The 115,343-nt window shown below is 36.9% G+C and carries 102 protein-coding genes, 6 pseudogenes and 1 riboswitch (1 of these 109 running past the window's edge); of the genes and pseudogenes, 24 read left to right on the top strand and 84 right to left on the bottom strand.

The window, feature by feature from the left end:
- Nucleotides 1–1,153, bottom strand: the 5' portion of a protein-coding gene (locus tag CIL05_RS11280) for an IS200/IS605 family accessory protein TnpB-related protein (RefSeq protein ID WP_095655640.1). Its footprint begins 554 nt before the window's first position; only the first 1,153 of its 1,707 coding nucleotides appear in the window; it begins with the start codon at nucleotides 1,151–1,153; its stop codon lies off the left edge, out of view.
- Between the two features lie 395 nt (nucleotides 1,154–1,548).
- Between CIL05_RS11280 and CIL05_RS11275 the strand changes: the two genes are divergently transcribed.
- The 6 genes from CIL05_RS11275 to CIL05_RS11250 all read left to right on the top strand — a co-directional run bounded on the left by CIL05_RS11275 (nucleotide 1,549) and on the right by CIL05_RS11250 (nucleotide 10,177).
- A complete protein-coding gene (locus tag CIL05_RS11275; protein WP_095655639.1) occupies nucleotides 1,549–5,229 on the top strand; it encodes a nitrate reductase subunit alpha in 3,681 nt (1,226 codons plus the stop codon).
- Nucleotides 5,219–6,766 (top strand): nitrate reductase subunit beta, encoded by a 1,548-nt coding sequence (gene narH, locus CIL05_RS11270; RefSeq protein WP_095655638.1) that lies wholly within the window; start codon nucleotides 5,219–5,221, stop codon nucleotides 6,764–6,766. The genes CIL05_RS11275 and narH overlap by 11 nt, the downstream gene beginning before the upstream one ends.
- Nucleotides 6,741–7,274 carry a nitrate reductase molybdenum cofactor assembly chaperone gene (narJ, locus tag CIL05_RS11265; RefSeq protein WP_095655637.1) on the top strand — a complete coding sequence of 178 codons (534 nt, stop codon included), beginning with the start codon at nucleotides 6,741–6,743 and terminating at the stop codon, nucleotides 7,272–7,274. The genes narH and narJ overlap by 26 nt, the downstream gene beginning before the upstream one ends.
- A gap of 20 nt (nucleotides 7,275–7,294) precedes the next feature.
- Entirely contained in the window at nucleotides 7,295–8,026 is a 732-nt protein-coding gene (gene narI, locus CIL05_RS11260) for a respiratory nitrate reductase subunit gamma (protein WP_095655636.1), read from the top strand.
- Nucleotides 8,027–8,116: 90 nt separating this feature from the next.
- Nucleotides 8,117–8,542 (top strand): hemerythrin domain-containing protein, encoded by a 426-nt coding sequence (locus CIL05_RS11255; protein ID WP_165769111.1) that lies wholly within the window; start codon nucleotides 8,117–8,119, stop codon nucleotides 8,540–8,542.
- A gap of 108 nt (nucleotides 8,543–8,650) precedes the next feature.
- Nucleotides 8,651–10,177 carry an FAD-dependent oxidoreductase gene (locus tag CIL05_RS11250; RefSeq protein ID WP_095655634.1) on the top strand — a complete coding sequence of 509 codons (1,527 nt, stop codon included), beginning with the start codon at nucleotides 8,651–8,653 and terminating at the stop codon, nucleotides 10,175–10,177.
- Nucleotides 10,178–10,212: 35 nt separating this feature from the next.
- On the opposite strand, the gene CIL05_RS11245 is transcribed toward CIL05_RS11250, so the two are convergent.
- A complete protein-coding gene (locus tag CIL05_RS11245) occupies nucleotides 10,213–11,091 on the bottom strand; it encodes a LysR family transcriptional regulator (protein WP_276245344.1) in 879 nt (292 codons plus the stop codon).
- Between the two features lie 111 nt (nucleotides 11,092–11,202).
- Between CIL05_RS11245 and CIL05_RS11240 the strand changes: the two genes are divergently transcribed.
- A complete protein-coding gene (locus CIL05_RS11240; protein ID WP_095655632.1) occupies nucleotides 11,203–12,267 on the top strand; it encodes a citrate/2-methylcitrate synthase in 1,065 nt (354 codons plus the stop codon).
- A gap of 177 nt (nucleotides 12,268–12,444) precedes the next feature.
- Here CIL05_RS11240 and CIL05_RS22620 read toward each other — a convergent pair.
- The 9 genes and pseudogenes from CIL05_RS22620 to gltB form a co-directional block, all read right to left on the bottom strand.
- Nucleotides 12,445–13,303 (bottom strand): annotated as a pseudogene (locus CIL05_RS22620) (LAGLIDADG family homing endonuclease).
- Nucleotides 13,304–13,641: 338 nt separating this feature from the next.
- Nucleotides 13,642–15,492 (bottom strand): asparagine synthase (glutamine-hydrolyzing), encoded by a 1,851-nt coding sequence (gene asnB / locus CIL05_RS11230; protein WP_095655630.1) that lies wholly within the window; start codon nucleotides 15,490–15,492, stop codon nucleotides 13,642–13,644.
- 52 nt (nucleotides 15,493–15,544) lie between these two features.
- Complete coding sequence (gene glnA / locus CIL05_RS11225) at nucleotides 15,545–16,870, bottom strand: type I glutamate--ammonia ligase (RefSeq protein ID WP_095655629.1); 1,326 nt, start codon at nucleotides 16,868–16,870, stop codon at nucleotides 15,545–15,547.
- Nucleotides 16,871–16,886: 16 nt separating this feature from the next.
- Nucleotides 16,887–17,744: a diaminopimelate epimerase gene (gene dapF, locus CIL05_RS11220; RefSeq protein WP_095655628.1), complete on the bottom strand. Its 858-nt coding sequence runs from the start codon at nucleotides 17,742–17,744 to the stop codon at nucleotides 16,887–16,889.
- 13 nt (nucleotides 17,745–17,757) lie between these two features.
- Nucleotides 17,758–18,996 carry an LL-diaminopimelate aminotransferase gene (locus CIL05_RS11215; protein WP_095655627.1) on the bottom strand — a complete coding sequence of 413 codons (1,239 nt, stop codon included), beginning with the start codon at nucleotides 18,994–18,996 and terminating at the stop codon, nucleotides 17,758–17,760.
- 22 nt (nucleotides 18,997–19,018) lie between these two features.
- Entirely contained in the window at nucleotides 19,019–19,174 is a 156-nt protein-coding gene (locus CIL05_RS21850; protein ID WP_165769110.1) for a glutamate synthase central domain-containing protein, read from the bottom strand.
- A 267-nt stretch (nucleotides 19,175–19,441) separates the two neighbouring features.
- Nucleotides 19,442–20,230 (bottom strand): helix-turn-helix domain-containing protein, encoded by a 789-nt coding sequence (locus CIL05_RS11210; protein ID WP_095655626.1) that lies wholly within the window; start codon nucleotides 20,228–20,230, stop codon nucleotides 19,442–19,444.
- A gap of 195 nt (nucleotides 20,231–20,425) precedes the next feature.
- Entirely contained in the window at nucleotides 20,426–21,922 is a 1,497-nt protein-coding gene (gene gltD / locus CIL05_RS11205) for a glutamate synthase small subunit (protein WP_095655625.1), read from the bottom strand.
- A 16-nt stretch (nucleotides 21,923–21,938) separates the two neighbouring features.
- A complete protein-coding gene (gene gltB, locus CIL05_RS11200; RefSeq protein WP_095655624.1) occupies nucleotides 21,939–26,495 on the bottom strand; it encodes a glutamate synthase large subunit in 4,557 nt (1,518 codons plus the stop codon).
- Nucleotides 26,496–26,628: 133 nt separating this feature from the next.
- On the opposite strand from gltB, the gene gltC reads away from it, so the two are divergent.
- Nucleotides 26,629–27,528, top strand: a complete 900-nt coding sequence (gltC, locus tag CIL05_RS11195) for a glutamate biosynthesis transcriptional regulator GltC (protein WP_095655623.1) — start codon at nucleotides 26,629–26,631, stop codon at nucleotides 27,526–27,528.
- 355 nt (nucleotides 27,529–27,883) lie between these two features.
- Here gltC and CIL05_RS11190 read toward each other — a convergent pair whose 3' ends face one another.
- The 9 genes from CIL05_RS11190 to CIL05_RS11150 all read right to left on the bottom strand — a co-directional run bounded on the left by CIL05_RS11190 (nucleotide 27,884) and on the right by CIL05_RS11150 (nucleotide 40,909).
- Nucleotides 27,884–28,549, bottom strand: a complete 666-nt coding sequence (locus tag CIL05_RS11190) for a peptidylprolyl isomerase (RefSeq protein WP_095655622.1) — start codon at nucleotides 28,547–28,549, stop codon at nucleotides 27,884–27,886.
- Nucleotides 28,550–28,615: 66 nt separating this feature from the next.
- Nucleotides 28,616–31,417 carry a VWA domain-containing protein gene (locus CIL05_RS11185; protein ID WP_095655621.1) on the bottom strand — a complete coding sequence of 934 codons (2,802 nt, stop codon included), beginning with the start codon at nucleotides 31,415–31,417 and terminating at the stop codon, nucleotides 28,616–28,618.
- Complete coding sequence (locus tag CIL05_RS11180; protein WP_095655620.1) at nucleotides 31,401–33,212, bottom strand: vWA domain-containing protein; 1,812 nt, start codon at nucleotides 33,210–33,212, stop codon at nucleotides 31,401–31,403. The genes CIL05_RS11185 and CIL05_RS11180 overlap by 17 nt, the downstream gene beginning before the upstream one ends.
- A 9-nt stretch (nucleotides 33,213–33,221) precedes the next feature.
- Nucleotides 33,222–34,094, bottom strand: a complete 873-nt coding sequence (locus CIL05_RS11175; RefSeq protein WP_095655619.1) for a DUF58 domain-containing protein — start codon at nucleotides 34,092–34,094, stop codon at nucleotides 33,222–33,224.
- The gene (locus tag CIL05_RS11170) at nucleotides 34,091–35,077 is read right to left on the bottom strand and encodes an AAA family ATPase (protein ID WP_095655792.1); all 987 of its coding nucleotides are present in this window, start codon (nucleotides 35,075–35,077) and stop codon (nucleotides 34,091–34,093) included. The genes CIL05_RS11175 and CIL05_RS11170 overlap by 4 nt, the downstream gene beginning before the upstream one ends.
- Nucleotides 35,078–35,096: 19 nt before the next feature.
- On the bottom strand, nucleotides 35,097–36,680 hold the full coding sequence (locus tag CIL05_RS11165) for a DUF8809 domain-containing protein (protein ID WP_095655618.1): 1,584 nt from the start codon (nucleotides 36,678–36,680) through the stop codon (nucleotides 35,097–35,099).
- The gene (locus CIL05_RS11160) at nucleotides 36,673–37,536 is read right to left on the bottom strand and encodes an ABC transporter permease (protein WP_095655617.1); all 864 of its coding nucleotides are present in this window, start codon (nucleotides 37,534–37,536) and stop codon (nucleotides 36,673–36,675) included. Before CIL05_RS11160 ends, CIL05_RS11165 begins: the two co-directional genes overlap by 8 nt.
- Complete coding sequence (locus CIL05_RS11155) at nucleotides 37,533–38,471, bottom strand: ABC transporter ATP-binding protein (protein WP_095655616.1); 939 nt, start codon at nucleotides 38,469–38,471, stop codon at nucleotides 37,533–37,535. Before CIL05_RS11155 ends, CIL05_RS11160 begins: the two co-directional genes overlap by 4 nt.
- The gene (locus tag CIL05_RS11150) at nucleotides 38,468–40,909 is read right to left on the bottom strand and encodes a DUF8725 domain-containing protein (RefSeq protein WP_095655615.1); all 2,442 of its coding nucleotides are present in this window, start codon (nucleotides 40,907–40,909) and stop codon (nucleotides 38,468–38,470) included. The genes CIL05_RS11155 and CIL05_RS11150 overlap by 4 nt, the downstream gene beginning before the upstream one ends.
- 179 nt (nucleotides 40,910–41,088) lie before the next feature.
- Between CIL05_RS11150 and CIL05_RS22230 the strand changes: the two genes are divergently transcribed.
- A complete protein-coding gene (locus CIL05_RS22230) occupies nucleotides 41,089–41,250 on the top strand; it encodes a hypothetical protein (RefSeq protein WP_165769109.1) in 162 nt (53 codons plus the stop codon).
- A 15-nt stretch (nucleotides 41,251–41,265) separates the two neighbouring features.
- Here the strand turns inward: CIL05_RS22230 and CIL05_RS11145 are convergent, their stop codons facing one another.
- From CIL05_RS11145 to CIL05_RS11115, 7 genes are all read right to left on the bottom strand, one after another.
- The gene (locus CIL05_RS11145; RefSeq protein ID WP_276245342.1) at nucleotides 41,266–41,937 is read right to left on the bottom strand and encodes a DNA alkylation repair protein; all 672 of its coding nucleotides are present in this window, start codon (nucleotides 41,935–41,937) and stop codon (nucleotides 41,266–41,268) included.
- A 20-nt stretch (nucleotides 41,938–41,957) separates the two neighbouring features.
- Nucleotides 41,958–42,173 (bottom strand): CPBP family glutamic-type intramembrane protease, encoded by a 216-nt coding sequence (locus CIL05_RS22925; RefSeq protein WP_369126507.1) that lies wholly within the window; start codon nucleotides 42,171–42,173, stop codon nucleotides 41,958–41,960.
- 6 nt (nucleotides 42,174–42,179) lie between these two features.
- On the bottom strand, nucleotides 42,180–42,530 hold the full coding sequence (locus CIL05_RS11135; RefSeq protein WP_095655612.1) for a hypothetical protein: 351 nt from the start codon (nucleotides 42,528–42,530) through the stop codon (nucleotides 42,180–42,182).
- Between the two features lie 178 nt (nucleotides 42,531–42,708).
- Nucleotides 42,709–43,629 carry a cysteine synthase A gene (gene cysK / locus CIL05_RS11130; RefSeq protein ID WP_095655611.1) on the bottom strand — a complete coding sequence of 307 codons (921 nt, stop codon included), beginning with the start codon at nucleotides 43,627–43,629 and terminating at the stop codon, nucleotides 42,709–42,711.
- A gap of 252 nt (nucleotides 43,630–43,881) precedes the next feature.
- Nucleotides 43,882–44,298 carry a PH domain-containing protein gene (locus CIL05_RS11125; RefSeq protein WP_095655610.1) on the bottom strand — a complete coding sequence of 139 codons (417 nt, stop codon included), beginning with the start codon at nucleotides 44,296–44,298 and terminating at the stop codon, nucleotides 43,882–43,884.
- 119 nt (nucleotides 44,299–44,417) lie between these two features.
- On the bottom strand, nucleotides 44,418–45,752 hold the full coding sequence (gene dsdA, locus CIL05_RS11120) for a D-serine ammonia-lyase (protein WP_095655609.1): 1,335 nt from the start codon (nucleotides 45,750–45,752) through the stop codon (nucleotides 44,418–44,420).
- A 737-nt stretch (nucleotides 45,753–46,489) separates the two neighbouring features.
- A complete protein-coding gene (locus tag CIL05_RS11115; protein WP_165769108.1) occupies nucleotides 46,490–47,344 on the bottom strand; it encodes a gamma-glutamylcyclotransferase family protein in 855 nt (284 codons plus the stop codon).
- Nucleotides 47,345–47,465: 121 nt separating this feature from the next.
- On the opposite strand from CIL05_RS11115, the gene CIL05_RS11110 reads away from it, so the two are divergent.
- The gene (locus CIL05_RS11110; RefSeq protein ID WP_165769107.1) at nucleotides 47,466–48,314 is read left to right on the top strand and encodes a COX15/CtaA family protein; all 849 of its coding nucleotides are present in this window, start codon (nucleotides 47,466–47,468) and stop codon (nucleotides 48,312–48,314) included.
- A 273-nt stretch (nucleotides 48,315–48,587) separates the two neighbouring features.
- Here the strand turns inward: CIL05_RS11110 and CIL05_RS11105 are convergent, their stop codons facing one another.
- The 14 genes from CIL05_RS11105 to CIL05_RS11040 form a co-directional block, all read right to left on the bottom strand.
- Nucleotides 48,588–49,451 (bottom strand): 5'-3' exonuclease, encoded by an 864-nt coding sequence (locus tag CIL05_RS11105; RefSeq protein WP_095655606.1) that lies wholly within the window; start codon nucleotides 49,449–49,451, stop codon nucleotides 48,588–48,590.
- 15 nt (nucleotides 49,452–49,466) lie between these two features.
- Entirely contained in the window at nucleotides 49,467–53,090 is a 3,624-nt protein-coding gene (locus CIL05_RS11100) for a dynamin family protein (RefSeq protein ID WP_095655605.1), read from the bottom strand.
- 166 nt (nucleotides 53,091–53,256) lie between these two features.
- Entirely contained in the window at nucleotides 53,257–53,727 is a 471-nt protein-coding gene (locus tag CIL05_RS11095) for a CBS domain-containing protein (protein ID WP_095655604.1), read from the bottom strand.
- A gap of 751 nt (nucleotides 53,728–54,478) precedes the next feature.
- Entirely contained in the window at nucleotides 54,479–56,008 is a 1,530-nt protein-coding gene (locus CIL05_RS11090; protein WP_095655603.1) for an acyl-CoA carboxylase subunit beta, read from the bottom strand.
- A 14-nt stretch (nucleotides 56,009–56,022) separates the two neighbouring features.
- Complete coding sequence (locus CIL05_RS11085) at nucleotides 56,023–56,802, bottom strand: enoyl-CoA hydratase (RefSeq protein ID WP_095655602.1); 780 nt, start codon at nucleotides 56,800–56,802, stop codon at nucleotides 56,023–56,025.
- Between the two features lie 30 nt (nucleotides 56,803–56,832).
- Entirely contained in the window at nucleotides 56,833–57,045 is a 213-nt protein-coding gene (locus CIL05_RS11080; protein WP_095655601.1) for an acetyl-CoA carboxylase biotin carboxyl carrier protein subunit, read from the bottom strand.
- An 11-nt stretch (nucleotides 57,046–57,056) separates the two neighbouring features.
- The gene (locus CIL05_RS11075; RefSeq protein ID WP_095655600.1) at nucleotides 57,057–58,412 is read right to left on the bottom strand and encodes an acetyl-CoA carboxylase biotin carboxylase subunit; all 1,356 of its coding nucleotides are present in this window, start codon (nucleotides 58,410–58,412) and stop codon (nucleotides 57,057–57,059) included.
- 55 nt (nucleotides 58,413–58,467) lie between these two features.
- Complete coding sequence (locus tag CIL05_RS11070) at nucleotides 58,468–59,610, bottom strand: acyl-CoA dehydrogenase family protein (RefSeq protein ID WP_095655599.1); 1,143 nt, start codon at nucleotides 59,608–59,610, stop codon at nucleotides 58,468–58,470.
- A gap of 71 nt (nucleotides 59,611–59,681) precedes the next feature.
- Nucleotides 59,682–60,332 carry a TetR/AcrR family transcriptional regulator gene (locus CIL05_RS11065; RefSeq protein WP_095655598.1) on the bottom strand — a complete coding sequence of 217 codons (651 nt, stop codon included), beginning with the start codon at nucleotides 60,330–60,332 and terminating at the stop codon, nucleotides 59,682–59,684.
- A 102-nt stretch (nucleotides 60,333–60,434) separates the two neighbouring features.
- Entirely contained in the window at nucleotides 60,435–62,885 is a 2,451-nt protein-coding gene (gene parC / locus CIL05_RS11060; RefSeq protein WP_095655597.1) for a DNA topoisomerase IV subunit A, read from the bottom strand.
- 83 nt (nucleotides 62,886–62,968) lie between these two features.
- Nucleotides 62,969–64,945: a DNA topoisomerase IV subunit B gene (gene parE, locus CIL05_RS11055; protein ID WP_276245341.1), complete on the bottom strand. Its 1,977-nt coding sequence runs from the start codon at nucleotides 64,943–64,945 to the stop codon at nucleotides 62,969–62,971.
- A gap of 234 nt (nucleotides 64,946–65,179) precedes the next feature.
- On the bottom strand, nucleotides 65,180–65,596 hold the full coding sequence (locus tag CIL05_RS11050; RefSeq protein ID WP_095655596.1) for a CoA-binding protein: 417 nt from the start codon (nucleotides 65,594–65,596) through the stop codon (nucleotides 65,180–65,182).
- A gap of 14 nt (nucleotides 65,597–65,610) precedes the next feature.
- Entirely contained in the window at nucleotides 65,611–67,137 is a 1,527-nt protein-coding gene (locus tag CIL05_RS11045; RefSeq protein ID WP_095655595.1) for an ABC transporter permease/substrate-binding protein, read from the bottom strand.
- A complete protein-coding gene (locus tag CIL05_RS11040) occupies nucleotides 67,134–68,201 on the bottom strand; it encodes an ABC transporter ATP-binding protein (RefSeq protein WP_095655790.1) in 1,068 nt (355 codons plus the stop codon). The genes CIL05_RS11045 and CIL05_RS11040 overlap by 4 nt, the downstream gene beginning before the upstream one ends.
- A gap of 218 nt (nucleotides 68,202–68,419) precedes the next feature.
- On the opposite strand from CIL05_RS11040, the gene plsY reads away from it, so the two are divergent.
- From plsY to yidD, 3 genes are all read left to right on the top strand, one after another.
- On the top strand, nucleotides 68,420–69,001 hold the full coding sequence (plsY, locus tag CIL05_RS11035; RefSeq protein WP_095655594.1) for a glycerol-3-phosphate 1-O-acyltransferase PlsY: 582 nt from the start codon (nucleotides 68,420–68,422) through the stop codon (nucleotides 68,999–69,001).
- A gap of 84 nt (nucleotides 69,002–69,085) precedes the next feature.
- Nucleotides 69,086–70,018: a GTP cyclohydrolase FolE2 gene (folE2, locus tag CIL05_RS11030; protein ID WP_095655593.1), complete on the top strand. Its 933-nt coding sequence runs from the start codon at nucleotides 69,086–69,088 to the stop codon at nucleotides 70,016–70,018.
- Nucleotides 70,019–70,032: 14 nt separating this feature from the next.
- The gene (gene yidD / locus CIL05_RS11025; protein WP_095655592.1) at nucleotides 70,033–70,263 is read left to right on the top strand and encodes a membrane protein insertion efficiency factor YidD; all 231 of its coding nucleotides are present in this window, start codon (nucleotides 70,033–70,035) and stop codon (nucleotides 70,261–70,263) included.
- 32 nt (nucleotides 70,264–70,295) lie between these two features.
- Here the strand turns inward: yidD and CIL05_RS11020 are convergent, their stop codons facing one another.
- The 7 genes from CIL05_RS11020 to CIL05_RS10985 all read right to left on the bottom strand — a co-directional run bounded on the left by CIL05_RS11020 (nucleotide 70,296) and on the right by CIL05_RS10985 (nucleotide 77,161).
- Entirely contained in the window at nucleotides 70,296–70,595 is a 300-nt protein-coding gene (locus CIL05_RS11020; protein ID WP_095655591.1) for a hypothetical protein, read from the bottom strand.
- Nucleotides 70,596–70,597: 2 nt separating this feature from the next.
- The gene (locus CIL05_RS11015) at nucleotides 70,598–71,020 is read right to left on the bottom strand and encodes an acyl-CoA thioesterase (protein WP_095655590.1); all 423 of its coding nucleotides are present in this window, start codon (nucleotides 71,018–71,020) and stop codon (nucleotides 70,598–70,600) included.
- A 126-nt stretch (nucleotides 71,021–71,146) separates the two neighbouring features.
- On the bottom strand, nucleotides 71,147–71,383 hold the full coding sequence (tlp, locus tag CIL05_RS11010; protein WP_095655589.1) for a small acid-soluble spore protein Tlp: 237 nt from the start codon (nucleotides 71,381–71,383) through the stop codon (nucleotides 71,147–71,149).
- A 643-nt stretch (nucleotides 71,384–72,026) separates the two neighbouring features.
- Nucleotides 72,027–72,182, bottom strand: a complete 156-nt coding sequence (locus CIL05_RS11000) for an FbpB family small basic protein (RefSeq protein WP_095655587.1) — start codon at nucleotides 72,180–72,182, stop codon at nucleotides 72,027–72,029.
- A 56-nt stretch (nucleotides 72,183–72,238) separates the two neighbouring features.
- Nucleotides 72,239–72,838, bottom strand: a complete 600-nt coding sequence (locus CIL05_RS10995) for a peroxiredoxin family protein (protein ID WP_095655586.1) — start codon at nucleotides 72,836–72,838, stop codon at nucleotides 72,239–72,241.
- 176 nt (nucleotides 72,839–73,014) lie between these two features.
- Nucleotides 73,015–75,729, bottom strand: a complete 2,715-nt coding sequence (acnA, locus tag CIL05_RS10990) for an aconitate hydratase AcnA (protein ID WP_095655585.1) — start codon at nucleotides 75,727–75,729, stop codon at nucleotides 73,015–73,017.
- A 301-nt stretch (nucleotides 75,730–76,030) separates the two neighbouring features.
- Nucleotides 76,031–77,161 (bottom strand): ATP-binding protein, encoded by a 1,131-nt coding sequence (locus CIL05_RS10985; RefSeq protein WP_240510174.1) that lies wholly within the window; start codon nucleotides 77,159–77,161, stop codon nucleotides 76,031–76,033.
- 272 nt (nucleotides 77,162–77,433) lie between these two features.
- Between CIL05_RS10985 and CIL05_RS10980 the strand changes: the two genes are divergently transcribed.
- On the top strand, nucleotides 77,434–77,913 hold the full coding sequence (locus CIL05_RS10980; RefSeq protein WP_095655584.1) for a DUF2621 family protein: 480 nt from the start codon (nucleotides 77,434–77,436) through the stop codon (nucleotides 77,911–77,913).
- Between the two features lie 39 nt (nucleotides 77,914–77,952).
- Here the strand turns inward: CIL05_RS10980 and CIL05_RS10975 are convergent, their stop codons facing one another.
- From CIL05_RS10975 to CIL05_RS10935, 9 genes are all read right to left on the bottom strand, one after another.
- Nucleotides 77,953–78,429 carry a CcdC family protein gene (locus tag CIL05_RS10975; RefSeq protein ID WP_095655583.1) on the bottom strand — a complete coding sequence of 159 codons (477 nt, stop codon included), beginning with the start codon at nucleotides 78,427–78,429 and terminating at the stop codon, nucleotides 77,953–77,955.
- 20 nt (nucleotides 78,430–78,449) lie between these two features.
- Complete coding sequence (locus CIL05_RS10970; RefSeq protein WP_095655582.1) at nucleotides 78,450–78,836, bottom strand: response regulator; 387 nt, start codon at nucleotides 78,834–78,836, stop codon at nucleotides 78,450–78,452.
- Nucleotides 78,837–78,857: 21 nt separating this feature from the next.
- Entirely contained in the window at nucleotides 78,858–79,283 is a 426-nt protein-coding gene (locus tag CIL05_RS10965) for a Na(+)/H(+) antiporter subunit B (protein ID WP_095655581.1), read from the bottom strand.
- Nucleotides 79,284–79,369: 86 nt separating this feature from the next.
- Nucleotides 79,370–80,074 carry a cytochrome c biogenesis CcdA family protein gene (locus CIL05_RS10960; protein ID WP_095655580.1) on the bottom strand — a complete coding sequence of 235 codons (705 nt, stop codon included), beginning with the start codon at nucleotides 80,072–80,074 and terminating at the stop codon, nucleotides 79,370–79,372.
- A gap of 170 nt (nucleotides 80,075–80,244) precedes the next feature.
- Complete coding sequence (locus CIL05_RS10955) at nucleotides 80,245–80,466, bottom strand: YneF family protein (protein WP_095655579.1); 222 nt, start codon at nucleotides 80,464–80,466, stop codon at nucleotides 80,245–80,247.
- A 58-nt stretch (nucleotides 80,467–80,524) separates the two neighbouring features.
- Nucleotides 80,525–80,986: a sporulation inhibitor of replication protein SirA gene (sirA, locus tag CIL05_RS10950; protein WP_095655578.1), complete on the bottom strand. Its 462-nt coding sequence runs from the start codon at nucleotides 80,984–80,986 to the stop codon at nucleotides 80,525–80,527.
- Nucleotides 80,987–81,130: 144 nt separating this feature from the next.
- On the bottom strand, nucleotides 81,131–83,134 hold the full coding sequence (gene tkt / locus CIL05_RS10945) for a transketolase (protein WP_095655577.1): 2,004 nt from the start codon (nucleotides 83,132–83,134) through the stop codon (nucleotides 81,131–81,133).
- 114 nt (nucleotides 83,135–83,248) lie between these two features.
- On the bottom strand, nucleotides 83,249–83,482 hold the full coding sequence (locus CIL05_RS10940) for a DUF896 domain-containing protein (protein WP_095655576.1): 234 nt from the start codon (nucleotides 83,480–83,482) through the stop codon (nucleotides 83,249–83,251).
- A 150-nt stretch (nucleotides 83,483–83,632) separates the two neighbouring features.
- A complete protein-coding gene (locus CIL05_RS10935) occupies nucleotides 83,633–84,271 on the bottom strand; it encodes a YneB family resolvase-like protein (RefSeq protein ID WP_095655575.1) in 639 nt (212 codons plus the stop codon).
- Between the two features lie 280 nt (nucleotides 84,272–84,551).
- On the opposite strand from CIL05_RS10935, the gene lexA reads away from it, so the two are divergent.
- Nucleotides 84,552–85,175, top strand: a complete 624-nt coding sequence (lexA, locus tag CIL05_RS10930) for a transcriptional repressor LexA (protein WP_095655574.1) — start codon at nucleotides 84,552–84,554, stop codon at nucleotides 85,173–85,175.
- Nucleotides 85,176–85,198: 23 nt separating this feature from the next.
- Here lexA and CIL05_RS10925 read toward each other — a convergent pair whose 3' ends face one another.
- The 5 genes from CIL05_RS10925 to CIL05_RS10905 all read right to left on the bottom strand — a co-directional run bounded on the left by CIL05_RS10925 (nucleotide 85,199) and on the right by CIL05_RS10905 (nucleotide 90,534).
- Nucleotides 85,199–86,335 carry an anti-sigma factor gene (locus CIL05_RS10925; protein ID WP_095655573.1) on the bottom strand — a complete coding sequence of 379 codons (1,137 nt, stop codon included), beginning with the start codon at nucleotides 86,333–86,335 and terminating at the stop codon, nucleotides 85,199–85,201.
- A 2-nt stretch (nucleotides 86,336–86,337) separates the two neighbouring features.
- Nucleotides 86,338–86,829, bottom strand: coding sequence for an RNA polymerase sigma factor (locus tag CIL05_RS10920; RefSeq protein WP_095655572.1), 492 nt, complete (start codon nucleotides 86,827–86,829; stop codon nucleotides 86,338–86,340).
- A 200-nt stretch (nucleotides 86,830–87,029) separates the two neighbouring features.
- Nucleotides 87,030–88,013, bottom strand: coding sequence for a N(5)-(carboxyethyl)ornithine synthase (locus CIL05_RS10915; protein ID WP_095655571.1), 984 nt, complete (start codon nucleotides 88,011–88,013; stop codon nucleotides 87,030–87,032).
- A gap of 585 nt (nucleotides 88,014–88,598) precedes the next feature.
- Complete coding sequence (locus CIL05_RS10910) at nucleotides 88,599–89,429, bottom strand: ABC transporter ATP-binding protein (protein WP_095655570.1); 831 nt, start codon at nucleotides 89,427–89,429, stop codon at nucleotides 88,599–88,601.
- A 130-nt stretch (nucleotides 89,430–89,559) separates the two neighbouring features.
- Nucleotides 89,560–90,534 (bottom strand): iron-hydroxamate ABC transporter substrate-binding protein, encoded by a 975-nt coding sequence (locus tag CIL05_RS10905; RefSeq protein WP_240510173.1) that lies wholly within the window; start codon nucleotides 90,532–90,534, stop codon nucleotides 89,560–89,562.
- Between the two features lie 118 nt (nucleotides 90,535–90,652).
- Between CIL05_RS10905 and CIL05_RS10900 the strand changes: the two genes are divergently transcribed.
- From CIL05_RS10900 to CIL05_RS10890, 3 genes are read left to right on the top strand one after another with little or no spacing between them, the layout of a single operon-like run.
- Nucleotides 90,653–91,666, top strand: a complete 1,014-nt coding sequence (locus tag CIL05_RS10900; protein ID WP_095655568.1) for a FecCD family ABC transporter permease — start codon at nucleotides 90,653–90,655, stop codon at nucleotides 91,664–91,666.
- The gene (locus CIL05_RS10895; protein ID WP_095655567.1) at nucleotides 91,666–92,688 is read left to right on the top strand and encodes a FecCD family ABC transporter permease; all 1,023 of its coding nucleotides are present in this window, start codon (nucleotides 91,666–91,668) and stop codon (nucleotides 92,686–92,688) included. The genes CIL05_RS10900 and CIL05_RS10895 overlap by 1 nt, the downstream gene beginning before the upstream one ends.
- 19 nt (nucleotides 92,689–92,707) lie before the next feature.
- Nucleotides 92,708–93,718, top strand: a complete 1,011-nt coding sequence (locus CIL05_RS10890; protein ID WP_095655566.1) for an NAD(P)/FAD-dependent oxidoreductase — start codon at nucleotides 92,708–92,710, stop codon at nucleotides 93,716–93,718.
- A 398-nt stretch (nucleotides 93,719–94,116) separates the two neighbouring features.
- Here the strand turns inward: CIL05_RS10890 and CIL05_RS10885 are convergent, their stop codons facing one another.
- Entirely contained in the window at nucleotides 94,117–95,022 is a 906-nt protein-coding gene (locus CIL05_RS10885; protein ID WP_240510172.1) for a Na+/H+ antiporter NhaC family protein, read from the bottom strand.
- A gap of 28 nt (nucleotides 95,023–95,050) precedes the next feature.
- Between CIL05_RS10885 and ggt the strand changes: the two are divergent.
- Together ggt and CIL05_RS10875 are read left to right on the top strand one after the other, a co-directional pair.
- Nucleotides 95,051–96,825: pseudogene (ggt, locus tag CIL05_RS10880) on the top strand (gamma-glutamyltransferase).
- A gap of 417 nt (nucleotides 96,826–97,242) precedes the next feature.
- Nucleotides 97,243–97,560: a hypothetical protein gene (locus CIL05_RS10875; protein WP_240510171.1), complete on the top strand. Its 318-nt coding sequence runs from the start codon at nucleotides 97,243–97,245 to the stop codon at nucleotides 97,558–97,560.
- A 411-nt stretch (nucleotides 97,561–97,971) separates the two neighbouring features.
- Here CIL05_RS10875 and CIL05_RS10870 read toward each other — a convergent pair.
- The 7 genes and pseudogenes from CIL05_RS10870 to CIL05_RS10845 all read right to left on the bottom strand — a co-directional run.
- A pseudogene (locus CIL05_RS10870) lies at nucleotides 97,972–98,352 on the bottom strand (recombinase family protein); the annotation flags it as partial.
- 171 nt (nucleotides 98,353–98,523) lie between these two features.
- Nucleotides 98,524–99,558, bottom strand: a complete 1,035-nt coding sequence (locus tag CIL05_RS10865) for an ABC transporter substrate-binding protein (RefSeq protein WP_240627131.1) — start codon at nucleotides 99,556–99,558, stop codon at nucleotides 98,524–98,526.
- Nucleotides 99,558–100,298 (bottom strand): ABC transporter permease, encoded by a 741-nt coding sequence (locus CIL05_RS10860; protein ID WP_095655563.1) that lies wholly within the window; start codon nucleotides 100,296–100,298, stop codon nucleotides 99,558–99,560. The genes CIL05_RS10865 and CIL05_RS10860 overlap by 1 nt, the downstream gene beginning before the upstream one ends.
- Nucleotides 100,295–101,071: an ABC transporter ATP-binding protein gene (locus tag CIL05_RS10855; protein WP_095655562.1), complete on the bottom strand. Its 777-nt coding sequence runs from the start codon at nucleotides 101,069–101,071 to the stop codon at nucleotides 100,295–100,297. The genes CIL05_RS10860 and CIL05_RS10855 overlap by 4 nt, the downstream gene beginning before the upstream one ends.
- Entirely contained in the window at nucleotides 101,064–101,204 is a 141-nt protein-coding gene (locus tag CIL05_RS22225) for a hypothetical protein (protein WP_165769106.1), read from the bottom strand. The genes CIL05_RS10855 and CIL05_RS22225 overlap by 8 nt, the downstream gene beginning before the upstream one ends.
- A gap of 112 nt (nucleotides 101,205–101,316) precedes the next feature.
- A riboswitch (TPP riboswitch) is annotated at nucleotides 101,317–101,416 on the bottom strand.
- A gap of 401 nt (nucleotides 101,417–101,817) precedes the next feature.
- Nucleotides 101,818–102,204, bottom strand: a pseudogene (locus tag CIL05_RS10850) (recombinase family protein); the annotation flags it as partial.
- A 203-nt stretch (nucleotides 102,205–102,407) separates the two neighbouring features.
- Nucleotides 102,408–103,085 (bottom strand): annotated as a pseudogene (locus tag CIL05_RS10845) (VOC family protein); the annotation flags it as partial.
- Nucleotides 103,086–103,545: 460 nt separating this feature from the next.
- On the opposite strand from CIL05_RS10845, the gene CIL05_RS22220 reads away from it, so the two are divergent.
- Both CIL05_RS22220 and CIL05_RS10840 read left to right on the top strand, forming a co-directional pair.
- A complete protein-coding gene (locus CIL05_RS22220; protein WP_165769104.1) occupies nucleotides 103,546–103,719 on the top strand; it encodes a lipoprotein in 174 nt (57 codons plus the stop codon).
- Between the two features lie 290 nt (nucleotides 103,720–104,009).
- Nucleotides 104,010–104,279 carry a hypothetical protein gene (locus tag CIL05_RS10840; protein WP_095655560.1) on the top strand — a complete coding sequence of 90 codons (270 nt, stop codon included), beginning with the start codon at nucleotides 104,010–104,012 and terminating at the stop codon, nucleotides 104,277–104,279.
- Between the two features lie 245 nt (nucleotides 104,280–104,524).
- On the opposite strand, the gene CIL05_RS10835 is transcribed toward CIL05_RS10840, so the two are convergent.
- From CIL05_RS10835 to asnB (CIL05_RS10805), 9 genes are all read right to left on the bottom strand, one after another.
- A complete protein-coding gene (locus CIL05_RS10835) occupies nucleotides 104,525–104,716 on the bottom strand; it encodes a DivIVA domain-containing protein (protein ID WP_095655559.1) in 192 nt (63 codons plus the stop codon).
- A 283-nt stretch (nucleotides 104,717–104,999) separates the two neighbouring features.
- On the bottom strand, nucleotides 105,000–105,248 hold the full coding sequence (locus tag CIL05_RS22615; protein ID WP_240510170.1) for a substrate-binding domain-containing protein: 249 nt from the start codon (nucleotides 105,246–105,248) through the stop codon (nucleotides 105,000–105,002).
- 340 nt (nucleotides 105,249–105,588) lie between these two features.
- Complete coding sequence (locus CIL05_RS22215) at nucleotides 105,589–105,741, bottom strand: hypothetical protein (RefSeq protein WP_165769105.1); 153 nt, start codon at nucleotides 105,739–105,741, stop codon at nucleotides 105,589–105,591.
- 1,432 nt (nucleotides 105,742–107,173) lie between these two features.
- Entirely contained in the window at nucleotides 107,174–107,314 is a 141-nt protein-coding gene (locus tag CIL05_RS10825) for an FbpB family small basic protein (protein WP_095655558.1), read from the bottom strand.
- Nucleotides 107,315–107,433: 119 nt separating this feature from the next.
- The gene (locus CIL05_RS22915) at nucleotides 107,434–107,514 is read right to left on the bottom strand and encodes a JAB domain-containing protein (RefSeq protein ID WP_369126505.1); all 81 of its coding nucleotides are present in this window, start codon (nucleotides 107,512–107,514) and stop codon (nucleotides 107,434–107,436) included.
- 286 nt (nucleotides 107,515–107,800) lie between these two features.
- Complete coding sequence (locus tag CIL05_RS10820; protein ID WP_095655557.1) at nucleotides 107,801–108,604, bottom strand: nucleotidyltransferase domain-containing protein; 804 nt, start codon at nucleotides 108,602–108,604, stop codon at nucleotides 107,801–107,803.
- 9 nt (nucleotides 108,605–108,613) lie between these two features.
- Entirely contained in the window at nucleotides 108,614–109,225 is a 612-nt protein-coding gene (locus CIL05_RS10815) for an MFS transporter (RefSeq protein WP_095655556.1), read from the bottom strand.
- Between the two features lie 275 nt (nucleotides 109,226–109,500).
- On the bottom strand, nucleotides 109,501–109,680 hold the full coding sequence (locus tag CIL05_RS10810) for a DUF2187 family protein (protein ID WP_240510169.1): 180 nt from the start codon (nucleotides 109,678–109,680) through the stop codon (nucleotides 109,501–109,503).
- Between the two features lie 435 nt (nucleotides 109,681–110,115).
- Nucleotides 110,116–111,966 carry an asparagine synthase (glutamine-hydrolyzing) gene (gene asnB / locus CIL05_RS10805; protein WP_095655554.1) on the bottom strand — a complete coding sequence of 617 codons (1,851 nt, stop codon included), beginning with the start codon at nucleotides 111,964–111,966 and terminating at the stop codon, nucleotides 110,116–110,118.
- A gap of 171 nt (nucleotides 111,967–112,137) precedes the next feature.
- Between asnB (CIL05_RS10805) and CIL05_RS10800 the strand changes: the two genes are divergently transcribed.
- Together CIL05_RS10800 and CIL05_RS10795 are read left to right on the top strand one after the other, a co-directional pair.
- Nucleotides 112,138–112,302: a WCX domain-containing protein gene (locus tag CIL05_RS10800; protein ID WP_240510178.1), complete on the top strand. Its 165-nt coding sequence runs from the start codon at nucleotides 112,138–112,140 to the stop codon at nucleotides 112,300–112,302.
- A 92-nt stretch (nucleotides 112,303–112,394) separates the two neighbouring features.
- Nucleotides 112,395–112,718 (top strand): hypothetical protein, encoded by a 324-nt coding sequence (locus CIL05_RS10795; protein ID WP_095655552.1) that lies wholly within the window; start codon nucleotides 112,395–112,397, stop codon nucleotides 112,716–112,718.
- A 314-nt stretch (nucleotides 112,719–113,032) separates the two neighbouring features.
- Here the strand turns inward: CIL05_RS10795 and CIL05_RS10790 are convergent, their stop codons facing one another.
- The 5 genes and pseudogenes from CIL05_RS10790 to CIL05_RS10770 form a co-directional block, all read right to left on the bottom strand.
- Nucleotides 113,033–113,329: a hypothetical protein gene (locus CIL05_RS10790; RefSeq protein WP_095655551.1), complete on the bottom strand. Its 297-nt coding sequence runs from the start codon at nucleotides 113,327–113,329 to the stop codon at nucleotides 113,033–113,035.
- 299 nt (nucleotides 113,330–113,628) lie between these two features.
- Complete coding sequence (arr, locus tag CIL05_RS10785) at nucleotides 113,629–114,045, bottom strand: NAD(+)--rifampin ADP-ribosyltransferase (RefSeq protein ID WP_095655550.1); 417 nt, start codon at nucleotides 114,043–114,045, stop codon at nucleotides 113,629–113,631.
- Between the two features lie 145 nt (nucleotides 114,046–114,190).
- Nucleotides 114,191–114,421, bottom strand: a pseudogene (locus CIL05_RS10780) (PEP-utilizing enzyme); the annotation flags it as partial.
- A gap of 74 nt (nucleotides 114,422–114,495) precedes the next feature.
- Nucleotides 114,496–114,687 (bottom strand): SRPBCC domain-containing protein, encoded by a 192-nt coding sequence (locus tag CIL05_RS10775; protein ID WP_095655549.1) that lies wholly within the window; start codon nucleotides 114,685–114,687, stop codon nucleotides 114,496–114,498.
- Between the two features lie 223 nt (nucleotides 114,688–114,910).
- A complete protein-coding gene (locus tag CIL05_RS10770) occupies nucleotides 114,911–115,312 on the bottom strand; it encodes a VOC family protein (RefSeq protein ID WP_439144839.1) in 402 nt (133 codons plus the stop codon).
- Nucleotides 115,313–115,343 lie beyond the last annotated feature (31 nt).

The raw sequence follows: 115,343 nt of genomic DNA, 5'->3' as shown, positions 1-115,343 counted from the left end.
CTGCTTCCATAATTTTTGTGATTTGACCTGATTTTTTGTTCTGAATATCAATTGGCATCACATGAGATGAAAGCAGCTGCCCTTTTGCATTAATTTGTGCGATAGCAAAGTGATCGACATTACAATCAACACCAATAACCCCTTCTGACTTGGAGTAGCTTACTTGTGTCCCCGATTCTACATCGATCATACACTTAAAAATATAGTAATCACCATAGTCCTCCACAGCCCAGGCAAACGGTTCGCCATGTTTCTTTTTATCCTTAGAATTCATTTGTGTTTTAATAGCGGACTCAATTTGATCTTGCCCATAGGGAAATAGCACATCTTCAACATAGACGAAGCTTCTATCTGGTGTTTTAAAATGTAGCTTTTTATCTTCTATATCATAGTTGAAAACAAAATTCCCTGCAGAGGCATCTTTCCGACCTGAAATAACCATTTTATTATGCCGGGCATGTTTCCAATTTTTTTGCCAAGTTTCATGGTCATTAAAGTAGTGTTCTTTCGTATATTGTGATTTAAACAATTTTTTCGACCCAAATACGGCACTTGGTACGCCAGTTTCCAACTGTTTTAGTTCTTCTTCCAATCTATTCAACTTGGAAGTCAAAAAGCCGATTCTAGTTTTTAATTCTTTAATATTTGGATCAAGGTAGTTATGTTCAAATTCATATGCGTGATAATAGATATCTGTTTGTTTCTTGAAACATACAGCATAATAGTTGCCTATTTTTTGTTCTTTTGCACGCTTTGGAAAGTTAGGATTGTCTTTGGTGAAGGATGTTTTGATTTTTCTTATGGCGGTGAGTCTGGAGCGGTCTTTTTTAAGCTTCTTTTTGGTGGCTTTGATTTGTGCTTTTTTGTTTCCTATGTAAAGTTTTTTCAATTCGTCTAAGCTTTTCATTTGAGCATTTGCGGCTTGGACGGCACTATTTGCGTAGTAGTCATCTAATTGGAATTTTTCTTTTGTAATAAGATGGAGTGATTTGTCACGCTTTTGCTTGCCAGATCTTTTTTCTTTGACAAGGGAGTTGAATACAAAATGTTTGGCCCGGTTAAAAGCGGAGAGAGCATTTGAAATAGTAATGACAAATTCATTCGGAAGCGTATGTTTATAGATTCGATTGGAGAAATAGGTTTTTGTACTCATTCCGCATGCCCCTTCTTAATTATTTAGTTCCATTATACCGGAATATACGTTCTAGTCAAGAGCGAACTTGCAATTGGTACAATTAGAATTGGTGAAGTGTAATGGCCTGGAAAAATTGTCTCCGTTGGAGGAGCGATTCATCCCCTTTGCGATTCTTCAGCTGTTGACTCATTCCCTGAGGAAGGGGTCTTCTTAAGATGATAAAATCCCTAAAATTGGACATGCTTTGAATAGTAAACCTTAAATTATGATGTTTTTAAGCAGGGTGTGATAAATATCACACCAATTCTAATTTTTCCATAAATTGTTTGTGGTACATAATTATACATGTTATCCTAAAAATAATATATATTTTCAAAATTATAGTAATTAAGCTGAATTACTGGAGGTGCCAAATGAAAAAACCATCTACCCCTTTATGGAAAAGATTATCTTATTTTGGTAAATCAGAAAAACTAAATGATCAATACGAACGATCACCACAGGATCGTAAAACAGAAAAAGTATATCGGAGCAGATGGCAGCATGATAAGGTTGTTCGGACAACTCATGGTGTTAACTGTACAGGTTCGTGCAGCTGGAAGGTCCATGTCAAAGACGGAATTATTGCATGGGAAACACAACAGACAGATTACCCTTCCACTGGACCCGATATGCCAGAATATGAACCGAGAGGCTGTCCGAGGGGTGCAAGCTTTTCCTGGTATACGTATAGTCCGCATCGAGTGCGTTATCCTTACATTCGATCATCATTATTGAAAATTTGGTCAGCAGCATTGGCCGAACAAAGGGACCCTGTAAAAGCATGGAAAAGTATTGCAGAAGATCCAGTAAAATCACAGCGTTACAAATCAGCCCGCGGTAAAGGTGGCTTTGTTCGAACAACATGGGAGGAAATTAATACACTTATTTCTTCATCCATTATTCACACTATCCAAAAAGAAGGACCTGACAGAATTTTTGGTTTTTCGCCGATTCCTGCCATGTCAATGGTTAGTTACTCAAGTGGAGCACGATTTTTAAATCTGATAGGTGGTTCACTTTTAAGTTTTTACGATTGGTATGCAGATTTACCACCGGCATCTCCACAAGTTTGGGGAGAGCAAACGGACGTTCCGGAAAGTTCGGATTGGTATAATTCAAGTTATCTATTAGTTTGGGGATCAAATCTGCCACAAACTCGTACACCGGATTCGCATTTTATGGTAGAAGCCAGGTATAAAGGAACAAAAGTTGTTGCAGTTGCACCTGATTACGCGGAATACGTGAAATTTGCAGACAACTGGCTGCCAGTACAAGCAGGGATGGATGCAGCACTGGGAATGGCAATGACACATGTAATTTTAAAGGAATATTATGTTGATCAGGAAACACCTTATTTCAATGATTATGTTAAGAAATATACGGATCTTCCATTCTTAATCACCCTGGATCAGGATGGAGAGAATTTACGATCAGGGAAATTTCTACGCGCCGAGAAACTTGGTATGGAAATATCAAATGCCGATTGGAAAACAGTAGTATTTGATGAAAACACCGGATCCTATGCTGTACCTGATGGAACCATTGGTCATCGATGGGAAGATAATAAAACCTGGAATTTGCATTTACGTGACACCGACAACCAGCTTGGTGAGATAGACCCGGTTTTATCGCTAATTGATCACTCTGATGAAGTGGTTGATGTAAGTTTTCCGGAGTTTATGGCTGCTGAACGTAAGATATACAAGCGTAAAGTTCCAGTTAAAAAACTCACAATTGATGGAAAAGAGCAATATATAACCACAGTATTTGATTTAATGCTGGCGAATTGTGGTGTAACCAGAGATTTGCCTGGTGAGGATAAAATCACTTATGAGGATGAAAATGCACCATTCACTCCAGCCTGGCAGGAAAAGCTAAGTGGAGTACCTGCTGGAGATGTTGCACAGATTGCCAGAGAGTTTGCGCAAAATGCAATTGATTCCAATGGGCGTTCTATGATTATAATGGGATCCGGAATTAATCATTGGTACCACTCTGATATGATTTACCGGGCCATTTTAAATATGGTTCTGTTAACAGGCTGTGAAGGAGTAAATGGTGGTGGTTGGGCTCATTATGTAGGACAGGAAAAAGTTAGACCTCTTGAAGGTTTCCAAACTGTCGCTATGGCTAAAGATTGGGGCATACCTGCACGACTTCATGCCGGGACATCCTTTTTCTATTTTGCAACTGAACAATGGCGATATGATGACCAAAAGGTAGATCAATTAATATCACCATTAACCAAAAAAGGCCGCTATGAGCATTTAGGAGATTATAATTCACTTGCAGCAAGGCTGGGGTGGTTGCCATCTTACCCACAGTTTGATAAAAACTCTACAAAATTAGTTGGAGATAAATCAAACGAAGAGGTTGTTCAATCTATTGTTGAACAGATAAAATCGGGTGATATGGAGTTTGCTATTGATAATCCTGGGGATCCAAATAACTTTCCAAAACTTCTATTTGTATGGCGTGCCAATCTTATTGGAAGTTCAGCGAAAGGGCATGAATACTTCTTAAAACATTTACTCGGAACCCATGAAGGAACATTGAGTGAACAGGAAGAAGAAAAGAACACAAATGAGATCAAATGGATTGAGGAAGTACCTGAAGGGAAACTGGATTTACTTATAAATTATGATTTCCGTATGAGTGGAACCGGTTTATATTCGGATATAGTTTTACCTGCAGCAACATGGTATGAAAAACATGATTTATCAAGTACGGATATGCATCCATTTGTTCATCCTTTTAATCCGGCAATATCAACACCATGGGAATCAAGATCTGACTGGAATGCATTTAAATCGTTAGCTAAGAAGTTTTCTGAGATGGCTGAAACCTATTTCCCGGATCCTATTAAGGATGTTGTCACATCACCACTATTACATGATACAAAGGATGAAATTCAACAGGCATATGGAACAATTCCAGACTGGAAATATGGTGAATTCGAACCTGTACCAGGAGTTAACTTCCCTAAAATCCAGGTAGTCGAACGGGAATTTACAAAAGTCTATGAAAAGTTCATTTCCCTGGGCGATAAAGCACGTGGTCAAATTGGCGCCAAGGGAATATCATGGAATGCTGAGGAAGAATATGATCTACTGAAAAAACTATCGGGGACAAATAAACGGACCAAACATATTAAAGGATTACCAAGCCTGGATACAGACAGACAGGCTGCCGAATCAATTTTAACGTTATCAAGTACAACAAACGGATCATTGGCAATGAAGGCCTGGAAGGCTCTGGAAAATAAATCCGGACAAGAAAACCTGACAGATCTGGTTATTGAACGATCTGAGGAAAGACTTTCATTTAATGATATAACAACACAGCCAAGACAAGTACTGTCCTCACCGGTCTTTAGCGGATCAGCAACCGGAAACAGACGTTATAAAAATTTCACAACAAATATTGAACGCATGATCCCATTTAGAACTTTGACAGGAAGACAATCCTTTTATCTTGATCATGATGTGATGCTTGAGTTTGGTGAAGAGTTACCTACATTCAAGCCTCCACTTCAGAAGCTGACATTTCAAAGTGGGGACAGAAAACCGGACACAGTTGAAAATGAAATAACATTGCGTTATTTAACACCACACTTTAAGTGGTCGTATCACTCAACATATGGTGACACACTGCCGATGCTGACATTATTCAGAGGTGGACCGCATGTATGGTTAAACAATGATGATGCAGAATCAGTTCATATTAAAGATAATGATTGGATAGAAATGTACAATCGTAATGGCGTTGTCGTAGCAAGAGCCGTTGTGAGTCACAGAATACCAAGCGGAATTGTTTATATGTATCATGTGCAGGATCGATTAATAAATGTTCCTGGATCAAAAATTACGAAAACACGTGGCGGGACATTTAATAGTCCAACACGTATTCATATAAAACCAACACAAATGATTGGAGGATATGCACAGCTCAGCTATGGCTTTAATTATTATGGACCAACAGGAAATCAGCGTGATGAACAAGTAATTATTCGAAAAATGGAAAGGGAAGAGGTGGATTGGCTTGAAGATTAAAGCACAATTTGGAATGGTGATGAATCTTGACAAATGTATCGGCTGTCATACATGTAGTGTAACTTGTAGCAATACTTGGACAAACCGCCCCGGAACTGAGTATATGTATTGGAATAATGTGGAAACTAAACCTGGTGTAGGCTATCCGAAAGAATGGGAAAATAATGACGAGAAAAAAGGTGGATGGCACTTAAAAAATGGAAAACTGGAATTAAAAGCCGGTGGAAAGTTCAGCAAACTTATCAACATTTTCTATAATAAAGATTTAGTAGAAATTGATGACTACTATGAGCCTTGGACATATGACTATGAAAATTTAGTAAATAGTCCTGAAAAAGATCATCAGCCTGTAGCACGTCCAAAGTCCCAATTAACCGGGGAATATATGGATATTACATGGGGACCCAACTGGGAGGATGACCTGGCAGGTGCTCATGAAACGGGAAAAAATGATCCCAATATGCGTAATTTGGATGAACAAATCAAATTTGAATTTGAAGAAACATTTATGATGTATTTACCGCGTATTTGTGAACATTGTCAAAATCCATCCTGTGTATCATCTTGTCCTTCCGGGGCAATGTATAAAAGAGAAGAGGATGGTATTGTACTGGTAGATCAGGATTCCTGTCGCAGCTGGCGTTTTTGTATGACAGGCTGCCCATATAAAAAGGTTTACTTTAACTGGAAAACAAATAAAGCGGAAAAATGTACGTTTTGTTTCCCAAGAATTGAAAATGGTCAACCTACTATTTGTTCTGAAACCTGTGTTGGTCGCCTACGTTATATTGGTATTGTGTTATACGATGCTGATAAAGTGCTTGAAGCTGCATCGGTTGAAGATGAAAAAGATTTATATGAGGCTCAATTAGGTACATTCTTAGACCCTTTCGACCCTGTTATACAAAAAGAAGCAGTTAAACAAGGAATTCCTGAGGACTGGATAGAAGCTGCACAAAAGTCACCGGTTTATAAATTAGCTGTTGAACAGAAAATTGCTTTACCCTTACATCCTGAATACAGAACAATGCCAATGGTATGGTATATTCCACCACTAAGTCCTTTTATGAATGCTTTAGGTGGACAGGTTGATTCATTAAGCCCTGATGTTATATTTCCAACGATCAACCAATTCCGGATCCCGATTGATTATTTGGCAAGTTTATTTACAGCGGGCGATACCGGTGTGATTAAAAAGGTACTTCGGAAGCTTGTTGCTATGCGTACATATATGCGTGCGGTTCAGCTTAATAAGCCGTTTGATCATTCCATTCTAGAGGCTGCCGGCATGACGGAAGAGGTAGCAGAGGAAATGTATCAGCTTTCTGCAATTGCAAAATATGAAGATCGTTATGTTATCCCTAAATCACACCGTGAGGATTCAGGTGATATGTTTTCACACCAAGGTAATGCTGGTTTTGAATTTATGGAAGCATGCCGCAGCTGTATGGGTGGGGGACAAGAAGCTGATCCATTGGAATACTATGAAAGTGGATTTTGGAGGGAATTAGATGAAAGCTCACCAAAAGGTGTATAAAATAACATCCATTTTTTTACAATATCCACAAAAAGAATGGTATGACTTTCTGCCTGAGATAAAAAGTGAAATTGCAACAATCGAAAACCCAACTGCAAATGCTTATCTAACATCATTTATGTATTATCTGGAATCTACACCATTTGATCAGCTGTGTGAAAGGTATGTAAAAACATTCGACTTTCATGGCATCACAACATTATATCTAACTTATAATGTATTTAAGGATTCGCGGGAACGTGGAGAGGCTTTGGTGAAATTACGCCAGCTTGTCACAGATTCCAACCTGGAAACCGAGACAGAAGAGCTTCCAGATTATTTACCAATGATTTTGGAGTTTTTGTCAGCAGCTGAAGATAAGTATGTACAAAGAATGTTGAAATTACATGCAAAATCAATATTAAAATTGGATCAGGATTTAGTAGAAAATGATAGCGACTATCATTTTCTACTAAAGGCTACAATTGAAATTTCAAATGAAATGATGAGAAACGCAAAAGTATCTTAAATTGAAAGGGTTGGGGCTTCATGACAAACCTTGATATATTTCTCTGGATTATATTTCCCTATATTTCATTAACCATCTTTATACTGGGACATATTTATAGATATAATACGGACCAGTTTGGCTGGACTGCGAAATCAAGTCAATTTCTTGAACAAAAAAGATTGAGATTTGGGAGCACTGTATTTCATTGGGGAATAATCTTTGTGTTTTTTGGCCATGTTGGAGGACTGCTCATACCTAAATTATGGTTTGATACAATTGGTATAACCGATGATATGTACCATTTTGGCGCTATTTGGTTTGGCGGTTTAGCAGGATTAGCAGTAGTAATAGGAGGATTCTTTCTCTTTTTACGACGGGTAGCAGTTAAGAGAATTGTTAAAAACAGTTCTGTTAGTGATTATGTTGCGCTAATCATGCTTGGTATCGTTGTTCTGGTTGGTTTCACAAATACGGCAGGGTATACAGCAACAGGTGGATCATTTGATTATAGGGTAACAATTGGCCCATGGTTAAGAGAAATTTTAACATTACGACCATCAGAAGGTATGGTTTTAGCGATGGCTCAGGCACCTATTGGGTTTAAACTGCATGTTTCCCTTGCCTTTGTCCTATTTGCTATTTGGCCTTTCACAAGATTGGTTCACGTATTTAGTTTACCTTTAAAATATTTAAATAGAAATTATGTTGTATATCGAAACATCAAACCATACCATAAAACAAAGGTAGCAGAAAAAAAGGAAATTAATTAATTGCTTTAAAATGTCCCCGCATTTATTTTATGGATGTGGGGGCTTCATTGTAAGCTATATACTAAAAGAATTGATATTGGGGGAATATCTATGGCGATTACAGGGCCGGCACTCAGGCAGTTAAGATCACATCGATCCATACATGAAGGAGCTTATGCTGAAGCAAGGGATATTACAGATGTAACCGACAGATTATTTTATGATGATCGCAAAGAAGACTGTTTAAAAGCAGCAAATGCATTGGTCGAATACTGGGAAACACGAGTTATTGCACATGCTGACACAGAAGATGAAGGATTTTACAAGGAATTATTGGAAAAACGTCCTGAAATAACAAAAGAAGTACATATGCTTTCAAGGGATCATGATTTATTCCGTAAAATTGTAGGTAATATAAAAGAACAATTGGAAGAAAAGAAAATGGTTACGAAAGAAATAGTCAATCAATTTCATGCCTTATTAGTTATTAAAGAAATTCATAATAAAGGTGAAGAAGATAATTTATTTACAGAGTAATAATAATGGCCCTATCACGATCAATATAGTGATAGGGTCTTTTTTATACATAATTTTAATTTCTAAGTCAATAATAAAATTATCTAAGTACGTAAGGAGTGATCACATATGACCGATCTTCAAATGCCACAATTTCCTAAACCTTATTGGAGGGATTCTGTATCAATACCAGAGTTTCCAAAGCTTGATGAATCTATTAAAGCTGATGTTGGCATAATAGGTGGAGGAATCACCGGTATAACTGCAGCATATTTATTGGCAAAACAAAATTTGAAAGTTGTATTATTGGATGCAGGCGTAATTTTAAATGGAACAACCGGACATACTACAGCAAAAATAACAGCACAGCATGGGTTAATCTATGATGAATTAATCCAGCATTTCGGACCGGAAAAGGCTTTAAACTATTATAATGCTGCTGAGGAAGCAAAAGAACTCATTGAACAAACAGTAGATAGTCTTAAGATTGATTGTGAATATAAAAAGGAAGATGCAATTCTTTATACAAATTCAGAGTCTTATATCACCAAATTAGAAAATGAAAAAAAAGCTTATGACCAGCTTAAAATCGAGAACGAATTTACAGATAAAACACCATTAAATATACCTATAAAATCAGCATTGATTATGAAAGACCAGGCACAGTTTCATCCATTAAAATATTTAAAAGTATTAGCTGAGGAAAGTGTAAAACAAGGGGCACAATTTTTTGAACAAACAACTGCAGTCGACATCGAGTATAATAAGCATCCAAGCATCGTAACACGAGATGGCCATCGTGTTACATGCAGATATGTAATTTCTGCATCACATTTTCCCTTTTATGATAAAGAAAGTTTTTATTTTTCACGAATGTATGCAGAAAGATCCTATATTATTGCAGTCAAGTCCGAAAAAAAGTTCCCTGGTGGCATGTATATAAACGCCGAAGAACCGACTCGATCGATAAGAGCAGCAAATCTAGATAAGGAAGAACTATGGTTAATTGTTGGAGAGAATCATAAAACAGGACAAGGAAAGTCAACAATGATTCATTACAATGAGCTACAGGAATTTACCAAAAAACATATTGGTATAAGTGATTTTGTTTATCGTTGGTCAGCACAGGATCTAACAACCCTTGATAAGCTGCCATATATCGGCCCTGCAACAAAATCAGAAGATGCTATATTGGTTGCAACAGGATTTCGCAAGTGGGGAATGACAAATGGAACAATTGCAGCAAAAATCCTTAGTGACAGGATACTGGAAAGAGACAATCCATATCAAGAATTATTTTCACCGGCCAGATTCCAAGCCGATCCTTCCATCAGAAAGTTTGCCCGAATTAATGCTGATGTAGCAAAACATATGGTTAAAGGTAAACTTGAATATACGAAAAACAGCATTGATGAGCTTTCAGCTGATGATGCGACAGTTACCCGTATTAATGGTAACAGGACAGGTGTATATAAAGATCAGGATAATAAAATTCACATGGTTGATACAACCTGCACACATTTGGGATGTGAGGTCGAGTGGAATTCAGGTGAGAGAACATGGGATTGTCCATGTCATGGTTCAAGATTTAATTATACTGGCGAAGTAGTTGAAGGCCCTGCTAAAAGACCACTAAAAAAAGTTGAAAACAAATAAAAAACAACCACTGAGGTTGTTTTTTATTTGAAATTTTAACTATAATGATAATTTGAAATAAATGAAACAAAATCGCTTTCCAATTGATGTTCAAATTTATAAATAATGTACATACTGGCTGTCGGAATTTCAATAAAAGGAACAGAAACCTCCATTAATCGTCCTTCCAAAAGTTCCCGGTTAATAATTGATTTTGGTAAAAAGCTAACACCAATTCCTTCTAAAACAAACCGCTTCGTAGCATAAGTCTGATTAACTTTCATGAATTTTAATGAAGGTAATTTGTATTTCAACAGTTCTTTGAGTGAATCCCAATAAGCTGGATGATTATCAGAAAACACGATATTATTTTCCAGGAGCTCCAACGCATCAATAATTGGTCCGGATTCTGCATCATAGCCATCATGTTTGCATACAAGGCTAACAGGTTCTGTATGGAACTTAACCGTTTTTACATTTGTTAAACCTGGAAGACAGGATAATCCTATATCAAATTCCCCATTTTTTATTAACGGAGAAATTTCGGCAGATTCCAGCACTTGAATAGATAATTCAACATCAGGAAAGTGTTTCGTATATTTATGTAATATGCTTGGTAATATTGTATCTGCATACATTGGTGAAATAGCAATACGTATTGTTTTATTATAGCCCTGTTTATATTGGTTTACAGTCTCAATACTTTTATCATATTGGGATATCATTTGTTTTGCCTCTTGATAGAATAACCTTCCAAACTCAGTAAGATAAATATTTCTGCCAATTTTACTAAATAACTTTACTCCAAGTTCTTTTTCCAATTGCTTAATTTGAAATGTAATAGCAGGTTGTGAAACAAAAAGTTTTTCAGCTACTATTCTAAAATTTTCATACTCTGCAGCCATTATAAAGGTTTTTAATACTCGAGTTTCGATATCCTCACCTCATTAATAAATATTACTTATCATTATACTAAATAATATTGAATTTTAATAATTGTTTATATCAATTATACTTTAATTAAGATGAGGGAAGGGGAGATTAATATGTATCAGCCAGGTCTAAAGGGAATTACCGCAGTAGAAACTAAATTATGTCACATTGATGGTGCGCAAGGCGTTTTAACATACAGAGGAAACCCAATACAATCAATCGTAGAAGATAACACCTATGAGGATGCAGCCTATTTCTTACTATATGGTAATTTCCCATCAACTGAAGAATTACAAATATTTAAAGAAAAATTAAATGATAATAGAGAATTACCTGCATATGTTAGGGAGATCCTTGATAGTATTCCTTCTGGGCAAACAATGATGGATGTATTACGTACGACGGTTTCATCGCTAACAACAAAGAAACTTATGGAGGATAACGCAACCCAACTGATTGCAATAATACCAACAATAATTGCTTATCGCTATCGAAAAATGAAAGACTTACCAATTATCAAACCTGATCCTGCACTAAATCATGTAGAAAATTTCATGTATATGCTTTCTGATAAAGTGAATAAATCAGATGTTAAAATACTGGAAGCATATTTAATTATGACGATGGAACATGGGTTGAATGCATCGACTTTTGCTGCCAGGGTCACAATATCAACAGAAAGTGATCTGATCTCAGCAATCACCAGTGCAATCGGAACAATGAAAGGCCCGTTGCATGGCGGAGCACCATCTGGAGTAATAGATTTACTTGATGAAATTAATACAACAGATAACATAAGTGAAATAATTCACAAGAAACTTAAAAATAAAGAACGGATTATGGGATTTGGCCACAGGGTTTATAAAACAGTTGATCCACGTGCAATTGCATTAAAGAAGAAAATAATTCAATCAGAACATTTACCGGAATGGATTAAATTGGCATTAGAAACCGAAAAAGTAACAATAAAACTATTAAATGAATACAAACCGGAACAAAATCTATATACAAATGTAGAATATTATGCAGCAGCAATTATGAAATCATTAGAACTGGATCCAGAAATATTTACAGCAATATTCAGTTCGAGTCGAATTGTTGGCTGGTGCGCACATTCAATGGAACAAGCTAATAACAATACGATTTTTAGACCAAATGCAACATATATTGGTGATTAGCAAAGTTTATACATTAAGCACTGTAAATATTAGTTTGATTATTTGCAGTGTTTTTTTATTTTATCTCACTATCAAGAGTATACTTTTATATTGAGACGAGATTTACGTGTTTTTTATAGCTTCCTATAATAATTATTATGGTAACTCGAAATACTAAAAAAATAAAGTGATAACACTTCACCCTTTCTCTATATTGGATAATTGTGTGAAATTATATCGAAATAATTCATCTGCTTTAATCCATAAAAAATTTATTTTGCGCTTTGCGACAGCCGCACTTGTTGAAGTATGTTTTCTATCAGATAAATTATCAAGTTCTATTTTTTCTTTTTTGAACTCGATTATACTTTCTCTTTACATAAAGATCTTTGTCTGCATCATTGTAGATCCAATTTGAAAATAATTTTATTGTTTTTCTGCCTCTTATATGGACCCGATAGTGATTGTTTTGTGTTACGAATTAAGTTTTTAACCCTTTGCTGCTAAGTATTTCCATTAAAGAATCCATGAATGCCTTTGAATCGCCTACAAATGTAAGAGTGTATTTTTCATAATTAATATAGCCATCACCATCAAAATACCCTCTCACAAAATGACTCATATATTCTTCAGGAACGTTTGGAAATTTAGCAGAACTCGACTTGTTCGGAATAATCCCATGAATATTAATGATATCTTCTTTCATGATTTTGTTGTTTAATGGTAGAATGTAGACACGTGTCTTTTTATTTTGATATAAAGGCTGATTAGAATCCATTTCCTTTTTAATATTTTCTAGAATGTATTTTTCCTTTTGAGAAATACTAATGAATTGACTGTCCCGTGCTACTGTACCATCCGCAATGAAGAAACCTAATATATATGACATGTTATTTGACCACGTTTTAAAATAATGCTCATTTAGCTGATATATGCGTTTCCAACTTCCTCTTGGTCTTCTTTCAACATTATTTTCTTTTAATAACTGGTTAACATACCATGCAGAAACATTTGCCCGTTTACCAATATCAGCCGTACTTTCCCCTTCCTTATACAATTAATAATCTCTTACGTACTTAATTTTCTTTTACGTATTCTATTAACACTTTTATGCATCTTCCCCACCCTCTTTATAACCGAACGAATGTTTTGTTCGTATTATAGCATTACTTTATACTAAATAATAGTGGGTATATTAATCCGATATCATATACCCCAGATAAAATTTTCTGAAGTAAGTCGGAAATTTGATTTCTTTTAAGTAAAATATAAGCCATTCTTGCAAGGATTGGAGATAGGCTTCAAGGCTTTCTTCTTCTGAAAAAGTTAGAATTCGATAATGAAACTCGTCATCTGATAAGATTTAGGAAGCTGCCTTGGAGCCCCAGTACACTTTTAGTTATCTATAATATTAACATTGTAATGTTCAAACCACATATTAATTTGAGCTAGGTGGGCGATTAGCTGTGGGCCTGTCATAAGCTGACCATACCAAGGAGCTTTAAAAGAGGATCCGTTTGAATCGATGATTTCTTTTACTTTTTGCTTTGAAATTATTTCAAGTATCGGTGATGATTTATCGTCGATGATCCTGTTTAACTTATTTTTCACTAGTTTCATATATTGTGGGTGATGTGTCTTCGGGTACGGGCTTTTTTTTCGATAAAGAACATCATGTGGAAGTACTCCTTCTAATGCCTTTCGTAATATTCCCTTCTCACGACCATTCAGCATTTTCATTTCCCAAGGTATGTTCCATGCATATTCAACGAGGCGATGATCAGCAAATGGCACTCGTACTTCTAGGCTCGCCCCCATACTCATACGATCTTTTCTCTCCAATAATGTGGTCATAAACCAAATCATATTTATATAAAACATTTCCCGGCGGCGTGCTTCTAGTGGAGTTTCACCTTCTAATTGTGGGACCTCAGCAATTGTTTCATTGTAGCGATCTCTCACATATTCTTTTAAATTGAGCTTCTTTTGCCAATGAGGAAGTAATAGTTGCTGGCGTTCCCCTTGTGACCTCATCCATGGAAATCCCCCCTTATTCAGAATTTCCTCTTTATAGAACCATGGATACCCACCGAAGATCTCATCTGCACATTCTCCTGACAGTGCAACAGTATATTTATGTTTAATTTGTTCACAAAACCAAAATAGTGATGAGTCAACGTCCGCCATTCCTGGCAAATCACGCATCAATACTGCTTCATCCAAAAGATTTGCGAGCTGTGCATTTTTTATGATCGCTGCATGATGATTCGATCCCAAATATTGTTGCATGTTCCTTATCCATGGTGCGTCCTCATCTGGCTGAAAAGCATTGGCTTTAAAATATTGATTATTTTGCTCATAATCAATCGAATATGTTTGGAGAGCACCACGTTCTTCCTGCTTAAAATAATCAGCTGCAATGGCACTAATCGCACTAGAGTCAACTCCTCCTGATAAAAATGTACAAACCGGAACATCCGCAACTAACTGGCGTTCTATCGCATCTTTTACTAGAAATGATACATGTTCTACTGTTTCATCCAGTGAATGATGGTGATCTCTGCTTTCTACATTCCAATAACGCCACAGCTTCAAGCCGTTTCGATTATAAGTTAATGCATGTGCAGGGCGGAGTTCCTTGATACCACGAAACACACCATGTCCAGGAGTCCGGGATGGACCCAATCCAAATATTTCTTGCATTCCTTGCCGTTCTATCTCTGGTTTTACTTTCGGATGTGCAAGTATCGCTTTAATTTCTGATCCAAACATTAGAGATCCGCTTTCTTCACGGTAAAAAATAGGTTTGACACCAAGACGGTCTCTTGCGATGTAGAGCTGTTCCTTAAATTGATCCCAAACAGCAAAGGCAAAAATTCCATTTAAATGCTCTACACATTTCTCTCCCCATTCGATATAGGAAGTGAGCAACACTTCCGTATCGGAGTATGACTGAAAAGTGTATCCTCTTTTCAATAACTCCTTCCGAATCTCTTTTGTATTATAAAGCTCCCCATTATATACGATCTTGTATAATCGATTGTTTTTTTCTTTTGCCATTGGCTGCATACCTCCAGCGGGATCTACAACAATAAGACGTGTATGCCCAAGCGATACATGGCGTGAACTCCATACATTTGAAACATCTGGACCTCGCCTCGACAATGTATTTGCCATTTTTTCCATGGTGAATACATGTTGTGTCAAATCTTGATGCCAATTAACCCATCCTGTTATTCCACACACGCTTCATCATCCTTTCTTCAATATTTTTTTCTTCTTACTTCACTCTAAACTATTAATACTGTGTTATATATTGTTCACGTTCCCATGGGTGGACTTGTGTCCTGAACATTTCCCATTCGATTTCTTTCGCCTCCACAAAATGTGTAAATAAATGGTCACCTAATGCAGCCGTTATTACCTGATCCGCTTTTAAATAATCGAGAGCTTGCGCCAATGTAGCTGGTAAATCAATAATGCCGCATTCTTTACGCTGGGCTTTTGACATCTCATAAATATTTTGATCGATTGCCTCTGGAGGAGTTAATTTATTTTGAATGCCATCTAACCCTGCAGCTAGTAGAACGGCCATCGCTAAATATGGATTTGCAGCAGGATCGACACTACGAACTTCGATACGAGTGCTTAATCCACGGGAAGCAGGGATGCGAATGAGGGGACTCCTATTCTTTGCTGACCAAGCCGCATAGCATGGCGCTTCATATCCAGGCACTAACCTTTTATAAGAATTAACTGTTGGATTAGTAATCGCCGTGAAATTTTGGGCATGTTTTAAAATACCTGCTAAAAAGCTTCGTGCAGTATCACTGATTTCTAATGATGCTTTTGGATCATAGAAAGCATTTTCTTTCCCTTTAAACAAGCTTAAATTTGCGTGCATTCCTGATCCATTTACGCCAAATAAAGGTTTGGGCATGAATGTTGCATGCAATCCATGTTTGCGGGCTATTGTTTTCACAACGAGTTTAAATGTTTGAATATCATCACAAGCTTTTAACGCATCTTGATATTTAAAGTCAATTTCATGCTGGCCAGGAGCTACTTCGTGATGGGAAGCTTCAATCTCAAAGCCCATTTCTTCTAATTCTAAAACTATATCGCGTCTGCAATTCTCTCCTAAATCTGTTGGCGCTAAATCAAAATAACCACCATGATCATTCAATTCAAGAGTCGGTTCACCTTTTTCATCAAGTTTGAATAAGAAAAATTCTGGCTCAGGCCCAACATTGAAATTAGTAAATCCCATTTTTTCCATTTCTTTTAAAACGCTTTTGAGATTATTGCGGGGATCTCCGTTAAACGGAGTTCCATTTGGATGATAAATATCGCAGATGAATCGAGCAACTTTACCTTTATTTGATGTCCAAGGAAAAATAACGAATGTATCTAAGTCAGGATATAAATACATATCTGATTCTTCAATCCGGACAAAGCCTTCAATGGATGAACCATCAAACATTATTTTATTATCCAGTGCTTTCGACAACTGGCTAACTGGAATTTCTACATTTTTAATCGTTCCAAACATATCAGTAAATTGTAGGCGAATATATCGTACATTGTTTTCCTTTACCATTTCTAATATGGTTTCTTTGTTCATATAAGCAACTCCTAGATTATTTTGTATCCATTTCCCATTCACCGTGGCATATATATGTTGCTTCTCCCCTTTTCCACACAGTCCCGCTTTCATCCCATCTTACGGTCAGATCTCCACCAGGAAGATGAACGGTTACAGGCTTATTTTTATCAATAAATTCATTTAATGTGGCGGCTACTACTGCTGCACAAGCACCTGTTCCACATGCCATTGTCATGCCTGACCCTCGCTCCCACACCCGATAATCAATCTCTTGACGATTTTTAACACAAACGATTCCTACGTTAACCCGCTCTGGAAAAAGCACAGATCTTTCTATGGTCGGACCAATGTTTTCTAACGGAAATTGTTTCACATCATCAACAAACATGATTGCATGAGGATTTCCCATCGATACGCAAGTGAGATTATACGTAACTTCATCGAAGGAATGCGGTTCGTTAATAGTCGCAATGAACGGATCACCTATCATCGGGATCATTCCTTTTAACAGTTTCGGTGCACCCATATCCACTGTGACATATTTCACCATTTGTTTATGATCAACTTCCACATCTACACTTCCTACGCCACCTAATGTTTCAATCGTAAAGCGTGGAGAAGTTACGTACATATGGTCAAAGAGAAACTTAGCAACACAACGCATGCCATTTCCACAATTCTTTGCTTCGGAACCATCTTTATTAAAAATTCTTATTTGAAAATCAGCTACTTTTGATGAGCAAATGAGGATAATACCATCAGATCCAATTCCGATGTTCACATCTGATATGTTCTTTGCAAGCTGATGAAATTCTTGATTTTCAAATTCATCGTCTAATTGATTAAAAATAACGTAGGCATTTCCTAATCCATGCATTTTAGTAAACAACACTTTTCTCCCCTCCTTAAAAAATGAAATCGGAAGTACTGAGCCTTGCTTTGATTTCTTTCAATACTTGCTGTTCCTCCTCCCTTCCATCGGTTTGAAATGTAACTGAAAAGCGGACATATGATCCGGTATCATCCCATGGAACTGTGGAGATTAAATGCTCCTTCAATAAGTACCGGCTAAATTCCTCTGCCGACTTAAAATTCAGACCATTTGCTACCGCTTTTGGGATCTTCGTATATAAGAAAAAGGATCCTTTTGGTTTTTTTACATCAAATCCACATGCACGTAATATTTTCGATAGAAGAAAGTGACGTCGTGAATATTTAGATGCTTTCTGTTCTGTCATTTTTGGATGTAGAAGAGCATAAGCAGCTGCTTTCTGAATAGGGATAAATTGACCGGAATCATAATTATCCTTCACTGTCGCAAATGCAGAAACGAGCTTAGCATTGCCCGCAATAAAGCCGATGCGCCAACCTGTCATATTGAAAGATTTTGATAATGAATGAAGCTCTACCCCAACTTGTTTTGCACCTGGAACAGATAAGAAACTCAGTGGGCTTTCATTATCAAAAACAAGTGCAGCATAAGCAGCATCATGGATGACGATCAATTCATTTTCCTTCGCAAAGCGTACGACTTCTTCAAAAAACCCGCGATTCGCTACAGCTCCTGTTGGATTGTTCGGATAGTTCAAATAGAGCAACTTTGCCTTTTTCAAAACACTTTCACTCAATGAATCTAGCTTTGGAAGAAATGAATTTTCCGCAAGTAATGGCAAATGAACAACTTCTCCCCCGAGATATTTTGTATGGGTCCCTATAATCGGGTAGTTTGGAGTCGGTATAATCGTAATATCACCTGGATTTATAAAAGCTGTTGGAATCATTGCTAGTGCAGATTTGGAACCAATCACGTGATTGATCTCTGTTTCGGGATCAAGGTCATCAATAGCAAAAACCTCTTTCATATATGCCACTGCAGCCCTCTTAAACTCATGGATTCCATTATCTGCATAAAAGCGATTTTCTAGTTTACTAGCTTCATTAACTAACACTTTTATAACAGATTCATCCGCCATCGAATCAGGTTCACCAACGCCAAGATCAATTAATTTCATATTAGGATTTGCTTCGATTGCTTCCCTTTTTGTTCTTTTAATTTTTTCAAATTTATATATTTCCTCTTTTAAGCCAAATTGCGATCCTCCTATTCTGTCTGCAAATAACTGTTGTATATAATCAGTTGCCATATCTACTCCTCCTTGTAAACATTCAAGCTCTGTCCTCGGCGGGCATCTCCTTCGTACGCTGCATCGTGGAAATGCCCATCTTAGACATTATTTTCAATCTTTCTTTTGCTACTGATTTCACATAGTTTACGGATGCAGTAACAATTGATGTCATTTCTTCTTCAGCTAATACAGTCATTAATGAGGAATTTCCTTTTTTAAATAATAACATCCAGAAAATAAAAAGTATTTAGACTAATAAGTGAAACATTTGCACTTTTATGTATATAGAAAAAAGTACTAATCAAAAAATAGCTAATAATTAGGTTACTCGCTGTCATTACAGCGTTATCTGCAGTTGACTAAGTGTTACAGCCATTACCTCGCAATTCAATAAAAAGAAGTACTTAAAAGTTCGTGTATAAATGAGCTTTTAAGTACTTGTGAGATATTGATATGAACTTGATTAACGAACTTCTGAGGGGTTTTTTCCCGTGTGTTTTTTAAATTGCCTACTGAAAAAGTGGAGGTCATTATAGCCAAGGGCATATGCGGCTTCTGTCACTGTCATTCCTGTAAAATGTAATAAATGCTCCGCTCTTTTTATCCTTGAATAAACGATATACGATTTTACTGTCTGACCTATAATTTGTTTAAACTTCTCGGAAAAATAACGCTGAGAAAGATTTGCACGTGTTGCTAAGCTTTCAATCGTATGTGGTTCTCCTGGATGTTGCTGAATATAATTGGCTACTTCTCGTATCGTTTCCAATAAACGATTACTTGAATCATTCATTTGCTCTTCCTTCTCTTGTTCTTCTCTCAATAAGTGAATCATCAATTGCTTCAATATTAGCTTTGCCTCAATTTCTGCACCAAATGTTTTTATTAAAAACAAACGTACGTATTGAGTTAATAACGATTCGAAATTAATCGTATTTTCTATAATACGATGGGCTTGTGGAACCAATTTAGGTGTTTCGGTCACATCGAAATGAATATAGGTTAAGATAAGGGAATTTTGGGGAATATGTGTTGCAGTTATTACATCACCAGGTTTAAAAAGAAAACAGTTTCCCTTTTCCACATCATATGGCTTTTCGTTTAATACCACTGTCCCTTCACCATTCCATACATATAATAAATCATAATTTGGCATCGGTTTATCTCGTTTTTTCCACCTCCAGTTCGGTTCACAATGAATAGTAGCAAGTGATGGTTTCAGCATAAAATGATCTGGATTCGTATAGAGCATCTAACTCCCCCTTTTCAATCATCATGCACTATTTTTTTAGAAAACTTGGCTTTCGTTAAAGGGATTTTTGAAAAGCGTATTTTGCTTTCTTAGAAGCCCTTATACTCTGGAGTGCAAGCCTTAATGGCGAAAGCCTTGTTGCACTTATACTGATTTCCTAAAAAAGTTATACTTTCCTATCAGTGTAAAAATATTTTATGTTTCTAAATAGGATGGCAATACTGAACTTCCCATTAAATAATGATCGACTTTCCGTGCTACTTCTCGACCTTCATTGATTGCCCAAACGATCAAGCTTTGTCCTCTTCTGGCGTCACCTGCAGCAAAAACCTTTTCGATATTCGTAGCAAAGTCCCCATATTTGGCATCTACTTTTCTCATGGATGTGTTTATCCTAAATTGATTCAACACTTGGAGTTCAGGGCCTTCGAACCCGATAGCGATGAACACAACCTGTGCTGGCCAAACCTTTTCTGTTCCGGGAATTTCTTTGAAAATAAATTTACCCGACCCATCTTTAGATTTTTTCATTTCAATAGTATGAAGTTCTTTTACAGCCCCATTTTCATCGGAAACAAATCGTTTCGTTCGGATGCAATACTGTCTTGGATCCGCGCCAAATTTAGCTGTGGCTTCTTTATGTGCATATTCAACAGTAAAAACGTGCGGGTATTCTGGCCACATATTGCTTTCATTTCTTACTAAAGGCGGTTTTGGATGCTTGCCAAATTGGATAACACTATTGCAATTTTGTCGAAGGGCTGTTGCAATACAATCAGCACCAGTATCTCCGCCACCGATAACAATCACGTCTTTACCTTTCACATTCAGGCATTCGTCTAAATTATATACAGAATCCAACAAGCTTTTTGTAGAAGCAGTTAAGTAATCCATTGCAAAGTGGATTCCATCTGCATTGCTTCCTTCAATCGATAAATCACGTTGCTTTTGTGCTCCCGTACAAATAATGACCGAATCATAACGACTAGTTAGTTCATCTGCTGAAATGTCTTTTCCAACTTCGGTATTTGTTACAAATTTGATGCCTTCTTGTTCCAGTAGGTTAATTCGTCGGCTGACAATGGCTTTATCAAGCTTCATATTCGGTATACCATATGTTAGCAATCCGCCAGCACGATCTGCTCGCTCATAAACTGTTACAGCGTGTCCCGCTTGATTTAACTGATCAGCACTGGCTAACCCTGCTGGACCTGAGCCTACAATAGCAATCGATTTATCCGTACGATTTTTAGGTATTCTCGGTGTAATCCAGCCGTTTGCAAATCCTTTATCGATAATCGTGCGCTCAATACTTTTAATGGCTACGGCAGGATCGGAAATGGCGACAGTACAGGAACCTTCACAGGGAGCCGGACAAACCCTGCCTGTAAACTCCGGAAAATTATTTGTTTTTGTTAATCGTGCTAATGCTTCTTTCCATTGGCCACGATACACCAAGTCATTCCACTCAGGAATTAAATTATAGATAGGACAGCCGGTTGCAGCACCATTTATTATATCTCCCATTTGGCAAAAAGGGGTTCCACAGTCCATACAACGTGCTCCTTGTCTGCTTAATACTTCATCGGAAAATGGCGCGTCATATTCATCCCAGTCACCCGTGCGTTTAAGAAGATTACGCTCATCCGCTTCTTCCCGTTCATAATCAATGAAACCAGTTATTTTGCCCATTTACCTTTCTCCTTCCTTAAATTGGGATGATTTGCGGGTTTGTCCTTCCCGTAATACTCGGTTTCTTATTCTTTGTTTGAAAAGCATTCATGGAGGCTTCATCGTCTGTTAAACCAGCATTCTGTTGATCTTGTATTCTTTTACGCATTAATTTATAGTCTTTCGGGATAACTTTCACGAATTTAGTTATACTACTTTCCCAGTTGTTTAGTACGTAGGCAGCTTTTTGACTGCCTGTGTGCCGATAATGATGGTGCACCATTTGTTTCACTCGTTCACGTTCGTCTTTGGCTGAGAGTGTTTCAAATTCAACCAGTTCCTTGTTACAAAGCTGTTTGAATGTTGTTTTACTTTCCGTAAGCACATAGGCAATCCCACCTGACATACCTGCAGCAAAGTTTTTACCAATTTCTCCTAATATTAGTACACGTCCACCAGTCATATATTCACAGCCATGATCACCGATTCCTTCGACAACAGCATTTGCACCGCTATTTCTAACAGCAAACCGTTCGCCAGCCAAACCATTGATATATGCCTCACCTCTTGTGGCACCATAAAGCGCTACATTTCCGGTAATGACATTGGAAGACGCTTTGTCTTTTGCTTTGATAGGGGATGATACAATTATCTTTCCGCCGGATAAACCTTTTCCTATATAGTCATTGGCATCACCAGTTAATATTAATGACATGCCGCATGGTATATAGGCACCAAAGCTTTGCCCGGCAGAACCTGTAAATCGTAGTGTGATCGTATCTTCCGGTAGCCCTGCTTCACCGTATTGTTTAGTGATTTCACTGCCAACAATGGTTCCTGTTACGCGATTCGTATTTTTGATCGCATATGTTAGATCAATCTTTTTATTTTGTTCTATTGCAGTTTTTACTGCTGGTAGAATGGTGCTTATATCAAGTGACACATCAAGCTGATGGTCCTGACTGATTTGACTTGTTCTTGATCCGTCCGGCTGGAAAAGCAATCTGGACAAATCCAAATATTGCGCTTTCCAATGGTTTTTCGCCCGATCATTTATCGTTAAGATATCCGTTCGACCTACCATTTCTTCAACAGTCCTAAAACCAAGCGCAGCCATTATTTCTCTAACTTCCTGTGCAATAAAGTGCATAAAGTTAACGACATGCTCCGGATCACCTATGAATTTTTTTCTTAATTCAGGGTTTTGTGTTGCGATGCCAACAGGACAGGTGTCCAAATGACATGCTCTCATCATGACACAGCCAAGAACAACGAGTGGGGCTGTCGCAAAGCCATATTCTTCCGCACCGAGCAATGCAGCCATCACAACATCTTTTCCTGTCATGAGTTTGCCATCTGTCTCCAGGACAACGCGGTTCCTCAATCCATTCAACATGAGGGTTTGATGTGTTTCAGCTAAACCCAGCTCCCATGGAAGACCCGTGTGTTTAATACTCGTTTTTGGTGAAGCTCCTGTTCCACCGTCATAGCCACTGACAGAAATAACATCTGCAGCGCCTTTTGCAACACCAGAGGCAATGGTTCCGATTCCAGCTTTTGCTACAAGTTTAACACTTATTCGCGCATGACGATTGGCGTTTTTTAGATCGTGAATCAGTTGTGCTAAATCTTCAATCGAATAAATATCATGATGTGGCGGTGGTGAAATAAGCCCAACACCGGGAGTAGATCCACGTACATCTGCTATCCAAGGGTACACTTTATTGCCTGGAAGCTGTCCACCTTCACCTGGCTTTGCTCCTTGCGCCATTTTAATTTGCAGCTCTTCTGCATTGACAAGATAATGGCTTTTCACTCCGAATCGGCCAGAAGCAATTTGTTTAATCGCACTTCTCGAAATGTCTCCATGCTCATCCACCGCAAATCTTCGCGGATCCTCTCCACCTTCACCACTGTTGCTTTTACCACCAATACGGTTCATGGCAATGGCCAGTGATTCATGTGCTTCTTGACTCAAAGATCCAAACGACATTGCCCCCGTTTTAAACCGCTTTACTATTGATTCTACGGCTTCTACTTCTTCTATTGGTAACGGATTATCAGCTTTTTTAAATGAAAACAAATTACGTAAAAAATTTATTCGTTCCTCATTTGCTGCTTTTGAATATTGCTTAAACAGATCATAATCCCCTCTTCGACTAGCCCATTGCAACATATGAATGGTTTTCGGGTTAAAGGCATGATGTTCTCCATTTTTTCTCCACTGCAAATTACTACCGGAATCCAATGTTTCATCAAGGCTGCCTGCATAGGCATCCTTGTGGCGTTTTATTGTTTCTTCAGCGATTGTATCTAATTCAATCCCGCCAAGTTGAGAAGCGGTCCCAGCAAAATAGCGATCAATAACCTTGTTACTTATTCCAATTGCCTCAAATATTTGTGCACCGCGGTAACTTTGCATCGTAGAAATCCCCATTTTAGCCATGACTTTAACGACACCTTCTGTTATGCCCTTCATGTATCTAGTGACCGCTTCACGATAACTGTAAGCTAAATGTTCCTCTTCGATCGCCTGATGGAGTGTTGCATACGCAAGGTAAGGATTTATGGCATTTACTCCATAACCGATTAATGCTGCAAAATGATGCACTTCTCTTGCTTCTCCAGTTTCAGCAATGAGGCTGACTTTTGTGCGATTCCCTTGGCGAATTAAGTGCTGATGCAGCGCACTTACAGCAAGCAGGGCTGGGATTGCAGCATTATTCTCCATGTTACGGTCCGATAATATAAGAATACTTATTCCTTCTGATATCGCTTTTTCAGCTTCTGTACAAATTTGTTCCAACGCACCTTCGAGATCATTAGAAAATAATGCATGTATCGTCCTACTTTTAAATCCTGGATAATGATTATTTTTTAATAGCGAAAGCTGATGGTTGGATAGTATCGGTGTATCGACTTGAAGTCTGCGACAATTCTCCTCACTCGGGTGGAGAATATTGCCTTCAGGTCCTAGCAAACTTATTGTTGATGTAACAAGAGATTCACGGTAAGCATCGATTGGAGGATTCGTTACTTGGGCAAATAATTGTTTAAAATATGAAAATAGTGATTGTGGATGATCCGATAATACTGCTAACGGGGCATCGTTTCCCATTGAACCGATTGGATCTTTTTCTTCATTTACAAGTGAAATTAAATATTTATGAACATCTTCATACGTATAGCCAAATGCTTTTTGCCTTGTTACTAAGTTTTCATAACGATTATTTGCTACTGATTCTACTTTATTTTCAATTTTAAAAAGCTGTGTATTTAACCATTTTTCGTAGGGAAGGGCTTTTGCCATCTCTGTTTTAATCTCATCATCCGAAATAATCCGTCCTTCTTCCAGATCAAGTAAAAGCAGTTTTCCAGGACTTAGGCGGTCTTTATATAAAATGTTTTTTTCATCTATATCGATTACGCCAACCTCGGAAGAAAAAATGAGGTAATCATCTTTTGTCACATAATAACGTGCAGGGCGTAAACCGTTTCTGTCTAAGATGGCACCAATTTGTTTGCCATCTGTAAAAGAAATTGTTGTTGGCCCATCCCAAGGCTCCATGAGGCAGCTATGATATTCATAGAAGGCTTTCTTCTCTTTTGACATGTGCGGGTTTTGTGCCCAAGGTTCCGGAATTAGCATCATAGCGGCATGAGCAGGTTTACGTCCTGCTAAAATAAAGAATTCCAATGCATTATCCAGAATGGACGAATCACTTCCATCGACATCCAAGATTGGAAATACTTTATTCAAATCATCCCCGAATGCCTCTGACACAAACTGTTTTTCACGTGCACACATCCAACTTATATTTCCTTTCAGGGTATTAATTTCACCGTTATGCATCAAATAACGATTCGGATGCGCACGTTCCCAGCTTGGAAATGTGTTGGTGCTGAAACGGGAATGAACTAAAGAAAAAGCTGATACAAAGTCCTTATCTTGTAAGTCTAGATAGAAATCACGAAGCTGTTCTGGCGTTAACATTCCTTTATAAACAATTGTTTGACTGGAAAGGCTCGAAAAATAAAAACATTCTTCCTGTTCCATTGCTAATTTTTCCGCCTGTTTTCGAATTACATATAATTTTCGTTCAAATGCCCCCGTTTCTTTCGTGGATGGGCCTGCATTGATAAATAGCTGCCGAACAAAAGGACAGCTATCTTTTGCTTTTTGACCGATATCCTCAACATTTATTGGTACTGTTCTCCACCCGAGTACGATTTGTCCTTCTTGCTCAATAATCGAATTTATCCTGTTTTCCATCTCTTTTCGAGTTTTTATATCATTCGGAAAAAAAAGCATACCTACACCATAATTTCCTTTTTCAGGCAAATTAATTTCCGAACAAACCTTTCGAAAAAATAGATCTGGAAGCTGCACCATTAATCCTGCTCCATCCCCGGTTAAGGGATCATTCCCTTTTCCACCACGGTGTTTTAATTGGCAGAGCATATCTAATCCTTTGTTTACAATATCATGTGTTGGAATTCCATTTATATGAGCATATAAGCCGATTCCGCATGCATCATGTTCAAATTCCGGGTGGTAAAGACCTTGTACCTGTGGTAGTTGATTATATCCCATAGCTTATTCCTCCATTCTTGTTAGTCTTATTCCAAATTTTACATTAATTATAAGTTTTCAAATTGATCGAAACAATATATACTTAAGATAAAAACTATCTGAAATAAAGATGGATTGATGGGAGAGATATAAAATGGAGCTACGACAATTGCGTTATTTTATGGAGGTTGCTAATCGTGAACACGTATCTCGTGCAGCGGAACAGTTGCATGTTGCTCAATCTGCGGTGAGTACACAAATTGCTAATTTAGAGGCAGAGCTTGGAGTCGCTTTATTTGAACGTGAAGGAAGGAATATCAAATTAACGCAAATAGGAAAGATTTTTTACAAGCATACCAAGACTGTAATGCAGGCTGTGGAGAATGCGAAAAAACAAGTGGATGTCTATCTGGACCCTGAACGTGGAACGATTAAAATTGGTTTTCCAACAAGCTTATCCAATCATCTGATTCCAAGTGTGATTACATCTTTTAAAGATCAATATCCAAATATAGCTTTTCAATTGCGTCAAGGTACGTACAATTTTTTGGTCGATTCCGTAAAAAAAGGCGATATGGATGTAGCCTTCCTAGGTCCTGTTCCTAAAGAAGATCCCCAAATAGAAGGTAATATATTGTTTACGGAAAACATCTCTGCACTATTACCACTTTCACATCCCCTAGCAGAAAGGAAAAGTCTGCACCTTAACGACTTAAAACACGATGAGTTTGTTAGTTTCCCAAAAGGATTTATTTTAGAAAAAATGTTGATCGATTCATGCAGGCAGGCTGGATTCACGCCAAAAGTTTCTTCAGAAGGAGAAGATTTAGATGCGATTAAAGGCTTGGTTTCCGCCGGAATCGGAGTAACACTTTTACCAGAGAGTACGTTTTATGAGGTTACACCAAGAATGACTGTTAAACTTCCACTTATTCCGGAAATAAAGCGGACAGTTGGGGTCATTAAACAGAAAGAAAAGAACTTAGCGCCTTCAGAAAAGATATTTTATGAGTTTGTCAAAACCTTTTTCTCAAGGTTACAGCAATTTCAATAGCATAATTAAATAAAAGGAACACTTCTGACCATTCAAGATACCTATTTATTGGATTTTATACTTTTTTAGAATTTGTTTTGAGCACCTTTAAAATTGTAAGAATAATAAATCAATATGTGAAAATAGCATTCATGATTTGTGAACAAGAAATCAAAAAAGATTGACTTTAGAGGTTGCCTCACGTGTTGTGTATCTTTTGGGTAACAGCTCAACATCCAGTTGTACACATTAAAATATTTTTAACAGGTAAAGCAATCGCCTTCCTGACATCACTAACCCTTTGCGTTGAGGAAACAACAAAGCACAAAAAGAGCCAACAACATTGTTGACTCAAATTTCCTATTTAAAATTATTCCTACTCTACTTCCGGCTCAGGATAATCAAATCCTTTTGTATCCACTTCTACAGTTTTCATTTTCTGATCCTCAAGTGGCTTATCTGCAGCATCACGTTCAGCTGAAACAATTGCATCAACGGTTTCCATTCCCTTAATGACCTGTCCAAAACCTGCATATTCCCCGTCCAGATGGGGAGAGTTTTCTGTCATGATAAAAAATTGAGATCCTGCTGAATCCGGGGACTGGGATCGTGCCATTGAAAGCACTCCACGATCATGTTTTAGATCATTTTCAAAGCCATTTGAACTGAATTCACCCTTTATGGCATAATCTGGCCCACCTGTGCCATTCCCTGAGGGATCTCCACCCTGAATCATAAAGCCAGGGATAACCCGGTGGAAAATCAATCCATCATAAAAGCCCTCTTCAACCAGGGATATAAAATTAGCAACTGTATTAGGGGCGATTTCCGGGAACAATTCAATCGTGATTTCCTCATCATTTTCCATTGTTATGGTGACAATTGGATTTTCTTCAACTTCTGAAGGGTACTGTGCCTGTTCATCTGTACTCTCTTCACTTTGATTTTCTTCTGATTCTGATTCTGTTCCACAGCCTGCCAGAAAAATCACCATTAATATGGCAGTTAATAGAAATGTAGTATTTCTTAAACTAAACTTCATTAAAATCCTCCTAATGTCTATGATTATTGAATAAGTGACTGGATTAATTATAGCATGTCCTAACTATTACTTACCTTTTCTATTCTTCGCATCCAATAATCTTTTAAGACGTTCGCTGTTATCATTTGTTGGCTGTTCACTCACTTCTTTCTCTTTTACATCCATTTTTGGTTGTTTAGCAGCCTTCTTAGTAGTATTTTTTTGTTCCTTATTCACCTTCACCTTGGATAAACCGGATTTTTCAGATGTTGCTTTTTTAAGTCTTGTATATTTCCGGTCAATATCTTTTTTCGTTTGCTCCTGATCAACTGTTTTTCTTTTACCGATAGATCGAATTTTTTCAACTACCGATGTTACTCCAAATCGCCTTATAGCTATCTCAATAAAAAATAACAGAAAAGCAAGCAATAGCAGATGCATGAAAATAGGCTGTTTTTCATGTTTTTTTATATCGATTGGTCGAAAAGCTTCTTCTGGATCTGTTAAAACTTTTCCGTTTCCAAGTTCAGCTACATCCTGTAAAAGCGTATCATTTTGGCTTTGCAGTTCGAATTCCTTGGAATATGGTACAACAATCCCGGTTTGAAAAGTTCCAGCTACAGATTCTCCATCTATTTTAGAAAGCTGTAAATAATAAATCCCAGGATCTGATGTAAAGCTGACCTCATATTCACCAGGTGATTTCAGCCTGAACTTAGTATCAATTTCCTCACCCTTTTCATCAATCACAGACGCTTCAACTGGTAGCATGTCCTCACTTGCAGATGTTATTTCAAGTTTAATATTTTTCCCATTGATCGATTGATTCACATCGTATAAATCGCTCTGATAGGATGGGAATGTCCATGTAATAACTTCATTCCAAAGTGATGGCCAATTCGACCAGCTTGGCCATTCTCCTGCCCACTTTCCACTTCCATCAGATGTCCATGCAACCGTATTACCCAGTCCATACTTCCATCTTGAAAGAACCGGATCATTCTTTTCACTACTTAAAATGGTTTCCGCTCTTCCCTTTGGATCTGTGGCTACATATGCATTCATTTCCGGAACTCCATCTTTAAATAATGAACTCCAATTATTCCCTTCCGTATACATTGGATAAAATGGATTATCTTCAATATATGTTCGTGTCGTCAGTACCGTTTCCCTTGATAGAATACTTGGTATAGTGGACACATCCTGAACATCATAAAATCGTCCGGTTCCTTCTGTTGCTAATTGTTCCAATAAAAAGCGATCAGCGTCACTGCCAATGGCAACAGTTGATAATGTAACATTATTTTCAAGTCCTGCTGAAATAAGTTCGGAATAATTGCCATTTGATGCTGACTGACCATCTGTTAACAGGATAATATGCTTACGCTGCAGTTTTAACGAATTCAGTTCACTGTATGCCTGCTCGAGTGGTGTGAAAATTTCCGTTCCTCCACCTTCTGTAATTGAGCGGATCTTTTCTGCAGCTTCTTCTTTATTATCGAGTGGTCCTGTTTCGATTATCGTCCAAGGCTTATCATCAAAAGCAATAAATCCCAATGTATCTTTCTCCCGCAGTAATTCAATGGAGCGTGCGGCTGCTTCCTTTGCCAAATCCAGCTTATATCCACTCATACTGCCGGATCGATCCAATACAATCACCATACCCAGTGAGGGCAATTCTTTCTTTCCTTTTAAATCCATTTCTACAGGCAGTAATCTTTCAATTGGTGTTTTAAAATAACCACCTAAACCATAGCTTTTGTTTCCACCTGTCATGACAAATCCTTTACCAAAATCACGTACAGCACTTTCAATCATTTCCATTTGCTCTTGCGTTACATCAGTTGCCGAAATATTTTGGAAAACCATCGACTCATATTCCAAAAATCCTGCTAATGTTGTTGGCAATAACTCCGGTCTTGTTCTTGTAACAGCAAGATCAGACGCTGTTAATGCACCATATATATTATCACTCTCTCCATCTTCCCCTTCAACTAACAGAATTTCAGGAGATCCTTTTGCATTGGAAATAGCAAAAGATTGGTTGTTTTGGGAAACTGTATCCCCTTCAGTAATAATCTCAGCACTATAGTTATGATTACCTGAAGCCTCAATGAAGTCGTTGAAGGTGTAGGAATTTTCCCCTTCCTTAATTCGAATATCTTCATCTATTACCGTTTCATTGTTTTTGGTTATCCTTAGCCTGCTGTTTGTGTCTATTGTACTTGCCAGATTAATTGATAATTTTGCGTTTTCCCCTTGATAAAGACTTGATGGAACATTGAAATTTTCGATGGCCACATCTTTTTGGGTAGAAGGATAAAATGGAAGAACATCTACTGAAATTTGTTGATCATCTAAAATTTCCACCTGGTTTTTGACATCACCAATATTCTCATTGCCGTCAGACATTAAAATGATGCGCCCTTTTTTATCATCCGTTAATAGGCTTGAAGCGAGCTGTAACCCCTCTTCCAGATTCGTATAAGATCTGTTTTCTGTGATACTGTTTGAAATTAATCCCTGCTCACTATTGGATAGGGATTGAGTAATTTGAGCATTTTCCGCTACAGAAACAATTGCATACTCATCATCGGGTTTCATCCCATCAATAGCCTGTTCAATTGAACCAAGCATTGTCCCTTCCTGATTCTTTACACTTTCGGAATGATCCACAACAAAAACGGTTGTTATGCCTTTGACAGAATGCAGGATATTAGGCATAGACAGTGATAAAATCAGCAAAAGAAATATGAGAAACCGAAATGATAGAATCGTATGCTTTTCAAAAACTGGTGTGACTTTATTTTTCTTCCAATAAAAATACAAAACTATCAGTACCGGGATTAATAATAATAGAAATAGGGGCCTGTCAACCTGTAATCCCACGACGGTATACCTCCCATTCCAACAATAAAAACAGTAATGCTAAAGTAGCAAAACCTATCCATATCTCATTTGGTTTTTCTTCATGAACGTCGTCTTTCTGCTCACTTTGATTTTCAATTGTAAAATCATTACTCGGTGACATATATTTTTCCTCATCATCCACTGTAACAGCAAAAAGTCTTTCCTTCATGCCATATTCCGTTTCTTCCTGAACCCTGTATAAACCAGGCTTTTTCGGTGCATTCATAAATGATTCATTTATATTTAGCTCCGAAATTTGCTCATTATCCTCATTTAAAATCATGCTATTTGTCACACCGGTCAAATGGGAAATTTCTTTCCTTTCACCCGGCTGAAGGTAGCCAAGCAAATGATTTTGATCTGTTAGATAATTAATCGTGTTATATAAAAAAACAGGGAAACTGGAGTGCATTGGCCAGTCTGTTTCTTCCATATCAAACCCAAGTAAAACTAAAGGATGGCCCTGATAGGATCCTTTGCTGATTACAGGTGTTTCTCCACTCGTTACAATTGATTGAAGTGTTAAAGAATCAAATGGATAACTTTGTTGAATGTAAACCTCATCTATATTCACAAATTGCAGAAGCGGATCCTCATTAACAGCCTGTAAATCATCCTGTAGCATCTGCTTTTCTTCGATCTTAAATGGTCCGCCTGTTGTTGGTGACAGGATGAGCAAAGGACCATCAGGCCAATTTTCAGCAGGAACCTTTCCCAGAATATAAATGGCATTTTCCACTTGCGGAATCTCATTACTATCCTCAACCTGAACAATGTCTGTGCTTAAATAGGAGAAAGCCTTTGTAATAAATGAATTTACTTCCCCAACCAAATAAAGTGATGGCTGCTTATCTGTCGCTAAAAATGCAAAACTGGAATTATCAGCCTGATAATCGTCTTCATTTGTGATAATTGCCTTATAATATGGCTTTTTTTCTAAATCCCGTAGCTGAATCTGTGTTAATTTACCCGGCTCAATAGATTCGTCGATTCTCATAAGCTCTTCACCGGCAGATTCTATTATAATACTAAACTGCTGTTCTATATCCATTTCATTTGCTACTGACAGGATTCCATTTACTTTGCCCTCTTGTTCAGCAACACCAAATGTATGAATGGAAAAGTTACTTTTGGATGTTCCTATATTATGTACGGCAACTGTATGGTTCAAATGCGTTTCACTGATTTGTTCACGATCCACACGGTCAGAGAACACATGAATTTCTCCACTTGCGCTTGATAACAACTGATTGGCCAGCTGTACAGCCTCATCCATATTAGTTCTTCGGAAAGATGATTCTACCTTTTCTAATGAATTTCGCATTTTACTTTTACTTGTTTCATTCGAAAAGAGTATCTCAGGTGTTTGTTCTGCTATGATCACTGTCAGCTTTTGATTATCCAATTGATCAATCAGGATATCAATCTCTTCCATTGCAAGCGCGAGTCGCTCCTGCTCTCCTTCTTTGGCAGTCATAGATGCAGAAGTATCGATAACGACTGCAATATGATCACCGGATAAGTCATTCAACCCAATATATGGACGAACCAATGCAAGCATTAATAATGCCAGGATCAGTAACTGAAGATATAGTAACAAATGCTGCTGTAACTTTCTCCACCATTTTGTTGCTTGCCACTCACGCATTACCTGTTGCCAAAAAAAGGTCGATGGTACAACTTGTTTATCATATTGTTTTCTAAATAAGTAAAATAGGATAACCCCTATCAAAAAAATAGACAAGCCAAAATAGGCAGGTGTTAAAAAATGCATATCTTCACCTCACTTGATCCATCCTTTAGCTGTTAGTTTTTTAAAAATAATTTCTTCTAAAGAATAATTAGACTGACACTGGACAAAACCAATCCCTCTCATATGGCAAAACTTCTGAATATGATCAGTCTGGTCCTTTAGTCTGTTTTGATATTGCCTTTTTACCGGTCCACTCATCGTTACATTCAAATACTCACTTGTTTCACTATCAATTAATTCCAAGTCTCCCTGGTAAGCTGGATTCATTTCTTCTTCTGTCAATACTTGAATTACAAACAGCTCCTGCTTATAGGCTTGTAACTTTTTTAGTGATGCTTCTATTTCCTCAATGGGTTCCAGTAAATCACTAATCAAAATCGTTACACTGGATCTCGGCTGAATCAACTTCGAAACCGTATTTGAAAGTGTAAATAGATCTTCATTTGACTTTAATTCGTCCATATAATGAACCAGTCGATTGGAAAATGCCCGTCCTTTTTTATACATAAACGGATGAGTTTCTGAGCCAATTGGGAAAACACCCACCCGATCATCACTTGACAGAGACAAATATCCCAGTGCTGCAGCAAGGCCTTTGGCAAATTTCCACTTCTCAGGGATTACTGCCATTGATTTTGAACAATCAACGTAAATGGAAACAACTAATTCCTGTTCATCCAAAAATCGTTTAATATAATGCTTATTAGTTCGCGCAAATACATTCCAGTCAATTAATCGTAAATCGTCACCTGGCTGGTAATTGCGATAGTCAGAGAATTCCAGAGATGTTCCGGTTCTTGTAGAGCGCCTGCCACCTTTATGGTGGCCACGCTTCATTTTTCCTGATTGTAATTGATGCTTTGAAAGCCTATACATCAGTGTGCTTGTTAAAAGTTCTTTCATGACATACCAGAACCGATTGCTGCTATAATTTCATTAATAATTTCTTCACTGGTGATACCTGTTGCTTCTCCTTCAAAATTGAGGAAAAGACGATGTCTTAGTACAGGCCTTGCAGCATGCTTAATATCGCCTTTGGAAACATGGTACCTGCCATTCATAAGTGCACGTGCTTTTGCAATTTTAATCAGACTTTGCAATCCCCGCGGTCCTGATCCATATCGAACAAATTTCTTCACAGACTCCGGAGAACTCTCATTTCCCGGATGTGTCGCCATGATAAGATTAACCGCATAATCCAGGATTTCTTCTGAAACAAGTAATTCCAAAGCCAATTGCTGAATTTCAATTAAGCCCTTGGCATCTATAATCTTTGATATGTTTTGTGATAGTGTTCCAGTGGTACTCACAGCAATCTGTTTTAATTCATCTCTTGATGGATAGTCAATATTAATTTTTACCAAAAAACGATCCATCTGTGCCTCAGGTAACGGATATGTACCTTCAAGATCAATCGGATTCTGTGTTGCCAGTACAAAGAAGGGCTGCTGAAGGTGCTTCGTATCTCCCATAACAGTAACTGTTCTTTCTCCCATTGCTTCAAGCAGGGAGCTTTGTGTTTTTGGTGTAGCCCGGTTGATTTCGTCTGCCAGCACAATATTTGCAAATATCGGCCCTTCGTGAAATACAAATGATTGCTTCCCATCTTCAGACGGCTCTATCATCATTGTTCCGGTTATATCTGAAGGCATTAGATCAGGTGTGAATTGAATTCTGGAAAACTTTAGATCCATCACATCTGAAATTGTTCGAACAAGCATTGTTTTCCCCAGGCCCGGCAATCCTTCAAGCAATGCATGTCCACCTGCGACAATTGTCCATAACACCTGATCAATAACCTCATCCTGACCGACAATAAATGTTGCTATTTCTGCTTTTACTGCAGCAGTTTTATCGATTGTTTCCTGTAAGCTTTTTTCTTTCATCTCAATATCAGGCAATTCATTATTCCCCCTCCGGATTAAGATCACTAAAATAATCCTTTACTACATCTTCCAGATAATCAGGTAAATCCATCCTATCCACACTCTCACGGTACGTATTTTCATAATTTCCGTATACTTCTTCATAGGAGCGCAGTGTACCCTTAAGTACAGGAGCCTCAGGTGCTGTTTGCTGCTGTCCACTACCTTCACCTAACTCGCCATAATCATTTTCTACAGATTCATCCCCATCTATTTTTTCGGGTATAGTTAACTCACGGGAACCCTGTCCAACACCAGCTCCCGGTCCAGATCCTGTTCCACTTCCAGATCCACTGCCACTTCCGCTTCCGGAGCCTGACCCATTTCCGGACCCACTTCCGGATCCTGATCCGTTTCCATTACCTGACCCTTCTCCATTTCCATTTTGACCTTGGCCACTTGAATTTCCATTACCATCATTAGATGATTGCCCATCTTGACTTTGGGAATTTCCATTATTTTGATTACCAGGACTTTGAGAAGCAAAAGAAAGCTGACTAGCGTTGGATAATCCTGCATCCGTCATATTTTGATTTAATGAACTTGCCAGCTGCTGTAATTTCTCTTGGGAATTTGCTAATTGATTTAAAGATCCGGTACTATTAATCAGGTTTTCAAGCTGTTCTTCCATAGAAGCCAAAAGATTTTCTATTTGGTCCTCAGTCAGTTCAGAAATATTATTTATTTCATTTCCTGTTACCTCAGATAGCAGGTTTTCTAATGTTTCCTGCTGTTGCTCAGACAATGCAGGCAGCTTTTCCTCCAGTTTTTTGATTGCCTCCTGCATCTCTTTAGAATCGCCCTGGTTCAAAGCATCAGCCAGATCTTTAAATTCATCTGCTGCTTTAGCAAGTTCCTTCAATTGTTGCTCATTCTTTGAAGCTTTCTGTTTCTTTTCTTCCAGGCTTGCTTCTTTTTCCAATAGCTCCGCTAATAATTCATCACTATTTTTGATGTCTTTTGTTTGCTTTTCCAATTCTTCCAATTGCTCATTTTCTTTTTCTTCATCGGATAATTGCTTAATTTCCTCTTTTGTTTCTTTTGCTATTTCTTCATCTTTCTCCTGCTGCTTTGCAATTTCCATAACATTATTTGGATAGATTACTGATAAAGCTGCTATTATACAAAGAAAAGCTATCATAACTATTTTTTTCCCATGAAATAATTTAAGCCTTCTATTTTCTTTATCCGGTATAGATCTTTTCATATGCAATAATGCATCACGACGCTGTAATCGACTAAAATCAGATTCATCCTTTAGATAAGTTAGTGCTGTCTTTACCCTATCTTCAGAAACATAATTATCATATAAAACTGCAGCATGATAATTATCAGGTTTCTTAATAAAGGCTGTGATTATGGAAAGAAGTATAATAATACCAGCCAGGATGATCATGATTTGATTAACATATAAAAGTACAAAAATCCGTGCAATTAACGCAATAAGAAATACTGTAATTCCTGACAGTAATAAGCCTGTATGAAAATAACGAATGTAATGTTCGATTAGTAGCTTTCGTTTGGTTAGCTTTAACATTGATAAAAATTGCTTAATCTCATTCACCCTCAGGCAGCTCCTTTTTCGCTTTCATTTTGGGACGAAGTTTTTTAATGCTAATAAACAAACAAATGAAACTGATCAGTAAAAATGAGAGAACAAAACCGGTTATTAAGGAAAACTCTATTCCGGACATACTGTTTATTTCATTTGTAACACCTTCCTCAAACGAAGCAAGTAAAATGATAAACGGATTAAACATCGATGTAATGTACGGCATAACAGAAGTTTGATTTAAATTTTGAAAGTTGACAAACTGCATTCCAATCATCGTTAAAATAGCAGTTCCAGCAGTAAAGAACAACGTGATTCCATACGTAATTATTGTAGCTATAATTGTTTTTCTAATTAATGTAGAAAACAGGATCCCTATACTTCCAATTGCCAGCATGGTGATAAAGTATAACCCGAATGTTGCTCCAAGCAAAGCTGGTGAAACCCCACCAAAAAGAAATACAATACTGTATAAAGGAAGAGAAGCGACCATCATTAACAACAGATAAGCAATGGATGAAATAAGCTTACTTAGGATGATGCTTGTTGACGATTGTGGGGTGGTAAGTAAAATATTTAAGGTTTGGCGTTCCCGTTCCCCACTGATAACTCCAGATGTTAAACCAGGCGTCATAAACAGGATTAATGCCATTTGAACAAAGGATAAAACCATAAACATTGTCCTGCTTTGTTCCGGACGAAATATTGCTGAAGCATTATAGGAAAAAACGGTATTCATTAAAATAAAACCAATTGCAATACCGCCTAATGCAAACAAATAAAAAAATACGCCTAAAAAGCTTTTAAATGAACGAAAGCGGAGTTTGATTTCTTTATTTAACACAGGGTTTATTAATAATGACTTCATGAGAAATCCACCCCTTTCGTAATTTCCAGAAAGACATCCTCTAGGTTTGATTCTTCCTGACTAAAGCTTAAAATGGGAAGTTCCTGATCAAGTGCCTTTTTTAATAATGCAATTTGTTCTAATTCACTTCCGGTAAAGGCAAAGGTAAATGTATTTTCATACCTTTCATGTTTGGTAATTGTTGATACTTTTGGATCATCCTCGAAAAGTAAAATTGCTTTTTCAATATCTGTTGCAAGCTTTACATTGATCACTTTATTTGCCTGTAATTGTTGTTGTATGGAAGCAACAGATCCGGATGCTACCAGCTCGCCATTCGTTATAACACCAATTTCATCACACATCTCTGCAAGTTCCGGAAGTATATGTGATGAGATAATAATGGTTTTCCCCATATTTTTGAGTTCTTTCAATATTTCTCTCATTTCAATTCGTGCACGTGGATCCAATCCTGAAGCAGGTTCGTCTAAAATGAGAACCTCGGGATCATGAATGAGTGATCGCGCCAAACATAGCCGCTGCTTCATTCCACGGGATAGTAAATCAACATAATCATCTTGTTTATGTGATAGATTGACAAGCTCTAATAACTGAGGAATCAGCGCTTGTCTTTCACTTTGCGGGATCCCATAACTAGCTCCATAAAAATCGAGATACTCAATTGTTTTAAATTGATCATATACTCCAAAAAAGTCTGGCATATAGCCAATATGATTACGAACTTTCTTTGGTTCTTTTATCACATCATATCCATTAACATAAGCAGCACCGGAAGTTGGGGCAAGTAATGTGGCCAGGATCGAGAAAGTCGTTGATTTCCCTGCACCATTATGACCAACAAATCCAAAAACCGTTCCCTTTTCAATTTTGAGATTCAGTGAGTTCAATGCTGTAAATGAACCGTATTTTTTAGTCAAATTTATTGTCTCAATCAATTTTTGTACGCTCCTTCCAGGCTGATCGCAGGAACACGAACCTCAGGGTTATCCATATTGGCTTTTTCAAATACAATTACAATTGAGCCATCTTCTGACAGAAACTCATTTGCGTTTTCCTCAACTGTAAATGAACGGTCATCTAATGGCAGAAATTTGTCTTTTTCAGCATTGAAGATGGAAAATGCAGCACTACTTGTTTGCGGCAGATTTAGCTCAAGCTTATTAATATTTAAATCGTCCTTTTTAATCTGGTCAGGTAATCGGTAGGTCAACTGGTATTTACCTGCTTCAACCGCTACAAAATTGTCTCCCTCTACCATTCCATTATGAAGGATGTTTGCATTCGTTCCTTCCAAAACAGAAAAATCAGTTTGCAGCGTTTTTTCTGTTAGAGTAAAATCACCATCAAGTGATGGAATAACCTCAACAGCTTGAGTAATTAATGTCAATGAAGTAGAATCTGCCTGTTTCTTGTCCATTTCAACGTTGATCATGGAATCATTAGTAAATCCTGCTATTAAAGGCTGATTTAGATTAGATTGATGAATTTTATGGTTCAACATAATATTTAATAACTCCTGCTTTTTCCAATCACTTAAACCTTCCTGATTAGCAGGACCGCCTCCACTGCCATAAACGGAATTAGAAGCCCCGGGAAATACAGAAGATATAACAGTTGACCTTGGAGCACTAACCAGTGTATCCGATTTATCAAGCTCCAGTGAAACATCCGTGCTTTCCCCTGCATTTATCCCTCCAAGCGAATATGCTTTCCCTCCGGATAGTAAAAATGCCTCATCCAGGTCAAGTGAAAGTGAACTATTTACTTTACCGACAAGCTGCTGGTTTTCAATCTTTAAATCTGAAGTTAACTTACCCATATCAATTGATTGAATATCACCGGCAGCTGAACGAATGGACCAATATTCAACATCATTAAAAGTTAACTTTGTCTGTTCCTGCCCTTTTTCAATCATGGCATAATCCAACTTCATATCATCATAACGAAAATCATTACTGAGTGGGAATGGATTAAATCCTTTTGGCTTAACTGTTAAAGCATAGTCTCCCCCACTATTTGTTAGAATCGATACTGCCCCATAACCACTTGCCAATCCGGTATCATCAATGGCAAGTACACTAATATCATTTGTTTGAGAACCAGCTATTCGATCCTTTGCTCCAACAATGAAAATACATATTGTCGTGATCAGTGCAACAGTTGGAATAATCCACCATGAACTTTCCCGTTTATCAAATTTTTTCAAAATAAAATAGAGACCAGGAATTAGAAAAGCCAGATAAATAACAAATAGGACAATTAATACTGTCAGTGGTAAAAATGATGATGGAAAGGCATTAACTATATTTCCCATTTGATTGGATAGATCTTCCATCATATACCGCTGCTGGCCATGGATGTCTTTGTCAACCGTTTTTTGAAGAACATCTCCCCACCAAACTGAATAAGGTTCCCATGTTGATAAAGTCTGACTCCCAACATTAAAAGCAAATTGTGTAACCTCTCCAAGCCCAAAACTTTTATTCAATACCATTGGCAGAGAATCCTCAGCATATTGGACTTTCGAATTCTCCACAACGTCTCCAGTCACAATTTCAACTTTGCTAAAGGAAGGAGTTTGTTCATCTTCCGCTGTTGATAAGAAATTCAGATCATCAAATGATGTTTGATCATTTATATGTAAAAGAGATAATTCATTAATTTCACCAAGCTGCTGGGATAATCCCGGATTACTTCCAATCATTAAATGTCCACCGGATCTAATCCAGTTCTTAACAGCTTTCTGTTTCTCCACAGAAATATTCGATAAATTATAATCATTAATCAGCAGAACATCAAACATTTCAAGGCCAATAGCGTCATTTGACAGATCATCTTCCTCAAGTGTGATAAATTCAATAGCTTCTGCATTATACTTTGTTAGCTTTAAAAAATTCAATGAATCAGGTGAATCACTTAATACTCCCATAACCAGGCGATTTTCCGGAAAAAAACCAGGATTGAATTTTTTATCTGATGATAGCTTGAGTTCTTTTCCTTCTTCCCAGCCCCCTTTATAAAAACGAATAAAGGAGTCCTTATTACTCTGTTGCTGCTGGTAATAAAAATTATCACCATGCCCCGGAACAGAAACCTTTATCTTTTTCTCCTCTCCTTTTGGAAGCTCAACTGGAACAACAATATTCCCTTGTGTGCTATAGTTTGGATTTGAAAATATAACAAGGTCACCGGAAAGGTCCTCGCTTTGATTCGTTAAGGTAATCGTCATCGGAAACCCTTTGCCAATTTGCACCTTCCCATCGATTCCGTATTCAATCGAAATGTCAATATTCTCCTCTGCCGATACACTTTGCGGAATAATGAGACATATTAATATAGAAATAAAAATGAACAAACGTATGTATGATTTCACAAAACTTCCCCCTTGTAAAACTACTTACCAAAATAATTATTTTTTGAAATATAAGAACTATACTAGCATAGAATATTTAGAAAATATATAGTAGTGAGAAATACTAAGAAATTATCTAAATGACTTCTAAGACAAGGTTTCACCATCATATAACTAATAATAACGAGAGGAGACGTTAGATGAGACAATTTGACTGGCAAATGCTGTTATTTGTTGGAACTTCCCTGGCACACGACTATTGGATAATCTGGGGGCTTCCAAGCGTTTATTTCTGGGATGTTAAGCGGAAGAATATAAAGCAAATAAATGAAAACGATGACGATGAAATAAATGCAGCATGAGTACGAAAGTTTAAATTACTTTTGTTCCATTTTAATCAAATACTTGCTACCTTCACGAATACTAAGTTTTGGCAGCTCATGGTTTGCAATAAATTGTTTAACTGACGCTGGATTTGTCTTAGAATATTCTCTTAACGCCCAGCCAATTGCTTTTTGAATAAAAAAATCCTTGCTTGCTGCATTTTTTAGTATATATCGATATAATAATTTTTCATCTGTCACTTCTTTATATTTTAATTGAAAGAGAATTGATGAACGTCGTAGCCATAAATCATCTCCATACGCCCATCTCTCAATTGTTTCCGGAATTACCTCAGGGAAATCCCTGGCTATCTTTCCAACAGGTTTCTGGGCTAACATATCAACCGTATCCCACCAGGATTTTGTTGTGATCAGTTCTTCCATAAGAGGTAGTTCCTTTTTACCTAATTTTTTCATAGATTTTTCAATATAATCAAGCGCAGCATTCTGATATTCTCTCTCTTCTTTTTCCCATAAGGTTAAAACAAAATCTTTTTGAAAAGATCGTTTAAGTATTCCGCTTTCTTCGTAAAAAATTCTCATGATTTCTCTTCTTTCAGGTGATTTAATACCCAGAAAGGGAAATTTATTTTTCATATATTTTTGCATTGGTATCCCATTTTCTGTACACCGATTCTCCTCAAATAGTCGTATTAAATATTCCAAAGTCTTTACCTCCTCTTCGTCTAGTAAAATATTGTAAAACCAATTACAATAATCATAATATCTGCACAAATATGTATAATCCATGAGGACCATATTGTTCTATTTTTTTCATTTACCTTATGGAATACCAAGCCAATGATCCAAAGTCCCACGAAGCATAATAGGATTAACATTGGGCCAAACCATAGCATGATCATAGGTATATGGTAAATTGCAAATAGCAACGGACTGTAAATGTATGCTCACTTCCTTGGTAAGTTAAAAAATATAAACCCTCTAAAGAAGTATTCTTCAATAAATGAATTACCGAATGATATATATAAGCCAACGAAAACGAATCCTGCTGCATTAAATTCCAATCTGTCAGTTAAATCTTTTTTTATCAGAGCTACATCAAAAAAAGGCAGTAAAGACAAATAGGCAATTAGCACAATACCCGCAGAACTTATCCCTAATAACAGTAATCTAATCCAATCTTGCTTCTCCATTTTTTGAATAAGCAACACATCTTTAAAACGGAAATCTTTAAATATCCTTATATAAATCCATATAGTTAAAAAGAATAAACAGATTTTAGAAACTGTTTTAATCACATAATTAATCTCCAACCCATGTTCGATGAAGGCTAAAATAATACAAGTTATTAATGTGCTAATTACTATAAATTGAAATCTTGATTTCATTCTATCACCTAGCAATCTGTTAAAACTTTCCTTCATATTAACTCAGGAAGGGATCCATCTACTACAATTAAAAAAGGATCCCTCTAACTTAGTTATCAAACAAATTCATACTCAAATACCGCTCACCTGTATCTGGAGCAATACATAATACTCTCTTTCCTTTACCTAATCGTTTCGCAATATCAATCGCTGCAAATATTGCTGCAGCACCTGACAATCCGATAAACAATCCTTCCTGCTGAGCAAGGTTTTTGAACATAGTAACTGCGTCTTCATCGTGAATCTGCATGATTTCGTCATAAATACTTGTATTCAATATTTCGGGTACAAATCCAGGGCTAGTTCCTACCAGCTTATGTTTACCAGGTTTTCCACCTGATAATACCGGTGATCCTTTTGGTTCCGCAATCGCAATATGTAATCCTGGTATTTTTTCCTTCAATACCTCACCTGTGCCCGTAACAGTCCCACCAGTTCCTGCCGTACAAACGAACGCATCAAGTTTTCCATTCATTTGTTCATAGATTTCAATTGCAGTAGTAGTTCTATGAATATCCGGATTTGCCATGTTTTCAAATTGTTGTGGAATAAAGCTTCCTGGGATTTCCTTTTGAATTTCTATTGCTTTTTTTATTGCTCCAGGCATTTTTTCTTTACTCCGGGTTAAAACAACTTTTGCCCCGTAGGCTTTAAGTATATTACGCCTTTCTGGTGTGCTGTTATCAGGCATTACGAGTATGGCCTGATATCCCCTGGCTGCTGCATTCATTGCAAGTCCGATACCGGTATTACCGCTTGTAGGTTCAATGATCGTATCCCCTGGTTTAATTAGACCCCCGTCCTCAGCAACTTTTATCATATTATATGCAGCACGGTCTTTTACACTTTTACTTGGATTAAGTGATTCCAGTTTCACAAAAATATCCGCTGCTTCATCTGGAACAAGTTTATTTAATTTTACAATTGGTGTATTTCCAATTAATTCGGTTATATTCTCTACTACTTTCATAATCTAAGACCACACTCCCTTTTAGAGGTCGTTCAAAAAGTCCGGTAAAAATGACTCATCGAATTTCTTCGTTAGCGATAATGGATCTTCTACTAAGTTCGCCCACGTCCTGTGGGCAACGTAGAAGTCAGCACATCCTGTGCAAGCCCTTTCCTCGCGTATTAATTGCATACGTTCCGGTACTCAAAGCTACGCTGCCTCGAACTTCTCGGTCTTTTTATCCTCCTTTTGAACACGTACTTTAATCCAAATTTATTCCCTAATTTTTAGCCGACTATCAAGTGTAATGTCCTCATTAATTTCCAGTATTAATCTTAAAAATTCCTCCTGGTTTACAGGTGAAATGGAAATAACATCAAACCGGCCTGAGACCAATTCAATCTTGTCCATGGATAAGGCAGGGGCCGTAAACGGGTTTTTCTTTTTCTTTATAATTTGTATATTCTTCACAGGTATCTTTAATCGAATTGGGCCATAGCGCACTCGAATCATATCATCATCTATTTTATATCCAGTACTGAACCAAAACCAGAGTAATAATGCTGCCAGTGGCAGCATAAATACCAATGCAAATAGTTCACCATTGACAATTGGGATAACTATTGCCAATAATGCGATGCCCCATATAATCATTGTAATCCATAAATCTCTCTTCGACGGGAAATACATTCTTAAATTCCTCCTGCACTAAGCCTGAATGAGTTCCTTTTCATTATAGCCACTTCCTTCTAAATTTTCAAAAACCTGTATCGTATTTGATACAGGTTTTCTAGTTTCAGGATAATATATTAGATATTTTTAGTTTCCAGGATTTGTTTTCCTTTCTCATAAAACTGTTTCATATCCACCTCCGGTACAAGTGCTCCACCAGTTGACCATGCAATATGTGTAGCATTTTCCAACGCTTGAGCTGTATAGTTAGTCTTACTAATACGCTGAGGGCCAATTATACCAGCAGTTGCCGATGGTTCAACATTAATATCTTCATAATCATAGAGCAATGCAAGTAGTTTATATAATTCATCATCCTCCATTGTGTAAATACCGCTGATAAGATGTTTACTGATCGATGTAGCAAAGCTTGATGGCCTTCCGACAGCTAACCCGTCTGCTGCAGTAAGATTATCGATACCAAAGTCCTGTACACTGACTTTATTCATTTTACCTGTCAGTAATCCAATTAACACTGATGGAGAATGAGTTGGTTCCACAAAGAAACAGTGTACATTGTCGCCGAATAGTTGTTTTAATCCAAATGTGATCCCGCCTGGAGATCCGCCTACACCGCATGGAAGATAAACAAATAATGGGTTATCCTTATCGACCTTTATATCCTGTTTCTTTAATTGCTCTTCCAGCTCAAACGCAGCTGTGCTATATCCTAAAAATAAATGCTTCGAGCTCTCATCATCAACAAAATAGCCTTTTGGATCAGCTAATGTCTGCTTCCTTCCAGTGTCAATTGCTACACTAAAGTCCCCATCGAACTCAAAAACCTTTGCACCTTTCTCACGGAGCAGGTCTTTTTTCCACTGTTTGGCATCACGGGACATGTATACAGATACATTAAAGCCAAGCTTTGCACTCATTATTCCAATACTTAATCCAAGGTTTCCTGTTGAACCTACACCGATGGAATACTGCTGAAAGAATTCTTTAAATGATTCAATTTGGAAAGCTTCATAATTTTCTTCCCGATTTATTAAACCTGCATCGATAGCTAATGATTCTGCATAGTGAAGTACTTCATAAAAACCGCCTCTTGCTTTTATTGACCCGGCAACCGGCAGTTCATTATCACATTTCAGATATAGATTACCGTTTATTTTTGAATGATAGTTTGCTTCCAATACTTCTTTCATTTTAGAAATATTTTTCAATGGGGATTCGATTATTCCATTGGTATGATTCAATTTCGGAAGCGCTTTCTTTAAGAATGGCGCAAAACGGATCCACAACTTTTCAGCTTCAATCATATCTTCTTTTGTTAAAGGCAATTCTGGAGTAACTTGAGCTTCTTTTAAATCTGGATTCAGCCATACGGTTGGCTCCAAATCCATAATTTCTTCTAATAAAGGAAAGCTTTGTTTATAATTATCTATTTCCTTTTCTGTAAATGCCATATATCTTCACCTGCTTTCACTTCTATCCTATCATTTATATATATTTCCACCCAATAAAAAGTATAAAAGCCAACATCCATTTACTTCATTAATTTAGGCTGTTTTCTTTTAGATTGGGACTACGCACAGCTCGTCCCACCGACTGTGATTACTCGCCCCACCAAAAGGCTTGTTGTTATCTACCCCGAACTAGATGTAAAGGATGACACAGTGAAAATTCATTTTAGTGACGTTTATTTTCCGTTCTAATGATGTTTGAGTACTTGGAATCTAATTTTTAATCCTCGTATTGAATATAAACTGCAACGTATCTGCTGGGTTGTTTTCCGCTGCGGACCGTTGCTTTACGCGGGCACGGCTTCAGCCTCCTCGAGAAACCCACTCTGCGGGGTCTTCAGACACGTGCTGTTCCCGCAGGAGTCAACGGTCCTCCGCTCCAAACAACTGCCAAAAATGTGCAAGTATTTGTTTGAATTAATCAAGAACTTTTTAAAAAATCACAAAACACTATTCGAGCGGAGGAAACACATGAAGACTCCAGCGGGAGGATAGGCATAGGTGAGACCCCGCAGTGCGTAGCACGAGGAGGCTCACCAGCCGCCCGCGGAAAGCGAAATGTGTTTCCGGAGCGGTTAATGAGAACTACTACTATTGATTCTACGTCGTCTTATATAGAAGCTACGAAAGTTAAAAAGTAACAATATTTTGGCGGGGCGAACGAAGTGCAGTCCCAGGATTTATGAAAAGAGCGTTAATTTATTAATACGCTGCTTTAGCTTTTCGATGTAATGATCACTCAGAATTCCTTCAGCTCCACGGATAATTTCTGTTGCATATTTTATTGTAGGTTTTGTCTCATCTGCTTTTTCAGTTCCGATAAAAGTAATTGCCTCAATTATTTCACTGTTATTTAATTGAAGAGAAACAACCGCTGGACGATAAGCATTTACAAAAACACCTTCCCGCTCATACAAATAATCCATAGCATCAACAAGGATTTTATAAACAACCCCCTCAATTATTTCTCCGGGTGATTCAATAATATCTGCCTTTCCTCCATCTGATGAGCTTCTGGAAAATCTAAATCCATGGTTATCCAGAACCCCTTTACCAGAAACCGATTGGAAATAATGCTGAACATTTGCGAGTTTAAATCGGTCATCATCCATACATGAACCATAAGCAAAATAGTATAAAGGCTTATTTTTCAGGTATTGGTAGACCTTCCAATCACCAAATGGAATAGTTAAATTGGAATCTGCTAAAGACTTCCCTGTTATATACGTTATCGCTTCAAGTTTTTTTTCGTTATCAACATGTACTGTTACCGTTTTACGCTCATACAAATTATTGGGGCCATCCTCTGTATATCCTTCCAATTGATTAATTGTTGCTAATTGTTCATCTGATACTTGATATACTTCCCCGTAAATTTTCTCCCCGTTTACCTCTTTCATAACCGGATAGCCCTTTTTCGTATCAAATAATTTCCCATGTATCCATGCCTGTTCATATAAACAAACAGCCTTATTTAAATAATGATGGTTTTTCTCATTTTTTCGTAGTGTGCCGTAAACAAAAATAGCTTTCAATATATCCCTCCTCTCGTTGCCCGTTAATAAAATTATAACCCAAGTGATACAAAGCACAAAGAAGAATTAAACTATTTGCTACACTAATATTGTTTGTATATTTTAAAAGGGGATGTTCTGTTTGTCTAAGGAAAAATTAGCTTTATCGGCGATTATATTAACCTATTTTTTAATTGTTTTTGGTGGGTATGTAGCATCATCTGAATCTGGGATGGGCTGTGGACCCGATTGGCCGCTTTGTAATGGTGAAGTAATTCCGGAATTACAAGGAGATACTTTAATCGAATTCGGGCATCGGGTAATTGGAGCCATACTCTTTATTATGACGATATTATTATTTATTAAAGTGAAAAAGGAAAATAATAGACTAGCAAACAAAGTTGCCAATTATATGCTTGGATTATTGACGTTACAGCTGATCATGGGTGCAATCGTTGTATTTTACCATTTACCATCATTTATTATTACCCTGCATTTACTAATTGCCATGATTTTCTTAGGTTTGCTGATATGGTTTTGGCGATATGAAGTGCCATACACTTATAACAAATATAGTGAAGGCTTTGTAATGAAACGGCATTTAAATATACTCATTGCACTACTATTTTTCACAATGGGAATAGGTGCATATATTAAACATCAGCATTATGGATTGGCATGTGGCTGGCTTGATTGTGGAGATACGATCTTACCTGCATCCATTCCGGAGTTATTACAAACTGCCCACAGGCTATTGGCAATTATTACTGTGATTTATATTTTGTATATTACGTATAAGGTTCTATCAATGAAACTTACTATTTTAAGAACTCGTGTGATCCTTTCATTAATGGTTATACTCGCACAACTTATAATTGGCGTAATGACAATCCTGTCATTTGTAGCAATTTCATTTGCTGTATTGCATTTAGCTGCAGCAACATTACTCTTTGCAATTATTGTGGAAGCCAGAATAGCTATTGAAAATTAACCTGAAACAGAACTCATTCTACATGACATGGGTTCTGTTTTTGTTTCAGTTAACACAACACCTTTATACCCCTGCCACTTTTCCATATACCCATACACCGTATTCCTGAAAACATGAGGGGTACCCCTATATACCGCGTCCGGGTATAAAATATATCTGAGTTCTCAACATTAAATAATGAATATTTATACACTATAAAAAATGATGAAGTAAAATAAAAAAGCTCCTGCATGTGAGTGCAGGAGCTTTTTTCTACAGCTATTAGTTTTGGTTTTATAAAAGTTTAGCCATATTTTTAAATTCCAGTTCATCGAATTTGGAAATAATTTTTTCTTTTTCATATGCCCAAAGTGCAGTATCCAGGTGGCAGCTAATTGGCACATCACACTTAATTTCTGCCAGATTTCTAGATAAATGAAGCATATCCATGTCCGTTTTGATCTTTGTTTGAATCCCCTTTGGTAATTGCTCTAAATTCTCCAGCAACTCATCAATAGATCCATATTCCTGTATAAGCTTAAGGGCTGTTTTTTCACCGATCCCTTTGACTCCTGGGTAGTTATCGGAAGAGTCGCCCATTAAACCCTTTAAATCTATTACTTGTCTTGGCTGAATTCCTTTTTTATCATAAAAATTAACATGATCAAATACCTCATAATTGCCTTGTCCTTTTCGCATAATAGCTACCCGAACCTGTTCATCAACAAGCTGCAAAATATCCTGATCACCTGTAAGAATGGTTACATTATTTTCTACTCCATAGACTTTTGCCAATGTACCAATACAATCATCAGCTTCATAGTTTTCCAGCCCGACATTTGGCATATTGAATGATTCGACAACCTCTTTTATCAGATCAAATTGCGGAACCAACTCTTCCGGTGGAGCACCCCTGTTTGCTTTATAACCATCGTAAAGCTCCGTACGGAATGTTTTACTACCCATGTCCCAGCAACAAACAACATGTGTAGGTTTGAACCTATCTACAGCATCAAGAAAATAGCGCATAAATTGATAAATTCCATTTGTCGGTATACCCTTACTTGTTTTCATAAAGTTGCCGCGAAATGCAGTAGCAAAAAAACCACGAAATAATAAAGCCATCCCATCGACAAGCAATACTTCATTTTTATTCATATTTATATATCCTCTCTACCTGTAACTTTTCAAAATCTCTAAAAGTGACTTATTTTTTTCAGTTAATACTTTCATATCAACAGCTGATGTCAAAACTTCCAACTTGTTATTCATTTGGTTGTCCAAATGATGTTTAGCAGCCTCTTTCATTTCATCTATCAGATGTGACCATTGATTAATATAAGCATCATCCATAATTAATTTATTTTCGTAAATATATTCCTCGGCAATTGGTTCCAATTCCTGATAAATATTTTCTTTCATTACTTCTTTTTCATTTTTTGCAAAGAAAGACTTGGTCCCTTTAAATCCTGCAAGGGCCTTATCAAATCGTTTCATATCAATTGACTCAAAAGCTTCTTTATAATCCGGAGTTTCAAGCTCCTGTGGGGAAAGATCGGGATAAAAAAGTGTTCCGCCCGTTTCACTGCTTTTACTTTTCATCCCATTGTGAACCTCAACCAGCAGTGTTTTAACAAATGATTCCATTCTTAAGGAAACTGCCTGAAGTTCCTGACGCAGCTCAAAGCTTGTATAACCCAGTAAGTTATCCAAGCTGGTTCTTAATTGATGATTTGCGCTTTTACCCGTTTCAGTGATAGTGGTCGGATTAAATGATTCCTTAAATAAATCATGAAATCTTATCCCAAGTCTCTCCATTACATAATATAATTGCTTTTCTACTTTTTGAGTAATTTGTTCTTTATAGACCCCTGTTTCAAACTTTTCTATATGGTCAACAAGCACTGTTTTTTCAGCCAGTAAATCTTTTCGGTACGTTTCTTTTTCCTTTTCATCAAGATTAACTGATCTCATATATTCCTGCATAGACTGAGAAGTACGATTGATATCCCATAATGCTGATTGTACAGTTATTGCAGCAAGGTCGTTATGAATGAAATGATAAAACTCATCCTCGAAAAGTTGCATTTCGTTATTCAATGTATGATTATCCAGTTTATTTTCAAGTGATTGCCTGCTGGAAACAGGATATAATTTTGGAAAGCGTATTCCCAATTTAATTAATTGCTCCTGCACATAATTTGTAACAAGCTGGAGCTCTTCTTCATCTTTTGCCAGGTCAGCAGCATTTACGATGAAAAACATTTTATCAAGTTCAAAGGCTTCTTTCACACGTCCCAGTTGCATAAGGAAGTTCTTATCAGCATGTGATAGTGCGTGATTATAATAGGTTACATACAAAATAGCGTCAGCATGCTTAATATATTCAAAAGCCACATTCGTATGGCGGGCATTGACGGAATCTGCACCAGGTGTATCTACTAATGTGATACCTTGTCTGGTTATGGAGCAATCATAATATAAATCGATTGATTCGGTATAACATGCTTTAGTTTCATCTGTTACAAAAGCAGCAAATTCATCAAGTGTGATTGTCCGTGTTTTTCCAATAAATTCCTTGTTTAAATGATAACCGGTAAGCATTGCTTGTAAATAGGCCTGATACATATTATTTAATTTTGAATTCTGCTGTATTTGATTATCCTGAATCCAATTTAATAAGCCTTCCAGATTGGTTGCTGGCGGTGAAAATTGTTTTGTAATTAATTCAATATCTTTTATTAACATATCTTCATTCTTTAAAGTAACGGCAACTGTTCCATGCCCGAAATTATTTGTTACAGGTGTAATCCTGTTTACAGTTGCTGTAGTTGGGTTTGGCGATACCGGTAGTACACGTTCACCCAGTAATGCATTGGCAAAGGATGACTTACCAGCACTGAAAGCCCCAAACAGTGCAATGGTATAGGTACGATTATTTAATCTATCATGTTTTCCTTCCAGATCATTTATAATAGCCTGAAAGCCTGGCAAACCTTCGATAGTCTGAATTGTTTTATTTATACTTTCAAGAACATGGTTTACAGACTGTGTCGGTTCATTTATTTTTTCTTCAATTTCATTCAATTGTATATTATTTTCTTTAAATTTTTCGAGTTTAATCGGCAGGTCTGCCGGCATAATTTGTGTATGATCTGCTTCCAAATATCTTTGCAGCAGATTCCAAGCCTCCTCATCAGGATTAGATGCATCAGGAACCATGTCAATCTCCTCAAATTTTTCAGCTAATTCAGTTTTGATGGCATCCTGTTTTACTCTAAGAGACTTTTTTTGATATAAATCCTGCAGTTCTTTTTCAATTTTAGTTAGTTTATCCTTGTTGGTACTTTGGATTACACGTTGGACATCAGTTAGTAATGTACGTGCTTTATATTTAAATTGTTGTTTAATATCTGCACTCACATCATTTGTATAGTTTAAGACAGAATCCCCTGTCACTTTGGCACCAGGCTTTATCAGCTCAACCAGTTTATCCCCTGTGTATACAACAGATAGGTTATGAATCTGTTTCTGTACCTCTGGATCACTAAGTTTATAGTCCTTTACTAGATTAGTAAATTTATCGCGTAACTTCCACTGTAATGCTGTTTCCATATTTTCCTGAAGCGGCCCGACAAATGCTGCTAATCTGCCTTCCCTCTCCTCCGCCGTTTTTCTTTTGGATGAAAATAATCCCACTTTAAAATCACTTTGCTGTGACTTTAGGAAAGCAGTTGCTTTATCTCTTAAATCTGCAGGCATTAAATAAGCATTTTTCAATGTATTATTTAATTCATTTTGAAACAGTTTTTCTATTTCATCAGGTTCACTTTGTAAAATAAACCTGTTTTCTTCCAGCTCATCTATCCTGGCAAAATTATTTTCTAGCTCACTCTCATCACTCACATATTGGGACAAATTCTCTTCATACTTTTGCTGAAGGTATCGTTTATGCTCTTTTATCACCTGTATGACAGATTGGTCTAAATTAAAAAATAAATCCTTTTCTTTTTCCATGATTGAAAACAGTTTTTCTTTTATCTCAATAAATTGATTATGTTTTGCATCAGGATCCAGTAAGGAAGAATAAAAAACACATTCTGGAAATATTTGCCATTGATCAAACGTTTGTTTAATACTATGACTAAACTTGGAAAAGGCTAATTCCTCTTCATCATGCTTATCAATCTGGTTAATAATCACATAAAAGGGAATGGACTTTTCCTGAAGTGCTTTTAGAAATTGTAAATTGACTTCTGATTGAACATGATTGTAATCCATTACATAAAACAATACATCCACTAAATGCAATGAAGCCTCCGTCATAACGCGGTCGGCATCATCCGCTGCATCAATTCCTGGTGTATCCACTAAAGAACATCCAACAGGAACAATTTGTTCTGCTGTACTGATTTCTATTTTCTTTATGGAATCCTTATCTTTGGAATAATCTTTAATCATGTCAAGATCGTATGGTTCTTTGTATTCAACAGGATGATCATGATGAAAGAATACACGGGCAACTCCATCCCCTGAATTAATTTTAACGATATTTGCACTTGTTGGGATTGGGCTTTTTGGTAAAATATCTTTACTCAAAAGCGCATTAATCATCGATGATTTTCCAGCAGAAAAATGACCGGCAAAACTGATCATTAATTCATTTTTATCAAGTTTGACGTATAGCTCACGTATTTTATTAGCACTTTGCTCATCATCATTAGCAAGCATTAGCTTATGGTATGCAGCTAAATGAGTGAGACTGGTTTTGGTTTGGTTTGTTTCTAATTCGATCACAACGTGTATTTCCTTTCTCCGTTAACATTTCCAGTATTTATTATACGCAATATATACGTTCATTTCTACCATTCTATTATTAATGCTATCACTGGGGTAATAATTCATCAATATTATATTTTTCCAATAAAAAAACCCCTTTTAAAAGAGGCCTTTATTCATTAAATTAATCATCTGTTTTTGCAATTAATTCGGTAGTAATAAACCTGATCAGATCACCACGGCTTAGCACACCAACAACCTGATTACTATCATTTATTACAGGTATCTTTTTAAAATGATATCTGGAAAAAATAGCTAATGCCTTTTCTATGTTATCATCAGGATGTACAGTATGGATGCCTTTTTTACGCATTATTTCATTTACTTGTTTATCCAGTGCATATTTTAATTTATATGTCAGACTTTCTTTTTCACTTACGAGAACCATTGCAAACATATCATATACGTTTCTTCCCTTTGGCTGCAGGTAGCGTATGACGTCCCCATCACTAATGACACCTAATAATTGATTATCTTTATCCAGGACAGGTACTCCGCCTATCCCGTTTGTCACAAGTTTTTCCAATAGCTCTTTGATTGTTGCATCTTTTGTAACACTAATCACATCTTTAATCATAAAATCTATAATCTTCATGACTTTCCTCCAAATTATGTGCCATAGAAATATCTATTTTCCATCAGGATTCAGATTACGGTATTTTTCTTTTTTCTGCTTGTACCTTATGTTTTTAGAATATCATTAATATAGAAAAAATGTAATCAAGTTGTCTTAAAGTTAACATAATCATATTATCGTATACTTAAATAAATTTGATTATCCTATAACTAACTTATTCATAGATTATTGTTTTCTGTTCCGTAGTCAATACAAAATGCGACGTAACTTTAGTGTTACTTCCTCCCACCCTTTAGAAGATGAGTGCTAATTCAGCGCTACGGAAATACACTACGCTTTCCGTGGGCGGCTGGTGAGCTTCCTCGTGCTACTCGTCTTTAGGGGTCTCACCTATGCCTTTCCTCCCACAGGAGTCTATGTGTATTTCCTCCGCTGGTATTCCTGTTACTGCTGATGAACTGAATTAGTAATCAATAAACGAAACATCGAACCACCTCACCAGTTCGGGTGAACGAAGGGCGGTGACTCCTGCGGGAATAGCACGTGTCCGAAGACCCCGCAGAGTGATTTTCTCGAGGAGGCTAAGGCCGTGCCCGCGGAAAGCTTCCGCCCGGAGCGATCCCGAACGGCGATTATAGCACTTACTTATAGTAGAGAGTAGTTATGTCGCACTTTATAGAAACGAAAAGTTAAAAAAAAATAAAGTTTACTAAAAGAGCCGAAGAGAAAAACTTTGGCACTGGAGTTATGTACCAAAGTTTTGCGGAGATTAAACGGGATATACACCATGTTTTCTTTCTGTAAAGTTTACATTTTTTGCTTCATAAATACTGAAACGACGTGTTAATTCATCTCTAAGTTTATCAGGTTCAATCACTGCATCAATTACCATTTCAGATGCCAGACGGTATATATCGATATTATCTTTATATTCATCCTGCTTTTCTTTAATAAAACCTGCTCTTTCTTCTTCCGGAAGCTCAAGCATTTTATTGGCATATACAGCATTGACTGCTGCCTCTGGCCCCATTACTGCAATTTGTGCACCTGGCAGAGCAATACAGCAATCCGGATCAAATGCAGGTCCTGCCATCGCATATAAGCCCGCTCCATACGCCTTTCTGACAATTACAGATATTTTCGGTACTGTTGCTTCACTCATCGTTGCAAGCATCTTAGCACCATGGCGGATAATACCTGCACGTTCTACCTTTGTTCCAATCATAAATCCAGGTACATCTACCAGGAATAATAATGGTATATTAAATGCATCACATAATTGGACAAATTTAGCCGATTTATCAGCAGAGTCTGGGAAGAGTACCCCACCTTTCATTTTGGGCTGGTTAGCGATAATACCGACAGTTTTTCCATCAATTCGTGCCAAACCTGTAATTAATTCAGGGGCAAATTTCTTCTTAATTTCACAAAAACTCTCTTCATCAATAATTCGTTTAATCAAATCATGCATATTGAAAGGAGCATTTTGATTAGCTGGAATTAATTCCTTAATTGACTTTTCAAATGACTTTATCTTCTTAGGTTCCATCATTTCCGGCTTTTCCCTGAAATTGGCGGGGAAATAACTTAAATATTTCCGGGAATATTCAATAGCCTCTTCCTCAGATTTCACTAAAACATCACCAACACCCGAAACAGAGCAATGCATCTTGGCACCACCCATCTCTTCAAGACTTACTTTTTCTCCGATTACTTTTTCAGCCATACGTGGTGACCCCAAGTACATGGATGCATTTCCATCGACCATAACGACCACATCACAAAATGCAGGTATATATGCGCCACCTGCGGCTGACGGACCGAATAACAGGCAAACCTGTGGAACTCGTCCGGATAATTTAATTTGATTATGGAATATTCGTCCTGCACCACGGCGACCTGGGAACATTTCGATCTGATCCGTTATTCTTGCGCCAGCTGAATCAACTAAGTATAAAATTGGTATTTCCAGCTTCATAGCTGTTTCCTGAATCCGAATAATTTTTTCGACTGTTCTTTTGCCCCAGGAACCGGCTTTGACTGTTGAATCATTGGCCATTACACATACTGGCTGACCATTTATTTTTCCAATCCCTGTGACTACCCCATCCGATGGTAGTGAATCATCCATGCAATTGGCAAAGAATGCATCTTCAATATCCATACCTTCATCAAATAATAATTCCAGTCTTTTTCGAACAAAAAGCTTCCCTTTCTCCTCATTCTTTTGATGGTATTTTTCATGTCCACCTTTTTCTATTTTTGCAATTCTATTTTGTAAATCTTCAACATATGACATTAAGTTACCAGCTCCTATTTACCTGTATATAAAGGTTTTCTTTTCTCTTTAAAGGCTTTTAATCCTTCCAGTCGATCATGTGTAGGGATTGTTTCCTTGTAGCATAAATGCTCAATCGAAAGTCCTGTTGTTATGTCTGTCTGAATTCCTTTATTAATAGCAGTTTTTGCCTGCCTGAGTGCAACAGGTCCATTTCCGGCAATCGTTTTTGCCAGTTGAACAGCATTGTCCATCAAACTGTCTGCTTCAACTACCTGTTCAACAAGTCCAATGTTCAATGCTTCTTCGGCTTGAATGGGCTTTGCAGTATATATCATTCGTTTTGCCTGACCTAAACCAATTAACCGGGTTAATCGCTGTGTACCACCAGCTCCCGGAATAATAGCGAGGGATGTTTCTGTTAGTCCTACTTTCACATGTTTTGCGGCAATACGAAGATCGCATGCAAGCGCTAATTCAAGTCCCCCACCGAAAGCTACACCATTTAATGCTGCTATAACGGGCATGTGCATGTTTTCAACAGCATTGACAGTATCACCAATATATCGTACTGCAGAGACCACCTGTTCATCTGTCATTCCTTTGCGTTCTTTTAAATCAGCTCCAGCACAAAAAGCCTTTTCATTCGTTCCCGTAATTATGGAACAATAAATCGATGGATCCTGATCAACTTTTTGTATGATTTCATTAAGCTCCATGAGTAAATCATGAGACATTGCATTTGCTGCTTCAGGTCGATTAAGCGAAATAATCGCAATATGTTCATCTGTTATTTCCAAATTAACAAGTGTCATTGTTTACTCGCCTGCCTTTTTTTATTACTGTTATTCAATAATTGCTATTACGTCTCCTTCATTAACAAAATCACCTTCAGCTACTTTCAGCTCTTTTACTGTTCCAGCTTCCTCAGCACCAATTGGGATTTCCATTTTCATCGATTCCAGAATAACGATATCCTGATCCTCTTCCACTTGCTCTCCCTGTTTTACTGTAATTTTCCATACACTTCCTGCCATCGTTGCTTTTACTTCCTGCATCATAATTCCTCCTATTTTGTATTAATGAGTGGTAAATAATGTTCCTGTACAAACCCTGTAGTAGTATTTCCTTTTTTAAATGCGTCAGTATTTATTACTTTTAAAAGCATTGGTAGATTTGTTTTAATACCTTCAATTTTATACTGCAAAAGTGCATCATTTAATGAAGAAATTGCTTCATCTCTGTTTGCCCCTTTAACAATTAACTTACCGATCATCGGATCATAAAATGGTGTAACATCATAGTCACTGGTAACTGCTGTTTCATTGCGTATAGATTCACCAACAGGAATATCAAACGTTGTAATATGTCCTGGTGATGGGAAGAATGTTACAGGATCCTCTGCATATATTCGTACTTCAATTGCATGGCCATTAATAGAAATCTCATCCTGTTCCACTTTTAATTTTTCACCATTCGCAACTTGTATTTGTGCCTCAACGATATCAAGACCAGTAATCTCCTCTGTTACGGGATGCTCCACCTGAATCCTTGTGTTCATCTCCAAAAAGTAAAATTTCTCATCCTTATCGACTAAAAATTCAATGGTACCTGCACTTGTGTATCCAAGTGCTTTAGCCGCATTAACAGCTGCTTCCCCCATTGCTTTACGTGTATTATCTGAGATAAATGTTGAAGGAGCTTCCTCGATTACTTTCTGGTTGCGACGTTGAATTGAACATTCCCGTTCAAATAAATGTACTGCATTTCCATCGTTATCGGCTAAAAGTTGAATTTCGATATGGCGTGCATCATCCAGTTTTTTTTCCATAAACATAGAACCATCACCGAAAAATGTTAAGGCACGCTTGGAATTACTTTCAAAAGCTTTGGTTAGATCCTCATCAGAATGTACGACCTGCATACCAATTCCACCACCGCCAGATGACGCTTTCAACATGATTGGATAGCCAATATTTAGAGCGGCTTTTACTGCTTCTTCAGCTGATGCTACCGCTCCATCCGTTCCAGGTACAACAGGTACTCCTGCTTCTTCCATTGCCTTTCTTGCTGCAATTTTACTTCCCATTTGTCTGATTACTTCGCCTGAGGGTCCAATAAAAATTAGACCTTCTGCCTCACAAGCCGCAGCAAACTGATCACTTTCACTTAAAAACCCATACCCTGGGTGAATAGCATCAACTTTTGCCTCTTTGGCAACAGATATAATTTTTTCTGCATTTAAATAGCTTTCGTTTACCCGTGGTGGGCCAATTAGATAACTTTCATCTGCCATAGCAACATAAGGAGCTTTTTGATCTGCTTCAGAATAGATTGCAACTGTTAGGATATTCATCTTTTTACATGTCCGAATGACTCGTGCGGCAATCTCGCCTCTGTTTGCTATTAATATTTTATTAATCATATACTCTCCCCTTTGAACTGCAACTTATTAAGTTAAAATATCTGATCTTCGTAAACTAGCAGCCTAGCTGTCTGGCAATTACAAGTCTTTGAATCTCAGATGTACCTTCTCCAATTTCTAATAGTTTCGCATCACGTAAATATCTTTCTACCTCATACTCCCGCATATAACCATACCCACCATGAATTTGAATCGCCTGATTCGCTGCACGAAATGCAGTTTCTGTTGCATATAATTTTGCATAAGCTGCCTCTTTACCGAAAGGCTTATCATTATCTTTCAGCCATGCTGCTTTATGTACTATGTTTCTTGCAAGTTCAATTTCCATCGACATATCTGCAAGTTTAAATTGAATTGCCTGGAAGCTGGAAATCGGTTTTCCAAATTGTGTTCTTTCTTTTGCATAGCTTAAGGCTTTATTAAGTGAGCCTTGCGCAATACCAAGTCCGAGAGCAGCAATAGAAATTCTTCCACCGTCAAGTGTATATAAAAATTGATTGAAGCCTTTTTCTTCACTTCCTAAAAGATTTTCCCTGGGAACACGTACATTATCTAAAATAATTTCTGCTGTATCTGACCCCCGTACACCCATCTTATCGTAATTACTCGTAATTTTGATTCCTTTTGTATCTGTTGGGACAATTATTGCTGAAATAATATTTTTGCCCTTCTCGTTTTTACCTGTGACTGCTGTGACGATAACAGTTTTTGCGAAACTTGCATTCGTAATAAAGCATTTTTCACCATTTATTACGTAATCATCACCATCAACTACAGCTGTTGTTTTTGTTCCACCAGCATCAGAGCCTGCATTTGGTTCGGTTAAGCCAAAAGCTCCAAGTGCCTTTCCTTCTGCCAATGGTGTTAAAAACTTCTGTTTCTGCTCCTCACTGCCAAAATAATAAATTGGGCTTGCTCCAAGTGACACTGCGGCAGCGTAACTTAATCCAGTACTTCCACATACCCTGCCGATTTCTTCAACTGCTAAAGCATAGGAAAGCGTGTCCCCACCTGACCCGCCATATTCCTCAGGAAAAGGAATACCTAATAATCCAAGTTCTCCCATTTGCTCGAAAATATCAACAGGAAATTTTGCTTCTACATCGATGTCAATAGCTCTAGGCTGTATGACCTCATCTGCAAACTCTTTGACCATGTTTTTAATCATTAACTGTTCTTTTGATAATTCGAAATTCATTTTACTCCTCCTGTTATTTAATACTTAAGACCGACTGGTTGGTCTGTTTTAGTTTAAAAAAAAGAATTACCTTATATTGTGAAAAAAGGTTTCTCAATGAGAACTTCTTCATACCTTTTACTGCTGATCGTTTCAGGTTGTAAGACGGCATGCAGGATTAAATCAACAAAGATATCCCCTATTTCCTCAATCGTTTTCAGCCCTGACTGCTGGTACCATTTGTATGTCCAGTTTACCATTCCTAAAATTGCCATGGTAGTTATTTCAACCGGAAGGTCTTCCCGAAACTCTTTTGCTTTTTTTCCTTCAATTATTGCCTGTTTAACCATTTGTTTAAATTGATCTCGCTTTTTTTTTATAAGTATCTCATATTGTGGTTTTAAATATATATTTTCCTGATAAAAAACAGATATATGAGGTTTATAAAGATCAAATACTTTCACAAAATCTTTTACAATTCCTTGCAGCTTTTTTGTCGGTGACTGATACGTTTCCTTTGCAATTATCGCTTTTTCCAATACGTACGTGATGAACGTGTCATGAATAACGAATAATAATTCGTCTTTGGAGGTGAAATGATGATAAAAGCCTCCTTTGGATGTACCAACATCTTCAACGATTTGGTTAACTGTAACTCCGTGGAAACCTTGTTTTTCAAATAAAAGCAAAGCCGACTGTATAATCTTTTGACGTAGATCCGATATAAACCCTCCCTCCTTCATATCATTTTATTTAACTTTATCATATTTCTCAAAATGTGGAAAGCGTTTTCATTTCTTCAATAAAAAAAGACAGCTTTTCATTAGTGAAAGCTGTCTTATAAATTAATTTTCAGTATCATTAAACGGTTTATGGTAAATTGCTTCTTTCCATGCTTCGTTTACTTCGCCTTGGTTATCTGTATCAATAACAAATGATCCATTACTAGAACGGTCACTTGCAGAAAGCTCTAATGGGAAAATACTGTGTTTTTCACCATTTGTTGTTTGAAAATGTAATGTATCATTCTCATTTACAACAAAGAATCCTTTGATTCGGTGGGCTTTATTTTTTAACTCCCTTAGCATAGTAAGTCCGCGTTTTGCTCGACTTGTTTTTTCAAATTCCTTCAATTTCATTCGTTTACATGCACCACGTTGTGTGATTACAACAATGGATGGTTCAGATAAATCATCGAAAGTCTGTCCATTTACAACAAATTCACTATCCTTTAACAGTATTGCCTTAACCCCTGCCGCACGCTGACCAACAATGGATACTTCAGATTCATGATACCATAATCCATATCCCTTATTTGAAGCGATAAAGATATCCGAAGACCCATCCGTTTGCTGGACATTAACAACTTCATCATCTTTTTTAAGATTTAAAGCAATCAATGCTTTGGAATATCTTTGGGCATCATACAGCTTAAATTCACTTCGTTTGACCATTCCGTTTTTTGTAAAGAAGACCAGATAGTTATCCTCTTTAAATTTGCGAACAGGAATACATTGTATAATCCGTTCATCCTTATCAATTGAAACTATGTTTGAAATATGCTGTCCAATATCCTTCCATCTAATATCAGGTAATTCATATACAGGCAAATTCAAATATTTTCCTTTATTGGTGAATAAAAGGATTTTATCAGTTGTATTTAATTCCAACAATCCAACCATATGATCTTCATCTTTGATGGCAAATCCTTCACCATTAGATGCACTGTAGGAACGAAGACTAGTTCTCTTTATGTAACCATCTCTTGTAATAGAAACGAGTACATCCTCACTGATAACGGTAACTTCAATATCAATGGTTAATTCTTCTATTTTATCTTCGATCGAAGTTCTTCGTTTATCTGCAAAGTTTTTCTTGACCTGTCTAAGTTCTTTTTTTATGGTTTGAAAAAGTTTCTTCTCGCTGCCCAAAACTGCTTCCAGCTCAATAATACTTTTACGTAATTCCTCAGCTTCTTTTTCAAGTGATGTAATATCCGTATTTGTTAAACGGTATAATTGCAACATAACAATTGCTTCTGCCTGTGCTTCTGAAAAGTTATACTTGGCAATGATTTGTCTTTTTGCATCCGGTTTGTCTTTGGAGGCACGAATCGTTGCGATTAATTCATCCAAAATTGAAATGGCTTTTATCAAACCTTCCAAAATATGTGACCGGTCTTTTGCTTTCTTTAAATCAAAGGTGGCTTGTCTTGTTACAACTTCTTTTTGGTGAGCAATATAAGCATCGAGCATTTGTGATAAAGATAATAATTTAGGAGTCTTTTCCTGGATTGCAACCATATTGAAATGGTAGGTTACCTGCAGGTCCGTATTTTTGTATATATAATTTAAAATCCCTTCACTATTTACATCTTTTTTAAGCTCAATAACCACCCGAAGTCCTGTTCTGTCCGTTTCATCACGAACCTCGGCAATACCTTCTACTTTACGATCAATACGCAGTTCATCAATTTTTCTAACCATATTGGCTTTATTAACTTCATATGGAACTTCTTCAATTACAATTTGTTCACGGTTCCCACGAATTTCTTCAAGGCGTGCCCTGCCGCGTATAATTATTTTTCCACGCCCTGTTTCATAGGCTTTCTTAATTCCGTTAATCCCTTGAATGATTCCACCAGTTGGAAAATCCGGTCCATGTATAACCTTCATTAACTCATCAATAGTAACAGCAGGTTTATCGATTTTCATAATAACTGCGTCAATTACTTCAGCTAGGTTATGTGGCGGAATATCTGTTGCATATCCTGCAGAAATCCCTGTTGAGCCATTTACTATCAGATTGGGAAACTTGGCAGGCAATACGATAGGCTCCTGATCTGTCTCATCAAAATTTGGGATAAAATCTACTGTTTCTTTATCAATATCACGTAATAGCTCAGAGGAAATACTGGAAAGGCGTGCTTCCGTATATCTCATCGCTGCAGCCGGATCCCCATCAATACTCCCATTGTTTCCATGCATTTCCACTAACATATTCCGTACTTTCCAATCCTGACTTAAACGCACCATTGCTTCATATACAGAGGAATCACCATGTGGGTGATAATTACCAATTACTGTACCAACTGTTTTTGCTGATTTGCGGAAAATTCTATCATGTGTGTTTTTTTCCCGGAACATTGCATATAATATTCTTCGTTGAACGGGTTTTAAGCCATCCCTCGCATCAGGTAATGCTCTATCCTGAATAATGTATTTACTATACCTTCCAAATCTATCTCCAATTACTTCTTCTAATGGAAGGTCTAAAAATTTTTCTGGCTGTGACAAACCAACCCCCCCCTTACTTCCTTTTTAAAAATAACTATTAGTCCTGTATAGTTTTACCACTATTGTTGGTTGACCATTTGAAATCAAGTATGAATATTCTCGTTTTCAAGTATGCTTTCATCTTCTTCCATGCCAAATTTAACATTTCCTTCAATCCATTTTCTTCTTGGTTCCACTTTGTCACCCATTAATGTGGTTACTCTTCTTTCCGCTCTGGCAATGTCTTCAATTGTTACACGGATTAATGTACGGGATTCCGGATTCATCGTTGTATCCCAAAGCTGATCGGCATTCATTTCCCCAAGCCCTTTGTACCGCTGAATTGTATACCCATTTTTAAACTCTTTCAATGCCTCTTTCATTTCTGATTCATCCCAGGCATAAGTCATTTTTTCTTTCTTCCCTTTACCTTTAGAGACTTTAAATAATGGAGGAAGGGCAATAAATATTTTCCCTGCTTCTACTAGCTGACGCATATAACGATAGAAAAATGTTAGTAATAAAACCTGAATATGAGCACCATCTGTATCGGCATCTGTCATAATTATTATTTTATCGTATTGTACATCCTCCAGAGTGAAGTCTCCTCCAACCCCTGCGCCAATTGTATGGATTATTGTTGAGATTTCCTCATTTTTAAAAACATCCTCTAACTTTGCCTTTTCTGTATTGATAACCTTTCCTCTTAAAGGAAGTACTGCTTGAAATTTTCGGTCCCTGCCCTGCTTGGCTGACCCTCCTGCAGAATCTCCCTCCACTAAATAAAGTTCGTTTCTTTTAGCATTTTTTGATTGTGCGGGTGTTAATTTCCCGCTCAGCAATGCATCTTTTCTACGCTTTTTCTTACCTGTTCGTGCATCTTCCCGAGCTTTACGTGCGGCTTCCCGGGCTTCCTTTGCTTTAATCGATTTTCTGATTAACAAGCCGGAACTATCAGGATTCTCCTCCAGAAAATAGGAGAGCTTTTCTGAAATCACAGCATCCACTACCGAACGAGCCTCCGATGTTCCCAGTTTCCCTTTGGTTTGGCCTTCAAATTGCAGCTTATCCTCGGGAACACGAACAGAAACAATCGCTGTAAGGCCCTCTCTAATATCTGTACCCTCCAGATTTTTGTCCTTCTCTTTTAGTAGTGCGACTCGTCTGGCATAATCATTAAATGTTCTTGTAATCGCTGCTCGGGCACCTGATTCATGGGTTCCTCCATCTCTTGTTCGAACATGATTGACAAAGGAAAGCATACTTTCTGCATACCCATCATTAAATTGAAAAGCGAAATCCACTTCAATTCCCTGCTGCTCTCCTTCAAAAGACACAACAGGGTGAAGTGCATCTTTTTCTTCATTTAAATATGATACAAATGACTCCAGGCCATCCGGATATTCATACACTTCTTTTTCATCGTTGCGTTTATCAACCAGTTGAATCTTAAGACCTTTTAATAAAAATGCGGACTCTCTCAGCCGTTCAGACAATGTTTCATAATTATAAACAATTGATGGAAAAATGGTAGGATCAGGTTTAAAATGAATGACGGTTCCTGACTTTCCGGTAGTGCCCTTCTTTTTAAGCGTTCCATCCGGTTTTCCGCCTTTTTCAAACCTTTGAAAATAAGTCTGGCCTTCCCGGTAAATAGTTACCTCCAGCCATTCGGACAATGCATTTACTACAGAGGAACCTACACCGTGCAAGCCACCACTGGTCTTATATCCGCCTTGTCCAAATTTACCACCTGCATGTAGAATAGTAAAAATAACCTCTATCGTTGACTTACCGGAAACATGCATCCCTGTTGGAATTCCTCTTCCACTATCTTCTACAGAAATACTGTTATCTTTATGTATGATTACTTTAATAACATTACCGTATCCTGCTAGCGCTTCATCCACTGCATTATCAACAATTTCAAATACCAAATGATGCAATCCGCGCAAATCTGTGCTTCCTATATACATACCGGGTCTTTTTCTTACAGCATCAAGACCTTCCAGTACTTGAATGGAATCATCAGTATACTGTTGTGTTGTTTGATTAGCCAATACAACATCTTCTCCTTTCACAAAACCAACATCCTAAAAAATTACCTTATTTAATATATTAGAACAAACGTTTGATTCTTGCAATCCAAATTAATCCGAATGACTATTTTAACACATGTTATTAAGTATACTATATTTAAATTCTTATTGTATAGCATGGACATATGTTTAAGGATGTTCAAAAAGAGCATTCTCCGAAATAAGACAAATGGACATAGAAAAGGATGACAACACATTGTCACCCTTTTTCAAAAGTTATTTCACTAAAACGGAGTGCACTACTTTGATACATAAATCCATCATAACTGTGAAGTCACGTTCCTTCAAATAGTCATATGCTTCTTGATTAACAATACCCTGCTGTGCCCAGAATATACGGCAATCTGTAAGAGCGGCCTCTTTTGCAATATCAGGTAAGTATTCCGGACGTCTGAAAACATTGATTATATCCACTTTTTCCGTGATATCTGTTAACTTTGAATATGCCTTTTCTCCCAGCACTTCATCAACTGTTGGATTTACGGGGATTATTTTATATCCTATACTTTGCATAATCTTCGAGATTTGAAAAGCTGTTCTTTCAGGATTGTCCGAAAGCCCGACAACTGCGATTGTTTTTGATTTTTCCAGTACTTCTTTCAGTCTTTCATTTGACGGATTTTCCCATGCCATAAGTATATCCTCCTTTAGTTATCAAGCAAACCTTCATTAATTAAATATTCTCTTGCAACATTATATGGTGATTCGTCTTCATAGTCGACTTCATAATTCATCCTGCGCATCTCATCATCTGTTATTTTTCCACCAAGCTGATTTAAAATATCTTCCAGCTCAGGATACTTCTCCAATGTTTCATTTCTTAGTAGAGGTGCTCCCTGATATGGCGGAAACAGATTTTTTGGATCTTCTAATGTGACTAACTCTAATTCTATCATATAACTGTCAGTAGCATAAGCATCAATGATATCTACATCTCCATTTGACAAAGCCCCTTGTCTTATACCAGGTTCCATTGTGCTAATATTAGCTAAGTCAAGGTTATAAACTTCCTGCATTCCTACATAACCATCATATCTGTCTTTAAACTCCAGTGTAAAGCCTGCTGTGATTTCATTTTCAATCTGTTTTAAGTCACCAATCTCCTGCAGGTTGTATTGATCAGCTAATTCCTGACTTGTAGCAACTGTATAGGTGTTATTAAATTTCATTGGCTTAAGTAAAGCCATATCATATTTTTCAGCCATTCCTTCTTTTGCTTGTTCATATACATCTTTTGCATCATTACTTTCGGCTTCCTGCTCCAAAAAGGTCACAATTGCTGTACCTGTAAATTCCGGGTATATATCAATACTTCCCTCCTGCAGAGCTGCAAAAACCATTGGTGTTTTTCCTAAACCGGATTTCAACTCCACCTCTAATTCCGTTTGCTCCTCAATTAATAGCTTGTACATATTAATTAATATTGCCGGCTCGGAACCCAGTTTTCCCCCAATAACCAAATCTGCTTTTTTTGAAGTATTCAGGATAAAAGGTGATGCAACTACAAGCACAGTAATGATGATCATAGCAATAAACGATTTGAAACCTGCTTTCTTTGAAAGTCTTTCAAAGCCTCTTAAGATGATATCCAAAATTATTGCTAACAGTGCTGCAGGAATTGCTCCAAGCAGGATTAAATGAACATCAGCACCCCGATCAATACCTAAAAGGATTAATTCCCCTAATCCACCTGCACCAATAAGGGCTGCTATTGTCGTTGTACCAACAATTAATACCATTGACGTTCGAATCCCCGCCATAATAACAGGCGTAGCAATCGGCAATTCCACCTTTGTTAAACGTTTAAACGAATTCATTCCCATACCCGTTGCCGCTTCTTTTAGTGCCGGGTTAACTTCATTAATCCCGGTATAGGAATTTCTGAGTATTGGCAGAATACCATATGCTGTCAGCGCAATAATGGCAGGCGTTGTGCCGATTCCAAACAGCGGAATTAAGAAGGCTAACACAGCAAGACTCGGTATTGTCTGCATGATAGCTGACACGCCAATGATTGGCTCAGCCACACGTGGGTATCTAGTAAGGACTAACCCGAGTGGAACAGCAATAATTATGGCTATAATTAAAGAAATTAAGGAAATTTGCAGATGCTCCCAAATTGTTTCCAGTAATATATCCTGACGGTTTTGAAAAACGGAAATAAATTCACTCATGATTGAATCACCCCGTTTTCCATCTTCGTTTTACTTTTTAAATAGGCAACAATCTCTTTATTACTTAAAATCCCGACCAATTTCCCTTCTTTTAGCACCGGAAACAAATCTTGGTCGTTTGATTCAATAATATCCGTTGCTTTATATAATGGCATATCATTCGGAAGTGTTGTAACTTCAATAGAATTACCATTATAGATAGCTCCGGTATACATATTATTTTCATCTCTTATTACATACATTCCTGTTTTTGAATATTTCCCATTCTTAAAGGAGTCATCCGAAATTACATAAATCTGGGATTGATCACTGATAACATCTACAGCTGTTTGCCATGGAGATTTTCTTTCCCCAATAAAATCTTTAACAAACTGTGTTTTCGGGTGTAGTATGAGCTGTTGTGGTGTATCAAATTGAACGATTTCTCCTTCATTCATTAAACAAACCTTATCACCCAAAGCCATTGCCTCGTCTATGTCATGTGTTACAAACAGAATTGTCTTTTTAATCTCTTTCTGTAAATTACGGATGTCCAATTGTAATTGCTCCCTGGTAATTGGATCAAGTGCACTAAAGGGTTCATCCATCAATATTATATCGGGATCAGCAGCCAATGCCCGAATTACTCCAATTCGTTGTTGCTGTCCGCCAGATAACTCCCTAGGCATTTTCCTTTGATATGTTGATGGATCCAGTCCCACCATTTCCATCAATTCTTTGGTTCGCTTTTGTATTTCCTGACGTTTCCATTTTTTCATCTCAGGAACTACTGAAATATTCTCTTCAATTGTCATATGTGGAAATAACGCTATCTCCTGTAAAACATAGCCTATATTCCATCTTAACTCATGTATATTATAATCATTTATATCTTTATTATTTATGTATATAGCACCAGAAGTAGGTTCAATCAGTCGATTAACCATTTTCATTGATGTTGTTTTCCCACAGCCGCTTGGCCCGATCAGTGTGACTATTTCTCCTTCATTTACAGTTAACGAAAAATCCTTTATTGCTTCTGTTCCATCAGAATATACCTTTTTTACATTTTTAAAATCTATCATTTTCCTCTTCCCTTTTCTTGAATTCCCGTTCATGGGTAATTTCCTTCATTTTAGAATATATACATATGCTTTTTCCCTTTTCAAGCAAAAAGAAACATAATTTAGGCTAAATTTAATGATATTTTTACTATAAGAATGGATTTAAGGTTCTTTCATACATGACTTCATGCTAAAATAAACAATATAGCACTCACTTAAATAATGAAAGTAGGAAAATTATGGAATATGTTATTTTTGCTATTATTGCATATTTACTGGGATCTATACCATCTGCTCTCATCGTTGGCAAGGTTGGATATAAAATAGATATACGCCAACATGGAAGTGGTAATCTTGGTGCAACAAATACGTTTCGTGTACTGGGTAAAAAAGCAGCTTTTATAGTTATGCTTTCTGATATTTTAAAAGGAACCATTGCTACATTAATACCTTTATTATTCGATGCAGATGTCTACCGATTAGCAATTGGGATATTCGCAGTAATTGGGCATACCTATCCTATTTTTGCCAGATTTAAAGGTGGGAAAGCGGTTGCAACATCAGGTGGGATTCTTTTAGGAATCAGCCCATTATTGTTTATTATTATTTTTACTTCATTTATTGTGACAGTTTATCTTACGAAGTATGTATCACTTTCTTCCATGATCACAGGTGTTGTTGCAGTAATAACCTCGGTATTCCTACAAGATGTAGGACTGATAATTGTAACAGCTTTACTTGCAGCATTTGTTTTTTATCGACACAAGGATAATATTAAACGTATCAAAAATAAAACTGAGCCTAAAATAAAATGGATGTAGAAATATATCATAGTTCAATAAATTGAATAATAATTAGCACTTAAGTATACTTATTATATTCATATTTAGAAAGGGGATCATGTTATGGATCAAATTAAAACATTCCCATTAAAACAACTGCCAAATAAAGAACAACGTCATCTATTGTTTGGCTCAGTAAAACCGATAGAAAAAACAAAACCTGTCGATAAATCTAAAATGGCAGATTTACAAAATATAAAAAAAGATTTTCTTTTTGACCTTGATGCAGTAGGAATTGCAAATGTGAAACATCCGATAACTGTATACAGTAATTTAAATCCCACGACGCAAACAAGTATCGGTACAATTCAGTTTTCTTCGAGCCTTGACAATACAAGTAAAGGAACAAATATGAGTCGCTTTACTGAACAGTTAAATTATTATCATGAACAAGGATTTATCGTTGATTTTGCTACACTCAAAAAGTTCACAAAGGAATTAGCTGAACGCCTGGAACAAAAAGATGCAACTATTATTGTTGATTTTCCCTGGTTTTTTGAAAGAAAAGGACCCGAGTCAGGTTTATCAGGAATGAATCATGCTGATATCAGTATTACTGTTGATTATCATATAGAACATGGATTTAGTATTAATGCAGCACTTTCCGCTCTTATTACAACATTATGCCCATGCTCAAAAGAAATCAGTGAATACAGTGCACATAACCAACGCGGAGAAGTAAGTATGGAAGTTTCTTTTACAGATGATTTTAATGATCTGAACATAGATTGGAAGGAAGCTCTTTTAGAAGCAGCAGAAAGCAATGCAAGCGCTAGACTGCATCCTGTTTTGAAGCGTCCTGATGAAAAGCTTGTGACAGAACAAGCCTATGAAAATCCTCGTTTTGTAGAAGATATTGTTCGACTTGTTGCTGCCGATTTATATGAAATGGCCTTTGTTACTAAATTTAAAGTAAGCTGCAGGAATGAAGAATCCATTCATTTGCATGATGCTATTGCTTCTGTAACCTATGATAAAAATCATGAATGTAAATAAGAAGGTTATATTTTATGAAATATATTTTTATCGGACTAATTAAATTTTATCGTGCTGCCATCAGTCCTTTTAAACCGCCATCATGCCGTTTTCATCCCACATGTTCTGAATATGGCCTGGTGGCCTTTAAGCGCTTTGGAGCTTTTAAAGGAGCATACTTAACAATTAAAAGGATTAGTAAATGCCACCCATTTCATCCAGGTGGGGTAGATCTAGTACCAGAAAAAAAGAAAAAACACTCTTGAAATATGGAATAGGCGCTGTGGGCGCCTTTTTTTTATAATTTAAATTTTTCTATGTGCCCCCACTGTTTTTCATGTAAAAGAATTTCTTTTTGATGTTCCCCGAATAAATCAAAATGCGGGTATTTTTCATCGTAATGGATCCAGTTCTCATTAAGTCCGTGTGTACTGCCCCACTCTTTTAACTTTTTTAGATCATTACAACCAACCTTTGTTACCGTATTGCAACCAGGAAATCTATCATCAATCCAGAAGTGTGTTAAAAAAGCAATCTTGCCACTTTCAACATCTTTTTTCCACTGTTTCAATTCATCTCTTTTTAATCCAAATGCCATTGTTATTCCCCTTTTAGCTGTTTTGTATATGCTTCATGCCATTCCGGAAATGCTTTTCTAAGTGATAATGGCCGAAATGTATCCTTTTTAACAATTACATGTTGTGTAGTCCCACTTACAGCAATATTTCCATCTATATCTATTATATTATAGCCATAAACTGTACGAACACCATTGTATTCTTCCAGCCATGTCTCCACAATTGCCTGCTCTCCATACCTTATCGGTTTTTTAAATGAAATCTGTGCATCCGTCACAGGTGAAACAACATTATATTTTTCCATATCAGCATACTTAAATCCCAAATTCTCTACAAACTTCGTCCTTCCGATTTCAAACCACACTAAATAATTCCCGTGGTATACGACTCCCATTTGATCTGTTTCCTGGTATCTAACCTCTATTTCTGTGCGTATAATATTCATGTCTTTCCCCTTTCTCCTGCCTTTTTACATTTTCTATCGTATCATATTTTTATTTATTCGATTGCTTTGGTGTTTTCTAATATAAAAAGAACCCCAAATTTAAATCGATTTGAGGTTCTTTTTTCTCTATTTCATATCATTTTGGTTATTATATTCATCTTTAATTTCTTCCCTCATACCTTGAATTGCCTCTTCGCGCCGTTTGTTTTTTGCAATTATTTGCTCTTTCTCTTCACCTGAGGAAAGCTCCATCGTATCATGTGCTTCTTCAATATTTTGGATGGTGTCCTGGACCATGCTTTGAAGCTTTTCCACATTGTCGCTTCGATCATCCGGTTTAGGTCTATTACTATTATTCGGCATTTTAGTTTTTAATTCTCCTTTCAAATAGAGCTATTTCTATTTTTTCAGGAGATGGGGATTACTATACAGGGAATTAATTCCTTTTGGACATGTGAGTTCTTTTTGTAAACTTTGGGACGCACTTCGTTCTTCCCACCAAAATACTCTTGCTTTTTATACTTTCGTAGTTTCAATAAACTGCGACGTATGGGCTTGGTTATTTTCCACTGCGGACCGTTGCTTTCCGCGGGCACGGCTTCAGTCTCCTCGAGAAAACCACTCTGCGGGGTCTTCAGACACGTGCTATTCCCGCAGGAGTCAACGGTCCTCCGCTCCAAACAACCATCTCAAAAGTAGATAGCAACTGTTTGATTCAATCAGTTAGTAAATTCATTTTTGGTAGTTGACAAGCATCGTACCAGCGGAGGAAGTACATGGAGACTCCTGTGGGAGGAAAGGCATAGGTGAGACCCCCGAGTGCGAAGCACGAGGAGGCTCACCAGCCGCCCACGGAAAGCGTAGTGTATTTCCGTAGCGCTGAATTAACACTCATCTTCTAAAGGGAGAGAGGAAATAAATCACACTAAGGTTATGTCGCACTTTACATCCACTGCGAAATTAAAAAATCTCCTCCCTCGCCACCTTAAGCGAAGAAAGAGATTTTTTAATTAATTTTCTTTTCTTCTATTTTTCTTACAGATTGATGCATTCTGGATTCCAGGTTTAGTTCGATCTTTTCCATTAATAGATGATCTTTCAATATTTGTTGCCTATTTTCCTGAACAAGTTCTTCAAATGTTAACTTTTTCTTTAAAGAAATGGCGGTTCACTCCTTTTATTAAAAAGTATTGCCATTTCTTCAAATTTTTATAACATTTATTTTAGTGAATCTGCCATTTCTTCCATAAAATCATAGGTCATTGGACCAATTTTTCTTGGCTGCTGAATCTTTCCGTCTGTTCCAATAAAATAGGTTGTTGGAACAGAAAATGCCCTGTATTCATCACCAACTGTTGAATCTTTATCCATTGGTATTGTATACGTATAATCATATTTTTCTATATATTCGTGAACATCTTTTACTTTATTTTCACTTCCTGTTAAATTTACCGCTAATATTTCCACTTCATCACCATATTCATCATGGAAATCCTGCATTTCAGGCATTTCCTCACGACAAGGAGGACACCATGTTGCCCAAAAGTTTAATATAACCTTTTTCCCCTTATAATCAGACAATTTTACTGTTTTTCCGTCCAGGGTTTCAAGCTCAAAATCCGGAGCCATATCCCCCGGTTCCAGACCGGCACTCTCAACTGGTGCTATTGATCCGCCTTCAGTATTTACTTCGCCATTAACATTATACGCATTTGGTTCATCTGCCTCGGAGGTATCTTTATTCTGTTGCACAAAATTAAATAGCACTATTCCTGCCAATCCCAGTAATAACACAGTTCCCAGTACTTGTTTATACATGTTGACTCTCCTTAGATTCCAAGTGAACTTTAATACATTTTATACTATTCTATTTTAAATAGTAGGATGTATTCATCTATTTGTAAAGATAATCTGCCTATTGTTCGAAAAATAGTCATTAATAACATTAAAAATAGCTCTTACACGTAATGTGTAAGAGCTATTTGACATTTGTATTATACTTCCAGTTTATTACGCAATACCATTTGCAGTATACCGCCATGACGATAATAATCGACTTCAACATCACTGTCAAAACGTGCTACTGCTTTGAATTCGGTAGTTTTACCTGCTTCATCTACTGCAGTAACTTTTACTAGATCATGTGGTTTAACATTTTCATCAACTTCTACATTAAATGTTTCTTTTCCTGTTAAGCCAAGTTTTTCGGCACTTTGTCCTTTTTCAAATTGTAATGGCAGAACACCCATCATTACAAGGTTTGAACGGTGAATTCGCTCAAAGCTTTCAGCGATTACTGTTTTAATGCCTAGTAGGTTCGTACCTTTCGCTGCCCAGTCACGTGATGATCCCATACCGTAATCCTTACCACCCATTACGATCAATCCAGTATCATCTTCTTGGTATTTCATAGCTGCATCATAGATTGGCATTACTTCTTCAGTAGGCCAGTATGTTGTATAGCCACCCTCGGTACCTGGAGCCAGCAGGTTACGGATACGAATGTTGGCAAATGTTCCACGCATCATAATCTCATGGTTACCACGTCGTGAACCATAGGAGTTAAAGTTTCTCGGAGAAACTCCTTTTTCCTGCAAATGTTTTCCTGCAGGCATATCTTTTGCAATCGCACCAGCTGGTGAAATATGGTCAGTTGTTACAGAATCTCCAAACAATCCAATTGCACGAAGATTGTTTAATGGCTTAACTGTTCCTGCCTCTTTTGATAATCCTTCAAAGAATGGAGGATTTTGAATGTACGTTGATTCATTGTCCCATTCAAATAAAGGTTCATCAGTAGTATCGATTTCATTCCATCTCTCATTGGAATCAAAGACATTTTCATATTCTTTACGGAATATTTCAGGTGTAACAACACTTTCCACCTGTCCTTTAATTTCTTCCATTGTTGGCCAGATATCGTTCATATAAACAGCATTTCCATCTTTATCTGTACCTAGTGGCTCCTTCGTAAGATCAATATCAACTGTTCCAGCCAACGCATATGCTACCACTAATGGTGGTGAAGCTAAATAGTTAGCTTTCACTAATGGATGGATACGACCTTCGAAGTTCCTGTTACCGGATAGTACAGAAGAAACAGTCAGATCATCTTTAACAATTGCTTCCTCAATTTCAGGACGCAATGGACCGGAGTTACCGATACATGTTGTACAACCATATCCTACAAGGTTAAATCCTAATTGGTCCAAATAGGACTGTAATCCTGCATCCTCCAGATAACGTGTAACCACTTTAGAACCCGGAGCTAATGATGTTTTGACATAATCAGGAACCTTTAGTCCTTTTTCTATTGCATTTCTTGCAACTAAGCCCGCACCCAGCATAACATAAGGATTTGATGTATTTGTACATGATGTAATTGCAGCAATTGCAAGTCCACCAGTTTTCATCACAGAGGTATTTCCATTTGGATGCTCTATCGATACTTGTTTATCAAATTCTGATTTATCCATACCAAATCCCTGGTTGCCGGAAGGTGCAGTGATTGCTTTATTAAATTCTTTTTGCATATTTGATAAAGCAATCAAATCCTGTGGACGTTTAGGTCCTGCAAGGTTTGGTTCAAGTTCGGAAAGGTTAATTTCCACAAGCTCTGTATATTCAGGATCTGCCTGATCAGAAGAATACCAAAGATCATTTGCTTTAGAATATTGCTCTACTAAATTGATTTGTTCCTCATCCCGTCCTGTTAGACGAAGATAGTTTAAAGATTCTTCATCTACAGGGAAGAACCCACATGTTGCACCATACTCTGGAGCCATATTGGAAATTGTAGCACGATCTGCAAGCGGCATATCCTTTAACCCTGGACCGAAATATTCTACAAATTTACCAACAACATTCTTCTCGCGTAATACTTGTGTTACTTTTAATGCCAAGTCAGTTGCTGTCGTTCCATTTGGGAAGCTTCCAGTAAATTTAACGCCAATAACCTCTGGTGCCGGGAAGTAAGATGGTTGACCAAGCATTCCGGCTTCAGCTTCAATACCACCTACACCCCAACCAAGTACACCAAGGCCATTGATCATTGTTGTATGTGAGTCAGTTCCCACAAGTGTGTCAGGGAATGCATCATATTCACCGTTTTCATTTTCCAGACCATGAACAACATTTGCAATATATTCAAGGTTGACCTGGTGAACAATACCTGTTGCCGGTGGTACAGCACGATAGTTGTCAAAAGCTTTTTGCGCCCAGTTCAGGAATTCATAGCGTTCACCATTTCTTTCAAATTCCAGGTCCATATTTGCTTTTAGTGCATTAGGTGTTCCATATTGATCCACCTGTACAGAGTGGTCAATTACAAGATCAACCGGTACTTCCGGATTGATTTTATCAGGTTCGCCACCCATATCAACCATTGCTTTACGAAGTGATGCAAGATCAACAACTGCAGGAACGCCAGTGAAGTCCTGTAAAATTACACGGGAAGGCTTAAAAGGAACATCTACTCCCTTAACCGCTTCTTTCGTACCCCATTTTGAAAGTGATTTTACATGTTCGTCTTTAATTTGATGACCATCATGCTGACGCACAAGTGATTCCAGAAGAACACGAATAGAGAATGGTAATCGTGAAACTTCACCTAATCCGGCTTCTTCTAAAGCCTTTAGGTGATAATAGTTATACGTTTTTCCATTTAGTTCAAATTGCTTTTTAGCATTAAAAGTATTGCTGTTTCCCATTTAGAAACTACCCCTTTCGATCATACTTAATTTTCTAACCGTATCCCCCAATTGTTTTGGTTGCTTATACGGCATCTCATAAAATATCATTTAAATATTAAAATCTTATACTCTATGAAAGTATAAATATATCTCATCATTATTAATCTTATACGAATTTGATGGAGAAGACAAATGATTCCTCGTTCTATTCATATATTAAAAACTTATGTATTGTGATAACTTTTACTTATCCAAAAGTCTGTATGTAGATATTGTTAATTATAGCAAGATGATTTCATCCAGAAATAAACGCAAAGAATTACTTTTTAGAATTTGGAAAAATGATTCGAAATGTACTCCCCTGACCATCATTATTAACTATCTCCAAAGATCCATCATGTCTCTCAAGTATTTGCTTTGTTATCATAATACCTAATCCAGTTCCGCTTTGCTTTGTAGTAAAAAAAGGTTCACCTAATTTATGTATAATTTCTTCAGGAATACCAGGACCTTCATCAATTATATTGATTTCAACATGTGATTCACACTGTTGAAATTCCAATGTTATATTTCCCGGCTCCACCATCGCTTCAATTGCATTTTTAATTAAATTGATTAAAACTTGCTTTATTTGCGAACGATTGCAATATATAACTCCATCTATGGATTCGTTCTTTATCAGATTAATATTTTTTAATTTTGCCTGAGAATTCAGTAGGGCAACTACATCATCAAACATGGAAGTTACAGACTCGATGTTTCTATTATCTGTTAATGGCTTCGCAATAAATAGAAGTTCAGAGGTTATTGCTTCAATTTTATCTATTTCCTCTATCATTATTTTATAATATTCTTCTTTTCGATTGACGCCCGCCTGTAATAATTGCAAGAAACCTTTTAATGATGTTAAAGGATTTCGGATTTCATGTGCTACACCTGCTGCTAATTGTCCGGCTACAGACATTTTCTCAGACCGTATCATCATTTCCTCCACTTCTTTTTTATCTGTAATATCTTTAAGAATCGAAACAAAGTAAATCTGATTACTGGCACTATCCTTCAATTTTGTTGTTGTGCACCTGGTCCAAATAAACTTCCCCTGCTTATTTAGAATATTAATAGAAAAAGATTGGTCACTATCCTCGTCTTTATCAAAATTTTCTTTTATATAATGAAAATCCTCTGTGGAAATTTTTTCGTACCAAAATGTACCTAGCAGTTCACTTACTTTGTAACCATACAATCTCTCGATTGATTTTGAAATAAAAACGATTTTTCCATCCTGATCCCAAACAGTAATGATGTCATTATTATTTTCATCAATCCAGTTCAATATAAATTGGGGCAATATTGACAATCCAGAAGAAAAATCACGGGCAAGTCTTGCATCAATCCTATTCGGAGTTTGTTTATTTTTATTACAATTCGAGTTATTTCTTTTAAATTCCACCAAAATCCCCCTTTTTCCACAAAATTCGCCAAACCTTTAGTTCTATTTTAATTATATGAAATATACCAATAATTTATGACGCTTGTTTATAAACCCTTAACCCTTTATAATAAGATTTAAGTGAAATTATTAAATTAGTCCAATGATTTCATCGGTTTATCCAATTATTAGTAATACTACTATAACTATGACAAAAAATAAATTAATTATTTCGTTTAATTTAAAGTAATTTTAATCTATACTGCAATTAACGGAAAGATCGGGTGAGAAACATGTCAATAATTGTAGATTATTTAATTATTTTATGGGGATTTTTGCTTATTGGTTTAATGGGTATCGGTGGTTTCTTCATGTTCCGTAAATTTCTCAAGAAAATGCCCAAAGAAGATGGCAAATCCGTAATGGACTGGGAAGAATATTACATGGATCAATCAAAACATATGTGGAATGAGAATGAAAAGCTTCTATTGGAAGAATTAATTTCACCGGTTCCGGAACTTTTCAGAGATGTTGCCAGACATAAAATAGCAAGTAAAATCGGGGAAGTCGCATTGAAAAAAAACGAGGAAATGATAACACAGGAAATTCTGATAGAAGGTTATATTATTGCCACACCAAAACGGGATCATAAATTTCTAAGAAAAAAATTAGCACAAAAAGATATAGATGTTACCCCATATGAACAATTCTTTGATCTATCACAAACTGATTATACTGACAACTGGCAGGATAGTTATAAAAATACGAATTAGAAAAAGCGCTTAAGACTATAAATCTTTAAGCGCTTTTGTTTATGTACGTGAATATTTGCGTTTTTTATCAAGCTGTAAAAACTGATACAGCATGGATAATCTCCAGGTTGCTATCATTCCAAATGCAAGGATGAAAAACATTCCACTCGTCTCCCCAAGTGAAATACTGCTTCCAATCGCTAATTTAACAATAATCCGGAAGAGCAAAAGTCCAAACAGAATAAAAATAAAGGATTTTGATGGAATCAAATAAATTTGCTGATTACGAATTTCAAATTTTGATGTCTTTATTAGAAAAATAGAACATATTATACCAACACTTATTGCTTCAAGAGCCTGTATCCACTTAATTTGGAATTCCGGAAATAAAAACATTAGTGCACCTGTACTCATAAATAATGGTGGCAAAATAATCTTCTTTACAGATGCCGGTTTTTTTGAGGCTTTTAAGCGTACAAATATCATCGTTACAGCCATAAAAGCTGCAACAACTGTACTGGCTACTACCCAAAACATGATAAATCACTCTTCCTTACTCATCTGGTTGTAACAGTTTGATCAAATTCACTTAAAACTCTATCCACCGTTTCAAACACCCGATTTTCATCAAAAGGTTTGACGATAAAATCTTTAGCTCCGGATTCAATTGCTTCGACAACTACTTTTTGTTGTCCCATAGCGGAACATACAATAATTTTCGCATTACTGTCCAGTTCCATAATTTCTTTAATAGCATCAATCCCATTCATCACAGGCATTGTAATATCCATGGTGAATAATTCCGGTTGCAGTTCTTTATATCGTTCAATTGCTTCTTTCCCATTTTCGGCTTCACCAATAATTTCATGATGGCCTTGTTCCAACATTGCTGCCAGGGTTACCCGCATAAATTTAGCATCATCGACTACAAGTATTTTTGCCATACCATTGTTTCCTCCTAATCGTTACTGATCATTTCCGATGGTCAAAATTATCGTAATCATTACACCTACTACGGTAAAATAAACACCAAGATCAAATAGCATTGCTGTTGCCAGCTCAATTTCACCAAAAATTGGCACAGTAAAATAACCAAAAGTTTGCGACATAAATGGAACATCAAATAAAAATGACCCAGCTCCTGTCGCAACAGCAATTGCTAAACCGATTGGAATTAATGTTACAAAATTAATCGGCAGCATCTTGTTTACAGCTTCTATCCCGTAAGACATATACATTAATAGTACAGCCCCTGATGTCATCAACCCACCCACAAATCCGCCACCGGGTGAGTTGTGTCCTGCAAGCAATAAATAAATTGCAAATCCCAATAGGATAAAGGCAATTAATGATGTGGTTGTTCTTAATATAAGATCGTTTGTTTTGTACATTAAAAGCGTTCTCCTTTACAGAGATTGTTTCATCTCTTACAACATGTCTAATCATTAATTATAGTTTATAATAGTTTGAAAATCCATTAAAAACCTTTAAATCCAAACCAGCCTGCCAAAAATGATGTTAGGTCTGTCATCCAGTCAAAGAACAAAGCGATCCCCATGAAAATCATTACATATCCACCAATTTTCACTAATTTAAGACTATGCTTTTTAATCCAGGTAAATTTACCAATAAAGAATGCCAGTAATAAGAATGGAACAGAGAAGCCAAGTATATAGCTAATCATCATAACCATTCCCATATTCGGATCTGTTGCTGCCAATGAAAGCACAATTGCCAGGATTGGTCCCGTACATGGAGTCCAGCCTAATGAGAAGGCCAAACCAATAAGGAATGAACCTGCAAAACCAGCTGGTCTATTTTTAAATGTAATCTTTTTATCCTTCATTAGGAATTTGAAGTTAAATATTCCTACAATGACAAGACCGAAGAAAATTATTAAAATCGCACCGACTTGCCTAATAACATCCCGGTTTGTTAATAAAAACTCCGATATATATGATGTCATAAAGCCCATCATTATAAAAACACTTGAAAAACCGATCAAGAAGAAAATAGTGTGTAATAAAGCCTTTTTATTCATTTTCTTATTATCTTCTTTTATTTCACTTACACTCATTCCTGTGATATAGGATAGAAATGCCGGATAAAGTGGTAATACACAGGGTGAGACAAATGATAAAACTCCTGCACCAAAGGCAAGAAAAATATTAATTTCAGACATAGTAATCCCCCTATTTACGTCGCTACTTTTAGTTTAACAGAAGGAATCCCCAAGGAAAGTAAATGAATATGACAAATATCGGAAACTTTTCTTAGGCTAACATTATATAAGCAATGTAGACAAATCCCCCTTGCTATGATCATAGTAAGGGGGATTATGCAATATTTTTGCTACTTTCCTTGCTGATTATTCATCGAACGCATCATTTGATTGATTTTCTTTTGTGATGGTTTTTGACCCATTTGCATCATTAATGTACGAAGCATTTGCTCATTAATAGGTGGATTCTTTTTTAAATAGCTCATCATATATTTTCTGGCAATGAAAAATCCAAGAGCAACACCAGCGATTAACGCTGCTACAGCAATTAATACTACCCAAATTACATCCATTTAAAGCCTTCCTCCTTCGTGTTGTCTCCTTAAAACATCCACTATAAAGTATAGTAAATTAAAGATGAGAATACAATACTTGTTTCTCCTGATAGTTACTGGAGATGATCACAGGTGAAATCCAACCATAATTGTCTATATTTATCCCTGTAATAAATAATATCGGCTGAAATTTCCTTAGTATTGGAAATAGAATTTCCTCCGCATCCTGTAATGTTTTACAACGAAATTCTAATTGTTTTTCACTAATATGTAAAGAAATAGAAGTCGTATCTTTATAAATTTCAATTCTGGGGCTATTTATTTTAATTAATACCTTTTGTTCTCTATATTGTTTTTTAAAATGTGTAACCAACTTTTTTTCAGAGAAACTATTTGTAATATACTCGAATTGTGTTATAAGATCTATCCTATCCGGATTATTTTGATAATCTCTTAAAAACCGATATAAAATATCACTTTTATGAAAATAATGCTTTGCAACTTCTTCATTTATCCAATACACAGAATAGGTATACATTAGGAATCTCTCCTTTTTATATCCTATTATACGTAATCTATTTCAGAAAAATGTCACATCATATTGCAAAAAAGCACTAGTTTTGTCGAATTCATAGAAAAGGATGGCTCCTTAGAGTGGAACCATCCAAATAGTATTAAATTTTTATTTTACCAATGATTCTACATGCTGAACAACATTATCCACAGTGAATCCGTATTCTTCAATAACTTTTTCACCTTTAGCGGAAGCACCAAATGTATCGATACCTAATACTTTACCATTATCTCCAACATAACGTTCCCATCCGAATGGGGAGGCCATTTCTATCGCAAGACGGCTTTTCACTACTGGTGGTATTACTTCGTTTTTATATGCTTCATCCTGTGCATTAAAACGATCCCATGATGGCATACTCACAACACTTACATCAATTCCTTTTTCTTTTAATGCCTGTTGAGAAGCTACTGCCAATTGAACTTCCGATCCAGTTGCGAGCAGCAATGCATCCGGTGTTTCTTTTTCAGATTTACTAACGACATATGCACCTTTTTTAACACCTTCGTATGCATTTTCTTTCGTACCTTCCAATGTAGGAAGATTTTGTCTTGTAAGCACTAATGCAGTTGGTGTGTCTACTGATTCCAATGCCAGGCGCCATGCAGCCTGTGTTTCATTTCCGTCCGCCGGGCGAATAAGTGATAACCCCGGTATTACACGTAATGCTGCTAGATGTTCAACAGGCTCATGTGTTGGACCATCTTCACCTACAGCAATAGAATCATGTGTAAATACATAAGTAACAGGCGTATTCATGATAGATGCCAAGCGTACTGCTGGTCTTAAGTAATCACTAAACACAAAGAATGTTCCTGCATAAACTTTTAATCCACCGTGTAATGCCATACCATTCAAAGCAGCAGCCATTGCGTGTTCACGAACACCAAACCATACGTTTCGGCCTGCATAGTTTTTACGGGAAAAATCTTCTTCATTATCAATTGTTGTTTTATTTGATCCCGCTAAGTCAGCACTTCCACCAAAGAAATTCGGTACAGCTTTTGCAATTTCATTTAGAACTTTACCCGAAGATGCTCTTGTTGCAAGTGTGTCTTTTTCCGGTTCGAATACTGGCAATTCTTTTTCCCAATCTGCCGGGAGTTCACCCTTCATTGCAAGAGTTAGTTCATTTGCAAGCTCAGGATACTTTTCTTTATAGGATTCTAATAAATGATTCCAGTTATTCTCAGCATCTGAACCATTTTTAACAATTTTCTCGTTAAAATCAGCATATACTTCTTCAGGCACATGGAAATCATCATGTGTCCATTTATAATATTCTTTCGTTAATTTGACTTCATCCCCACCTAAAGGTGCACCATGAGATGCAGCTGAAGCGGATTTATTTGGTGAGCCATATCCGATTACAGTTTTCACTTCGATAAGAGTTGGTTGTTCCGTATTTTCCTGTGCTGCTTTAATTGCATTTCTTAACTCATTTACATCGTTTCCGTCCTCCACACGAAGAACCTGCCATCCGTAAGCTGTAAAGCGTTGTTCAGAGTTATCAGAGAAGGAACGGTTTAATTCACCATCGAGTGAAATATCATTTGAGTCATATAATGCAATCAGTTTCCCTAAACCAAGGTGGCCTGCCAAGGAAGCTGCCTCATGTGAAATACCTTCCATTAAATCACCATCACTAATCAAAGCGTATGTGTAATGATCAACAATGGACATATCATCTTTATTGAATTTTGCACCCAGATGAGCTTCAGCCATAGCCATCCCTACAGACATGGCAATACCTTGACCAAGTGGGCCCGTGGTTGCTTCTACTCCATCTGTATGATTTACTTCCGGATGACCTGGTGTTCTTGAGTCCCATTGACGGAAGTTTTTAAGATCATCAATCGTCACATCATATCCTGATAAATGCAGTAAGCTATATAAAAGCATGGAACCATGACCCGCTGAAAGTACGAAACGGTCTCTATTGAACCATTTTGAGCTTTTTGGATTGTGATTCATAAAGTCTGTCCACAATGTATATGCCATCGGAGCAGCACCCATTGGTAGGCCGGGATGACCTGAATTTGCATTTTCAATTGCATCAATTGATAGAGTACGTATTGTATTAATTGATAGTTGTTCAATGTTTTTTGACATTTATTTATTTCTCCTTTCATTTTTAGAAAATGTGTATCCTTATACATTCTATACTGAAACATCACCTGTCACAAGTCATTGGGATACGGATTATATGACTAAATTTCTACAAATTTAATGCTTTTTGTTTCTTTCCTGTAAATCTTTAACCTTTTGTGGGGTTACATCATTACCCTCTGGATCAATTACTGTCATTGATTTAAATTCATTTTTAAATGAGCTGCGTACATTTTTTAAATATTGTTCACGAAGCTCTTTTTGTTCTTTTTTTTCTTTCGGAGTCAATCCTTCATTTTTTGACTTTTTTGCCAGTGAATTTATCCGTTCCAGTTTTTCTTTTGATATCATATAATTTAACCTCCTGTATAGAGTGAAACTTTTTTCTAGTAAGCTCTGGGCCAAAGGATTAGAGTGCCCATTTAAAAGGGATTATAACACTAAAAAGCAAGAACTATAACAGTTCTTGCTTTTTTATCTTACCTTGCCTGTATATTTTATTCAAGTATTTTGAAACTCCTTATAACGCCTGTTTACTGTTGCCTTTGATACGGAATAACCAAGGCCATTTAATGTATTTGCAATTTCCTCAAAGGTTAAGTTATTTTGTCTTAAACGAACGACTTCATCAATAGGAAAGTCAATTCTTTCTCTTCCAGGGGCTTTATGCTGGTTAGATAGATTCTTCCTAGGCTCGTATCCATCTGCAATTGCCTTTTTCATTCCTCTTCTAATTTTAGCATTATGAATTTTCCTTTGATATTCTTCAACAATACCTACAATTTGCAGAACCATTGAATCTGACTCTGAAAGCTCCAATTCCCCGTTATGGAGCGCAGTATATATAGGTATATTTAATTTCTGCAACTGATGAAATAAAGCAATTTTTGTATTTCCACGGCCCAGTCTGGTTTCATCCTGAATTAATAGACATTCTGCTTTATTCTCTGAAAAACAGTCAAGCATTCGAAAAACACCCTCACGATCTATCTCAAATCCACTCACCTGTTCCTCGATACATTCCACGACGTGAAAATTATATCTTTCCGCCAATTTTATTAACTCTTGTTTCTGTCTGGCTAAGGATGTTTCCTGTGCTTTTTTATCTGTACTGACACGACAATATATAATGGCTTTCAAAATAAGAACCCCTTCACCCAATTTATCCGCTGATTATCATGGAAAAACATAAAAATCCTAAAGTTAATGCAAAGGCAACTAAATAAAATGCATCTGTTTTTGTAATTTTTTCAAACATATTATCTATCCTTCCTTCTTTAAGTTTAGAACCTTTGTTCGATAAATGTAGTATCGCACGAACATATGGTCTTGTCAATAGATTTTCGAACGAATGTTTGCTTTCATTGGAATATGATGGTAAACTATCATTAATAAATCCTATGAGCGAGGTGTTTAATAGATGACTAAACTTTCTAAAAGGCAACAAATGATTCTTGATTTTATTAAAGATCAGGTTAAGGAGAAGGGGTACCCACCATCCGTCCGTGAAATAGCAGTGGCGGTCGGACTTGCTTCAAGCTCTACTGTGCATGGCCATCTTGCCAGAATTGAAAGCAAGGGCTATATAAGGAGAGACCCTACTAAACCGAGAGCTATAGAAATTCTTAATTTATCAGAAGATAGTAACATCCCTAAAGAAGAAGCAAGATATGCTCCGGTAATTGGTAAAGTTACAGCAGGGCTGCCAATTACAGCAGTAGAAAATATTGAGGAATTCATTCCATTACCAGTCTCAAGTGCTGGGCCAGATGATAATCTATTTGTTTTGATTATAGATGGTGAAAGTATGATTGAAGCCGGAATTCTGGATGGAGATATGGTAATAGTGAAACAACAAAACACAGCTGAAAACGGTGATATTGTTGTTGCAATGACAGAAGAAAATGAAGCAACCGTGAAGCGTTTCTTCAAAGAAAAAGATCATATTCGCCTGCAGCCCGAGAACGCCACAATGGAACCTTTAATTTATCAGAATGTAACTATTTTAGGAAAAGTGATTGGGTTGTATAGAAATATCCATTAAAAAAGCTGCCATTTGGCAGCTTTTTATTTATTCCAGTTATAAAATTCACTTTCATCAATATCTATTGCATGAATAAACTCCTGTCCTTGCATTTTCATTATTTCTGATGTAGGGCCAGTAATAACAGCACCATAATGCTTTACTCCTTTTTCCTCCAGATAGCTAATGGCAGAAGATAGCACTTTCGATCTTAAATTATAGTTAATCTCCCTTGTCTGTTTACTGTAATCATTTAGAAAGTAAAGTACTTTCATAAATTGGGTCTGCAGCACTTCAGTATCTCCATATTCAAAATTTGGAGCTGCATAGGATGCTGTTGATTCATTGCCTTCCTTTGTTTCCGATTCTAAAATCCAATCTGACTCTAGCCACATCGGTTCATTTGAGAAACCAATTGGATCATAATTCAGTGCATCTTCCCCTCCCGTATCCACAGGATAAAACAGAATTTCTACGTCATAATCATTAAATAGATTATGCACATCTTCAGTGGAATACATTTGATCAAATGTTATATAAACATTTGAAACAGATACATCTGCAATTTTATCTAATGCAGACCATTCATTGTTTAATTTTTTTTCAGGGATTTCGTGATTCAAATAATAGAATCGCGGCATTTCCGCAGAGTCTACTACGTATTTATCTTCTACAAACAACCGTGAGAAGAAATGTTTTGTCGATAATTCTCCCATTACTCGGTAACCTGAACCAACTTGTTTATCAATTGTATACGTATCATTTTTCGTGAAATAAGGGGAAATGCTACCACTTGAGCCGGATATGCTTATACCTGGCTTGGTAATGTCATAAACTCGCTTGACAACATCATCATAGAGAACCTGCCGATCACCTGTCATAAAAAATAAATTTGTTAATAATGAAGAAATTATCGTAAACAATAAAAAAGCAGCAATGATTGTACCAATCTGTTCCATACGAAGTTTCCATTTGGTTTTTCTTAAGTTTAGTTGTTTAGTTGGTTTCTTATTCTTTCTCTTTCTTTTTACCTCCTCCTGCTGATCATCCATATGTTGCTGGAGTACTTCCAGTTTGTTTAATTCTACTTCAAATTCCTCAGACTCTGATGGAGATAATTCACCCGCCTCAAACTTCCTTAATTTTTCCTTCCACTCATCATCGTTCTTGTTTTCATTCATCCTCAGCACCCCCGACTACTTACACGAAGTTTTTGTCTCGCCCGAAATAATAAAATTTTAAAATAATTAGGTGTGACCTCCAATATTTCTGCCGCTTCTTTATAACTCAAATTATTAAAATCAGCCAGCAATATGGCTTGTTTTTGCTTAACTGGTAATTTATCAAGGCTTAAACGTAAATCATCCAGCATTTCCTTGGATAAATATTGATCTTCAATTGATTTTTCCAATGTTTTAATCTGATGGAAATAGTCCTGTTCTTTTATAACAAATCGTTTATTTTTTCTTAAATAATCAATATATGTATTATGTGCCACCCTAAATAACCATGCTTTTTCATTATCAATTCTACTATCATGCAAAAATATATATGCTCTGTAAAAGGTTTCCTGCGTGATTTCCTCTGATGTGTGATGGTTTTTTGTCAAAGAGAGCAAATAGCGGTATACATCAGTTGCATATTTTTTATGTAATTGTTCGATAAGTGATGCCATTATGCCCCCTCTTTCATTTCTCTATATATAACGTATCAAAAACAGAAACGTTATCATACTTTTATTTTTTCCATAAAAACACCTCTGATTGTATGATATCAGAGGTGTTTTTAAAATTTCATTAGAAAGATGATAATACCTGTATCCTTTAACAAGTTTTTTTATTAAGTTCAAAAACGATTAATCCAAAAAAGTTCGTTCTAAACCTTTAATTCATTGCCTCGTTCTTGATACTTTAGGATTTTGTGGTCATAAATATCCCCGTTATCAAGAATAATCGCTGGACGTAGTATATTGTCCTTCGCTTCTTGCCCTGCCATTATAACCGGCAAATACTTTCTTATCTGTGTACTAATGGATTTGGAAGCCGTTTTGTAGAAGATACTTGGTGTATGATCGACCACATAATGAAGAACACCGTCCACAAAATATACGGGTTGTTCAATCGTCGTTGGTCTGCTCGTTTCAATTCCCATTCCTTCATCACAACTCACATCAATAATCATTGAATCCTGTTTCATTTTCTTTAAATCATTTTTATAAATAATATGGTCTGTGCGGCTCACATCCCATGTAATTGCATTTACAAGTACATCATAATCTCCTGCTTCTTTTCGAAATAAATCTTCTGTTCTCCTGTCATAAACTGTAACTTGTGCACCAAGCCCGATTAAAATTTTATATGCACCGCGTCCAACATTTCCTCTACCTAAAACCGCCACCTTTGTATCATACGGCATTTTTCCGTAACAGCTAAATGCATGCATGATTGCTGCTTCACCGGCAATCTCGTTATTTCTCCAAAATACATGTCTTCCTTCTTCATTCATATCTTCCCAGGCAATACCGGTGAGGCGTTTTGACAAAAATGTATCGGTTAGTTTCCTATTCTGTACTGCATGAATCCAACCAAATACAATTTGTCCATCATGAAGTTGATCAATATAGTCGGCATCCCCGGCTTTCGGATCACAAATTATTTCCTGCTTTAAAACTTCTTCTCTACTAACAACATGGACACCCACGTTTTGCAACATCTCATCAGATATAGCAAACGACTCACCATATCCTTCTTCAAAATATAACTTGTCCCTATGATCCATTTTAGCAATATCATTAAATATCATTGCCTGTCTATGTTCATTTTCTTTACAATTTAATGGAAATCCTACTGTTCTAACCAAATATATCCCTCCAATTAATTTTCAAAGCAAAATTCATCAAGATTTTCTAGCTTTCCCTCGCATTAGCCGGGATGAAAATTATTGCAGTTCAAACATTTAATTGAAGCCTCCCATCACAAAATTACACCTTTGCCAGTCGGCTTCGGCAAGGGTGTAAGTTCTTTCTTTTGAAGTATACCTATCAAGGCATTGGGGCTTGAGCTAATAATTATAGTGGTGAAATAGAGAATTTGGGGAATAGGCCGAAAATTAACTTCTCTTTATTTAGTATAACACACTTACTAACCTTCCATTTTTATGTCACACTAATTAAATTAACAGTGTAGCATTTTTACATATACTCAAAATAATTGTTAGAAAACTTGGCATTCACCAAGCCTTTGGGTGAATGCCTTAGTTGCACTTATGCAGAGAAGAAAGTATTATACTTTCTTCTCTGCGAACAAAAAAATACCGTCCATTTTAATTATAAATGGGCGGTATTTTCAAGTAATCTTTTTAATTTTTAGGGGTGGAGCTCATGTCAAATTTATTAAAAAAGGGAGCAAGAAAATCATACTGTTCCCACTTCCTTTCACAGTTAATTTAAGTTCCTGTTGTTGCAGTTTCTTGATTTAAATTATTATATATACAGCGTCCTTTACCATGTGGTATACACATTGGGGTTCCAAATATTGGATCACAGGCTACGTTACATTTCATTTGAAATACTTCATGAACGAGATTAGGCGTTATAATTGTTTCAGGCTTTCCTTGTGCAAGAACTTTTTTATCTTTGACTGCAATGATATGATGCGCATATCTGCTGGCAAGATTTAAGTCATGCAGCACCATGACAATGGTACGACCGTCTTTCTCATTTAGATCATAAAGTAAATCAAGAACATCAATCTGATGTGCCATATCTAAATAGGTTGTCGGTTCATCGAGTAAAATGATGTCCGTTTCCTGTGCTAATGTTAAGGCAATCCATGCACGTTGGCGTTGTCCACCTGATAATGAATCAACCGTTTGATTACTTAAGGAAAGCGTATTTGTAACTTCGAGCGCATGGTGAACAGCATCTTCATCCTTCGTTGACCATTGTTTAATAAACCCACGGTGTGGATGTCTCCCCTGTTTAACAAGTTCGTATACAGTCAGTCCTTCAGGTGTAATTGGCCCCTGTGGTAGAATAGCTAGCTTTTTTGCTACATCTTTTGATTTCATCTTTGCTATATCTTCACCATTTAAAATAACATTTCCTTCTTTTGGTTTTAATAACCGTGCCAAAGAACGAAGTACCGTAGACTTTCCACAGCCATTTGCACCAATTAATACCGTAATTTCACCTTCAGGAATTACAATATCTATATTGTCAATGATAACCTTATCACCGAAGCCAAGTGTTAAATTCTTTGCATTTAACGTTTGCACTTGAATTCCCTCCCTACATTAGACAATAGCAACAATACATCATAGAATATGTTACTTCTTACCGAATCATTACTACTATCATTGTAGTTTCATCCAGGTTATTAGTCAATGATAATCATTTTCAATTATATTATTTCACTAAATAATTCAGAAGATCATCCATCGTCTTTTCAGATGCTTTTAGCCCTTTATTTGTCCAATTACTGGCATCTTCCAGTATATATATATTTTCATTTTGGGCAGCGGGAATACTTTGCCATACAGTACTTTTTTCTAATGTTTCAATTCCTGACTCTCCTTCAGCAGCTAATAAAAACACATGGTCTGCATCGAGCTCTGAAAGTTTTTCAAGAGATATTGCTTCCCATTGAGGAGCAGCCTCTCCGAGTTCTTCAACAACTGAAGAATAATTTACTCCTAATTTTGAATAAATCAGTTCAGCACTGTGGCGATCTTTTTCGAATAAGAAGAATTTGCCGCCAACTACCCAAATTGCCGCTAAAGTTTCATCACCAATTGCTTCTTCCAATTGGTTACTGACATCCGTAACTTTCTCTTCATAGCCTGCTAATGCTTGTTCTGCTTCGTCTTCTTTTCCGAGCAGTTTACTAAACGTATCTATTTGCTTTTGCCAATCGCTCGTTGTTTCTTCTGTCATCACATAGGTTGGAGCGATTTTACTATAATCTTCATAGGTTCCTTCATAGTTATCTATATTGTTTTCCAGTATAATAAGATCTGGTTCTAAGCTAAGTACTTGCTCTAGTGGAAGCGTCCATTCAATCTTGGGAATATCTTGCAACTCTGGTTCCAAATAATCTTGTAAACTCTCGCCAATTGCCCATTTGGCAACAGGAGTAACACCTAAAGACAATAGGGCATCTTCATGAAACGGTGCAAGAACCCGCTCAGCACCTGCAGGAATCGTTACTTCTCCCATTTCTGAATCAAGTGTAACTTCTGCACTTCCCTCACTTTCTTCCGTCTCATTTCCATCAGATTCCGAATCAGAGGATTCATTTCCACTTCCACAAGCTGTTAGTATAAATAACATGATAAATACTAAACTGAATAAAAGAATATTTTTTTTACAATTGATCTTCAAAACCATCTCTCCTTTATGATATACTTTATTTTATCGATAATGATAATCATTTTCATTTAATAAGTCAATCAAGTTTTTTTACTTTTTACAGAATACATAAGAAAAACAGGAGTAAATCATGCGTTCAATAATTAATCATTCAAATATACTAAAAACAATCATAATTATTATGGCACTCCTTGCAATTTTCATATCAATTGGTATTTCCATCACCTTTGGTACAACTGATATTGATTTTGAAACCATCTGGCAGGCTATCTTTCATTTCAATCAAAATGATACATCACATCAAGTGATTCAGGAATTACGTTTACCTCGTGCATTATCAGCAGCATTGGTTGGCGCTGCTCTCGCAGTGTCCGGGGCAATCATGCAAGGGATGACTCGAAATCCTCTTGCCTCCCCTTCGATTATGGGGGTTACAGATGGTGCCGCATTCGCACTGGTAATTGTGTTGGCCTTTATGCCAACTATGTCGAATATGGGGGGCATGTTTGCTTCGTTTCTTGGTGCCGGGTTTGCAGTTTCCATCATATTTGTGATAGGTACTCGTTCTGCCGGAGGGTTGACGCCTGTTAAATTAGCATTAGCAGGTGTTGCAATGGGGGCTATTTTACGATCGATCTCTTCCATTATCTCATTACATTTTCAATTAGAAAGAGAAATGGGATTTTGGTTGGCAGGAGGACTGGATGGAACAACCTGGACATCCGTTCAAATCCTTTTGATTGCAGGAGTCATTGGACTCATTGTCGCACTATTTATTTCTAAATCGATTACTTTACTGGGTTTAGGTGAAGACATTGCAACCGGATTAGGGCAAAGTAATATTTTAATCAAAATCCTTGGCATTGTTTCTGTTCTCATCTTAACCGGAGCGGCTGTTTCAATTGCTGGTGCTGTCGGGTTTGTCGGCCTTATTGTGCCACATATTACTAGATTTATTATGGGGACGGACTATCAGTGGATTATTCCATCAACAGCTATATTCGGTGCATTACTACTCGTTTTATCTGATCTTGTATCAAGACTTGTTAATGCTCCATTTGAAACACCTGTGGGGGCAATTACTTCACTTATTGGTGTACCATTCTTCCTTTATTTGGCTCGTGGTAGTGGAGGTGGAAAATAATGAATACTTCTCAAAGTAAAAAACAGAAGAAATTTTTATGGATAAGCGTATTATTAATTGTATTAATGATTCTCATGTTTTTTATTAGTTTAAACACAGGAGTAATTCACATCTCTCCTGGCGTGGTATTAAATACACTATTAAATAATGGTTCCGACAGGCAGGAACTAGTTTTATTTGATTTTCGTTTACCGGGGATCATCCTGGCATTACTAATTGGCGCTGGATTAGCTGTTTCAGGTGTCATTTTACAAGGAATAACACAAAACGAACTTGCAGATCCCGGAATTTTAGGAATAAATACTGGTGCAGGTCTTGCCGTTGTCTTATTTATCTTCTTTTTCCAGGATAGTTTATCTATTTCGAATTCATTGTCTATTTTTTTAATGCCTTTTGCTGCTTTATTTGGCGCTTTCCTTGCAGCATTACTAATATATGTGCTGGCATGGAAAAAAGGAGTAAATTCCATTCGACTTGTTCTAGTAGGAATTGGTGTAAATGCAGGATTTAGTGCCTTGTTAACCATTTTGCAGCTGAAGATGGATCCACAAAATTTTAGGCAAGTGACTGTTTGGCTGGCAGGGGATATATGGAATGCAAATTGGACCTTTGTAATGGCATTATTACCATGGATGATCATCCTTATTCCAATGGCATTGTACATGGCAAATAAATTAAATGTCTTTAGCCTTGGGGATGAAATCGCATCTGGACTGGGAACAAGTGTTGAACGGGAAAGAGCGGGATTATTACTTATTGCAGTTGCACTTGCAGGAGCTTCTGTTGCAGCTGGTGGAGCAATTGCCTTCCTGGGATTAGTAGTTCCACATATAGCAAGAAAATTAGTTGGTCCAATACACCAATTAATTATTCCGATATCAGCACTAATCGGTGCCCTACTTTTAATGGTCGCTGAAACTATTGGTAAAAATATACTAGCACCAACCCAAATCCCTGTTGGTATTGTTGTAGCCATATTAAGTGCACCATATTTTATCTATTTATTAATGAAATCAAAATAATCATATTGGGGGGGTTCCTATGCAAGAGCAAACTGAACTTTTCGATGTGACCATTATTGGTGGCGGACCTGTTGGATTATTCACAGCATTTTATAGTGGCATGCGAGAAATGAAAACAAAAATTATAGAATTCCTACCCTATCTAGGTGGTAAAGTTCAATATTTCTATCCAGAAAAAATAATCCGCGATATTGGAGGAATTCCTCAAATTTCAGGAGAAAAATTCACTCAGGATCTTATTGAACAAGCAATGACTTTTGAGCCATCTATTGTTCTGGGAGAACAGGTCACGGAAACTGAAAGACTGGAAGATGGCACGTTTTGTTTAACAAGCAGCAATGGTTCAAAGCATTATACAAAAACAATCATACTAGCAACTGGCTTTGGTATATTAAAATCAGTTAAACTCGACCTTCCGGGTGCGGACGAATATGAAGAAAAAAGTCTTCATTATTCCATTAAAAGGATCTCCGGTTATAAAGGAAAACATGTACTTATTTCCGGTGGTGGAAACAGTGCGGTTGATTGGGCTAATCAGCTGGAAGACATTGCTGAAAAAGTTACATTAATTTACCGTAAACCCGTATTTACAGGTATAGAAAGCAATGTGACAAAGATGATGAATTCTACCATCAATGTATTAAACCCATACGAAATTGATGAAATAAAAGGAATAAATGGTCAGGTTAAAAGCGTAGTTATTAAACAAACCGACAAGGAAAATCGCAAAGAAATCATGACCGATAACATTATTGTCAATCATGGATTCCAAATTACGCTTGGACCAATTGCCGAATGGGGCATGGAAATGAAAGATGGTACGATTCTTGTAGATGATTCGATGGCTACATCCATTCCCGGGATATTTGCCATTGGAGACATTTCCAACTATCCTAGCAAGTTGAATTTGATTGCTGGCGGGTTTAATGAAGGCCCTATCGCAGTAAACCAGGCGAAAAGATACATAGCGCCGAAGCAACCTTTAACGCACTTATATTCTACTAATTATGAAGCCTTTAACGGACAGTAAAAGGCTAGGGAGACAAGTTCCTTTGTTCCCCTCACCTGCTTCACTTCTAAATATAGGTGAGTTTTAATTACTGTCAATGTTTATTAATATGAATTAAAAAGCTGATGGTTTCTTTCGGCATGTTAATCGCGTTTATCATGCCCGATAAAAATGAGAAATAACCCCTCATGTGCTGCCCAAGGCCATTTTGAGGGATTATTTCCTTAAATATCCGCCTTCCCCTCTTCATGGGGTTGGTCTATTGTACCGTTCCATATTACCAGCATGGGACAGTTTTTAATATTGTATGATTATATATATTTATTATACTACGATTCAGCAACTTGTACACCATCAAGATATTTATTCAAACTTTTTAATGTTGCTGCCGGATTTCCTGCCGCTAGCTCCTCTACTATTTAATCTGATTCAAAACCGGCTTCATACTTCTTCGGTATTGGTCTCCCCCACATTTTCTTCAGTATAAAGCTCAATATAAACAGGATAATGGTTCCTGATACAAGAGCCAACACGGAAGATTCCGTGATTCCCGCTATCAGGAAGGCAACCACACTGCTGACACCAGCGGTAACCGCATATGGTATCTGTGTGTTCACATGGTCAATATGGTCACTTGAAGACCCTGCTGACGATAGAATCGTTGTATCTGAAATCGGTGAACAATGATCCCCGAAAATACCACCGCTGAATACAGCTGCGATAGCCAGGTATAAGGAAATATCCATCGAAACAGCGAGCGGCATCGCGATCGGAATCATAATCGCAAATGTCCCGTATGATGTTCCGGTAGTAAATGCAACAATGGAGGCAACCACAAATATTAAAAATGGAATGATCGCCGGCGATGTCGTCTGGGTAGCAAAATTAACAAGATATTCTGCTGTTCCAAGCTCTGACGTCACACTACCAATCGACCACGCTAGCGCCAATATTATATATACAAGCGTCATGCTGCGAAAACCGGTCACAATAATGGACATTGCTTCTTTAAATGAATACAGTTTCTGTTGCATACCCATAATCAATGCCACAAGACCTGCTGCAAAAGCTGCAATTAAAATGGAAGTTGCTCCATCCGCTTCACCGAAAGCTGTGACAAAGTCCTGTTCCGGGTAACCTCCTGTCCAAAGGAATAATGGAGGAATCAAACCGAGCAGTACAATAAGCGGTACAACCATATTTCTTATTTTTGGCGTGTGCCCTTCCGGCATTTCCACATCCATCATCTCCGTATCGGATGGCGGCTGTGCTCCATCACGAAGAAGTTTGCCGGAAGTTCTTGCACGGTATTCGGCCTGGGCCATCGGACCAAAATCCCATTTCAGGAAAATAATGAATAAATTATTTAACCGTTCTGTCATCGTATTTTTAACTATGTTATTAATCGTTGGAACATTCCCCCAGACAGGATCAGCTAAGAAGTATGAAACAGATTATGATAAGTATGATTTAGTTGCGACAGCCAATGGAGGAATGGTTTCCACATCACATCCATTAGCTTCCGCAGTTGGTGCTGATATTTTAAAAAAGGTGGTAATGCGATTGATGCAGCCATTGCCATTCAATTTGCACTGAACGTTACTGAACCAATGATGACCGGAATCGGCGGAGGTGGTTTCATGATGGTATATGATGGAGAAACAGAGGAAACCACAATCGTCAATAGTCGGGAAAGAGCTCCAGCTGGCGCAACACCAGATATGTTTTTAGACGAGGATGGCAACTCGATTCCTTTCCGTGAACGGGTTCGACAAGGAACTGCTGTCGGTGTACCAGGTACACTCAAGGGGCTTGAGGAAGCTCATGACAGATGGGGCACCCGTCCATTTCAGCAATTAATCAGGCCAGCAATAAAGCTTGCAAAAAAAGGTTTTCCAGTTGACAGTGTTCTCGCTGATGCCATTGAAAATAATCAGGACAAACTTATGCAAAGTGCTGCAGCAGAAGTATTTTTATCAGATGGGGAACCACTGAAAGAAGGAGAGCTTCTAGTTCAGGAGGACCTTGCCAATACATTTAAGCAAATACGTTCTCATGGGGCCGATGCTTTCTATCATGGAGAAATTGCTGATGCATTAGCCTCAACGGTACAAGAATTTGGCGGATCCATGACTTCTGAAGACCTGGAAGACTATGATGTTACCATTGAGAAACCAATTTGGGGTGAATATCAGGGATATGATATTGCCAGCATGCCACCTCCAAGCTCAGGTGGTGTTTTCCTATTGCAGATGCTGGGTATTCTGGATGATTTTGACTTATCTCAATATGATATAAAGTCCTGGAAAAAATACCATCTGCTTGCTGAAACGATGCATCTCGCATATGCAGATCGTGCAGCCTATGCAGGTGACCCTGAATTCGTAGATGTTCCACTTAACGGGCTTCTTCATCCGGATTATATTGAAGAGCGTCAATCTCTAATTGATTTAAACTCTGTCAATGAAAACCCAACTGCAGGGGATCCATGGCAATATGAAGAAGAAATGCCTGACTATGAGCCAACCGAACAGCCAAATGATCGTGAGTATGGAGAAACAACTCATTTCAGTGTAACAGACCGTTTTGGAAATGTTGTATCCTATACGACAACAATCGAACAAGTCTTCGGTACAGGTATCATGGTGCCTGGTCATGGCTTCATGCTGAATAATGAATTAACCGATTTCGACGCTATTCCCGGAGGAGCAAATGAGGTCCAGCCAAACAAACGTCCATTAAGCAGTATGACACCAACTATCGTTTATGAAGATGACAAGCCAATTTTAACAGTAGGATCACCAGGCGGGCCGACCATTATCACATCTGTCCTGCAAACAATTATCAATACGATTGAATACAACATGGAGCTGGAGGATGCAATTGTAGAACCACGTATATATTCCAACAACTTAAATTCCTATCGCTATGAAGATGGCATTCCTGGAAGTGTTCTCGATGAACTGAATGGAATGGGACATAGCTTCGGAACCAATCCTGTTACCATTGGAAATGTACAAAGTATACTCATTGATCATGATACCGGAATGTTTAAAGGGGTAGCAGACTTCCGTAGAGATGGTGCAGCAATTGGAGTTGAATGGAAAGGAAAGGGAAAAGAAAAATAATAAAATTGCAGTGCGAATTATTTAAAGTTCGCACTGCTTTTTTCTAAAAATGCTTTGATAGTAATTATAATCATTCACTGTAAACTATGCGTAAGAGTCTGGGATTGATAAAGAGAACAGATGATCTACACAATGGGAAGCAACAATCAAAATAATTAATAATGATTTATACTATTAGGATGGTATTTGCGTGGAGAGCCATGGTAGTTTTTCAGTGGCCTATTTATTCATCGTACGGAGTATTTCAAGCTGTAGCAAACCAGACATAAATCTGACTCCAGGTCAAGAGTCCGTGCTGAAGCAGATTCTGATCAAGATCAAGACCAGGATCAGGAACAAAGTTTTGATGTTTAATATTCGAAGTGGGATCATCCATCCCACTTTGAAATTACTTTTCAAACCTAAAGGGGTATGTCTATGGATAGTTCAAAAGATAATCTGATATCATTAGAGAACTTCAGAAAGGTTTTATCTACTGATACTAGTTTAAATGAATCATTAATCCGTCAAAGCGGAAATTCTGATGTTGATGTAAGTGTACAGGTGGATACAACTCCGATTGCATTCGCAATGCTATGTTCCCTTCTAGCTACGAAACAGCTTTCAAATAGTGAGTTTGAATCAGCTGTTCGAAAATTGGAAGAATTAACAGATAACAAAAAGTTTCATTCTTCAAGAGAAAAGAACGATATTTCTACAGCTAAATTATTCAATGATAGAAAACGGAGAAGGTGATTGTTTTAACCTTATTCGTTTTATTTAAGCGTAGAAGTCCAAAAGATTATTTTCTGCTTTTGGTGTATTTCCCTTGCTTGAATTATATATGACTACAAATAACTTGCTAACTTATATTTTACGATAAAGAAAAAGAATCTATCTTGAAAAAAATGATTTAAATGGATTCTTCTGATCTACTGATTTGCAACATAGTGAATGTTCATCACTTTATTGATTGCATTGGAACAAAAGAAATGGCCTAACACGTGAGCCATGATCTACTTACCAATCCCCTCGTTTACCCTTTTCTTCTCACTATGATTTCCCGTGTTACAAGATGAATATTCTGAATTTGTAAATTCAGTCCTTCTGACAAACTCAGGTCAGGTTTTGTAAACACTGATGCATAATGGCACCATTCAATATGACCTAAAAGCAAAACCCATGTTTGTGGCTTAGCGTATCTCTTTTCTTTTTAGCCCTTATCAACGTGCTTTTTGAAAATCCTGTACTTTCCTCTACCTGTTTATAAGAATGGTTTTTTAATAAATCTAGAGCATTATCGATATGTTTCCTCTTAAATTTATTTGGTCTTCCTTCTCTAAATTCATGCTTTTGCCTTGCTATCGCTTTTCATTCTTGTCGTTCTACGATCATATCTCTTTCAAATTCAGCAAAGGCAAGCATGACACTCAATATTAAACGTCCTGTTGGTGTATCTTCTACAAGACCCATGTTCAGGACATGTACCTTTACACCTTTTTCAAATAGTTCTTTAACGGTATTAATTCCATCAGCTATTGATCGAGAGTGCGTGAAGAATAAAGCCTCGGTAACATACACTGCATAATAGTGGCTGGCCAAAATTAGATAGCTATTGAAATAGTCACCTTACTTTGGCGAGCAGAGGTGGCTATTTCTTTTTGTTTAGATGGACAACAGTAATTTTGTTAGTACTATGCTAAATTACTCAATATCCACTTATTCCAAATGCCCAATCATCTCACTTACTTCAGGCTTGCTTTCAATTAAACCAGCATTATAAATCCAGTCTCTTACCTCTTTCCATTTTTCCTCATCTTGTGAACCAAATACTGTACCACCAACTTCCATCTTTGGCAATAATACCTTAAGACTTTGTTTTTCCACTTCCTCATCCAATGGGAAATTTGCTTCATCCTGGTTATTTAATAATATTTCCAATGCTTCATTTGGATTTTCTTTCATAAATGCAAAGCCTTTCTCAGCTGCATTCCAAAAAGATTGGATTGCTTCCTTTTCTTCCTTCCATGTTTCATCACTTGTGATAAGAACAATTTCATTATATTCGGGTACACCATAATCAACTGGATTAAAAGAATTTACATCATAAGCCTTTTGTTCTAACACCGGTACCTCATGATTAATAAATGCCCCAATAACGGCATCCGTATTCCCCGTAATTATCGCCGAATTAAGTTCAAATCCAACATCAATCATTTCTACTTTGCTAAAATCACCGTAATCATGCTCTACCATTGTTTTAAGTAATGCTTCATTCAATTGAATTCCCGGGTAGCCCACAGTTTTTTCTTCCAAATCCTTTGGTGACTTGATTTTTTTATCTTCCAAAAAGACTATATGATTAAGTGGTGAGCGAACGATAGAAGCTAAAGACTTAACTGGAACACCTTCATTGGCACGAGCCATAATAACATCCGGTTGATAGTACAAAGCCAATGTCACTTTTCCAGCTGCTGCCAAATTTAATGGATCTGTGGCATTTGCCGGAAATTGAATATCAACTTTTACACCTTCTTCCTCAAAATAACCCTTTTCCTGTGCTACATATAAATAACTATGCACAGCATTCGGAAACCAATCAAGCATAATACTTACTTCTGTTAGTTCCTGACTAATTGATTCTTCTCCAGCTGTATCCTTTGATTCCTCAGGTAAATTTTCCCTGCCATTAGCACAAGCAGCCAAAAGCAATACTAAAATAAATCCTAAAATCGTACCAAAAACTTTATTCATCATCTATTCCTCCATTTTAAAAAATACTTTTCTATGCTTGTCACGAATAAAAATAATGAAACTCCGACAATCGACAGGAGAAGAATCGGTGCAAATACACCTGCACCATCAAACTGGGTCATCATTCGCCTGCTAAAATAACCGAGCCCTGCCTGAGCACCTAGCCATTCACCAATCGCTGCACCTATGACACTTAATGTAACAGCAACTTTTAACCCTGAGAAAAATGATGGCAGGGCAGTTGGGATATCCAATTTAAAAAATATATCCCTTTTCGATGCACCCATCGTAAAAAGTAATTCCTTCATATCCTTATCCGAAGACCTAAGTCCATCAAAAGTGCTGACCGTTATTGGAAAAAATGTAATGAGCACCGTCACAACCACCTTACTCCAAATCGAATAGCCAAACCACAGAACGAAAATCGGCGCTAGCGCAATAATCGGAATCGTCTGTGACGTAATAATAATCGGATAAAATGTCTTCTCAAGCAGCTGACTCTTATTCATCCAGATTGCCAGACCTCCACCAATCAAAAGAGAGATTGCCAGTCCAATTACCATAATCAGTAATGTTGCCGGAAGATGCTCTAATAATAGAATCCCTTTTAATTCCCATAATTTCAATAAAATATCTGTTGGTGCTGGTAAGATGTAACTTTTATTATAAATCTGTGCACCAACCTCCCAGCCGATGAGTATGAGCAAAACAAGTGATGTCGAAAATATATAATGCTTCATTTTTTCACCTTCAAACGAAGCTGATCGATTAAATGCCCTCTCATTATTACAACTTCCGTCCTTGTTAGATCACGAACATTGCGGGGACGTCTTAATGGAACATGCACCTCTTTTAAAGAAGGATTAGGCTCTTGCTCCAGGATGAAAATCCGGTCTGATAAAAATAGCGCTTCTTCCACATCATGTGTAATAAATAGAATCGTTTTCCTCCGTTTCTCCCATTGTCCAAGTAGCCATTCTTGCATATTTAAGCGAGTGATTGCATCCAATGCACTGAATGGTTCGTCCAATAATAAAATATTAGAGCCGCTTAACACACTCCTTAAAAAGGAGACACGTTGTTTCATTCCCCCAGATAAATCACTTGGGAAAGCATCCTCCACACCTTCTAAACCAAATTCCCCCAGCAGTTTTCTCACTTCATCTATTGCCTCCGCTTTTTTCACTCCTTTTATTTCCAAAGGCAGGATAGCATTATCCATCACAGTCCTCCAAGGCATTAACAAATCCTGCTGAGGCATATAACCAACTTGTCCTAATTGATTTGACATGCTTTTTCCATTTAAATAAATTTTTCCTTCTATCGGTTGCTCAAGGCCCGTAATCAAGCGAAATATCGTACTCTTTCCAGAACCGCTTGCCCCAATAATACTCACAAATTCTCCAGCATTTACCTGAAAATGGATATCTTCTAATATGGGATGTTTATGTATGAGATTCCCTGATGGATAATGGAAAGTAACATCTTGAAATGTTAATACAGCCCTACTCATTTGTCGCCCACATCCTATTCTTGTATTCTACTAATGAGTTAACAAACCCCCGTGGTACCAATATTTTTGATTGAATCAATTCCTCGTTCCACTTTTCTACTTCTGAAATCAATTGATGTAATGCATATTCCATTTTTGTTCCTCCCAAAATGAAAAAACCACTTCTATTGAAAGAAGTGGTTACACATTTTTTTATACTATGAATTTAGTTGACCAATATTTAATACACTTTTTATAGTCATATCATAAATTATGTAACACTTCCCTTCGCTAGCATTATCTAGTGCAGGTTCAAGGGTCAAGACAACAGCCTCTCTCAGCTAAAAAGCACCCCTAGTGTATATATTAAGTTTTATTTATTCTTATTTTCGCATAATAACCCATTTAAATCAATATTAATATATGTAATTATAAATATAGATTCATATTCATCTCCTACCTACTCATTTTACAACCTTCTTTTTTTAATTGTTCAATTTGTGATTGCAGATCCTGATTTAATATAGAACCGCTTTCCTATCCATATTGCAAATCAACTCACCACACTTATGAATAAGATTTACGAGACTCCCTATTATTGATTTTATAGGTTATCTCGATTAAATAGCTTAAAAGATTGCTCAAAATCTATGTATCATGTGTTGTTTTGGAATAAAGTTTGATAAAAACTAAAACAAAAACCTGCATTTTATGGAAAAATCAAACTTAAGTAAAAGCAAATGGCATTTATGTGGGTGTCTCACTTCTTAAATTACCTCTCGTTCTCTTTTAGCTCTAATAAGTGTGCTCTTAGATATTCCAGTCATTTCCTCTACCTGTTTATATGAATTTTCTTCTAACAGCTGCAAAGCGTGTTCAATTTGCTTCTTGATAAACTTCTTAGGTCTCCCTTCCCGAAAGTCCGGATTTTGTTTTGCTATGGCTTTACCTTCCTGTGTACGTTCAACAATCATATCTCTTTCAAATTCAGCAAATGCCATCATAATATTAAAAATTAATCTTCCAGTTGGAGTATCTTCCACAATCCCCATATTTAACACATGTACCTTTACACCACATTCAAATAAATCTTTAATAATATTTATTCCATCTAAACTTGAACGAGCAAATCGATCTAATTTTGTTACAACTACCACCTAGCTTCTGATACAGAAAAGCAATTAATTTATTCTACAAATGACATTGCTGCGCTTTTGAGTTTGAAAGTGTCAACCATAAGAAAGTAAATAAATGTGTTACAAAATATTGGTTTATAAAATAATTGGATTATTTTCTACCTGTTTTACTTAACAATCGCGCCCTATTATGGAAGAATCCATCGAACTTGAACTTAATCTTTTATAGCTAAGTGATGAATGCTGCCACGAACCGGCTTTTCAGTTGGACCATCCAAAAATTTCACAACGATTTCTCCAAAAACCTCACCATCGACAGACAGGTAAATCGCTTCATCCTCCTTACGACTTACTTCCGAATAGCCAAACATGTCTGTTAGTGTACGCGCTAGTTTATCAATTCTCTTCACTGTCATTTCCACAGAACCCATTCCCTGAATTCGATGTTCTTCAGGAATAGCATATTTCTCCCATGTTTCCCAGAACTCAATTTTCTCTCCATTTGATGCAAGCAGCACCATACGTAAGCCCTCTGGATCTTCAAAGTGTAGGGCAGGTCGATTGGCATAAGTGTTGATATCACCATGCTGTACACCGTACTCCTCAAAACGCGCTCTCCTATAAGATAGGCTTGCCTCTGATGGAACGAGTAGTCCAATTTTTGTAATTGCGCTCGTACCACTATAGGTGCGTCCAACTTGAGGCATTTCAAAGAACGACAACTCACTTCCGGGACTTCCTGTTTTATCTCCGTAAAATAAGTGATACATAGATGGGTCATCTTGGTTCACTGTCATTTTCACACGACGTAATTCAAGCATATGGCGGTAAAAGTAATTATTTTGATTTGCATTTTTTGTGATCATTGAAATGTGATGATGTCCAGGGATTGTATACATAAATAATTCCTCCATTTTCATTTTACAAGTCAAGTGATGGTGTAAAAAAATTGCAACCAATAAAAGACATAAAATCTGTAATGACACTTTCTTTAAATTTTTTAAGAACTATACAATCAAGCATAATTCCATTTTAAATTTTCGAAAAGTTCAAAATGGAATTATGCTTGATATTTTATGTAAAATACTTCACTACACTTAAAAACAAAAAGTCATAAAAATCTATAACATGACATCATTTTCCTCTTGAATTTTGTCAATGGCATCACTGAACTTCTTATAATCGTTTTCATTAGCTTTCACAATTATCACCTATTATTAGGATAACCAAAATATATATTCATTTCCCGCCCCATTAAAACATAAAGCTTCCTTTATAATTCCCCTCTTCTAAGAATAGGATTCGAGATATTGGAAAAAATAAAGGTCGCATAAAGATTACTTAAGTGAGGTGAGCTAGTTGAAACTTAAAAAATTGACCTTGGGTATGGTTACAGCAATCCTTTCTACTGGATTATTGTTTGGATGTGGTACAGAACAAGATGAACAGGAGCCAGACCCATCTGAAGAACCTTCTGAACAACAAGATCAAAACGAAATGAAAGAAAAAATGGATGATACCGGAATTCAATAATCAATATTCATGGAGTCTTCGAGTTGAGGGCTTCATGAATTCGATAAAACAAAACTAGAACGTAAAAATGTAGAGCAGTACAGAGTATCTTTTCATTTTAGAGTTCAAAATCTTGACTAGATAACTTTTCAACCAACAAGAAATCAGTCATCCTAAAATGAATGGACTTTAATCGCCTGCCTACTGCAAAGAATGGAAAAAAACAGTATATATTTAATATGGTTATAAAAAACTAACAATGGTTAGGAACAATATTTCGACAACAAAACAAAATAAAGGATGATAAAAATATGAACAATCGTCAAGGTATGATGACAACTTTAATTACTACAGCTGTTGCGGGTGCTGCAATCTATGGTATTACAAGAGGGGTTCAAAACGGAACATTTCAGCGTTTGACTGGGCAATTTTCTAATTTAATGAACAATCCAACCGTTCAACAAATGACAAACCCTCAACAAAACATTGGAAATAACCAGAGTATGCAACAACAACTTACAAACGCAGTTGGTGGCAGTAATACACCACAGCAGGCAGGCAACAACTTAAATAATGAATAATAAATTTAACGGATAGTTTCAGTGAAAAACTCGGAAATAAAGTATACATTAGATAAGATAATCAACAAATAAGATAACCGAATAGTGCTGGTACACCATCCGGCAGTGTGCAATGGCAAGACCTAAATTATAAAATGTCATAAAAAATAAGGGATGATACATATTATACATGACTAATATGTATCATCCCTTTTCCTCTTTGTTTCACAATCGCGCCTGTTTGCTTAAAATCGCTTATTTCTTCTTTATCTGTATCCTTTTTTTAGTTTATCCACTTCATTTTTTAAGCGATCAATTTCTCTATTAAGCGTTCCATAATCTTCTATAACCTTGTCTATAAAATTATCAATATCATCTTCGTTATAACCTCGAAATGATCGTTTGAACCTCATTTCATGAACATCCATTGCAGAAAAGTTAGCTTGTTTTTTATCCATATTAGTAGCCTCCGTGTCTTATAAAATAATTTTAGATTTTTAATTTACAACCACAATCATTGAGTTACTATCTTCATCCACTTTTTCTTCTCCATCTCGAAATCATTTCAACCATTCATTATGCTTTTTCGACAATAGGCTCGAGAATTGAGTGTTTTTTCTTGAGCAATCGGACCCGATAACGGAACAAGCATTGTATTTTATATGGCAGTTATTGTTGATACATCCATTCTGTTATAGTAAAAAAGACATGCAGGATTATATCCCTCTAAATACAAAAAAATCACCCTTTATCTGACTGATTTTCTTTAAAGGTTTCACGGGTTAATTCTATAAAGGCTTGTAACGGTGGTGGTATCCATTTATCCTTATGCCAGGAAATTTTGGTAAAAACAGGTGGTGAAGTGTTTTTCCATGCCAATTCCTCCATCCTTCCCTGTCTAATATCTGACTCGACAGCCATTTCGGGCAGTACGGCTATGCCAAGTCTTGCAATGACACATTGTTCGATGGCTTCGATGCTCCTAAACATTTGTTCAGTAATGGATGATCTGAGGCAGCAACCATTTTAATCTTTTCCCGGGTCAGGGACTCTATACTTAAAGCATTTCCAGGTTTCGATGTATCCATAATGAAGGCACAATCAAGAGCCCCCTCGAATAGCTGTTCCCTGGCCATTTCGTCAGAATGTGCCGGCTAAAAGACGACCCTTACGTTGGGAAATTGATATTTAAACGCTTTGAGGATTGGCGGAAGACGGTCCATGATTTACAAGTTTAATCATTCACTCTCAAAAATTGTTAGAAATTACACCCTTTCTCATGTTTTAAAAAGAACCCATGCCCCTGAACTTTACATCTACAGCAGTAATCCTAAGAAAAATTAGATGTGCTTCTTTTGTACTTATTCTTCGGACCACTTTTTGGTCGTTTAAGTAAAAATAACGCCTTCCCTTTCTGACCAAAGATTTTCTTTTTTTGCTCATTAGAATAAGCAATGTAAACCTTTTTCTGTTTTTTAATCATGCAGAACCTCCCTTTTTTTTAAAAATAAAAAAAGCCGATAAATTCCCACTAAAGAATCAATCAGCTTTTTATAAACCATTAAAAAATACATAGCCAGAGCTATACAAAGTTTTTTTAATTATCTTTTAGTCATTTTGGTGAACTATACTCACCCATTCATCCTCACCCGTAATGCATCGAACTATATGAAGGGCGTACAAAAATAATTGTTTTGCTAAACACAAAACTTTTTTTGCCGAATCTCCATCTATTAAGGTATAACGACTTTTTACAAAAAGGGAACTCTTAACAAAATAACTATGATTATATATTAGCCAAATAATTTTAACTTGTTAAATAATTATAGGAACGAATGCTTTGATATGTTATGATTGAATTTACAATAGATTGGCTTCACATGAGGGGTTGGCGCACCAATTTACCTTCCGGGATATTTCCTATGGAAGGAGGTGTCGCTTATGGATATGAAAGATGTATTAACGCTGATGATTTCTTTCGGCATGTTAATTGCGTTTATCGTGTCCAATAAAAATGAAAAATAATCCCTCATGTGTCTTTGGTCAGGTACTGAGGGATTATTCCTAAGGCGCCCACCCCTCTTGATGGGGTTGGTCTATTGTAACCGCTCCATGTTACTCGCATGGGGCGGTTTTTAATATTGTATGATTATATATATTTATTATACCACGATTTCGCAACTTGTACACCTCTTAGATGTTTATTCAATAAAGCAGCCGTTTAATAAACAAAAAATGAATAAACTGCATGAAATCAATTATAAAAATCCTGATTTCATGCGGTTTTATTTTTATAAATAGAATTAAAACCTATCTGTCCTTGGCCTCCCCCTAGAACAAACACGCCGGGAGGGATAGGAATGCTCCCCTGACCTTGACCACCGCCTGGGCAAAATAACTAGCAATGATAATTTCCGCTGCCGGTGACTCTAATGCCCAATCGTTCACACCTTAACCATAATTTTCTCTTTAAAACCATGTCAATATTCAACAATAGGATCTCGCTGGATTGTTGATTTTAGGAATCCAGCATGTCAACGTAGTTTTATTAAACTATTTTATAAATTATTAATCTTTATTTAAAAAGCCTCATCACAAAATAAATAAATTCATTTTTAAGCCCCTTCAATACAACTTATTTCGATATTATGTACAGGAGGAGATTTTTAATGAAAATTAAATTAACAGGTTATTTAGTTGGAGGTTGTGAATAGAAGGAGTGGGATAATTATGAGAACTATATTTTTGACTATGATGGTTTAATACCTAAAAAATATAATGCTTATGCTGACACTCCCAGTAATAAAGAATGTGATGACATATGTAAGGAATAATCGAGTGAAGTGGTCATTTATTATAAGCATACTTAAGATTTTCTTTAATAGTCGAATACAAAAATAAAACAGGGTACTTTTTTAGTTAACCCTGTTTTTCGTTGCCAATATTTCATGTTTTTTCTCTATTTGAAGCTCTAATTGTGACAATCTCTTTTTATCTTCTAAAAGCTCTTCTCTATTTTGTTGAACAAGTCGTTCAAAATTTGATTTTGGTCGCATAAAATCACTCCTTTACTTTAATGTAGTATACCCCATTTCCATCTGGAAAATTGTGAATACTTTATGAAACTTTGAATTTTACGTTTTTAAAGAACACACATAATACAATAAATTAACCATTATATGCAGCCCAATTCTTTTAAACTTACGAATTGACCGTCTCCAATAATAATATGATCAAGTAGATCAATACCGAACAACAGATAATAAATCTATGGTATTTACTATCTCATGATCATCAACAGAAATATAGCTGCCGACCGCTTCCCTTGCCTCTTTGATAATCCCCATAATATTCTCCTTCCCACAGAAAAGCAGTACCCGATGGCACAAATTCTTTTCTGTGCCACGAGTTACTGCCATCGTGGTGAAATGTAATAAACCAATAATTCCGTTTCATTAGAAGTCTCCCTCTAATTTCCACTTTTATTTTAACGAACCTAGCCAAGAAGTCTCAATCTTCAAGTGTATGAAGCATGCATATAATCAAGAAGAAATGCGGGCTTCATGTTCAAAATTCGCACTAGCCCACTCTCCCTCGCTCTTAAACAACTCATATACAGTCTCACAGTCAGTTGACGGCTCATCTATCCAATTTATTAGTGTACGAATAATAGAGTCTTTATCTGGGAAGTGGTGGATAAAGACTTCAGATTGCTCATACAGTCGTGTTGTCCAAATCTGAGAGCGCAACATTACCATTGAATAATATGTTCGAATGAGTTTACGAGAGAAGTTTTGTGATATTGTTTTAAAATCTTTAGCTGAAGCTGTTTTTAACCTATTTAACGACCGGGTAAGAGCATCATAAATATCACCATTGAATCGGATGGCTATCTCTGATGTAAGTTTGTACGGACCAAATTCCTCTCCTACATCCGCTCCGTATACACAAACACAAAGTTCCTTAAGAAATGCATTTTCATAATAATTTGAGGGATCCATCGCATAGTCGTAATATGCTACGGCGATACCAACATCACGAACCAGAGAATGATACTTCCCGGATAGTTCTCCAGCAAGTTTCTTTATTTCAGCCAACTTAACGGAACTGAGTTTGCCATCAAACATAGCGATAAGGTCTAAATCTGATTTAAGGGCAACAGCTTCACCTCTAGCTACGCTGCCATACACATAAACACTGTGCAATTGTTGGTGAAACAAATTCTTTAGACCCTCAACAGATTCTTGAATACATAGCATATAGACATGTTCAATTTTTTCTATACTCACATCACTGACTATAAATCCGTTTGGATCCAGACCATATCCAGCTTTTAAAATTGTCACTTCTATCTCCTACCCCTTCTCAAAATCCAGCATTTTTAAATCTTTTCTATTTGTTTTTTTCCACATATTGATATTGTTAATTGCATTATTCTCTCCATCACTATATATATTTTCAATTGTCATTGACCATTTTCTAAATACACGTTTTCTTTTATGGCTCAGTCCGCTCGTTTCTGCAACCTCAGCGCTTTGCTCCAGCCGCGCATTAGCCCGTATCAGCAATGGACGCGGAACGATTTCGGGTACAAGAGATTGATAGGCAGCGTCATTAAATATAGACAGGATGCCAAAAAGTATCATAATGACCATTAGCCAACCGATGCTGATGACGTCGAATACCGCTGTCAGGCAAATCATCGTGAGCAGAATGCCCCGACCTATATCGGTTACCACCAATACAAGTTTCCGGTGAATTCGATCAATAAGAACACCTACGGCCAGACCGAGCAGTACATACGGCAGCCATCCGGATGCATTCACCCAACCCACATCTACTGCCGTTCCATGCAGATTTACTACGACTAAAACCTGGAGAGCCAGCGAGGTTATATAAGTGCCGAAATACGATGCTGTTGAGGCTATCCAGAAACGGACAAAACTTTTATGACGGCGAAGATTCATGAGGGCGACCTCCTTATTGAGTCGAAAATTTAGAATGGATTATTCTTGCAAAAATAATTTGATCATTTCCGTGACCCTTCCTCCATTAGTCGAGTAGAAGGGAGCCTTTTTATCTTGCGGTAAAAAACTGGTGCCTGTGCGGCCGAGTATAGGTCGTATCATATAGCGGGCGGGATTCCCGTCGAGTAAGAACTAGACATTCGCTCGTAGCGAGTCTTGGAGGGCTAAAGGGTGCTTTCCCGATAGGGGAGGCGCCCTTTCATGGCTATAATCTATCAGATAACGTCATAGTTTTTATGTCCAACGACTGTCTTGTTCCCTTCAAACTCCAGATCGGTATTATTTTCAGTAACGGATACGATCACTGAATTATCGTAGATTTTTTCGACAACGCCCTTTATCCCGGACTTAAAAGAAATTTCATCACCGATTCCTGCAATATTATTTATTTCCAATGTATTCCCCACCTTTACATAAAGTATCTGTTGGATATTCAATTTCTTTTTACAATTTAACATCCAACGTAAACATCTTATATAAAATCTCCTATTTTAGGATTATAATTCCTAGTTAACATTAAAAGATAAAAGAAGTTTAAAGAAAACATTATAATTACATGACAATTTTGATGTTTTATTTGGTTGCCGAATTTCGAATTGCTTATTTCTTGTTCGTCTAGCCCAATATAACTCTCATACGAACATTTGGAACTTATCCTAATAGACATGTGGAGTACATGTCACTCACAGAAGTTATGATGATTTTAATAAATGAGGTTGGTTCTATCCCAACTATGCTGGCCATAGTCTTCCCGTCCAATGGTATCCCATTTCAACATTTGATCCCCCACCTAAACATCTTTGTCTTCACAAATTTTGAATTAGGGGGTCTTACTTCCCGTTACATCCGGGATAAAGCTCATGCCATAACATAAACATAAGTACTGTCCATATTTTCCGGCTGTAATCCATTTTCCCTAAGGCATGCTGCTCCAGTAAATGAAGTGCTTCCTGTTTTTTAATATATTGTTCAGTAGGACTATTCTGAATGATGTTATACGCCCAATCAAAAATTTCATTTCTTAGCCAATGACGAATCGGTACAGGAAAGCCGAGTTTCTTTCGTGTAAGCACAGAATCAGGTACAATGCCTTTCATGGCTTCCCTTAATACATACTTTGTCGTCCCCCGGGCAATCTTTGATTTTACAGGCAACTCACTTGCAAGCTTAAACACTTCTTTATCTAAAAAAGGAACGCGTAGTTCCAGTGAATGAGCCATTGTCATGCGGTCTGCCTTAACTAAAATATCACCGCGAAGCCAAGTGTGAATATCAATATACTGCATTTTTAATGAATCGTCATAATTTCTGGCTTCTTTAAAAAGCGGACCTGTTATATCAGTGAACTTCACATCCTGCCGATAATCAGATAATAACCGCTTTTTTTCTATTTCACTGAAAATGTTGGCATTGCCAATATATCGTTCGGATAATGGAGTTGTTCCACGCAAAAGATAGCTTTTACCTTTCATGCCTTCGGGAAGAAGCAAAGCAAGCTGACGCAACACCTTTCTGGTAAACCCCGGAAGATAGCGAAATCCCCTTAAAGCAAGTGGCTCCCTGTAAATGTTATACCCACCAAATACTTCGTCTGCGCCCTCACCGGACAATACAACCTTTACATGCTTACTGGCTTCCTTTGCGACAAAATACAGTGCAACAGCTGCAGGGTCTGCGACAGGATCATCCATATGCCACACCACATGTGGCAGTGTTTCTATGAATTCATCAGGTGTAATGACTTTGTGAATATTCTCGACCCCCAATTTATCAGCTGTTTCTTTTGCAGCCTCTATCTCACTGAATCCTTTATGTCTAAACCCAACAGTAAATGTTTTGATATTTGGATTATACTGCTTTGCTAATGCTACAATACTTGTGGAATCAATACCTCCAGACAAAAATGCTCCAACCGGAACGTCACTTCGCATGTGTTTTTCAACAGAATCGTCTAAAACAAGTCTTGTGTCATTCACAAGATCAGTAAATGGTTGATTTACAGGATGAAATATCAGCTCATTATATTGATGGATACTTAGGTCTTCACCTGGTGTTTTAGTCAAATAATGCCCGGCTTTTAATGTCTGTATTTCACCTGAAATTGTATGGGGTTCAGGGACATATTGAAAAGAAAGGTAATGCTGCAGAGCTTCTTGGGAAACTGGATTGTCTGTTTCAAATGCAATCAGGCTTTTTTTCTCTGAGGCAAAAATAAAATAGTCATCTGTTTCTATGTAATAAAAAGGCTTAATTCCGAAAGAGTCCCTTGCAGCAAATAGCCTCTGCTCCATTCGATCCCAAATTACAAAAGAAAACATTCCACGCAGTTCTTCCAGTGCCTTTTCTTGTTTTAAATCATACAAGGCAAGGATGACTTCGGTATCCGAGTCTGTTGTGAAAGTATCCGTTTCTGTTTTCAATGTTTCCTTCAGCTCAATATAATTATATATTTCTCCGTTAAACACGATACAGTAGCGGTCATCCTGATAACTCATTGGCTGACTTCCTTTTTCAAGATCAATAATGGCAAGACGTCTGAATCCAACATGCAAATATTCATCAGAAAATTCCGCATAATCGTCAGGGCTACGATTATGGATGTAATCAATCTGTTCTATCGGCTCAATCACTTCATTATATTGGTCAGGGCAGTTTTTCATTCTTCCCAAGAAACCGCACATCTACATCACCCTCCATCAACTTTTACTAAGGTCATCTGGTATTAATATTCTTTATGAAGCCTTAATATGACCTAAAAAATTGTAAGGTAATTCACCTAATTATGAAATGTGGGTAAAGGTTATGCCGTCTATCTTAACGTGGCTAAAATTTTCGATTTGTTCAAATTGTTGATGTTAAAAATAGAACTCAAGCTTTCTTTTGATACCGAAGATGAGGCGAAGGGCTATATATTGGGATTTGTAGATAAAATAAAGGTAATTGAACCAAAAGAATTACACGATAAGATTCTTAAAAAGGCTGAAAGTGTTGTAGCATTTTATAAGCATGAAAAGTGATATTCATGTTGATCAAAAGTTAATATACTACTGGTGCAGTTTATCACCATTTCGATTCGAAATCTAATCTTTATGAGGTAATTAGAGCTGAAATGGAACAAAGAATTATTGATAGAATGGAGGGAGCTGCTTCTATATTTGACCAGACAGATGAAGCGCTGAAGGCTGCACTCATCACTGGTTTAAACTTTGCAGTGAAAAATAGCATTTATAAGTTAATTAGTGAAGAATTTCCCAATAATAAAAAGGGTAAGATAGAAGCATTTCTATCTAACATAAACTCTAATAAAGACTTACCAATAGAAATTGTGTTAATTTCTATTTGGCGCTCAATTCTCAAGGGTATATCTTGCGACCAAGTAACACTCGAGCAAGGGAAATATCTAATTAATTGGATATTCAAAAGGGAGGACTAGTGCTCCCTTTTTTGCTTTATTCTATTATCATACCCATCTTGCTAAAGAAGCACCTTCCTATAAATTAACGCCTCCAGTTGAACAAGATATGTTAAGTTGGATGGGTATCAAGTGCGATTGTTGGAAGGGTTTGGTCTGCTCTCCAATATACCCATAAAGTTTTTTCTGTAATAGAACAACAAATAACCATGAGTGAGGACAAGTATTACTGCTAAAAGAAGTAACGAACGGTCTAGGAACAAATGAAGCAAGAAAATATTGGCTACAATTGCACCTAGAAGCCAGAGTATTACGAAAACTAACGATCCATATGATTACTCATGATGCAATTCTCTTTCCATCCATTTTTTTGTAAAGTAGGTTGTAAAACCAATAATAAGTGGCACAAAAACGATGGTTGGGATCACCCATACAATTAAACTTACTGCATCTATCTGAAGCAGCTTTGGGGCTCCAACAACGGTAAATGCGGTAACAGTCGCTACACAGCATGAGAGCATGCCAATAATATGTTCTACAATCCAATGTGATTTTCTTGTTGGTGACGATCGCCAGTAATGTAGCTGGATGCCGCCTAAGAAAACACCGACAATTGGGAAATATTGAAGCAACGGAAACCCAGCTACCTATCCATATATACTGATTGCAATGCCGGAAGTTAGCAGCTGAGCTGGAAAAATCAGGTAGAGTTTTACGAAGCGGTGATATCCGTCATTTATGCCCATACCATCCTGCCACTCCACTAAAAATAGAAGTAAAAATGAGAAATCATGAAAAGAGAATTCTTTATCACAGGAAGTTAACCATGAAAAAGTCTTATACTGGGCGCAATTGCTGACTAAGCAGTCCGCCCAGTTCTTCACTAAAAAAACCGTGCCATTATGTTAAAAAGGATTCCCTCAGGGATTGATTAATCGTCCATTATAGCTTTTCCTTGTTCACGTAACTTTTTTAAAGATGTAAGCATATGATTTATTTCTTCATCGGAATGTCTTTCCCATGAACCTAATTCAGCTATAATTTTCAAAGGAGATTTAGACCTATAAGAACGTGTTGGGTTTCCAGGAAATCTTTTGTTAGTTACGTTCGGATCATTTTCAAAATTACCTAATGGTTCTACAATATAAATTCTTTCCTTTGATTTAGATATTGCTAATTCAGCGCCCCATTTAGCAGCATCTACTGTTGCGGTAAAATATATATAGTTGGATTTTTTATCTTGATAATTTGATAAGTATTGGGCTTCTAATAAATCTCCAATTTTTAGTTCTGCTTTAGTACCATGAAAAAAAGGACCATTATCTAAGACATCTCTTTTGTCATTCATACTAATACACTCCTTATATTTTCTTTAGTTACTGCCCTCTTATAAATCCTAGTGACAGAGCTGTTACCATAGACCGCAAAGCACCATGATATCAATGATTTCTCTAATTTGAATATTCTTCTTTTATGATTTAAATACAATGCAATTATAGTATTTCTATAAACCCTTCTGTTCCATTCACCCTGATCTTTTGTCCGTCACTGATCATCTTCGTAGCATTTTCCACTCCGACAACTGCAGGCAGGCCGTATTCACGTGCGATCACCGCTCCATGGGTCATCAGACCGCCAACTTCGGTGATTAGTCCTTTGATGGATACAAACAATGGTGTCCAGCTGGGATCCGTAAAGGAGGTGACTAATATATCCCCATATTCAGGGTTTCCATAGGCCAATTTTCGTTAAAGGGTGCACGTACAATGTTACCTTCCTCATCAGAAAAGAAACTGGTTTAAACGATTTTCTCTGGTGGAAGAATTTCATTGTATACAAATTTAACCCACATTTCATCACTATTAGAAACATTAAACATCCAACCCTTTGGCCCCCACCAGTTCTTTAAATGCTCTGATTCGGTAAATGCCTTGAACACCAGTTCACGTGAAGCATTGAAAGTACAGGTTACTTCGACTCGAGTTAACATTTTTATCCCTCTAGTAATTTAGCTATCACTCTTTTTGTTTCTACTCTTTTGTAGATCCTGAAAATAACGATCCAAGTATCCGAATCTTTCTTCCCACAGTTCGCGTATTGTGCCTACCAGGAATTTAATTCCTTGAAAGGTTCGATTGTAGCTTGTAGATACGTCGATTCGCTTCTATAAAAACTCTGGTTTTCCATCTATTTAAAACTTAATCGACTTAGTGCTATTGTATTTCCTCTAGCGGCACATCCTTTCGATGAGTAGCGATCCACCAAATATGCCCAAATGGATCAATAACTCCCCCACGCCGATCACCTTCTGAATGATTTTTTACAGCCTCCAGTTCCTTTGCACCTGCATCAATAGCTTGTGCAAAAAGAGCATCAGCGTCCTCGACATATAGGAAAATATGCATTGCAGCTCCCCCCAATGACTGTGGACTCTGCATAATCGGGTATTCCGGAAATTCGTCAACAATCATGATTGGCGAATTTCCAATCTTGATCTCTGCATGCTGAACCTTTCCGCTGTCGCTTGTTACACGCATCAACTCAGCTGTTCCAAACGCTTTATTGTAAAACGTTATGGCTTTAGCAGCATCCTTGATAATGATGTATGGTGTCACAGTGTGATGGTCTTTCAGCACGCTTTTTGTT

Origin of the sequence: Virgibacillus profundi (assembly GCF_002287375.1) — a bacterium.
Taxonomy (GTDB): Bacteria; Bacillota; Bacilli; order Bacillales; family Amphibacillaceae; genus Virgibacillus_K; species Virgibacillus_K profundi.
The sequence above is the reverse complement of the archived record's forward strand: the minus strand, read 5'-3'. Positions and strand labels throughout refer to the sequence as shown.

Bases quoted from the DNA above. Each gene is read 5' to 3' on its own strand.
- CIL05_RS11080 (WP_095655601.1), bottom strand. From the start codon at position 57,045: ATGCAGGAAGTAAAAGCAACGATGGCAGGAAGTGTATGGAAAATTACA.
- cysK (WP_095655611.1), bottom strand. From the start codon at position 43,629: ATGAAAGTAGTAGAGAATATAACCGAATTAATTGGAAATACACCAATT.
- CIL05_RS11070 (WP_095655599.1), bottom strand. From the start codon at position 59,610: ATGAATTTCGAATTATCAAAAGAACAGTTAATGATTAAAAACATGGTC.
- CIL05_RS21850 (WP_165769110.1), bottom strand. From the start codon at position 19,174: ATGACTGTATTAGCTGAAGAAGAAATGACATCAATTGTTACTGCATCC.
- CIL05_RS11045 (WP_095655595.1), bottom strand. From the start codon at position 67,137: ATGAGTGAATTTATTTCCGTTTTTCAAAACCGTCAGGATATATTACTG.
- CIL05_RS11075 (WP_095655600.1), bottom strand. From the start codon at position 58,412: ATGATTAATAAAATATTAATAGCAAACAGAGGCGAGATTGCCGCACGA.
- sirA (WP_095655578.1), bottom strand. From the start codon at position 80,986: ATGTATACCTATTCTGTGTATTGGATAAATGAAGAAGTTGCAAAGCAT.
- CIL05_RS10925 (WP_095655573.1), bottom strand. From the start codon at position 86,335: ATGAATGAAAACAAGAACGATGATGAGTGGAAGGAAAAATTAAGGAAG.
- CIL05_RS22615 (WP_240510170.1), bottom strand. From the start codon at position 105,248: ATGTTTAGGAGCATCGAAGCCATCGAACAATGTGTCATTGCAAGACTT.
- CIL05_RS10965 (WP_095655581.1), bottom strand. From the start codon at position 79,283: ATGTACAAAACAAACGATCTTATATTAAGAACAACCACATCATTAATT.
- tlp (WP_095655589.1), bottom strand. From the start codon at position 71,383: ATGCCGAATAATAGTAATAGACCTAAACCGGATGATCGAAGCGACAAT.
- acnA (WP_095655585.1), bottom strand. From the start codon at position 75,729: ATGGGAAACAGCAATACTTTTAATGCTAAAAAGCAATTTGAACTAAAT.
- CIL05_RS10900 (WP_095655568.1), top strand. From the start codon at position 90,653: ATGCGTTCAATAATTAATCATTCAAATATACTAAAAACAATCATAATT.
- narI (WP_095655636.1), top strand. From the start codon at position 7,295: ATGACAAACCTTGATATATTTCTCTGGATTATATTTCCCTATATTTCA.
- CIL05_RS11240 (WP_095655632.1), top strand. From the start codon at position 11,203: ATGTATCAGCCAGGTCTAAAGGGAATTACCGCAGTAGAAACTAAATTA.
- gltD (WP_095655625.1), bottom strand. From the start codon at position 21,922: ATGGGCAAAATAACTGGTTTCATTGATTATGAACGGGAAGAAGCGGAT.
- gltB (WP_095655624.1), bottom strand. From the start codon at position 26,495: ATGGGATATAATCAACTACCACAGGTACAAGGTCTTTACCACCCGGAA.
- CIL05_RS10795 (WP_095655552.1), top strand. From the start codon at position 112,395: ATGGAACAAAGAATTATTGATAGAATGGAGGGAGCTGCTTCTATATTT.
- CIL05_RS22230 (WP_165769109.1), top strand. From the start codon at position 41,089: ATGAGACAATTTGACTGGCAAATGCTGTTATTTGTTGGAACTTCCCTG.
- CIL05_RS11020 (WP_095655591.1), bottom strand. From the start codon at position 70,595: ATGGCATTTGGATTAAAAAGAGATGAATTGAAACAGTGGAAAAAAGAT.
- lexA (WP_095655574.1), top strand. From the start codon at position 84,552: ATGACTAAACTTTCTAAAAGGCAACAAATGATTCTTGATTTTATTAAA.
- CIL05_RS10955 (WP_095655579.1), bottom strand. From the start codon at position 80,466: ATGGATGTAATTTGGGTAGTATTAATTGCTGTAGCAGCGTTAATCGCT.
- CIL05_RS11105 (WP_095655606.1), bottom strand. From the start codon at position 49,451: ATGAATAAAAATGAAGTATTGCTTGTCGATGGGATGGCTTTATTATTT.
- CIL05_RS11065 (WP_095655598.1), bottom strand. From the start codon at position 60,332: ATGAAGGAGGGAGGGTTTATATCGGATCTACGTCAAAAGATTATACAG.
- CIL05_RS11275 (WP_095655639.1), top strand. From the start codon at position 1,549: ATGAAAAAACCATCTACCCCTTTATGGAAAAGATTATCTTATTTTGGT.
- CIL05_RS11095 (WP_095655604.1), bottom strand. From the start codon at position 53,727: ATGAAGATTATAGATTTTATGATTAAAGATGTGATTAGTGTTACAAAA.
- asnB (WP_095655554.1), bottom strand. From the start codon at position 111,966: ATGTGCGGTTTCTTGGGAAGAATGAAAAACTGCCCTGACCAATATAAT.
- CIL05_RS11125 (WP_095655610.1), bottom strand. From the start codon at position 44,298: ATGTATTTCCCGTCGAAGAGAGATTTATGGATTACAATGATTATATGG.
- tkt (WP_095655577.1), bottom strand. From the start codon at position 83,134: ATGTCAAAAAACATTGAACAACTATCAATTAATACAATACGTACTCTA.
- CIL05_RS22215 (WP_165769105.1), bottom strand. From the start codon at position 105,741: ATGATTAAAAAACAGAAAAAGGTTTACATTGCTTATTCTAATGAGCAA.
- CIL05_RS10975 (WP_095655583.1), bottom strand. From the start codon at position 78,429: ATGTTTTGGGTAGTAGCCAGTACAGTTGTTGCAGCTTTTATGGCTGTA.
- CIL05_RS10960 (WP_095655580.1), bottom strand. From the start codon at position 80,074: ATGTCTGAAATTAATATTTTTCTTGCCTTTGGTGCAGGAGTTTTATCA.
- CIL05_RS11175 (WP_095655619.1), bottom strand. From the start codon at position 34,094: ATGAAAGAACTTTTAACAAGCACACTGATGTATAGGCTTTCAAAGCAT.
- CIL05_RS10825 (WP_095655558.1), bottom strand. From the start codon at position 107,314: ATGCGACCAAAATCAAATTTTGAACGACTTGTTCAACAAAATAGAGAA.
- CIL05_RS10890 (WP_095655566.1), top strand. From the start codon at position 92,708: ATGCAAGAGCAAACTGAACTTTTCGATGTGACCATTATTGGTGGCGGA.
- folE2 (WP_095655593.1), top strand. From the start codon at position 69,086: ATGGATCAAATTAAAACATTCCCATTAAAACAACTGCCAAATAAAGAA.
- CIL05_RS11050 (WP_095655596.1), bottom strand. From the start codon at position 65,596: ATGGCATGGGAAAATCCGTCAAATGAAAGACTGAAAGAAGTACTGGAA.
- CIL05_RS11190 (WP_095655622.1), bottom strand. From the start codon at position 28,549: ATGAAGTTTAGTTTAAGAAATACTACATTTCTATTAACTGCCATATTA.
- CIL05_RS11215 (WP_095655627.1), bottom strand. From the start codon at position 18,996: ATGGCAACTGATTATATACAACAGTTATTTGCAGACAGAATAGGAGGA.
- CIL05_RS10980 (WP_095655584.1), top strand. From the start codon at position 77,434: ATGTCAATAATTGTAGATTATTTAATTATTTTATGGGGATTTTTGCTT.
- CIL05_RS10840 (WP_095655560.1), top strand. From the start codon at position 104,010: ATGAACAATCGTCAAGGTATGATGACAACTTTAATTACTACAGCTGTT.
- CIL05_RS10920 (WP_095655572.1), bottom strand. From the start codon at position 86,829: ATGGCATCACTTATCGAACAATTACATAAAAAATATGCAACTGATGTA.
- CIL05_RS10885 (WP_240510172.1), bottom strand. From the start codon at position 95,022: ATGGCCCAGGCCGAATACCGTGCAAGAACTTCCGGCAAACTTCTTCGT.
- narJ (WP_095655637.1), top strand. From the start codon at position 6,741: ATGAAAGCTCACCAAAAGGTGTATAAAATAACATCCATTTTTTTACAA.
- CIL05_RS11160 (WP_095655617.1), bottom strand. From the start codon at position 37,536: ATGAAGTCATTATTAATAAACCCTGTGTTAAATAAAGAAATCAAACTC.
- CIL05_RS10775 (WP_095655549.1), bottom strand. From the start codon at position 114,687: ATGTTAACTCGAGTCGAAGTAACCTGTACTTTCAATGCTTCACGTGAA.
- CIL05_RS11250 (WP_095655634.1), top strand. From the start codon at position 8,651: ATGACCGATCTTCAAATGCCACAATTTCCTAAACCTTATTGGAGGGAT.
- CIL05_RS10835 (WP_095655559.1), bottom strand. From the start codon at position 104,716: ATGGATAAAAAACAAGCTAACTTTTCTGCAATGGATGTTCATGAAATG.
- CIL05_RS11170 (WP_095655792.1), bottom strand. From the start codon at position 35,077: ATGAAAGAAAAAAGCTTACAGGAAACAATCGATAAAACTGCTGCAGTA.
- CIL05_RS10860 (WP_095655563.1), bottom strand. From the start codon at position 100,298: ATGAAGCATTATATATTTTCGACATCACTTGTTTTGCTCATACTCATC.
- CIL05_RS11210 (WP_095655626.1), bottom strand. From the start codon at position 20,230: ATGCTCTATACGAATCCAGATCATTTTATGCTGAAACCATCACTTGCT.
- CIL05_RS11040 (WP_095655790.1), bottom strand. From the start codon at position 68,201: ATGATAGATTTTAAAAATGTAAAAAAGGTATATTCTGATGGAACAGAA.
- CIL05_RS10855 (WP_095655562.1), bottom strand. From the start codon at position 101,071: ATGAGTAGGGCTGTATTAACATTTCAAGATGTTACTTTCCATTATCCA.
- CIL05_RS11180 (WP_095655620.1), bottom strand. From the start codon at position 33,212: ATGCATTTTTTAACACCTGCCTATTTTGGCTTGTCTATTTTTTTGATA.
- CIL05_RS10875 (WP_240510171.1), top strand. From the start codon at position 97,243: ATGGATAGTTCAAAAGATAATCTGATATCATTAGAGAACTTCAGAAAG.
- CIL05_RS22225 (WP_165769106.1), bottom strand. From the start codon at position 101,204: ATGGAATATGCATTACATCAATTGATTTCAGAAGTAGAAAAGTGGAAC.
- glnA (WP_095655629.1), bottom strand. From the start codon at position 16,870: ATGAACAAAGAAACCATATTAGAAATGGTAAAGGAAAACAATGTACGA.
- CIL05_RS11090 (WP_095655603.1), bottom strand. From the start codon at position 56,008: ATGTCATATGTTGAAGATTTACAAAATAGAATTGCAAAAATAGAAAAA.
- CIL05_RS11015 (WP_095655590.1), bottom strand. From the start codon at position 71,020: ATGAATATTATACGCACAGAAATAGAGGTTAGATACCAGGAAACAGAT.
- gltC (WP_095655623.1), top strand. From the start codon at position 26,629: ATGGAGCTACGACAATTGCGTTATTTTATGGAGGTTGCTAATCGTGAA.
- CIL05_RS11085 (WP_095655602.1), bottom strand. From the start codon at position 56,802: ATGACACTTGTTAATTTGGAAATAACAGATGAACATATTGCGATTATT.
- CIL05_RS10995 (WP_095655586.1), bottom strand. From the start codon at position 72,838: ATGTATAAACAAGTACTGGGAACTGTGTTATTACTGGGATTGGCAGGA.
- dsdA (WP_095655609.1), bottom strand. From the start codon at position 45,752: ATGGCATTTACAGAAAAGGAAATAGATAATTATAAACAAAGCTTTCCT.
- CIL05_RS11255 (WP_165769111.1), top strand. From the start codon at position 8,117: ATGGCGATTACAGGGCCGGCACTCAGGCAGTTAAGATCACATCGATCC.
- CIL05_RS10895 (WP_095655567.1), top strand. From the start codon at position 91,666: ATGAATACTTCTCAAAGTAAAAAACAGAAGAAATTTTTATGGATAAGC.
- CIL05_RS10800 (WP_240510178.1), top strand. From the start codon at position 112,138: ATGTTAAAAATAGAACTCAAGCTTTCTTTTGATACCGAAGATGAGGCG.
- arr (WP_095655550.1), bottom strand. From the start codon at position 114,045: ATGAATGACAAAAGAGATGTCTTAGATAATGGTCCTTTTTTTCATGGT.
- CIL05_RS10970 (WP_095655582.1), bottom strand. From the start codon at position 78,836: ATGGCAAAAATACTTGTAGTCGATGATGCTAAATTTATGCGGGTAACC.
- CIL05_RS10940 (WP_095655576.1), bottom strand. From the start codon at position 83,482: ATGATATCAAAAGAAAAACTGGAACGGATAAATTCACTGGCAAAAAAG.
- CIL05_RS10815 (WP_095655556.1), bottom strand. From the start codon at position 109,225: ATGAATCTTCGCCGTCATAAAAGTTTTGTCCGTTTCTGGATAGCCTCA.
- yidD (WP_095655592.1), top strand. From the start codon at position 70,033: ATGAAATATATTTTTATCGGACTAATTAAATTTTATCGTGCTGCCATC.
- plsY (WP_095655594.1), top strand. From the start codon at position 68,420: ATGGAATATGTTATTTTTGCTATTATTGCATATTTACTGGGATCTATA.
- CIL05_RS10865 (WP_240627131.1), bottom strand. From the start codon at position 99,558: ATGAATAAAGTTTTTGGTACGATTTTAGGATTTATTTTAGTATTGCTT.